This is a genomic window from Lentisalinibacter sediminis, assembly GCF_040706615.1.
GTDB classification, from domain to species: domain Bacteria; phylum Pseudomonadota; class Gammaproteobacteria; order Steroidobacterales; family Woeseiaceae; genus Lentisalinibacter; species Lentisalinibacter sediminis.
In genome coordinates, this window is record NZ_JAPDRF010000005.1 from 445,754 (window position 1) to 561,096 (window position 115,343).

Annotated in this window: 97 protein-coding genes and 2 tRNA genes (1 of these 99 cut by a window edge); 61 read left to right on the top strand and 38 right to left on the bottom strand. The window is 64.0% G+C overall.

Annotated elements, in window-relative coordinates:
* Window positions 1-26: 26 nt before the first annotated feature.
* From ACJMKX_RS12525 to ACJMKX_RS12535, 3 genes are read left to right on the top strand one after another with little or no spacing between them, the layout of a single operon-like run.
* Window positions 27-1,310 (top strand): aspartate aminotransferase family protein, encoded by a 1,284-nt coding sequence (locus ACJMKX_RS12525; protein ID WP_405225789.1) that lies wholly within the window; start codon window positions 27-29, stop codon window positions 1,308-1,310.
* Window positions 1,307-2,590 (top strand): ectoine hydrolase, encoded by a 1,284-nt coding sequence (gene doeA / locus ACJMKX_RS12530; RefSeq protein WP_405225792.1) that lies wholly within the window; start codon window positions 1,307-1,309, stop codon window positions 2,588-2,590. Before ACJMKX_RS12525 ends, doeA begins: the two co-directional genes overlap by 4 nt.
* A 52-nt stretch (window positions 2,591-2,642) precedes the next feature.
* Entirely contained in the window at window positions 2,643-4,001 is a 1,359-nt protein-coding gene (locus tag ACJMKX_RS12535; protein WP_405225793.1) for an NAD-dependent succinate-semialdehyde dehydrogenase, read from the top strand.
* 46 nt (window positions 4,002-4,047) lie between these two features.
* Here ACJMKX_RS12535 and ACJMKX_RS12540 read toward each other — a convergent pair whose 3' ends face one another.
* Window positions 4,048-5,142: an alpha/beta hydrolase gene (locus tag ACJMKX_RS12540; protein WP_405225796.1), complete on the bottom strand. Its 1,095-nt coding sequence runs from the start codon at window positions 5,140-5,142 to the stop codon at window positions 4,048-4,050.
* 82 nt (window positions 5,143-5,224) lie between these two features.
* Between ACJMKX_RS12540 and ACJMKX_RS12545 the strand changes: the two genes are divergently transcribed.
* The 3 genes from ACJMKX_RS12545 (at window position 5,225) to ACJMKX_RS12555 (ending at window position 7,728) form a co-directional block, all read left to right on the top strand.
* Window positions 5,225-6,010: a methyltransferase domain-containing protein gene (locus tag ACJMKX_RS12545; RefSeq protein WP_405225798.1), complete on the top strand. Its 786-nt coding sequence runs from the start codon at window positions 5,225-5,227 to the stop codon at window positions 6,008-6,010.
* A gap of 141 nt (window positions 6,011-6,151) precedes the next feature.
* Window positions 6,152-7,099 (top strand): DUF481 domain-containing protein, encoded by a 948-nt coding sequence (locus ACJMKX_RS12550; protein WP_405225801.1) that lies wholly within the window; start codon window positions 6,152-6,154, stop codon window positions 7,097-7,099.
* Window positions 7,100-7,167: 68 nt separating this feature from the next.
* A complete protein-coding gene (locus ACJMKX_RS12555; RefSeq protein WP_405225804.1) occupies window positions 7,168-7,728 on the top strand; it encodes a hypothetical protein in 561 nt (186 codons plus the stop codon).
* A 151-nt stretch (window positions 7,729-7,879) separates the two neighbouring features.
* Here ACJMKX_RS12555 and ACJMKX_RS12560 read toward each other — a convergent pair whose 3' ends face one another.
* The 13 genes from ACJMKX_RS12560 to ACJMKX_RS12620 form a co-directional block, all read right to left on the bottom strand.
* Entirely contained in the window at window positions 7,880-10,729 is a 2,850-nt protein-coding gene (locus ACJMKX_RS12560; protein WP_405225807.1) for an AsmA family protein, read from the bottom strand.
* 66 nt (window positions 10,730-10,795) lie between these two features.
* Window positions 10,796-12,088, bottom strand: coding sequence for an alpha/beta hydrolase (locus ACJMKX_RS12565; protein ID WP_405225810.1), 1,293 nt, complete (start codon window positions 12,086-12,088; stop codon window positions 10,796-10,798).
* 178 nt (window positions 12,089-12,266) lie between these two features.
* Window positions 12,267-12,782 (bottom strand): winged helix-turn-helix transcriptional regulator, encoded by a 516-nt coding sequence (locus ACJMKX_RS12570; protein WP_405225813.1) that lies wholly within the window; start codon window positions 12,780-12,782, stop codon window positions 12,267-12,269.
* 190 nt (window positions 12,783-12,972) lie between these two features.
* Complete coding sequence (gene moaA, locus ACJMKX_RS12575; RefSeq protein WP_405225815.1) at window positions 12,973-14,055, bottom strand: GTP 3',8-cyclase MoaA; 1,083 nt, start codon at window positions 14,053-14,055, stop codon at window positions 12,973-12,975.
* Between the two features lie 18 nt (window positions 14,056-14,073).
* The gene (locus tag ACJMKX_RS12580) at window positions 14,074-14,352 is read right to left on the bottom strand and encodes a MoaD/ThiS family protein (RefSeq protein WP_405225818.1); all 279 of its coding nucleotides are present in this window, start codon (window positions 14,350-14,352) and stop codon (window positions 14,074-14,076) included.
* The gene (gene yqeC, locus ACJMKX_RS12585) at window positions 14,349-15,113 is read right to left on the bottom strand and encodes a selenium cofactor biosynthesis protein YqeC (protein ID WP_405225821.1); all 765 of its coding nucleotides are present in this window, start codon (window positions 15,111-15,113) and stop codon (window positions 14,349-14,351) included. Before yqeC ends, ACJMKX_RS12580 begins: the two co-directional genes overlap by 4 nt.
* A gap of 7 nt (window positions 15,114-15,120) precedes the next feature.
* The gene (locus tag ACJMKX_RS12590; protein ID WP_405225824.1) at window positions 15,121-16,179 is read right to left on the bottom strand and encodes a WD40/YVTN/BNR-like repeat-containing protein; all 1,059 of its coding nucleotides are present in this window, start codon (window positions 16,177-16,179) and stop codon (window positions 15,121-15,123) included.
* 61 nt (window positions 16,180-16,240) lie between these two features.
* Window positions 16,241-16,771 (bottom strand): molybdenum cofactor biosynthesis protein B, encoded by a 531-nt coding sequence (moaB, locus tag ACJMKX_RS12595; protein ID WP_405225827.1) that lies wholly within the window; start codon window positions 16,769-16,771, stop codon window positions 16,241-16,243.
* A 25-nt stretch (window positions 16,772-16,796) separates the two neighbouring features.
* On the bottom strand, window positions 16,797-18,065 hold the full coding sequence (gene moeA, locus ACJMKX_RS12600) for a molybdopterin molybdotransferase MoeA (RefSeq protein ID WP_405225830.1): 1,269 nt from the start codon (window positions 18,063-18,065) through the stop codon (window positions 16,797-16,799).
* Window positions 18,066-18,078: 13 nt separating this feature from the next.
* Window positions 18,079-18,720 (bottom strand): molybdenum cofactor guanylyltransferase MobA, encoded by a 642-nt coding sequence (gene mobA / locus ACJMKX_RS12605; RefSeq protein ID WP_405225833.1) that lies wholly within the window; start codon window positions 18,718-18,720, stop codon window positions 18,079-18,081.
* Window positions 18,721-18,727: 7 nt separating this feature from the next.
* Window positions 18,728-19,552 (bottom strand): substrate-binding domain-containing protein, encoded by an 825-nt coding sequence (locus tag ACJMKX_RS12610; protein WP_405225836.1) that lies wholly within the window; start codon window positions 19,550-19,552, stop codon window positions 18,728-18,730.
* Window positions 19,553-19,624: 72 nt separating this feature from the next.
* A complete protein-coding gene (locus ACJMKX_RS12615) occupies window positions 19,625-20,401 on the bottom strand; it encodes an ATP-binding cassette domain-containing protein (protein ID WP_405225839.1) in 777 nt (258 codons plus the stop codon).
* Window positions 20,394-21,098: an ABC transporter permease gene (locus tag ACJMKX_RS12620; protein WP_405225842.1), complete on the bottom strand. Its 705-nt coding sequence runs from the start codon at window positions 21,096-21,098 to the stop codon at window positions 20,394-20,396. The genes ACJMKX_RS12615 and ACJMKX_RS12620 overlap by 8 nt, the downstream gene beginning before the upstream one ends.
* Window positions 21,099-21,342: 244 nt before the next feature.
* Here ACJMKX_RS12620 and ACJMKX_RS12625 point away from each other — a divergent pair, with 244 nt between their 5' ends.
* Window positions 21,343-22,662, top strand: coding sequence for a sigma-54-dependent transcriptional regulator (locus ACJMKX_RS12625; protein ID WP_405225845.1), 1,320 nt, complete (start codon window positions 21,343-21,345; stop codon window positions 22,660-22,662).
* 2 nt (window positions 22,663-22,664) lie between these two features.
* Window positions 22,665-22,898 carry a DUF6494 family protein gene (locus ACJMKX_RS12630; protein ID WP_405225846.1) on the top strand — a complete coding sequence of 78 codons (234 nt, stop codon included), beginning with the start codon at window positions 22,665-22,667 and terminating at the stop codon, window positions 22,896-22,898.
* Window positions 22,899-22,903: 5 nt separating this feature from the next.
* Here ACJMKX_RS12630 and ACJMKX_RS12635 read toward each other — a convergent pair whose 3' ends face one another.
* The gene (locus ACJMKX_RS12635) at window positions 22,904-23,785 is read right to left on the bottom strand and encodes a substrate-binding domain-containing protein (protein ID WP_405226649.1); all 882 of its coding nucleotides are present in this window, start codon (window positions 23,783-23,785) and stop codon (window positions 22,904-22,906) included.
* Between the two features lie 226 nt (window positions 23,786-24,011).
* Here ACJMKX_RS12635 and ACJMKX_RS12640 point away from each other — a divergent pair, with 226 nt between their 5' ends.
* From ACJMKX_RS12640 to ACJMKX_RS12685, 10 genes are all read left to right on the top strand, one after another.
* Complete coding sequence (locus tag ACJMKX_RS12640; protein WP_405225849.1) at window positions 24,012-24,494, top strand: DUF3305 domain-containing protein; 483 nt, start codon at window positions 24,012-24,014, stop codon at window positions 24,492-24,494.
* The gene (locus ACJMKX_RS12645) at window positions 24,491-25,120 is read left to right on the top strand and encodes a DUF3306 domain-containing protein (protein ID WP_405225851.1); all 630 of its coding nucleotides are present in this window, start codon (window positions 24,491-24,493) and stop codon (window positions 25,118-25,120) included. Before ACJMKX_RS12640 ends, ACJMKX_RS12645 begins: the two co-directional genes overlap by 4 nt.
* Window positions 25,095-26,768 carry a 4Fe-4S dicluster domain-containing protein gene (locus ACJMKX_RS12650; RefSeq protein ID WP_405225854.1) on the top strand — a complete coding sequence of 558 codons (1,674 nt, stop codon included), beginning with the start codon at window positions 25,095-25,097 and terminating at the stop codon, window positions 26,766-26,768. Before ACJMKX_RS12645 ends, ACJMKX_RS12650 begins: the two co-directional genes overlap by 26 nt.
* A 192-nt stretch (window positions 26,769-26,960) precedes the next feature.
* The gene (locus ACJMKX_RS12655; protein WP_405225857.1) at window positions 26,961-27,635 is read left to right on the top strand and encodes a TorD/DmsD family molecular chaperone; all 675 of its coding nucleotides are present in this window, start codon (window positions 26,961-26,963) and stop codon (window positions 27,633-27,635) included.
* Between the two features lie 34 nt (window positions 27,636-27,669).
* On the top strand, window positions 27,670-27,879 hold the full coding sequence (locus ACJMKX_RS12660; RefSeq protein ID WP_405225860.1) for a formate dehydrogenase: 210 nt from the start codon (window positions 27,670-27,672) through the stop codon (window positions 27,877-27,879).
* 53 nt (window positions 27,880-27,932) lie between these two features.
* Window positions 27,933-30,830, top strand: a complete 2,898-nt coding sequence (locus tag ACJMKX_RS12665) for a formate dehydrogenase subunit alpha (RefSeq protein ID WP_405225863.1) — start codon at window positions 27,933-27,935, stop codon at window positions 30,828-30,830.
* An 11-nt stretch (window positions 30,831-30,841) separates the two neighbouring features.
* Window positions 30,842-31,432, top strand: a complete 591-nt coding sequence (fdh3B, locus tag ACJMKX_RS12670) for a formate dehydrogenase FDH3 subunit beta (protein ID WP_405225866.1) — start codon at window positions 30,842-30,844, stop codon at window positions 31,430-31,432.
* A 31-nt stretch (window positions 31,433-31,463) separates the two neighbouring features.
* Window positions 31,464-31,688, top strand: a complete 225-nt coding sequence (locus tag ACJMKX_RS12675; RefSeq protein ID WP_405225869.1) for a hypothetical protein — start codon at window positions 31,464-31,466, stop codon at window positions 31,686-31,688.
* Window positions 31,689-31,761: 73 nt separating this feature from the next.
* Window positions 31,762-32,823 (top strand): formate dehydrogenase subunit gamma, encoded by a 1,062-nt coding sequence (locus ACJMKX_RS12680; protein ID WP_405225871.1) that lies wholly within the window; start codon window positions 31,762-31,764, stop codon window positions 32,821-32,823.
* A gap of 14 nt (window positions 32,824-32,837) precedes the next feature.
* Window positions 32,838-33,656, top strand: a complete 819-nt coding sequence (locus tag ACJMKX_RS12685) for an ankyrin repeat domain-containing protein (RefSeq protein ID WP_405225874.1) — start codon at window positions 32,838-32,840, stop codon at window positions 33,654-33,656.
* A 20-nt stretch (window positions 33,657-33,676) separates the two neighbouring features.
* Here the strand turns inward: ACJMKX_RS12685 and ACJMKX_RS12690 are convergent, their stop codons facing one another.
* Window positions 33,677-34,414 (bottom strand): twin-arginine translocation signal domain-containing protein, encoded by a 738-nt coding sequence (locus tag ACJMKX_RS12690; protein ID WP_405225877.1) that lies wholly within the window; start codon window positions 34,412-34,414, stop codon window positions 33,677-33,679.
* Between the two features lie 227 nt (window positions 34,415-34,641).
* Here ACJMKX_RS12690 and moeB point away from each other — a divergent pair, with 227 nt between their 5' ends.
* The 7 genes from moeB to ACJMKX_RS12725 all read left to right on the top strand — a co-directional run bounded on the left by moeB (window position 34,642) and on the right by ACJMKX_RS12725 (window position 43,766).
* A complete protein-coding gene (gene moeB / locus ACJMKX_RS12695; RefSeq protein ID WP_405225880.1) occupies window positions 34,642-35,781 on the top strand; it encodes a molybdopterin-synthase adenylyltransferase MoeB in 1,140 nt (379 codons plus the stop codon).
* Between the two features lie 44 nt (window positions 35,782-35,825).
* The gene (locus ACJMKX_RS12700) at window positions 35,826-37,925 is read left to right on the top strand and encodes a TonB-dependent receptor plug domain-containing protein (protein WP_405225882.1); all 2,100 of its coding nucleotides are present in this window, start codon (window positions 35,826-35,828) and stop codon (window positions 37,923-37,925) included.
* A 31-nt stretch (window positions 37,926-37,956) separates the two neighbouring features.
* Complete coding sequence (locus tag ACJMKX_RS12705) at window positions 37,957-38,694, top strand: hypothetical protein (RefSeq protein ID WP_405225885.1); 738 nt, start codon at window positions 37,957-37,959, stop codon at window positions 38,692-38,694.
* Between the two features lie 31 nt (window positions 38,695-38,725).
* Window positions 38,726-39,217 (top strand): hypothetical protein, encoded by a 492-nt coding sequence (locus tag ACJMKX_RS12710; protein ID WP_405225888.1) that lies wholly within the window; start codon window positions 38,726-38,728, stop codon window positions 39,215-39,217.
* Entirely contained in the window at window positions 39,218-39,514 is a 297-nt protein-coding gene (locus ACJMKX_RS12715) for a hypothetical protein (protein ID WP_405225890.1), read from the top strand.
* A gap of 105 nt (window positions 39,515-39,619) precedes the next feature.
* A complete protein-coding gene (locus ACJMKX_RS12720) occupies window positions 39,620-40,696 on the top strand; it encodes an efflux RND transporter periplasmic adaptor subunit (protein ID WP_405225893.1) in 1,077 nt (358 codons plus the stop codon).
* A gap of 16 nt (window positions 40,697-40,712) precedes the next feature.
* Complete coding sequence (locus tag ACJMKX_RS12725; RefSeq protein WP_405225896.1) at window positions 40,713-43,766, top strand: efflux RND transporter permease subunit; 3,054 nt, start codon at window positions 40,713-40,715, stop codon at window positions 43,764-43,766.
* A gap of 51 nt (window positions 43,767-43,817) precedes the next feature.
* Here ACJMKX_RS12725 and ACJMKX_RS12730 read toward each other — a convergent pair whose 3' ends face one another.
* Window positions 43,818-44,450, bottom strand: coding sequence for a hypothetical protein (locus ACJMKX_RS12730; RefSeq protein ID WP_405225899.1), 633 nt, complete (start codon window positions 44,448-44,450; stop codon window positions 43,818-43,820).
* A 224-nt stretch (window positions 44,451-44,674) separates the two neighbouring features.
* Here ACJMKX_RS12730 and ACJMKX_RS12735 point away from each other — a divergent pair, with 224 nt between their 5' ends.
* From ACJMKX_RS12735 to cls, 4 genes are all read left to right on the top strand, one after another.
* Window positions 44,675-46,738 (top strand): S46 family peptidase, encoded by a 2,064-nt coding sequence (locus tag ACJMKX_RS12735; RefSeq protein ID WP_405225902.1) that lies wholly within the window; start codon window positions 44,675-44,677, stop codon window positions 46,736-46,738.
* 978 nt (window positions 46,739-47,716) lie between these two features.
* Window positions 47,717-47,790 (top strand) — tRNA-Gly (locus tag ACJMKX_RS12740).
* Window positions 47,791-47,809: 19 nt separating this feature from the next.
* Window positions 47,810-49,444 carry a group II intron reverse transcriptase/maturase gene (gene ltrA, locus ACJMKX_RS12745; protein WP_405225905.1) on the top strand — a complete coding sequence of 545 codons (1,635 nt, stop codon included), beginning with the start codon at window positions 47,810-47,812 and terminating at the stop codon, window positions 49,442-49,444.
* Between the two features lie 233 nt (window positions 49,445-49,677).
* Window positions 49,678-51,090, top strand: coding sequence for a cardiolipin synthase (cls, locus tag ACJMKX_RS12750; RefSeq protein WP_405225908.1), 1,413 nt, complete (start codon window positions 49,678-49,680; stop codon window positions 51,088-51,090).
* 38 nt (window positions 51,091-51,128) lie between these two features.
* Here cls and ACJMKX_RS12755 read toward each other — a convergent pair whose 3' ends face one another.
* The 3 genes from ACJMKX_RS12755 to ACJMKX_RS12765 form a co-directional block, all read right to left on the bottom strand.
* The gene (locus tag ACJMKX_RS12755) at window positions 51,129-51,803 is read right to left on the bottom strand and encodes a YbaY family lipoprotein (RefSeq protein WP_405225911.1); all 675 of its coding nucleotides are present in this window, start codon (window positions 51,801-51,803) and stop codon (window positions 51,129-51,131) included.
* Window positions 51,804-51,967: 164 nt separating this feature from the next.
* Window positions 51,968-52,612 carry a potassium channel family protein gene (locus ACJMKX_RS12760; RefSeq protein ID WP_405225914.1) on the bottom strand — a complete coding sequence of 215 codons (645 nt, stop codon included), beginning with the start codon at window positions 52,610-52,612 and terminating at the stop codon, window positions 51,968-51,970.
* Window positions 52,609-54,105, bottom strand: coding sequence for a TrkH family potassium uptake protein (locus ACJMKX_RS12765; RefSeq protein ID WP_405225917.1), 1,497 nt, complete (start codon window positions 54,103-54,105; stop codon window positions 52,609-52,611). Before ACJMKX_RS12765 ends, ACJMKX_RS12760 begins: the two co-directional genes overlap by 4 nt.
* Before the next feature lie 99 nt (window positions 54,106-54,204).
* On the opposite strand from ACJMKX_RS12765, the gene ACJMKX_RS12770 reads away from it, so the two are divergent.
* Window positions 54,205-55,164: a fumarylacetoacetate hydrolase family protein gene (locus ACJMKX_RS12770; protein WP_405226651.1), complete on the top strand. Its 960-nt coding sequence runs from the start codon at window positions 54,205-54,207 to the stop codon at window positions 55,162-55,164.
* Here ACJMKX_RS12770 and ACJMKX_RS12775 read toward each other — a convergent pair whose 3' ends face one another.
* Window positions 55,165-57,426, bottom strand: coding sequence for a S9 family peptidase (locus tag ACJMKX_RS12775; protein ID WP_405225920.1), 2,262 nt, complete (start codon window positions 57,424-57,426; stop codon window positions 55,165-55,167).
* 541 nt (window positions 57,427-57,967) lie between these two features.
* Between ACJMKX_RS12775 and ACJMKX_RS12780 the strand changes: the two genes are divergently transcribed.
* Window positions 57,968-58,387 (top strand): type II secretion system protein, encoded by a 420-nt coding sequence (locus ACJMKX_RS12780; protein WP_405225923.1) that lies wholly within the window; start codon window positions 57,968-57,970, stop codon window positions 58,385-58,387.
* A 13-nt stretch (window positions 58,388-58,400) separates the two neighbouring features.
* Here ACJMKX_RS12780 and ACJMKX_RS12785 read toward each other — a convergent pair whose 3' ends face one another.
* Window positions 58,401-60,548: a putative bifunctional diguanylate cyclase/phosphodiesterase gene (locus ACJMKX_RS12785; protein WP_405225926.1), complete on the bottom strand. Its 2,148-nt coding sequence runs from the start codon at window positions 60,546-60,548 to the stop codon at window positions 58,401-58,403.
* Window positions 60,549-60,725: 177 nt separating this feature from the next.
* Here ACJMKX_RS12785 and ACJMKX_RS12790 point away from each other — a divergent pair, with 177 nt between their 5' ends.
* The 8 genes from ACJMKX_RS12790 to ACJMKX_RS12825 all read left to right on the top strand — a co-directional run bounded on the left by ACJMKX_RS12790 (window position 60,726) and on the right by ACJMKX_RS12825 (window position 68,091).
* The gene (locus tag ACJMKX_RS12790; RefSeq protein ID WP_405225929.1) at window positions 60,726-61,328 is read left to right on the top strand and encodes an RNA polymerase sigma factor; all 603 of its coding nucleotides are present in this window, start codon (window positions 60,726-60,728) and stop codon (window positions 61,326-61,328) included.
* Window positions 61,321-61,941, top strand: coding sequence for a hypothetical protein (locus tag ACJMKX_RS12795; protein ID WP_405225932.1), 621 nt, complete (start codon window positions 61,321-61,323; stop codon window positions 61,939-61,941). Before ACJMKX_RS12790 ends, ACJMKX_RS12795 begins: the two co-directional genes overlap by 8 nt.
* Window positions 61,938-62,849 (top strand): DUF4097 family beta strand repeat-containing protein, encoded by a 912-nt coding sequence (locus ACJMKX_RS12800; protein ID WP_405225935.1) that lies wholly within the window; start codon window positions 61,938-61,940, stop codon window positions 62,847-62,849. The genes ACJMKX_RS12795 and ACJMKX_RS12800 overlap by 4 nt, the downstream gene beginning before the upstream one ends.
* Before the next feature lie 135 nt (window positions 62,850-62,984).
* A complete protein-coding gene (locus ACJMKX_RS12805; protein WP_405225938.1) occupies window positions 62,985-65,189 on the top strand; it encodes an AsmA family protein in 2,205 nt (734 codons plus the stop codon).
* On the top strand, window positions 65,179-65,784 hold the full coding sequence (locus ACJMKX_RS12810; protein ID WP_405225941.1) for an SRPBCC family protein: 606 nt from the start codon (window positions 65,179-65,181) through the stop codon (window positions 65,782-65,784). Before ACJMKX_RS12805 ends, ACJMKX_RS12810 begins: the two co-directional genes overlap by 11 nt.
* On the top strand, window positions 65,781-66,833 hold the full coding sequence (gene mutY / locus ACJMKX_RS12815) for an A/G-specific adenine glycosylase (RefSeq protein WP_405225944.1): 1,053 nt from the start codon (window positions 65,781-65,783) through the stop codon (window positions 66,831-66,833). Before ACJMKX_RS12810 ends, mutY begins: the two co-directional genes overlap by 4 nt.
* A gap of 30 nt (window positions 66,834-66,863) precedes the next feature.
* The gene (locus ACJMKX_RS12820) at window positions 66,864-67,724 is read left to right on the top strand and encodes a mechanosensitive ion channel family protein (protein WP_405225947.1); all 861 of its coding nucleotides are present in this window, start codon (window positions 66,864-66,866) and stop codon (window positions 67,722-67,724) included.
* 97 nt (window positions 67,725-67,821) lie between these two features.
* Window positions 67,822-68,091: an oxidative damage protection protein gene (locus ACJMKX_RS12825; RefSeq protein WP_405225949.1), complete on the top strand. Its 270-nt coding sequence runs from the start codon at window positions 67,822-67,824 to the stop codon at window positions 68,089-68,091.
* 308 nt (window positions 68,092-68,399) lie between these two features.
* Here ACJMKX_RS12825 and egtD read toward each other — a convergent pair whose 3' ends face one another.
* From egtD to nikR, 4 genes are all read right to left on the bottom strand, one after another.
* The gene (gene egtD, locus ACJMKX_RS12830; protein ID WP_405225952.1) at window positions 68,400-69,374 is read right to left on the bottom strand and encodes an L-histidine N(alpha)-methyltransferase; all 975 of its coding nucleotides are present in this window, start codon (window positions 69,372-69,374) and stop codon (window positions 68,400-68,402) included.
* Window positions 69,375-69,393: 19 nt separating this feature from the next.
* Window positions 69,394-70,677, bottom strand: coding sequence for an ergothioneine biosynthesis protein EgtB (gene egtB / locus ACJMKX_RS12835; protein ID WP_405225955.1), 1,284 nt, complete (start codon window positions 70,675-70,677; stop codon window positions 69,394-69,396).
* 121 nt (window positions 70,678-70,798) lie between these two features.
* Window positions 70,799-72,859, bottom strand: a complete 2,061-nt coding sequence (locus tag ACJMKX_RS12840; RefSeq protein WP_405225958.1) for a TonB-dependent receptor — start codon at window positions 72,857-72,859, stop codon at window positions 70,799-70,801.
* A gap of 136 nt (window positions 72,860-72,995) precedes the next feature.
* Window positions 72,996-73,409, bottom strand: coding sequence for a nickel-responsive transcriptional regulator NikR (gene nikR / locus ACJMKX_RS12845; protein WP_405225961.1), 414 nt, complete (start codon window positions 73,407-73,409; stop codon window positions 72,996-72,998).
* Between the two features lie 162 nt (window positions 73,410-73,571).
* Between nikR and ACJMKX_RS12850 the strand changes: the two genes are divergently transcribed.
* From ACJMKX_RS12850 to ACJMKX_RS12895, 10 genes are all read left to right on the top strand, one after another.
* Window positions 73,572-73,647, top strand: a tRNA-Phe gene (locus ACJMKX_RS12850).
* Window positions 73,648-73,733: 86 nt separating this feature from the next.
* Complete coding sequence (locus ACJMKX_RS12855) at window positions 73,734-74,777, top strand: site-specific integrase (RefSeq protein WP_405225964.1); 1,044 nt, start codon at window positions 73,734-73,736, stop codon at window positions 74,775-74,777.
* A complete protein-coding gene (locus tag ACJMKX_RS12860) occupies window positions 74,777-74,995 on the top strand; it encodes a GDCCVxC domain-containing (seleno)protein (protein ID WP_405225967.1) in 219 nt (72 codons plus the stop codon). Before ACJMKX_RS12855 ends, ACJMKX_RS12860 begins: the two co-directional genes overlap by 1 nt.
* A gap of 142 nt (window positions 74,996-75,137) precedes the next feature.
* Entirely contained in the window at window positions 75,138-75,392 is a 255-nt protein-coding gene (locus ACJMKX_RS12865; RefSeq protein WP_405225969.1) for a hypothetical protein, read from the top strand.
* Window positions 75,389-76,090, top strand: a complete 702-nt coding sequence (locus ACJMKX_RS12870; RefSeq protein ID WP_405225972.1) for a hypothetical protein — start codon at window positions 75,389-75,391, stop codon at window positions 76,088-76,090. The genes ACJMKX_RS12865 and ACJMKX_RS12870 overlap by 4 nt, the downstream gene beginning before the upstream one ends.
* A 1,013-nt stretch (window positions 76,091-77,103) precedes the next feature.
* Window positions 77,104-77,703 (top strand): transcriptional regulator, encoded by a 600-nt coding sequence (locus tag ACJMKX_RS12875; RefSeq protein WP_405225975.1) that lies wholly within the window; start codon window positions 77,104-77,106, stop codon window positions 77,701-77,703.
* Between the two features lie 110 nt (window positions 77,704-77,813).
* Entirely contained in the window at window positions 77,814-79,391 is a 1,578-nt protein-coding gene (locus ACJMKX_RS12880; RefSeq protein WP_405225978.1) for a class I SAM-dependent DNA methyltransferase, read from the top strand.
* Window positions 79,381-80,700, top strand: a complete 1,320-nt coding sequence (locus ACJMKX_RS12885; protein ID WP_405225981.1) for a restriction endonuclease subunit S — start codon at window positions 79,381-79,383, stop codon at window positions 80,698-80,700. Before ACJMKX_RS12880 ends, ACJMKX_RS12885 begins: the two co-directional genes overlap by 11 nt.
* On the top strand, window positions 80,697-81,902 hold the full coding sequence (locus ACJMKX_RS12890) for an AAA family ATPase (protein ID WP_405225983.1): 1,206 nt from the start codon (window positions 80,697-80,699) through the stop codon (window positions 81,900-81,902). The genes ACJMKX_RS12885 and ACJMKX_RS12890 overlap by 4 nt, the downstream gene beginning before the upstream one ends.
* The gene (locus tag ACJMKX_RS12895) at window positions 81,902-82,513 is read left to right on the top strand and encodes a DUF4276 family protein (RefSeq protein ID WP_405225986.1); all 612 of its coding nucleotides are present in this window, start codon (window positions 81,902-81,904) and stop codon (window positions 82,511-82,513) included. Before ACJMKX_RS12890 ends, ACJMKX_RS12895 begins: the two co-directional genes overlap by 1 nt.
* Before the next feature lie 133 nt (window positions 82,514-82,646).
* On the opposite strand, the gene ACJMKX_RS12900 is transcribed toward ACJMKX_RS12895, so the two are convergent.
* Both ACJMKX_RS12900 and ACJMKX_RS12905 read right to left on the bottom strand, forming a co-directional pair.
* Entirely contained in the window at window positions 82,647-83,069 is a 423-nt protein-coding gene (locus ACJMKX_RS12900; RefSeq protein WP_405225989.1) for a PIN-like domain-containing protein, read from the bottom strand.
* On the bottom strand, window positions 83,066-83,761 hold the full coding sequence (locus ACJMKX_RS12905) for a DUF433 domain-containing protein (RefSeq protein WP_405225992.1): 696 nt from the start codon (window positions 83,759-83,761) through the stop codon (window positions 83,066-83,068). The genes ACJMKX_RS12900 and ACJMKX_RS12905 overlap by 4 nt, the downstream gene beginning before the upstream one ends.
* Window positions 83,762-83,928: 167 nt before the next feature.
* Here ACJMKX_RS12905 and ACJMKX_RS12910 point away from each other — a divergent pair, with 167 nt between their 5' ends.
* The 5 genes from ACJMKX_RS12910 to ACJMKX_RS12930 all read left to right on the top strand — a co-directional run bounded on the left by ACJMKX_RS12910 (window position 83,929) and on the right by ACJMKX_RS12930 (window position 94,504).
* Complete coding sequence (locus ACJMKX_RS12910) at window positions 83,929-85,143, top strand: ATP-binding protein (RefSeq protein WP_405225995.1); 1,215 nt, start codon at window positions 83,929-83,931, stop codon at window positions 85,141-85,143.
* A complete protein-coding gene (locus ACJMKX_RS12915; RefSeq protein WP_405225998.1) occupies window positions 85,140-88,280 on the top strand; it encodes a type I restriction endonuclease subunit R in 3,141 nt (1,046 codons plus the stop codon). The genes ACJMKX_RS12910 and ACJMKX_RS12915 overlap by 4 nt, the downstream gene beginning before the upstream one ends.
* A 210-nt stretch (window positions 88,281-88,490) precedes the next feature.
* The gene (locus ACJMKX_RS12920) at window positions 88,491-89,306 is read left to right on the top strand and encodes an AbiU2 domain-containing protein (protein ID WP_405226001.1); all 816 of its coding nucleotides are present in this window, start codon (window positions 88,491-88,493) and stop codon (window positions 89,304-89,306) included.
* 66 nt (window positions 89,307-89,372) lie between these two features.
* Window positions 89,373-90,797 (top strand): HEPN domain-containing protein, encoded by a 1,425-nt coding sequence (locus ACJMKX_RS12925; RefSeq protein ID WP_405226004.1) that lies wholly within the window; start codon window positions 89,373-89,375, stop codon window positions 90,795-90,797.
* 2,018 nt (window positions 90,798-92,815) lie between these two features.
* The gene (locus ACJMKX_RS12930; protein WP_405226007.1) at window positions 92,816-94,504 is read left to right on the top strand and encodes a DUF262 domain-containing protein; all 1,689 of its coding nucleotides are present in this window, start codon (window positions 92,816-92,818) and stop codon (window positions 94,502-94,504) included.
* Window positions 94,505-94,950: 446 nt separating this feature from the next.
* Here ACJMKX_RS12930 and ACJMKX_RS12935 read toward each other — a convergent pair whose 3' ends face one another.
* Window positions 94,951-97,164 (bottom strand): SBBP repeat-containing protein, encoded by a 2,214-nt coding sequence (locus ACJMKX_RS12935; RefSeq protein WP_405226010.1) that lies wholly within the window; start codon window positions 97,162-97,164, stop codon window positions 94,951-94,953.
* 292 nt (window positions 97,165-97,456) lie between these two features.
* Between ACJMKX_RS12935 and ACJMKX_RS12940 the strand changes: the two genes are divergently transcribed.
* Window positions 97,457-98,329, top strand: coding sequence for a PGN_0703 family putative restriction endonuclease (locus tag ACJMKX_RS12940; protein WP_405226013.1), 873 nt, complete (start codon window positions 97,457-97,459; stop codon window positions 98,327-98,329).
* A 128-nt stretch (window positions 98,330-98,457) separates the two neighbouring features.
* Here ACJMKX_RS12940 and ACJMKX_RS12945 read toward each other — a convergent pair whose 3' ends face one another.
* Window positions 98,458-99,153: a hypothetical protein gene (locus ACJMKX_RS12945; protein ID WP_405226016.1), complete on the bottom strand. Its 696-nt coding sequence runs from the start codon at window positions 99,151-99,153 to the stop codon at window positions 98,458-98,460.
* 1,640 nt (window positions 99,154-100,793) lie between these two features.
* Between ACJMKX_RS12945 and ACJMKX_RS12950 the strand changes: the two genes are divergently transcribed.
* From ACJMKX_RS12950 to ACJMKX_RS12960, 3 genes are all read left to right on the top strand, one after another.
* Complete coding sequence (locus tag ACJMKX_RS12950) at window positions 100,794-101,294, top strand: outer membrane beta-barrel protein (RefSeq protein ID WP_405226019.1); 501 nt, start codon at window positions 100,794-100,796, stop codon at window positions 101,292-101,294.
* 804 nt (window positions 101,295-102,098) lie between these two features.
* A complete protein-coding gene (locus ACJMKX_RS12955) occupies window positions 102,099-102,590 on the top strand; it encodes a hypothetical protein (protein WP_405226022.1) in 492 nt (163 codons plus the stop codon).
* A gap of 68 nt (window positions 102,591-102,658) precedes the next feature.
* Entirely contained in the window at window positions 102,659-103,078 is a 420-nt protein-coding gene (locus tag ACJMKX_RS12960) for a hypothetical protein (RefSeq protein ID WP_405226025.1), read from the top strand.
* 596 nt (window positions 103,079-103,674) lie between these two features.
* On the opposite strand, the gene ACJMKX_RS12965 is transcribed toward ACJMKX_RS12960, so the two are convergent.
* A complete protein-coding gene (locus tag ACJMKX_RS12965; protein ID WP_405226028.1) occupies window positions 103,675-104,925 on the bottom strand; it encodes a pectin acetylesterase-family hydrolase in 1,251 nt (416 codons plus the stop codon).
* A 690-nt stretch (window positions 104,926-105,615) separates the two neighbouring features.
* Here ACJMKX_RS12965 and ACJMKX_RS12970 point away from each other — a divergent pair.
* Complete coding sequence (locus tag ACJMKX_RS12970; protein ID WP_405226031.1) at window positions 105,616-106,080, top strand: hypothetical protein; 465 nt, start codon at window positions 105,616-105,618, stop codon at window positions 106,078-106,080.
* 48 nt (window positions 106,081-106,128) lie between these two features.
* On the opposite strand, the gene ACJMKX_RS12975 is transcribed toward ACJMKX_RS12970, so the two are convergent.
* On the bottom strand, window positions 106,129-107,070 hold the full coding sequence (locus ACJMKX_RS12975; protein ID WP_405226033.1) for a hypothetical protein: 942 nt from the start codon (window positions 107,068-107,070) through the stop codon (window positions 106,129-106,131).
* A gap of 286 nt (window positions 107,071-107,356) precedes the next feature.
* On the opposite strand from ACJMKX_RS12975, the gene ACJMKX_RS12980 reads away from it, so the two are divergent.
* On the top strand, window positions 107,357-107,491 hold the full coding sequence (locus tag ACJMKX_RS12980; protein WP_405226036.1) for a hypothetical protein: 135 nt from the start codon (window positions 107,357-107,359) through the stop codon (window positions 107,489-107,491).
* Between the two features lie 394 nt (window positions 107,492-107,885).
* Here the strand turns inward: ACJMKX_RS12980 and ACJMKX_RS12985 are convergent, their stop codons facing one another.
* The gene (locus ACJMKX_RS12985; RefSeq protein ID WP_405226038.1) at window positions 107,886-108,452 is read right to left on the bottom strand and encodes an RNA polymerase sigma factor; all 567 of its coding nucleotides are present in this window, start codon (window positions 108,450-108,452) and stop codon (window positions 107,886-107,888) included.
* Between the two features lie 21 nt (window positions 108,453-108,473).
* Complete coding sequence (locus ACJMKX_RS12990) at window positions 108,474-109,028, bottom strand: hypothetical protein (RefSeq protein WP_405226040.1); 555 nt, start codon at window positions 109,026-109,028, stop codon at window positions 108,474-108,476.
* 213 nt (window positions 109,029-109,241) lie between these two features.
* Here ACJMKX_RS12990 and ACJMKX_RS12995 point away from each other — a divergent pair, with 213 nt between their 5' ends.
* Window positions 109,242-109,616 (top strand): hypothetical protein, encoded by a 375-nt coding sequence (locus ACJMKX_RS12995; protein WP_405226043.1) that lies wholly within the window; start codon window positions 109,242-109,244, stop codon window positions 109,614-109,616.
* 412 nt (window positions 109,617-110,028) lie between these two features.
* Here the strand turns inward: ACJMKX_RS12995 and ACJMKX_RS13000 are convergent, their stop codons facing one another.
* From ACJMKX_RS13000 to ACJMKX_RS13015, 4 genes are all read right to left on the bottom strand, one after another.
* Window positions 110,029-111,186 (bottom strand): glycoside hydrolase family protein, encoded by a 1,158-nt coding sequence (locus tag ACJMKX_RS13000; RefSeq protein WP_405226045.1) that lies wholly within the window; start codon window positions 111,184-111,186, stop codon window positions 110,029-110,031.
* An 83-nt stretch (window positions 111,187-111,269) separates the two neighbouring features.
* Window positions 111,270-112,334, bottom strand: a complete 1,065-nt coding sequence (locus ACJMKX_RS13005) for an alpha/beta fold hydrolase (protein ID WP_405226048.1) — start codon at window positions 112,332-112,334, stop codon at window positions 111,270-111,272.
* A 107-nt stretch (window positions 112,335-112,441) separates the two neighbouring features.
* A complete protein-coding gene (locus ACJMKX_RS13010) occupies window positions 112,442-113,518 on the bottom strand; it encodes a helix-turn-helix domain-containing protein (RefSeq protein ID WP_405226051.1) in 1,077 nt (358 codons plus the stop codon).
* Window positions 113,519-113,607: 89 nt separating this feature from the next.
* A protein-coding gene (locus ACJMKX_RS13015; protein WP_405226054.1) for a hypothetical protein crosses the window boundary here: on the bottom strand, window positions 113,608-115,343 show its 3' portion. 34 nt of this gene lie beyond the right edge of the window; 1,736 of the gene's 1,770 nt are visible here — the last part of the coding sequence; the start codon falls outside the window, past its right edge; its stop codon occupies window positions 113,608-113,610.

Here is a 115,343-nt window from a genome sequence, read left to right on the forward strand (position 1 = left end):
GCGCGATAATCACCAGGGAGAAGCAGATGGAAGTCTTCGAGAGATGGGAGTCGGATATCCGCGGCTATTGCCGCACCTACCCGACGGTATTCAAGTCCGCCTCCAATGCGCGGCAGGTGGACGAGAACGGAAAATCCTATATCGACTTCTTCGCCGGCGCCGGGGTGCTGAACTTCGGTCATAACAACCCGAACATGAAGCAGGCGCTGATCGACTACATCCAGTCCGACGGCGTCGCCCACAGCCTCGACCTCTACACCACCGCCAAGCGGAACTTCATCGAGAAGTTCGTTGGTACCATCCTCGAGCCGCGCGGCTGGGACTACAAGCTGCAGTTCATGGGCCCCACCGGCACCAACGCGGTGGAGCTCGCCCTGAAGCTTGCCCGCAAGGTGACGGGCCGGCGCACCGTGGTGGCCTACACCCACGGTTTCCACGGCATGACGCTGGGCTCGCTGGCCTGCACGTCGAACTCCTATTTCCGCAACGCCGCCGGCGTGCCGCTGGAGCACGTCGTCCACCAGCCCTTCGGCTGCAGGAAGACCTGCCTCGGCTGCGAACTCGGCTGCGGGCTGGAGTCCGTGGACCGGCTGCGGGCCCTGTTCGAGAATCCCTCCAGCGGCTGGGAGCCGCCGGCCGCCTTCCTGGTGGAGGCCATCCAGGCCGAGGGCGGCGTGAAGGTGGCCAGCCGGGAATGGTTGCAGGCCACGCAGAAGCTGGCGAAGGATCTCGGGGCCCTGTTCATCATCGACGACATCCAGGCAGGCTGCGGGCGCACCGGCAACTACTTCAGCTTCGACGGCATGGGCCTGGACCCGGACATCATCACGCTGGCGAAGGGCATCGGCGGCTTCGGCACGCCGCTGGCGATGAACCTGGCCAAGCCGGAGCACGACAAGCACTGGAAGCCCGGCGAGCACACCGGCACGTTCCGCGGCCAGGGCCTGTCCTTCGTCGCCGGCGTCGAAGGCCTGAAGTACTTCGACGACGACAAGTTCCTCAAAGAGGTACGGGAGAAGGGCAAGCACATCCGTGACCACGTGGAGAAGCTCTGCGCCTCCCTGAAGGGCGCCACGATGCAGGCGCGGGGTGAGGGCATGATGCAGGCGCTCGATACCGGCGACCCGGAGCTCGCCAAAGCCATCACGGCGAAGTGCTTCGAGGCCGGGCTGATCATCACCCAGTGCGGCGTCGGCGGCCGGGTGCTGAAGATCATCCCCCCGCTCACGATCCCGCAGGAAGACCTGCAGGAGGGCCTGGACATCCTCTCCGAGGCCGTGGCGCAGACGGTGGAGGTGAAAGCCGCATGAGACAGCGTGACGACATGACGTTCCCGTTCGAGGAGTACGAGCGCCGGCTCCGGGAACTGCGCGAACGCATGCAGGCGCGCCTCCTGGATGCGGTGGTCATCACCGACCCGGAAAACCTGATGTACCTCACGGACTATCAGACCACCGGGTACTCGTTCTTCCAGGCGCTCGTGGTGCCGCTCGAAGACGAACCGTTCATGATCACCCGGGGCATGGAGGAGTCGAACATCCATGCCCGCACCTGGGTGGAGCGCACGCGGCCCTATCCGGACACCGGCGACGCCATCCAGATGCTGGTGGAATCGCTGCGCGAGTTCGGGCTGAACGGCAAGGACATCGGCTACGAGCGGAACAGCTATTTCTTCCCTGCCTATCACCAGGACAGCATCCACACCACGTTCACGGACGGCCGGCTGCTGGACTGCTTCGGCATCGTGGAGCAGGGCCGCATCACCAAGTCCGGATACGAGATCGAGGTGATGAAGAAGGCCGCTGCCGCCACGGAGGCCGGCATGCAGGCCGGCTACGAGGCGGCCGAGGCAGGTGTCACCGAGAACGAGATCGGCGCGGCTGTCTGCGCCGCCATGTTCCGGGCCGGCGGCGAACCGCCGGCGGTGATGCCCTACGTCACCTCCGGTCCCCGAACCATGATCGGCCACGCCACCTGGGAAGGCCGCACGGTGCAGCCGGGCGAGCACGTCTTCCTGGAGATCGGCGGCTGCTACCGCCGGTACCACACGGCGATGATGCGCACGGTGCTGCTCGGCGACATGACGGCGTCGCTGCTGCAGGCACAGGAGCGTATGAAACTCGCGCTGCGCGAGGTGAAGAACATCATCCGGCCGGGTCTGACCGTATCCGATGCGGACAACCTCATCCGCGCCATCATCCAGGACAACCAGGTGGGCGCGAACCTCATCACGCGCTCCGGCTACTCCATCGGAATTGCGTTCCCGCCGAGCTGGGACGAGGGCTATATCTGCAGCCTGCGCCAGGGCAGCAGCACCATCCTCGAAGAGGGCATGTGCTTCCACATCATCCCCTGGATGTGGGGCGTGGACGGCGACAAGACCGTCGGCATCTCGGACACCATCTACGTGACCGACAAGAGCTGCCAGTCGTTCTTCACCCTCGACGAGGACTTCATCGTCAAGGGCGAGCAGACGCTCATGGGCAAACGCGTCGGCTCGAGCGACAAGCTGATCGCCATTCCCGCGCGCGACGACCCCGACAAGTCCGATAAGGCCCGCAAGGCCGAAAAGTCAGACAGGGCGTCCTGAGCGCCCTCCCATACGCGTCCCTCCCTATCCGTCAGAGCAGGAGCGCCCCGCCATGTTGACCGCCATCGATCCCACGACCGGTACCGTGATCCGAGAGGTAAAGCCGGCCTCACCCGATCAGGTCGAGGCCATCCTCGCCGGAGCTGCCGCCGCCTTCCCGGCCTGGCGCGACACCGGCTTCGGCGAGCGCGCCGAGTTGCTGCGCGCGGTCGCTGCCGAGATGCGCCGGGACGTGGACGCGCTGGGCGCGCTCATGACCGAGGAGATGGGCAAGCCCGTGCGCGAGGCCCGCGGGGAGGTGGAGAAGGCGGCCTGGTGCGCCGAGCACTACGCCGAACACGCCGAGACCTACCTGTCGGCCGACGTCATCGAGTCCGATGCCAGCTCGAGTTACGTGCAGTACCTGCCCCTGGGCACCATCCTGGGCGTGCTGCCCTGGAACGCGCCGTTCTGGCTCGCCTTCCGTTTCGCCGCGCCGGCGCTGATGGCGGGCAACACGTGCGTGATGAAGCACGACCCCCACGTGCCGGGCTGCGCGCAGGCCATCGAGGACGTCTTCGCCCGCGTGGGCGCGCCGGAGGGCGTGTTCCAGAACCTGCCGATCGAGACGCCGGCGGCGGAAGGAGTGATCCGCGACCGGCGCATCAAGGGCGTGTCCTTCACCGGTTCGGAGCGCGGCGGCGCGGCGGTTGCTGCCGTGGCGGCTTCGGAGATCAAGCGTTCGGTGCTGGAGCTGGGCGGCTCGGACCCGGCCATCGTGCTGGCGGATGCGGACCTCGAGAAGGCGGCGGACACCATCACGCTGTCACGCATCATCAACGCCGGGCAGAGCTGCATCGCGGCGAAGCGCACCATCGTCGAGGCGCCGGTGTACGAGCCCATGGTGGAACTTCTTCAGGACCGCCTGGCGAAACTGAAGGTAGGCGACCCGCGGGACGAATCCACCGACGTGGGCCCGATCGCACGGGACGACCTGCGTGCGAACCTGCACCGTCAGGTGCGGGCGACCATCGACGCCGGCGCCAGTTGCCGCCTCGGCGGCGAGCTGCCGCAGGGCGACGGCTTCTTCTATCCGGTGACGCTGCTGACGGATGTGACCCAGGACATGACCGGCGCCTGCGAGGAGACCTTCGGCCCGGTGGCGGTGGTGATGAAGGCGGCGGACGCCCACGAGGCGCTCGCTATCGCCAACGACACCCCCTACGGCCTCGCGGCCGCGGTATGGACGGACGCATCGAGAGGCGAGGCCATGGCCCGCCAGCTCTACACCGGCCAGGTAGCCGTCAACGGCATCGTCAAGACCGATCCCCGGCTACCGAGCGGCGGCGTCGGACGCTCAGGCTACGGCCGCGAACTCGGCCCCCACGGCATCCACGAGTTCGTGAACGCGCAGCAGGTCTGGATCGCCTAGTAGGTGCCGGACCGAACTTTTGCAACTTTTTAAACTTTTGAAAGTTTCAGAAGTTCCTCGGCCGCGTCTGTCCGGCTGAAGCCGTCGTCTCGCGCTTGACCGGCAGCAGACGCCACAGACCGGGAGCGGACCCCGGCACGCGCTCGTAGCTGCCACCCGCATCCGCGGCCAGCGGGGCGAACAGACGGCTGATATCCTCGATCACTGCCGGATTGCGCAGGTGATAGACATGCCCGCTCAGGCTGTACAGACCGGTCTTCGACACGTCCACGAGCTGAACCCTCGGGGACAGCGCACTCTCCGCATGGGCCTCTTCGTCGGTAATCCCCAGCCGCGCCGACGTATTCACGACGGTGGACAGGCGCAGCGCCAGGTCGTTCTCCGAGGCGTAGATCGTCACCCGATCCGCCCGCCTCTCCAGCACGGGCCGTAACTCCGAGAATCGCGACCGCGCGATATCGGGAGCGACCAGCACGACCTGGCCGAACGCGCCGACGTCTTCGTCCATCCGGGACAGCACCTCCACCGTCGCGCGGGCGCCGAGGCTGTGCCCCAGGATGCTCACGTTTCCGGGCCCGTAACGTCCGGCCAACTCCTCGAGTACACCCCGCAGATCCGGCAGGCTCCACGCCAGATCACCGGCATCACTCGCGTAGGTGACGTACTTCCGGTCCGCCGGCCAGCTGAACAGCAGCAGCCGGCCGTCCAGCCCCAGGCGCTTCTGCAGCAATGCCGCATGGCGGCAGCTGCGCCCGAAGCTCTCGTTGAAACCGTGGATGTAGACAACCACGCCCTCATGCTCCCCGTCGCCGAAGTCGGAAGTCACCGCCTGCGCCGGCGCCGGCGTCACGCCGATCAATCGCCCGTCATGGTCCTCGCCGTCCCGGATCGCTACCCGACACCGTCCCGCCGTCAGAGAGCCGCGAGCGCCCCCGTAGTACTCCAGGCCGTTCCCGTCCGTTTCCAGTTGCCGATTCGTTACGAAGGCGACCTCGACGCTTGCCCCGGCCTCCGCCGGCCCTGCCGCGGCGGGCGCCGGCCCCAGGGGTACCTGGCCTGCGCAGGCGGCAAGCAGGAACGCACTCGCGAGGACCGCGAGTCGGGCGCAGTGGGGAGCGTAGAAACGATGACGGAGGCACATGAACCGTTCAGTATACCGGGTCTCTGTGCGGCGCCGCCTGACTGCACCATAATTCGAACCGTCGCCGCCACCGGGAGCCCCCATGCCAGGCCGCAGCCGTTACGACGATGTCCGGGCGAGGCGGACCGAGCGCGCCTATCTGTCGCCCGAGATCGAGCGTCAGCGCGAACAGACCGTGCAGGCACTCGCCCCGGCCCCGGGTGAGTTCCTGCTGGACGTGGGCTGCGGGCCGGGCCTGCTGACAGGGGGCCTCGCCGACGCCGTCGGCCCGGACGGCTTCGTGCTCGGACTCGATCTCAGCGCCTCCATGCTGGCTCTCGCCGCTGCGCGATGCGCAGGCATACCGCACATCGCCCTGACGCAGGCGGATGCCACGAGCCTGCCCGTGCGCTCCGGCGTTGCCGACGCGGTCGCCGCCACCCAGTTACTGCTCTACGTCGAGCAGCCGGAAACCGCGCTCGCCGAGATCCGCCGCGTCCTGCGGCCGGCCGGCCGCGTCGCCATCGTGGAAACCGATTGGCAGACCGCCGTCGTCACGGCGCAGGACGCAGACCTCACCCGGCGCCTGTTCGGCGCCTGGGACGCCGCCGTGCCGAGCCCCCGTCTCCCGCAGCGCCTGCGGCCGTTGCTGCGTGACGCGGGGTTCGGCGACGTCCGGGTTCACGCCGTCCCGGTGCTCTCGACGCGACTCGACAACGAGGGCTACGCCGGCACCATGATCGCCCAGTGCGCGGCCAGCGCCGTGGCCGCCGGCGGCGTCAGCGACAGCGAGGCACGCGCCTGGCGAGCCGATCTCGAACGCCGTGCCGAGGCGGACGAGTTCCTGTTCTGCGTGAACCGGTTCCTGTTCACCGCCGAGCCCCGCTGACGGGCGTCGGCGGTTGCCGGCATGCCCGGCCGTCGCTAGGCTGACCGCCGTTCAAAGCAACCCGTGAGTCTTTCCGTCATGCCTGCGAAGTCTCTTTTTGCCGCCTCCGTGCTAGGCGCATCCCTTCTGCTCGGCAGTCCGGTGACTGCGGACGTCGTCTACATGCAGAACGGCGACCGCATCACCGGCGACATCAAGCGCGTCTGGGACAACGAGCTCTTCGTGGAGACGCCCTACGCCGATGAGTTCCCCATTTCTCTGGACGCCGTCGCCCGCATCGAATCCGACGAGGACCTCGAAATCGAGTTACGCGATCACAGCGAGGTGACCGGCCGCTTCGCCACCGATGCCGCGGGCAACATGATCCTGGTCACCGATGCGGGCACGCAGCCGTTCGCGCCGATGGATATCGAGGAACTCACCGAACCGGAAGACCGTTTCGACTGGGATGTCCGCTCCGATTTCTCCTACCGAGCGACGCAAGGCAACACCGAAACCACCAACTTCCTCTGGCAGGGAGCGGGCGGCGTGAAGATCGGCGATCACCGCCACCGCACGGATCTGCGCTTCGATCGCATCGATCAGGACGGGCTCACGACGAAGGAACAGTACACGGCCAACTACGTGTACAGCTGGTTCTTCTCCGACAGGTGGTTCCTGGCCTCCGGAATCGGCTACGAACGAGACCCCATACGCGAGCTGACGTACCGCTACACCCCCGGTGTCGGTCTGGGTCACCAGTTCTTCGACGATGCCTATCGCCAGTTCGAGGTTGCACTCTCGGCCGTCGGCGTCCGCGAGAGGATCGGCGGTTTCACAGAGGACTCGTCCGCTGCGCGATGGGATCTCCGCTATCACCGTGACGTATTGGGCGGCGATCTCGAGTTCTACCATAACCACCGCCTGTGGGTTTACGTCACGGGTCGAACGAACAAGGTCGTCGACACAACGACTGGCATCCGCTGGGACGTCTGGGCTGATATCTACATGAACGTGCAGGTGGACTGGGACTGGGAATCCGAACCGGCTGCCGGCAACGAGCAGGAAGACATCACCTACGCGATCGGCATCGGCATAGAACTCGATTAGCTGCGCAGAACGTTCGCTCACCGCCGCCCGCGGCGGCAGAGGCTTCACCGGACTGCCCGAAATGAGCGGTGTCCGTCGAGGCCGGCGCCTTCCTGAGCGATTTCGATACCCGTCTCACGTTGAGCGGACCCGAGGGAGGTACCGAGATCGCGCTGGAGGACGATCTCAACCTGAAAGACGATCAGACTTCCTTCCGAGCCAACCTCGTCTCGCGCTTCGGCAATCGACATACCCACGGGGGTTACTACAGCTTCAACCGCTCCGACACGGGTGTGATCGAGGAGAGTTTCGTCGTCGATACCGAAGACCAGACGCTGGAGTTCGTGGGAGCGGCCGTCGTGCAGAGTCGCTTCGACTGGGATCTCGTGCCCGTCACCTATGTCTATTCGTTCATCCTCACGGACCGGCTGGCGACGAGTCCGTCGGGACCCACTTCCAGTACTTCGGGCTGGATTACGAGGACATTTCCGGCGACCTTGTCGACCTGCGCATCAAGACCACCTACTGGTTCGGCGAGCGCTTCGGCGCAGGCGTCGGCTATACCTGGTACGACACCGATCTCGATGCAGACGACGGGGCCTACCAGTTCAAATTCGACTACCGCTATAACGGCCTCGAAGCGTTTCTGAACTTTCGCTTCTGAACCACGCTTGCGTGCGTGCGGGTGAGGCTGTGCCGCTGGTGCCCAGCCTACAAACGCCGGCCATAAGATCCGCCGACAGAGGCCGCCTGATCATCAAGTCAGGATAGCTGCCCGTCGGCTCGTGGCCAGGGCTTTGCTCAGCCATCCGTTTCCGGGTCGTGTTTCTCCAGCGCGTTGGCGCAGGGATTCCCGGACAGGAAACGGCTCCGTAACTTCTTGGCGAGTATCCAGACTCCGCCGGTGGCGATGCCGGCGCCGGTCTCGAATGCGGCCGATTTCGGGTCTGCCACCAGCCGGGGGGACGCCAGGGTGCCGCCGACCCGGGTGAACGGGTTGATCAGATCGCCGAGACTGACGCCGAGACCACGCCGCGGGTGGGTCGCGATGTCCAGGTTGAGCGATTCGCTGCCGAGGTCGATCTGTCCACGGGCCAGCACGTTCACCTCCGATGTCTGCAGAGCCAGCATCGGATCACCGCGGACCGCGCCCGCCTCGATCTCCGCTACCAGGACGAGACAGTTGAGCTGCACCTCGTCACGCGACTTGATCAGCGGATTGATGGTCTCGAGAGTGCGTGAGAGGAAATCCTCGAACACGAGGGTGGTCAGCAGCCCGCCGCGCCGCGGTATGGTGCCGGCACCCATCTGCAGTTTCAGGCGGCCCTCGAGGCCGCCGGCCAGCTCGCGCAGAGTCGCCCCTCGCGCGGTCAGCGCCGCCGTCACTTCGAAGGGCGGACGTTCGGGCAGGGAGGCGGCGGGCTCGTCGGGCGGCGCCACGTAAAGCTCCCGTCCGTCCAGCTCCAGGATGGCGACGTAGGCTGGCGCTGCGTCGGGTTCGACGGCCAGGCTGACCCGTATCCGCCCCCGCGGGCCCCGTGTCTCCAGCCTGTCCACGATCAGCCGGCCGTCCCGCAACGCGGCGTCCAGGACCACCGTTTCCCCGCCCATACCGGCGCCGTACAGCGAGGCGATATCGACGTCCAGCTCGGCATCGAGATCCGGCAGCCTCGCCAGCGGGATCTCCCACGCAGGAATGACCCGGTCGTCTGCAGCAGCGGGCTCGGGCGCCGGAGCAGCCGGTCTGTCCCGGCGCAGGTCCAGCCGTTCGGAGGTCAGCCTCGCCGTGATGGCCGGCCGCGCTCCCCCGGCAAAGGTGACGCTCCCGCGGAGGTCGCCGCTGGCGGCGTTCCGCACGAAGAAGTCGTCGAGCCGCCATCCTCCCGCCTCCCAGCTGCCTTCCCCTTGCAGATCCACGGGCTGCGCGGCCAGCGGAGACCGGGCCAGCCCGGGCACGATCGCCTCGGCGGAGGGAGCCTGCAGATGCAGCGCGAACTCGCCGGACCTGCCGCCCTCCGTCAGGGGCAGAGCCACGCGCCCCGCCAGTGCCACGTCGGCTGCGCGGAGGTCCAGCTCGTCGGCGGCCAGGCGGCCCTCGGATAACGTGATCAGGCCCGTCCCCGTTATCGTCCGCAGTGCGGGATCAAGCGGACCGTCATCGGGCAGCCAGGGCGAGAGGTCGATCCGTTCGGCGTCGAAGCGAAGTTCCACGTCGGGCGCGTCAGGGACGGACTCTGCGCGCCCGGTCAGCTCCGCCTGTTGGTCGCCCACGCGGATGCGCGTTCCCCGGAGCGAGAGCGTCCGGCCGCGATAGTTGCCCTCACCACTCGCTGCAAAGGGCAGGTCGTCGAGATGGTCCAGACCCACGCGGCCGGCCGGCACTCCCGCGTCCTCGCCCTCGATGCTGAAGCCGAAGTCGATGTCGTGCTGCGGAGAATCGCGGCGGATGGCCGCGGTGACCCGGCCGGACATGCCGCGGTACCGTGCGCTGACATCCAGCTCCTCGCCGCCGCCCGCGGGCCACAGGATGCTCCCCGCCACCTGCGCCTGTTCCTCTCCGACGACGATCCGCGTGTCCTCGAACTCGACCCCGTCCGTGCGCGAGCGGAGCCTGCCGTCCACCTCGAACGGCTCGGCGGGCAGATCCTCGACGGCGAACCGTCTGCCGAGAGCGGACAGATTCTCGCCGGCCAGGAATACGGAGACATCGAAACCGCCGACCCCCCTAAGGTCCTCCACCCAGCCGTCCGCTGCGAAGCGGTACTCGCCCACCCGACCTTCCGCGTCGAAGCCGGAACGCTCCGGGTCCGGTGTCAGCTTCGCTTTGACTGACAGCGGCCCGGAAGTGACTTTCGGCAGCTTCAGCACATCGAAGACGTAGTCGATATCCGGCCCGTCCAGTTCGAGCTCGGCAGCCGATATGGCAAGGACTTCCGGGTCCGCCAGCAGCACGCCGGCCGTCAGTGCCACGTCCCCCATGCGGGCGTCGGCGCCGATCCTGAGCCCGCCGGCCGCGGCCCCGGCGTCCGCGGGTGCGATCTCGGCTGCGAGCACGAGCGGGATACCGTTGACCTCTGCGCTGACGTCGGCGCTCATCAATTCGCCCTTGACGCCATATTCCGCCGTGCCGACAACGATCTGGCTCGGGCTCGAGAGGTACGGTGCGGCGTACAGAAACCGGACATCGCTCGCCGAGAAGCGCGCGATGCTCCGCAGCGTCTCGAGGGTTCCTCCCAGGTCCGTCCTGATCTCCTCCGATTCCCCGGTCGTTTGCTGTGACCAGTTGCGACGGCCGTCATCGGCCTCCTGCAGGCGGATGACGGCGCCCCGCAAGACGACGGACTCGACGCGGACGGGTCCCTCCAGCAGCGATCGGAGGCCGATTTCGGCCGCCACTTCCTCCGCCTCCAGCAGGTACGGCCCGTCGGCCCACGACGCATTCGCCACCGAGACGTCGGCCGCTCGCAGCCGAACGGTACGGCCGAGGCGGAGAGAGAGGTCGCCGTCCACGCGCAGCTCCCGGCCCAGTGCGTCGCTCACCAGTGGTGTGAGCCGGTCTTTGAAGCCGCCGAGGTCGGCGCTGGCGAGGTAAAGGAGGCCGCCGGCGAATATCAGTACGACGGCCGCCAGGGCGATAGCCAGCCAGCGCATCAACCGCAACCCCTGTACGCCGGCGCCGTCGTCGTCCCGCTTCGGTCGCAGGAGGGTGTGGATGCCTCAGTCGTTACGCCGGATCTCCAGGTCTTCCCGGGTCAGGCTCATGCGCAGTCGTTCCGGGTAGTCGGGCGGGATGCCCCAGAGCAGTTCCAGGTCCGTCGGCGCGAGTGCCCGCTCGCCGGGCCCGAGATCGCTGCGCACGGCCAGGATCATGTCGGTGCTCGCCCAGGGGTGGTCGTACCAGTAGCGGTGGCCCGTGATGTCGAAGCCGCGTCCCTCCCAGCCGAGGGAGACGTCGACCACCTCGAGGCGGTCGGCCGCCAACACGACGTCCATTTGCTCCTCGCTCAGCTCCACGTTGCGCTGGCCGATGCGGGAGCCACCGCGCATGAACGTCCGCGCCATCTGCAGCGCACTGTCCCTGGAGGAAACCGTGACGACGATCCGCGTGGCCAGGTCGTTCAGCGCGGGCAGCGCTTCGAGAAATTCCTCGCCCGGCACGTCGGCCGCCGCGAAATATACCGTCCCGAGCCGGAAGCGCTTGCGCAGATCCTCTCCGTCACCGGCGTGACGGGCATGCAGCTGCGAGAGCGCCGAGTTCACGACGCGCCCCCCGGCGCTCCAGCAGATGATGTGGATGCGCCGCGCTACGGAGTCACGCGCCAGCAGTTCCAGCAGCGCCGTGAGAGCGGGCGCCGCCGTATACGCTCGCCGCACGTCGCTGCCGCTGCCGTAGGCGAGGATGTTCTGCCGCGTCGGCCAGGAGAAGGCCATGGAGGTCATGTCCCGGCCCATGAAGTGATCCAGCTGGGCGGCGAAGGCATTGGCGTTGTAGAAATTGACCTTGGCGCCGTGGACGTAGATCAGGAGATCCTGGTCCCGCGCCGATTCGATGGAGGCATTCAGGTCGGCCATCAGCCAGGCGGCGGCGCCGCCGATGTCGCGCACCTTGCCTTCCTCGTCCACCATGAAATTGCCCGCCTCTATCAGGCCGGCGATGGTGAGGTCTACGGCCTCGGGCCGCTCGGCCCGGCGCGAGTATTCGATGAGATCGGACCAGGAGACATCGGGCCCGCCGAAGCCGATCAGGCTCATGCCCACCGAAACCACGTCGCTCTCCGCGTTGCTGTAGTCGATACGCATCAGGTCGTCTTCCCGCTGCCGGGTGGTCGTGTAATAGACACGGCGAGGGTTCCAGCGCTGGGCCTCGGGTATGTGATCCAGCGGGCTGACGTCCATTTCGGTGAACAGCACCGGCGTGGGCATGAGCGGCTGCACGCGCGGGCCGGCACAGCCCGCCATGACCAGCGTGGCGGCAAGCAGCAGGATCTGGGGCTGTCGGAGTATTCTCAAGCGCGATCTCCCGGGCTGTTACATGCTTCACCCTGTTCGCCACACTCACGGAGGGAAGCGGGTGTAATACGCGACTCTAGCGCATCGACATGCCGGCTTCCTGCTTCGGGCGATCACATCGCCCAAAATGGGCGCACGAAACGACCGATGGAAAAGGCGCCGGCAGGCCGCCGCCGAATCAATCGGTTTCTCCGCCCCGTGCCTTGATGCGGCTGGCCGATGCCTCGGTCGCTTTCGACAAGAGAATGTTGCCCAGCGCGAGGAAGTAGTCGAAAGTCGCCTGGGTTGCGGGTGCCAGATCCACCGCGGCAGATTCGGTGACCTCCAGGGTGCCGTCTTCGTTCTTCTTGACCCAGCCGCGCTCGATGAGGCGACGGATCTTCCTTCGCACGGTCTCGCGCGGGATTCCCGTACTGTCGGCGACGGACTGTGTATTGATGCGCTGCGGTATGCCGACCGCACGCTTCCCCTCCAGGAAATCGGCGTAGTTGAGGCCCTTTGCCCGGTTCATGCCCAACGTGCGATCACCGATGACACTCAGGATGAGCAGCTGATCCATGTCGCCGTCGAAGCACCTGCGGCACTCGATCAGCAGGGCCGTGAAGCCACGGTTGTGCACGGGCCAAAGATCGCCGAAATTCTGGATGAGAAATTTCCGGTTTATCGGCACACGGTATCCCCCCGCCAGCGTCACATAAAGGTGTGAACCGCCTGAGTCGGGCCAATTTAGCATGTCCCTCTGTCCGAATGTAATTCACCCTGCGGTGAAGAGGTGAGTCTGGATGCCGACGTCGAGGGTGAGCTTCGTATCGAGCTGTTCCTTCGATTCCGTCCGGGCAGCTGAGCCTGCGGGAAGGGCCGCGAAGTCCCGGGGCGGCCGGGTTTCATCCGCCGATGTAATGCATCTCGACCTTCTGCAAACCACGGCCTTCGCGGCGCAGCTCGTCCCGCCGTTCGCTGTAGCGATCCGTCCGCCGCGACCAGACACGATGGATGATCTCCCGCAGCTCTTCGTCGCCGGCGCCGTCGCGCAGCGGCGTCCGCAGGTCGGTGCCGGCGGTGGCGAACAGGCAGGTAAACAGCCGGCCGTCGGACGATAACCGGGCACGGTGGCAGGAGCCGCAAAACGGCTCGGTCACGGAGGAGATGAACCCGATCTCGCCCTGTCCGTCCTCGTAGAGATAGCGGGTGGCGGTCTCACCGGCGTGGTTGCTGCGTTCCGCCCTGAGCGGCCACCGCTCGTGGATGCGCGCCCTCAGTTCAGCCGAGGGCACGGTATCCGATTCGCTCCAGTGGTTGATGTTGCCGACGTCCATATATTCGATGAGACGCACGATAGCGCCCGTCCCGCGGAAGCGCGCGAGCAGATCCGGGACCCCGGCATCGTTCACGCCACGCTGGACGACCGCATTGATCTTGACCGGCGCAAGATCGGCGTCGATGGCCGCGTCGATGCCATCCAGAACGCGGTCCAGGCCACCGCGCCCCCCGTTCATGCGCCGAAAGGTCTCATCGTCCACCGCGTCGAGACTCACGGTCACGCGATCCAGACCCGCCGCCTTCAGTTCCGCCGCGTGCTGGGGCAGCAGAATGCCGTTGGTCGTGAGTGCGATTTCCTCGATGCCGGGCAGGCCGCGCAGGTCGCCGATCAGGTCGCCGAGCGCCGGGCGCAGCAGGGGTTCTCCCCCCGTGATACGGAGCTTGCGGACACCGGCACCCGTGAACAGCCGGACCAGGCGGACGATCTCGCCGAAATCGAGTCGCTGCTCCGTGGTCAGGAACTTGAAGCCGCTGTGGTACTTCTCTTCCGGCATGCAATAGGTGCAGCGGAAATTGCACCGGTCCGTCACCGAGATGCGCAGATCGCGGAGACCGCGCCCGAACCGGTCGACCAGGGGATCTTCACCCCGGCTGCTGCCTGCATTCGCAGATACGAAATCGGCCAGCCGTCGTACTTTGCGGTCCATAGGCCTTCGCTCCCTCGTTCAGCCTCCGGCCACAGCCGGGATGATGCTGACCACGTCGCCCTCGGCGACCGGCGTCGCGAGGCCGGACGACGAACGAACGTTGTCGGCACCGACGAAGACGTTCACGTACGGACGGAGCTCGCCTGGTCGGACCAGGACGCGCTGCAGGAAAGCGGGATGATCTGCCCCGATCTGCTCCAGTGCGGCCCCCACCGTATCGGCGTCGGCATTCAACGTTGCTGCGTGCCCGACGAAGGGGCGGAGAGGCGTCGGTATGCGGACGGTTATCGTGCTCATCTCGAAACTACGGCTACGACAGATTCCGAGCCTTGTCGCAGGCTGCAAAGGAGCACGCGATCGAAGCGCGAGGTCATCGCGAGCGCCGCGGTCGCGGTGGCTCGGGCCAGTTCCTCTTGGCGCGCATTGTCCACCATGTTGATAACCGGAGCAACGCGGATGCCTTCCGTGCCCTGCAGGGCACCCTGCCCACTGGCGAGCAGGCAACCGAGCGCCTCCGGTGTCAGGGTCTCGCCACGCGCCAGCCCGGTGGCGGCTTCCACACGTTCGACGCGATGCGCCACTTGCTCGGTGAGCGGCTCGCCCACCGCAAGTATCGAAACCACGGGCACGACCGCGGCAGAGCCGGGCACGAGCACCGGCTCGTCCGCTGCCGGTGCTTTCACCCGACGCATGCGGGCACCGTCGGCCTTGACGAAGGTCGCGGCGAAGCCTCCCTGCTCATGGATCGTTCGTATCGTCCCCGTCCGTACGCCGGCGCATCGGCCCGGTTTGGCGGACGGGCATGCATAAGCAATCGAACGGTCGTGCGGGATAGCCGCGATACGCTCCTGCAGGGCCGACTCCTCTGCGACGATACGCTGTACCGGCAGGTCTGACGGGAACTCCGTGGTGTGCACGGTGCCCGTCATGGCAACGCGCCCGCCGTGACCGCGGACCAGAGCATAGATGAGTGACTTCTTGCCGCCGGCTCCAACGACGCACACGATGCCCTCTCGCACGGCGAGCAGGTCGACCAGTTCGGAGAGTGCCGGATTCATGGGCGCGCTAATCCTGTAGCGCCTTCACGCTCAGCACGCGTGGCAGGTAGCTCGCGATCTCCTGCCAGCGACCGCCCGCATCCGCGCTCGCGAACAGGTGCCCGCCCGAGGTGCCGAAATATACACCGCAGGGATCCCGCGCGTCCGTGTCCAGCGCCTCGCGCAGCACCGTCACATAGACGTGCCCGGCCGGCAGTCCCCGGCTGACGGACTCCCAGCCGCGGCCCGCGTCCCGGCTGCGGTAGACACGCAGCATGCCGTCCACCGGTGCCCGCAGGTGCGAGCTCGATTCGGGGATCTGGAAGACCGTGTCCGGGTCGTTCGGATCGACCTCGATGCCGTAGCCGAAGTCGCTCGGCAGACCCGCAGTGATCTCCGTCCAGCTGCGTCCGCCGTCGTCGCTGCGGTACGTGCCGTTGTAGCACTGACGGTACAGGCGATCCGGCCGGCGCGGATGCATGACCACGCGGTGGACGTTGTGGCCGGTTGCGGGATAGCGCTGCGGCAGATTCTCGGCGCGCACGCCCGCATTGGCCGGCTGCCAGGTCTCGCCGCCGTCGTCGCTGCGGTAGACACCGCCGGCGGAGACCGCGGCGACGATGACCCCGGTCCGCTCCGGATCGACGCAGACGGAGTGCACGGCGAAACAGCCCCTGGAGGGCTCCCACGTACTCCGTGTCGGATGCTCGTTCAGCCCCGCCACCGGCTGCCAGCTGGCGCCGCGGTCGTCGCTGACGAAGAGCCCCGCCGGATCGATGCCCGCGAACAGTCGTTCCCCGGCGGCCGCCAGGCCCCAGATCGAGTTCGTCGCCCCGCGTCCGCTTTCCGCCGGATACTGCGGCACGGTCTCCAGCGGGGACCAGGTGCTGCCACCGTCCGTGCTGGCATAGATGTGAGCACCCCAGATCTTGTGCGCCGTGGCGGCGTACACGGTGCCGTCGGGGGCGGCGAGGGTGTGCAGCACCGGGTAGCCGGCCAGGTGCGGGCCGTCGATGCGCCAGCGCCCGCCTGCCTGCTCCGCGAAGACGCGGAACAGGCCCTTCTCCGTGCCGATAAGCAGCATCATGTCGGCGATGCCACCCGTCGAGCCGGTGCCGGTGTAGCGAAAGGCCGCCGGATTCGCAGACTCACTTCTCGAGCAGCCGGGGTATCAGCTCGGCCAGGTTGCACGGGCGTGTGCGGATGTCGAGCTGGGCGCCGATCAGCTCGTCCCAGGCGGTCGCGCAGGCCCCGGAAGAGCCGGGCACGCAGAAGACATACGTGCCGTTCGCCACGCCGGCCAGCGCACGCGACTGCATGGTCGATGTGCGAATCTGCTGCCAGGATATCGCGCGAAACGTCTCGCCGAAGCCGTCGATCACCTTGTCGAGCAGCGGCGCGACCGCTTCGGGGGTGCCGTCCCGGCCGGTGACGCCGGTGCCGCCCGTCGTAATGACCGCATCGACGTCGTCATCCGCGATCCAGCCGGCCACCACTGCCCGTATGCGATAGACGTCATCGGGGACGATCTGCTTGTCCGCGAGCCCGTGCCCGGCCTTCTCCAGCCGCTCGACCAGCAGCCGGCCCGACTTGTCGGTAGCCTCGGTGCGACTGTCGGAGACCGTCAGCACCGCGATGCGCAACGGGATGAATTCATGCTCGCCGGTGGAATGACCCATGCCGTCCTCTCTGTTTGTGCGCCGCTCACACGAGAGCGGCGAAGGGTTGGACCTCTACCTCGTCGCCGACCGCAATCGGGCCGGCGTCCTCGGCCAGCACGATAAAGCAATCCGCCGCACCCATCGAACTCAGGACACCCGACCCCTGACGGCCCGCGGGCCGCACGGCGAGCCGGCCGTCGTCGCTGCGCTCCAGACGGCCCCGCTGGAATTCCCGCCGCCCGGGCTTCTTTCGCAGCGGTGCGGCGGCGACGGCCGTCACGGTGAGCGGCGGCCCGGGGTCGGGCATGCCGGCGAGCGATTCCAGCGCCGGGCGGACCAGTTGATAGAAGGTGGCCATCGCCGAGACGGGATTGCCCGGCAGGCCGAAGAACAGCGCGTCGCCGATGCGTCCGAAAGCCAGCGGCCGGCCGGGCTTCATGGCCACCTTCCAGAAGCCGACCGAGCCGGTGCGCTCCAGCGTCTGCGTGACGTAATCGGCGTCGCCCACGGAGACGCCCCCGCTGGTCACGACGGCATCCGCGAGAGCCGCGGCATCCGCGAATGCCCGCTCCACCGTCTCGCGCTCGTCGGGCACGATGCCCATGTCGATGGTCTCGACGCCGAGCCGGGTCAGCATCCCGTGGATCGTGTAGCGGTTGCTGTCGTAGATCTGGCCGGGCGCGAGCGACTCGCCAACGGGTCTCAGCTCGTCACCCGTGGAGAAGAAGGCCACACGGGGCCGGCGGCGGACGCAGACCTCGCCGACGCCCAGCGAGGCGAGCATGCCCAGTTCCGCGGGCATGAGGCAGGTGCCGGCGGCGAGCGCCACGTCGCCCGCAGCGATGTCCTCGCCGGCCCGGCGGACGTGCTCGCCCGGCGTCTGTCCGGGGCGGATGATCGCCGTATCGCCGTCCCGATCGACGTTCTCCTGCATGACGACCGTATCCGTATCCGGCGGCAGCGACGCCCCGGTCATGATGCGTACGCATTCGCCGGCGGACACTTCCCGGTCGAACGGCCAGCCGGCTGCCGCGGTGCCGATCACGGCCAGCCGGGTCTCTCCTTCCGCCTCGAGATCCGCGCCGCGCAGGGCATAGCCGTCCATGGCCGAGTTCGTGTGCGAAGGGACGTCCATCCGCGATACGACGTCGGCGGCAAGCACCCGGCCGAGGGCACTGCGCACCGCCAGCATCTCTTCGCCGCCGACGGGGCGGGCCTCGGCGAGGATGCGCTCCAGCGCCTCTGCCAGTCTCAGCGCAGACCCGCCGTGGCCGTCGGCGCAGCAATCGTCGGACTTGTGGTCTTTGTTCATCTTCCCGTTCCTGTCAGCCGCCGTTCTCCGGTCTCGCCCGATTGCACCGGGCGAGACCGTCTTCCAGCGCCCGCTTGTCGTCTGGCGCATTGATATTCTCGAACGATCCGGGCACGTCGCTGAAATCGGCAGTGGCGTACCCGTGTGTATCGTACCAGCGGTCGATCTTGCGCCCGCCGTCGCCGAGATAACGGACCAGATCGTCGAGCAATGTGCGCTCGAGCAACGCGAAGACGGGCTGAAGCCGCTTGCCGTCGTGGGCAACCGCGATCCGCGTGTGCGCCGCCACCAGGGCGGCGTGCAGCCGCAGCACGAGATCGTCGCAGATCAGCGGAGAATCGCAGGGCGCGAAGACCACCATAGGCGTCTGTGCGGCGCGCAGGCCGCTCTCGATGCCGGCGAGCGGGCCACGGAACTCCTGGCCGCCATCGCCGTCCGCGACGACGGGGCAGCCGAAATCCCGGTAGCGCTCATGGCTGCGGTTGGCGTTTATCACTACCTCGGCCACCTGCGGCGACAGGGCATCGAGCACCCAGGCGACCATCGGTCTGCCATGCACCGCAACCAGGCCCTTGTCCACGCCGCCCATGCGCGTCGCCCGCCCGCCGGCGAGTATGACGCCGGTGACCCGCTTGCGGACGTCCTCCCCTGCCACCGGCACGCTACCGCCCTGCCGCTTCCGGGAAGAACAGTTGCTGCCCGTCCACCCGATAAGCGGCGATGGCGCGTTGACCGCGCTCCGAGGTCAGCCAGTCCGCGAATGCCTGCGCCTCGGCGGCATGCACGTGGGGAAAGCGCTCCGGGTTGACGACGATCACGCCGTAGGGATTGTGCAGTCCGGGATCGCCCTCGACGAGGATCTCGAGATCGCGCTTGTTACCGAAAGCGATCCAGGTGCCCCGATCGCTCAGGGTGTAGCCACCCATCGCGCTGGCGACATTCAACGTGGCTCCCATGCCCATACCGGCTTCCCGGTACCAGGTGCCGCTGGCCGGGCGGGGATCCGCCGACGCCTCGTTCCAGAGGGTCATCTCCCGCTTGTGCGTGCCGCTGTCGTCGCCGCGGGAGACGAAGGCGTGCTCCCCGGCGGCGATTCGCCGCAGCGCCGCCGCGGCGTCGTCCATGCCGCGGATGCCGGCCGGATCCCCGGCCGGCCCCACCAGGACGAAGTCGTTGTGCATGACAGGATGGCGCTCGATGCCCAGGCCCTGCCGGACGAATCGGCGCTCCGACGGTTCATGGTGCACGAACAGCACATCCGCATCGCCGTTGGCGGCGATCCGGATGGCCTGCCCGGTACCGACGGCGACGACCCGGACCGGGATGCCGGTATCCGCCGTGAACAGGGGCAGCAGATGCTCGAACAGACCGGAAGCCTCGGTGGACGTGGTCGATGCGACAGTGATCGGCAATGACTCGGCCGACACACCGGCTCCGGCGACGAGCGTCGCCAGCAGGCCGATCATCGGCTTCCTGAGATTCCTCATTACGCCAGTCAACCCCCTCTATCGTGACAGCCGTGAGAACACCCCGGCCGGGACGCCTGCGGGCCGGACCGGCTAGGCGAGCAGCTCCCCCTCGAGGAATCCCGCCGCCGCCGGATGCTCCGGCGCCGTGAAAAACCTTTCCGCGCCGGCGTGTTCCAGCAGCCGGCCATCGTGTACGAATAGCACATCGTGAGCCAGCCGTCCGGCCTGGGCAATGTCATGGGTGCACATGAGTATCTTCGTGCCGGCCGCGCCCGCCGCCCGGATCAGCTCCTCGACGCCGCGCACCGCCGCCGGGTCGAGATTCGCGGTGGGTTCGTCCAGCAGCAGTACCGCCGGCCGCAACATGCATGCGCCCGCGATCGCCAGCCGCTTCTGCTGGCCGCCGGACAGCGTACGCGCCGGGCGCGATTCCAGGCCGGCGAGACCTGCGCGCTCCAGCGCTGCCGTCACTATGGCGTGGCGCTCCCGGCGAGGCACACCCTTGACCGCCAGCACATGGAGCAGGTTGCCGCTCACGCTCCGTCGCAGGATGACCGGTTGCTGCAGCACCATCGCCTGATGCCCGCGTGCCTGTCCGACGGCGAGCTCACCCCAGCGCAGTTCTCCACCCGTCGGCCGGATCAGCCCGTGGCACAACCGCAGCAATACGCTCTTGCCGGCGCCGTTTGGCCCGAGTATGACCGTGCGCCCGGGTGTGTCGATGCGGAAAGACACGCCCCGGATGATCGCCCGGCCGTCGATGGTGAACTGCAGGCCACGGGCGACGAGGGGGAGCAACGGATGCGCCTCGCCGGTGCCGGGCGAGCGACGCCCGGTGTCGGGACGGGGGTACACGGTGTCATCCATAGCGACGCTGTGCGGCATCCGAGATGACCAGTGCCGCCGCGTTGACGCCCAGCGCCAGGATCACGAGGATCAGACCGAGCCCCAGCGCCAGCGCGAGATTCCCCTTGCTCGTCTCCAGCGCGATCGTCGTCGTCATCACGCGCGTGGAATGCTGGATATTGCCACCGACGATCAGCACCGCACCGACCTCGGCTATGGCGCGGCCGAACCCCGCCATGATGCCGGTAAGAAGCCGGTAGCGACCGTCCAGGAGCAGCGTCGCCACGCTCTGGATGCGCGTGCAGCCAAGCGATCGCAGGTGCTCGTCGTACTCCTCGTGCAGGTCGGCGATGGTCTGGCGTGCCAGCGCGGCGATAATAGGGGCGACGATGATGCTCTGGGCGATCACCATCGCGGTAGGCGTGAACAGCAGGCCCATCTCGCCCAGCGGTCCGGCCCGGGACAACAACAGGTAGACCACCAGCCCCACGACGACCGGCGGCAGGCCCATCATGGCGTTCAGCAACACGATCACGCCGCGCCGACCCGGAAACGGCTGCAGCGCGATGGCGGCGCCCAGCGGCAGTGCCACGATCGAGGCGACAGCGACGGCCGAAAGGCTGATGCGCAGCGAGAGCAGGACGATCTCCATGAGGTCCGCATCCAGCGTGACGATCATCGACAACGCTGCGCCGACGGCGGCCGTGAACTCGTTCATCCCCCCAACCTCTTCATGGCACCGCCGAATGCCCTCCGCCTTGCTGCGACGAGAACGTCACGGCGGTTCGCCGCAACTCCCGTCACCGTCGCAATCCCAATCACCATGCATCGTACCAGCGCTGCGACGACAAATTGTCCGAATGACCTCATCTCCTTGCGTCATTTTGACGCAGGACCTAACCTGACAGCCGTTCTTTCGCCGACAGGCGGCGCGCACGCAAGGGACGACTACCGGAGAGCCCGTGTCCCGACCGACCTCGATTCTGCTCCTCGGAGGCGCCAGAGCGGAGGCGTCGCGCCTGCGGCGCGCGCTGGACCGGCATTTCCTTCTCGTGGAGGAAGCGCCGGATCTGGACGAAGCGCGAAAACTGATGCGGCGCTGCCGGTTTCACCGGCTGGTCGTGGTGGACCCGAAGGAGTCCTGGAGCACCCTGCGCCGGGCCCTGGACCAGTGCGACGGAGTGCCGGCCGAGATCTTCGTGATCGCCGGAGAAGACCGTGCAGCAATGGCGATAGACGCCCTGCGCGGCGGCGCCTCGGATGTGCTCCTTCGCCCCTTCCCGACGGACGAACTGGTAAAGGTCCTGGCGAAGCCGGCCCGCAGGCAGGCGTCCCGGAATCAGCGAAGGGGTACCGGCACGGCGCCGCGGAGACTGGTGGGGGACAGTCCTTCCATGCAGGCCGTGAGGTCGCTGATCGCCCGCGTCGCGCCGACCCGCGCGACCGTATTGATCGAAGGAGAAGCCGGCGCGGGCAAGGAACTCGTCGCCCGCCTGCTGCACGAGGGGAGCGGGCGCGGCGGCCCGTTCGTACCGGTCAACTGTGGCGCGATCGCATCGGACCTGCTGGAGAGCGAGCTGTTCGGCCACGAGCCGGGAGCGTTCACCAGCGCCGACCGCAAGCGCGAAGGCCTGTTCGTCGCCGCCGGCCGGGGCACGTTATTCCTCGACGAGATCGACGAGCTGCCTCTCGACACGGAGGTCAAGTTGCTGCGCGCGCTCGAGGAACAGACGATACGCCCGGTGGGATCGCACCGGGAGATCCCCGTTGACTGCCGCATCGTGGCCTCCACCCGGTCGAACCTGGCGGACCTGGTCGCCACCGGCCGGTTCCGCGAAGACCTCTATTACCACCTCAACGTGATCCGTATCGAGGTGCCGCCGCTCAGGGAACGGCGGCAGGATATCGCGCTGCTGGCAGCCTATTTCGCCGACCGGCTGGCGGCGGACATGGGCCTGCCGGTCGGGGCGATCGAGCCGGCGCATCTCGCCGCGTTCGAGGCACACGACTGGCCCGGCAACGTGCGCGAACTGCGCAACGTGGTGGAGCGCACGCTGCACCTGGGCGGGTTGCCGCCGGACTCGCTGGAACCGGGCGCGCGGCCCGCCGAGCCGCCGGATTATCCGCTAGACTGGACGCTTGAGCAGGTGAAACACCATCACATGACCCGCGTCCTCGAAGCGAGCGGTGGCAACAAGTCGGCTGCTGCCAGGCGACTGGACATCTCGCGCAAGACGCTGGAACGCAAGCTCGGCACCTCTCGTCATCCCCAGGAGACCTGATAGTGAATGACAGGAAAATCGACGAAGAAAGGCTGAACGTGGAGATACGCAAGTTCCTGAAACTCGTCGGCATCACATCGCAGCGCGAGATCGAGAAGGCCGTACGCGAGGCACTCGCCGCCGGTGAACTGCCGGAGACGGGCAAGCTGCAGGCGAAGTTGACGCTGACGGTACCGGCACTGGGCCTCGACCATGTCCTGGAGCACGAGATCCACGTCTACGAAGCAGAGGACTAGCCGCGTCAGTCGGTACCGGTCCACACGAGCGTGCCGAGCTCGTCGAGATCGTATCCGCCGAGCATGCCGGCCTCCCGTCGGCACTCTTTGTCCCGCAGGTGCTCCAGCAGTCGCTGGAACAGATTGCGGAAGAATATGCCCCGGTGCAGCGCCAGGTCGTAGGCTTCCCATCCGATCGGCAGGAAATCGAGGCCGAACTCCGTGGCGGCCGCACGCACGCCCGGCCCCACCTCCGCCTGCCCCATGGCGATCATCGAGGCCGTCTCGCGCTCGGTACCGGCCCGGCCGGTGATCCGGCGCGCGGCGGGGTCGATTTCGTGCCGGGACATCAGCTCGCGCAGGAAGCGCTGGGAGCCGGCGCCCTCCTGGCGCTCGACCCAGCGCACGTCCGAGCGGAACAGTGCCTCGACCTCGGCGTCTGCCGACCACAGGTCGGGAGACAGGAGCAGGCCCTGTTCGCGACGGAACAGGCGCACCAGCGCCCAGTCGCTGGCATGGCCGAACTGCCGGAGCAACGCCGGGTGACGGTAGGCGCTCTCCTCGGCCGGCCCCCAGTGGATGCCACAGACGTCGGCGCGGCCGTGGGCGAGCAGCGCAAGGCCGAGCTGGCTGCCCGTCGCCGTGTAGCTGATGAGCGCCTGGGACTGCAGCGAATTGGCGACCCGTGTAATCGCACGGGTCAGTAACGGGTCGTCGCTGCCCGCGATGATAATGCGGTCGGTCAGGAGACCGCCGTGGCTCGATTCGAGCAGCCACTGATCAACGAGATCGCGCGGGAACAGCCACTTGCCGGTGAGCTTGCTGGCGGGGATCTTGCCCTCAGCCACCAGCGAGTAGATCTTCTTCTCGTTGACCTGCAGGTAGGCGGCCACCTGCTTCACGCTCATGAATCGTGGCTGCGAATCCTGCCGGCCGTCGTCCGGGCCCGCGGGTGTCGGGCCGCTCGCTTCTGAAGTTGCGCTCATCTGTGCACTCCGGGTCAGGGGTCACGCTGTGAACGACAGCGTGCCCTCGTTGAAGGATATGCAAAAACCATGCGCTCTGCCGACGCGACGGAATGTCGCGACCGATGTGTCCGGCGCCGGCGGACGGATTGCGCTACCATCGCGGGTCATGAGCCAGCCGGAAAGCCACACGGTCGCCGTCATCATGCAGCGCACCCAGGTGAGCCGGGGCCGATGGTCGGTGCCGAGCTGGAGTGCAGTCTCGGTCGTCGCCGGTGAGAATCTGCCGGTCGGCGCGAGTGGACCCGAGATCATCCACGAGAAAGACGGCGAGGCGCAGTTCCTCTGGCCGGGTTTCTCGTTGCTGCTCCATCGAGATCTGGCTGAGGACTACTGGTACAACCTCACCGGCGAGAAGCCCTCGCTCTTCGTCATCTGCCACGAGACACCGGAGGGCGAGCTGACACCGTTCCGTGTGACTGCGGATCAGGACTCCGCCGCGGTATGCCTGGAAAGCGACGACCAGGTGTTCTCCGTCCCGATCCCGCCCGAGATCTATCAGTTCATCGAGCAGTTCGTGGTCGCCCATTTCGTGCCGCGCGAGCGCAACAAGCGCAAGCGGAAAAGCTGGTCCGAGGCATCCGAAAGATGAGTGAAGACAACCGGAAGGAAGCCGATACGCTTACTGACACCGAGACGGCGCCGGAGAGCGAGCCCTTCCTGAGCCGCTGGTCCCGGCGCAAGGCGCTGGCGCGCGAGGGCATCGAGCCGCAGGAGCCCGAGCCGGGGTCGGTGCCGGCAGCCGGTGTCGACGACGCATCATCGGCGCCGCCGGAGGGCAGCAAGACGGGCGACGCCGGAGAATCCGGTGAGGAAACCGCCCCGCCGGGGGAGGCAGCCGAATTGCCGCCGCTCGAGTCGCTGAACGAGGATTCCGACTACAGCGCTTTCCTGGCCGCGGACGTGGCGCCGGACATGCAGCGCCAGGCCCTGCGCAAGCTGTTCCGCTCGCCGAAGTTCAACCTCCGCGACGGCCTGGACGACTACGACCTGGACTATTCCAATCCGGCGCCGCTCGGCAATGTGGTCACGGCCGAGATGCGCCATCGCATCGCACGCGAGATCGAGAGGCTGGCCGCCCGCGCGAGCGAAGAGCGAACCGTCCCGGATGAAGCGGCGCTGGCGGCCGCCCCGGTCGACGACCCGGAGGCGGAACAGACGGACGTCACTGCAGACACGGAACCGGACGCGGATGATGACCGATCTGACCCTGCCTGAGCAGACCACCGACGGCCGTGCACGCGCCGAGGCGCTCGACGGCCGCCATCGGACCGGCGCGGAGCCGACCTCGCTGGTCAGCTTCCTCTCCCGCGGCCGCGTCCTGATTGTCGGTGAGGAAGAGGAAGGCCTGGCGGCTGCGCAGCGTCTCGGCGACGGCCTCGTGGTTACGCTGTTCGCCCCCGGCGAATCGCGGCCGGCGACCGGTGACCGGGAAGGCTTCACCCTGATACGGGGCGGACGGCCACGCCTGTCCGGCAGCCTCGGGAACTACGCCATCAGGCTGCCGGAATCCGGCGCCGAGGACGCGGATTCGCCGGCCACGAAGATGATCGACGAAGCCCGCTTCGACCTGGTGCTCGACCTCGGCGACCCGCCGCTGCTGCGTCAGGAGGCCCTCCCGCCCGGCTACCACGCGCCACGCGGCGACGCCGCGGCGCTGGAGGCGGCCCTGGAGGAGCTGCCGCAGATGCGCGGCGAGTTCGAGAAGCCGAAATTCTTCAATTACGACCCGGAAATCTGCGCCCACGGCAACCGGGGCATCCGGGGCTGCACGCGTTGTCTGGACGTGTGCCCGGCCTGGGCTATCACCTCGGTGGGCGAGCGCATCTCCGTCGACCCGAATCTCTGCCAGGGTTTCGGCAGCTGTGCCGCTGTGTGCCCGACCGGGGCGATCACCTATGCGTTCCCGAGCACGGAGGACCTGCTCGCCTACGTGAGCAAGGTACTGGGCATCTATCGCGAGTCCGGCGGCAGCGATCCGAGGCTGGTCTTCTTCGACGCCGCATCGGCCGGCGCGCTGTCGACCGGGCTGGCCGGACACCTGCCGGAAAACGTGCTGCCCATCGAACTCGAGGAGGTCGGCTCGCTGGGTCTCGAGGCCTGGCTCGCCTGCCTGGCCTACGGCGCCGGCCGCGTCCTGATCCTGACCGGGCCGGAGACGCCGCGCAGCCTTCGCGACGTCCTCGACCGGGAGACCGAGGTCACCGGCTCGATCCTGGCGGGCATGGGCTATCCGGCGGCCGTACAGCCGGTCGACACGGCCGACCCCGAGGCCCTCGATGAGGCAGTGCGCTCCGACGCGGTGCTCGAACTCGGCCGGCCGGCCCGCTTCGCGCCGCCGCCGGAGAAGCGGCTGCTGCTGCGAACGGCGCTCAATCTCCTGCTCGAGCAGGCACCGGCCCCGAAGAAGGTCGTACCGCTGCCGAAGGGCGCCGCATTCGGGCAGGTCCGGGTCGACACCGCCGCATGCACCTTGTGTATGAGCTGCGTCGCCGTCTGCCCCACGTCCGCGCTGCGGGAAGGACAGGGGCTGCCACAACTGAATTTCCTGGAACGCTCCTGCATCCAGTGCGGCATGTGCGAGACCGCCTGCCCCGAGGACGCGGTGACGCTCGAGCCCCGCTTCCTCTACGACGACGCCCGGCGCAGCACGCCGCGTCTCCTGCACGAGGAACAGCCGATGTGCTGCATCTCCTGCGGCAAGCCGTTCGCGACGCGATCGATGATCGAGGTCATGCGGCGGAAGCTGGAGAGCCACTGGATGTTCCAGAGCGAGGAGGACCGCAGGCGTCTGGAGATGTGTGACACCTGCCGGGTCAAGGATCTCATGCGCGCCCGGCAGGGCAGCGATCAGGGCGACCTCTGAGCGACCGCGAGCCGGATTCCGGCTCTGCCCGGCAAGCGAGAACCCGAGCTATGCGACAAATTGTCGCAGCTGCCGGGAGAAAAGTCCTTCAGCTCTCCGTATTCCCTATTCTGACGGCATCTACTGTCAGAGCAATACAGTGCAATGGGGTGTCAATTTTGATATACATTGTGCGGGGACCGAGCGAGGGGCATGAACGAAACACCGGCTAGGGAGCAGACGACCGAAACCGCCACCGTGGGCGGCGGTGAATCGGTCGTACCGGAGGACAGGCTGCGCGCCGACACCTACCGGGTCCTCGGCCGTCTGCTCGCCACCCCACCCGACGAAGAGGCACTGGAGCTGCTCGCCGCAAGCGAGGTTGGTCAGGAAGACAGCCTGCTCGGCGTCGCCTGGCGCCTGCTGGCCCAGGCAGCCGATCGAGCCACCGCCCACGAGGTCGCGGACGAGTACCAGACCCTGTTCATCGGACTCGGTCGTGGCGAGCTCATCCCCTACGCGTCCTGGTATCTCACCGGATTACTCATGGAGCAGCCGCTTGCCACACTGCGCGATGACATGCAGCGGCTCGGTTTCGAACGCCACGCTGACGTGCGCGAGCCCGAGGATCATGCGGGAGCTCTCTGCGAGATCATGGCGTTCCTGGTGACCGAGCAGCATCCGGAGTCCCTGCAGACCCAGGCCCGGTTTTTCGAGCGCCACATCGGTCCGTGGATGCCGCGTCTGTTCCGGGACATGCAGAGCGCCCGTTCGGCGCGTTTCTACCGGGCGGTGGGCCAGCTTGGCGAGCAATTCATCGAAACGGACCAGCATCACCTGGAGATGGTGGATCAGACAGCCGGGCCCGGCCGGCCCGGAGTTTCCTGAGCGCCGACCGGCGGCGCAGGATCGGAGGTTGGATATGAGTCGTAAATCGCGAGTAGACGCCGGCGAACGCCGTAACTTTCTGAAGAAGCTGGCCGTGGCGGGTGGCGCTACCGCGGCGGTCGCCGTCGGCGGCCGTGCAGCCGTGGCCGGGCCGCCGGGCGAGTGCGTGCCGGCAAAGGCCGAGCGGCGCGGCTATCACGAGACGCCACATATCCGCACCTACTACGAAAAGGCCGGCCTGTGAACCGCCGCGAGGCCGGTTCGCAGCGCATCCGCAACTGAACGGGGAGATTAGCGATGAAGCTGATCAAGAAGCGAGAGCTCACGAGCACTGAAAGCAACGGCGCACTGAACGGCGCCCTCGGGACTGCCGTCGATCGCCGCGCCTTTCTGCGCCGCGCCGGTCTCGGCATCGGCGGCACGGCAGCGGCCGCCGTACTGCCCACGGCGATGATCCGGCGAGCCGAGGCGGCCGTCGAGAAAGTCGAGGGCGAGGTCAGCATCCGTCGATCCGTCTGCACCCACTGCTCGGTGGGCTGCGGCGTGATCGCCGAGGTGCAGAACGGCGTCTGGACCGGCCAGGAGCCGGACTTCGACTCCCCGTTCAATCTTGGGGCGCACTGCGCGAAGGGCGCATCCGTGCGCGAGCACGGCCACGGCGAACGCCGCCTGAAGTACCCGATGAAGCTCCAGGGCGGCAAGTGGAAACGCGTCTCCTGGGATCAGGCCATCGACGAGATCGGCGACAAGGTTCTGAATATCCGCAAGCGCTCCGGTCCGGATTCCGTGTACTGGCTGGGCTCCGCCAAGTTCAGCAACGAGCAGGCCTACCTGTTCCGCAAGTTCGCGGGACTGTGGGGCACTAACAACGTCGACCACCAGGCCCGCATCTGCCACTCGACGACGGTCGCCGGCGTAGCCAATACCTGGGGCTACGGCGCGATGACGAACTCGTACAACGACATGCACAACTGCAAGGCGATGTTCTTCATCGGCAGTAACGCCGCCGAGGCGCATCCGGTCGCCATGCAGCATGTCCTGCGCGGCAAGGAGAACGGCGCGAAGATGATCGTCGTCGACCCGCGCTTCACGCGCACGGCGGCGCATGCGGACCAGTTCATGCGCATCCGTCCCGGCAGCGACGTGGCGCTGATCTGGGGCATGCTCTGGCACATCTTCCAGAACGGCTGGGAAGACAAGGAGTACATCAAGCAGCGCGTCTACGGCATGGACGAGGTTCGCGCCGAAGTGGCCAAGTGGACACCGGACGTCGTGGAGAACGTCTCCGGCATACCGGAGGAAGAGGTCAAGCTTGCGGCCAAGACCATGGCCGAGAACCGGCCCGGCACCATCGTCTGGTGCATGGGCGGAACCCAGCATACCATCGGCAACAACAACACCCGGGCCTACTGCGCGCTGCAGCTGGCCCTCGGCAACATCGGCGTGTCGGGCGGCGGCGCCAACATCTTCCGCGGCCACGACAACGTGCAGGGTGCCACGGATCTCGGCATCCTCTCGCACACCCTGCCCGGCTACTACGGCCTGGCCGAGGGTTCCTGGAAGCACTGGGCACGAGTCTGGGACGTCGACTTCGACTGGCTGAAGGACCGCTTCGACACCGCCTATGCGAAAGCCGGTGACACCCAGGGTTCGGTGCCGTTCGACAACCCGATGAACTCGGCAGGCATCCCGGTCTCGCGCTGGATCGACGGCGTGCTCGAGGATGCGGACCTGATCGATCAGCGCGACCAGCTCAAGGCAATGTTTTTCTGGGGCCACGCGCCGAACAGCCAGACCCGCGGCCCGGAGATGAAGAAGGCGATGGAGAAGCTGGAGCTGCTCGTCGTCGTCGACCCCTATCCGACCCATACGGCCGTCCTGCCCGACCGCGAGGACGGCATATACCTGCTGCCGGCCACGACCCAGTTCGAGACCTACGGCTCGGTCACTGCGTCGAACCGCTCGCTGCAGTGGCGTGAGCAGATCATAGAGCCGCTGTTCGAGGCGCTCCCCGACCACACCATCATGTACAAGCTGGCCAGCAAGCTCGGATTCGCGAACGAGCTGACCAAGAACATGAAGGTGGAGAACGACGAGCCCCTGGTGGAAGACATCCTGCGCGAGATCAACAGCGGCATGTGGACCATCGGCTACACCGGCCAGAGCCCCGAACGGCTGAAACTGCACCTCGCCAACAAACACACCTTCAACACGACCACGCTGAAGGCCGAGGGCGGACCGTGCGACGGTGACTACTACGGCCTGCCCTGGCCCGCCTGGGGCACGCCCGAGATGAAGCATCCCGGCACGCCGTTGCTCTACGACACCAGCAAGCACGTGGCCGAAGGCGGTCTCAATTTCCGGGCCCGTTTCGGCGTCGAGCGCAACGGCGTCAACCTGCTGGCGGAGAACTCCTACAGCAAGGGTGCCGAGATCAAGGACGGTTATCCCGAGTTCACCGCGGACATGCTGAAGCAGCTCGGCTGGTGGGATGACCTCACCGCCGAGGAGAAGAAGGCGGCCGAGGGCAAGAACTGGAAGACGGACCTCTCCGGCGGTATCCAGCGCGTCGCCATCAAACACGGCTGTGCGCCGTTCGGCAACGCCAAGGCCCGCTGTGTCGTCTGGACGTTCCCGGATCCGATTCCGGTCCACCGCGAACCGCTCTACACGTCGCGGCGCGACCTCGTGGAGAAATATCCCACCTACGAGGACCGCAAGAGCCATTACCGGCTGCCCACCCGTTACGCTTCGGTCCAGGCCAAGGATTATTCGACGGAATTCCCGCTGATCCACACCAGTGGACGGCTGGTGGAGTACGAGGGTGGCGGCGAGGAGACCCGCTCCAACCCGTGGCTCGCCGAGCTGCAGCAGGAGATGTTCGCCGAGATCAATCCGGCCGACGCCAACGACGCCGGTGTTCGCGACGGCCAGTGGATCTGGCTGGAGGGCCCGGAGGGCGGCCGAATCCGGATCAGGGCCATGGTGACCCCGCGCGTGGGACGCGGCGTGGTGTTCACGCCCTTCCACTTCGGCGGCTGGTTCGAGGGCAAGGACCTGATCGACAAGTATCCGGAAGGCTCGGCGCCCTACGTCCGTGGTGAGGCATGCAACAACGCCTTCACCTACGGTTATGACTCCGTCACGCAGATGCAGGAAACCAAAGCTTCCCTCTGCAGGATCACCGCAGCCTAGGAGACTCGATCATGGCACGAATGAAATTCCTTTGTGACGCCGAACGCTGCATCGAGTGCAACGGCTGCGTTACGGCTTGCAAGAACGAGCATGAGGTACCCTGGGGCGTCAACCGGCGGCGCGTGGTGACTCTCGATGACGGTGTGCCCGGCGAGAAGTCGATCTCCGTTGCCTGCATGCACTGCACGGACGCGCCCTGCGCGGCCGTCTGTCCGGTCGACTGCTTTTACACGACGGACGACGGCGTCGTCCTCCACGACAAGGACCTGTGCATAGGCTGCGGCTACTGTTTCTACGCCTGCCCGTTCGGCGCGCCGCAGTTCCCGCAGGAAGAGGCCTTCGGCGTGCGCGGCAAGATGGACAAGTGCACGTTCTGCGCCGGCGGCCCCGAGGAAGACAACTCGGCCGCAGAGCTGGAGAAATACGGCCGCAACCGACTCGCCGAGGGCAAGCTGCCTCTGTGCGCCGAGATGTGCAGTACCAAAGCACTCCTGGCCGGCGACGGGGATATGGTGGCGGACATCTACCGCAAGCGGATCACGAAGCGCGGCGGCCGCCCCGAGACCTGGGGCTGGGATACCGCGTACAAGCGCGAGGTCTGAGCTTTCTCATCGACATGAGTGTGGAAGGACAATGAAAACGGGAATGGCGAACAGAAATCGCCGACTGGGACCGATGATTGCGATGACGGTGCTGTCGCTCGGTCTCGCCGCCGGTTGTGCCGACGAGGTCGATGTGACCCTGCATGAACCCGGTGTCTACAAGGGCAGTCCGGATCCTCTGCTGGCGAAGCAGAAAGATCCGGCGCAACAGGAAGCACTGCGGGAACGATTCAAGCAGGGACAACGGGATCGGTAGCCAGCCCCAGCCCGCCGAGCGGATCGATGGCCGCGGTCTGATCCGGCTCGCGGCACAGAGAGGAGCCTAGCCAATGGCCGCAAGACAACTCAGCAACAAATCACGGCGACGCAGGATCATGCTGACCGTCGTACTGTCGTCACTTTTCGCCATGGCGTTACCACTGATCGGCTACGTCGTTCACGATGCCGGTTTCGCATTCGCCCAGTCGGCGGCCGACTCCGACGACGGCGAGGTCAACCCGCGGGCAGAGTACTGGCGCGCGGTGCGTGAGGGCACCGAGGGCTACTCGGCCGTGTCCGGACGCGAATCCGGCGTGCTGATACAGAACGGCGGCGAGAACTGGCAGGAGGTCCGCAACGGGCCCGTCACGTTCCTCGGCGCCTCGCTGATCATCGCAGCCATCATCGCCCTGGCTGCCAAGCACATCGTCCTCGGTGGACAGAAGCTGAGCGAGAGGACCGGACGTACGATAACGCGCTGGTCGGCCTTCGAGCGCACCATGCACTGGTTCGTGGCCATCAGTTTCATCATCCTGTCGATCACCGGCCTCAGCCTGATCTTCGGCCGTGCGGTACTCATCCCGCTCCTGGGCAAGGAAGGCTTCGCCGCGTGGGCCCAGATCGCGAAACCCGTCCATGATTATCTGGCGGTGCCCTTCGCCATCGGACTGGCCGTAATACTGCTCATGTGGCTGCCGAAGAACCTATTCAAGAGTTACGATCTCACCTGGCTGAAATCGGCAGGCGGGTTTTTCGGCGACGGTCATCCGCCGGCCGGTTTCGCGAATGCGGGCGAGAAGATCTTCTTCTGGCTGCTCTTCTTCGGCGGTATCGCACTCACGATCTCGGGTTTCTACCTGCTGTTCCCCAATCTCGGCTGGGAGCGGAGCACCATGCAGCTCGCGCACATCGTGCACGCCGGCAGCGGACTGATCCTGATCGCGATTGCGCTCGGGCATATGTATCTCGGCAGCCTGGGCGTCGAAGGGTCGTTCGAAGGCATGGTGACCGGCGAGGTGGACGAGACTTTTGCCAAAGAGCACCACAGCGTCTGGTATGACGAGGTCAAACACGGCACCTCGTCCCGCGAGCAGGGACTCGCGCCGGGCGCTTCGACCGCGACCCAGGCCTGACCGCGCATCGACGTTTGACGACCAGCGCGGCGCAGCAAGTGGCCCCCCGCGGGCCCGCGAGGGGCTCGCATGCGCCGGCGCTGGTCTTATTCTGCCTGTTCGTTATACAGCCCTGCGGCACCGCTACCGCCGGCGCCGGCGATCCCTGGTCCGACGCACTCGCCGCCAAAGACCTCGCAGCCATCGAGAGCCTGCTCGATCAGGACGGCGTCGATCCCGACCGACGGACGACCGGTGACAAGACCGCCCTGATGTTCGCCGCGCGCGAAGGTGCACTCGACACCGTGGCCCGGTTGCTGGCGGTCGGCGCCGATGCCAATGCCCGGAATGCCAATGGCGGCACTCCCCTGATGTACGCCGCCCTCGGTGGTGATCCGGCGGTAACGCGGCTGCTCCTCGAGGCCGGTGCGCAGCCCGGGCTGCAGGCCAAGCTCGGCTGGACGGCCCTGGGGGTCGCCGCCGTCAAGGGCCATGCCGCAGTCGCCGGGATCCTGCTCGAGACCGGTGCCGATCAGGGGGTGCGCGATGCCTACGGCTGGACTCCACTGATGCGCGCCGTCCACAGCCGCCGGCCGGATGTCGTGAGGATGCTTCTGAAGGCACCCGGTGCCGATCTCTCGGTCCGGCAGGAATCCGGCGCGACAGCGCTGCATATTGCCGCCGCGACGGGAGACCTGGAAATGGTCCGGATGCTGCTGGAGAACGGGGCCGACCGCCGGGCCCGCGACAGCCGCGGTAACACCCCTGCGGCTACCGCGAGAGCCAGCGGTCACCCGGAGCTGGCCGACTATCTCGAAGACCGGGCAAGGACGGCGCGAGCCGAGAGCAACTGACGAACGCCGGCCAGGCTGCGCTAACAGGCCCCCGTGCGCGAATAGTCGCTCAGCGGCCACACAGTCGCGACATCCTCCACCGGCCGCCGGATATCGTCCTTGCCGTGCGCGAGTGCGATCTGGAAGCCGAATTTGGCGAAGAATCGATCCAGCATGTCGCCACCGTACATGCCGGTCGCAAACAGGGCCTGTTCCTCGGCGTCGTACTCCAGATGCACGGCGGCGAGTGGCTGCGGCGCGGGCCCGGCGAGTACGCGCGCACCGTCCTGCGGGTCGTATACGCTGCCCTCGGAACAGCAGTAGATGACCTGCCCGCGCGCCCTCGGTGAGCTCCCGGCACCGGCCAGCGGTTCGTGCCGATAATCGATGAAGGTGACCGCCCGGGTGGGGTAACTCATGCGGTGCGCACAGATCGCCGAGAATGCGACGATGGAGCGGCCGGGCCCTGCTCCGCCGGACCAGCGGTAGGCGCGGCCGTCCGCGGTCGTCAGTTCGGCGCCGGGCTCGGCGCGCGCTCCCAGGTCGATCAGGAAGCACGGCGTCGTCACGTACGGATAGTGGAAGACATAGCTCTCTCCGACGCTCAGATCGGCCGGGCGCAGTGTCTGCCCGTCGGAGTCCACCAGCCGCGCGGTTGCGCCCGGCAGCAGTTCCCCGGCGGGACGGGCCATCAGTCCCGGATTGGCCGCCACCGCCAGCCCCGCACCGGCGCAGACTTTGAGGAACTGCCTTCGGTCGAGCGCCTTGGAATCTGTCATGTCGCCACCCCGCGAGCCGGTTGGGACGCCATGGGGCCCGTCACGGTCCCCTGCGGGTCCCGGGACAGTCGCCCGGGTTCCCGGTGCAAAAATACTATCAGAATCCCGGCACAGACAGACGCATCGGGAGGGCGCCGCCGGGCAGAGCAGTTGTTATGATCCACGTGCGGGGCGTCTGACGCGGTAGCAGTACCGCAGGCACGACCAGGGGAATGTCGAGTACACCGATGCGAGACAGCAGGGAATCGTTCACCGACCTTGAACTCGCGCATTACAGCCGGCAACTGAATCTGCGCGAGCTGGGAGCGGACGGGCAGGCGAGACTCCGGGACGCCTCGGTGCTGCTCGTGGGCCTCGGCGGCCTCGGCTCGCCGCTGGCCCTGTATCTCGCAGCCGCCGGGGTGGGCCGTATCGGCATCGCCGAGTTCGATACCGTGGAGGCATCGAACCTGCACCGGCAGGTACTCTTCGGCGCGAGCCAGGTGGGCAGCCCCAAGCTCGCCTGCGGCGCTGCCCGCCTGCGGGACCTCAATCCCCACATCTCGGTCGAGGAGCATCCCGGCGCCCTGACTCGCGACAACGCGAGAGCCCTCGTCGCCTCCTACGACGTGGTGGCCGACGGTGCCGACAACTTCGCGACGCGCTATCTGGTCAACGACTCCTGTGTGCTGGAGGGCCGGCCGCTGGTGTCGGCATCGATACTCGGCTTCGAGGGTCAGCTATCGGTTTACCACCATGACGGCGGCCCGTGCTTCCGCTGTGTATTCCCCGAGCCGCCGCCGGCGGGACTGGTACCCTCCTGTGCCGAGGGAGGCGTGCTGGGGGTGCTACCGGGGGTGATGGGCACGCTGCAGGCCACAGAGGTCATCAAGCTGATCGCGGGTCTGGGCGAGGTTGCGAGCGGCAGGCTGGTCCATTACGACGCGCTCACCCTGACCTTCTCTACATTCCGGGTAGGGAGAGATACCGATTGCGCCTTGTGTGGCGATTCTCCCAGCATTGTCGAGCTGGTGGATTACCAGGCATTCTGCAGCGGGGGCACGGCCGAGACAGCCGGCATCGCGGAACTCTCGCCTACGGAGGCAGCCGATTTGCTGGGCACGGGGGAAGAGACGGTTCTCGTCGACGTCCGCGAAGCGCACGAGCGACGCGCGGACGATCCGCTGCACTCGGCACATATCCCGCTGGCCGAAGTCATCGAGAACGGTGTGCCGTTTCCGCCTTCCGCGCGGCTGATCCTGTTCTGCGCGTCAGGCTCACGCAGCCTGCTCGCTGCCGAGGCGCTGACGAGGATGGGCTACCGCCACGTGCACAATCTGACGGGCGGCCTGGCCGCATGGCGGCGCCAGTTTCAGAGCGACACCTGAGCAGACCGGTGCGACAACGGTCGGGGGATACCGAGGAGCGAACCATGGTTGCTACGAGCATTTTTCCAGCGGGAGAGAGTGCCTGGCGGAACGCAGCCGCTGCACCGGCCTGCGATCAGCCGCCTCGCGCCGGTGCCGGCCGCGTCCGGATCGCCCCCGGTTGGCTGGCTCTGGGCGTGCTCGTCTGCTCGGCGTCGGCGACGGCCGACGAATTCGACGCCACCGTCTACGAGCTGGGGGAATTGATCGTGACCGCCGAGCAGCCGCGGGTCGTCGAGGAAGTCAGCACGCTGGACGAGATCACCGCGGAGGACATCCAGCGGGCGGGCGCGCGGACGCTGGATCAGGCCCTCGAACTGCTGCCCGGGCTCTACATCCGTAACGAGACCAACGGTACGCCCCGCATCGATGTGCGCGGGCTGCGCACGCGGAACGTGCTGCTGCTCCTCGACGGCGTGCCGCTGAACTCGACTTTCGACGGCCAGTTCGACCCGGCCGGGATACCCGTGGAGAACATCGCACGGATCAAGTTCACCCGCGGCGTGAGTTCCGTGCTCTACGGACCCGGAGGTAACGGCGGGGTGATCAACATCGTGACCCGGAACGCCTCGGACGAGCCCGCCGGCTACCTGCTGGCCGAACACCAGTTCGAGGACGAGTGGCAGGCACGGGGCCGTTTCTCGCTCAGGTCCGACAAGCTGTCCTGGTTCGTGTCCGGCTCAGCCCGCGATCGCGAGCACTGGGTACTGCCCGACGACTTCGAACCGACCAGCCTGCAGCCGGGCGAAGAGCGGGTGAACAGCGATCGGCGGGACGAGGCGCTCTACTCCAGCCTGACCTATCAGTTCGCGGACCGGACGAGCGCCGGCCTGAGTATCGGCTATAACGCCGGCGAGTACGGCAGACCCCCGGCCGTCACGCCCCGCAACGAGTCGCCCTTCGTCAGGCGCATCCGTTACGAGCAGGTGGACTACGACGCCCTGACCACCCAGCTGGTCGCCCGCCATGCGCTCAATGACACTCTCAGCGTCCGCCCGGCGCTATTCCACAATCGCCGCAACGAAGTCACCGACGGCTTCGACGACACCAGCTATGCCAGCCAGGATGCCGCCGGCGCTTTCCACGAGGACGCCACCACCACCATCGGTGGCGGCAGCATTCAGGCGGTCTTCGATACCGCCACACTGGGACTCGCCACCATTTCCGTCTCCGGACGCCGCGAGAACTGGGACGCCTCCGGCTTCACCCTCGAGGGTGGCGGCGGTGGTGGCGGCGGTGGCGGCGGCGACACCGTCACCCGGACACCGCTGGACGAGGAACACGACGTCGACATCTATTCCGTGGCCGCCGAATGGGAGCGGCATTTCTCCACCGACTTCTCCGGCGTTGCCGGATTCAGCTGGAACCGGCAGGCCCGGGACGATGCCGGCAACGAAGAAGGCTGGAGCTACCTTCTCGGCGCGCGCTACGCGTTCACCGAAGACACCCGGATACGCGGCTCCTATGCCCGCCAGATCCGCTTCCCGACCCTGCGCGATCTCTACGAGATCGACCGTGGCAACCCCGCCCTGGAGCCGGAGAACACCGATAACTTCGAGCTGGCGCTGGAGAGGGACTTGCGCAACGGGCGCTCGGGCGCCGAACTGGTGCTCTACCGCGTGGAGGCGAAGGATTTCATCGCGCGGGGCCCCAGCGGGCTGGCCGAGAACTACGACGAGCTGAGATTCCAGGGCTTCGAGCTCAACGGCCGGCACAGCGTCGGCGGCAACCTCGAGTTCCGTCTGGGCTACACATTTCTCGACTCGGAGAACCAGGGCGAGGCCGCGGAGACGAGCGAGCTGCAGAATCGGCCCGAGCACAAGCTGAGCGTGCGGCTGGACTACGACTGGCGCCCCGACACCCGGCTGTATGCCGCCTACCTGTACGTAGCCGATGCACTGGCCCTGTCGCGCGGCACTCCCGTCGAGACGACGGAGGTGGGCGACTATCAGGTGGTGGACATCGGTGTCTCGCACTTGCTCCGGAGTCAGCGTCTGCGCGTGATCGGACGCATCGAGAACCTGTTCGACGAGGAGTATCAGGAGTCCTTCGGTTATCCGCGGCCAGGCCGCCAGATCTATCTCGGCGCCGAAGTGAGGCTGTGAGCCCGGCGGAGCCGGCGAGGCGATATCCTGCATGCGTTTTCTGATCGGTATCGACGATACGGACAACCTGGAGAGCCGGGGCACCGGCTTCCGGGCTCGCCTTCTCGGCGCCTCCCTCGCAGAGGCGGGCCTCGCCAGGACTGACGGCGTCAGCCGCCATCAGCTGCTCGTGCACCCGGACATCCCCTACACGTCCCACAACAGCTCGCTGTGCCTGGATGCCGATGTGTTGCGGGGGCGCCTGGACGACGTCGTGGAATTCTGCCGGGATTTCCTGCTGAGAGAGAGTGCCGAAGGTTCCGACGCAGGCCTGTGCATCGCCGCATTCGACTCACTCGACGAAGACGTGCAGACGTTCGGCAGGCTGGCCAAAGAACGGGTGCTGGACCAGGACGAAGCCGTGGCCGTCGCTCGCCGGGCGGAAGTTTTTCTGCAAGGGCTCACCGGCGACCATGGCGGCATTATCGGCGCGCTGGCCGGCGTCGGACTGAGGCGCTCGGGCCGGGATGGCCGTTTCGTCTGGCTGGAGGGCGTGCGTGAATTGTCCGGCGTGGCTCGGGCCGCAGACCTGTTACGGGATACCGGTATCGACGCCATCGAGGACCGGCAGGGTACGCCGGTGCCGGCCGACGACGTCATTTGCGTCGATCCCTGGCCACGTGCTCTACTGATCGACGAACGGGCCGTGTTATTGGTGGAAAAAGCGGAGAAGAACGATGTCGGCTTCGACTGGCAACTCCTCCCCAGAGAAGAAATCCGGCGTTATTGAGCCCTCGGCGGAGCTGACCCGCACGCATCTCATGCTGTTGCTGGGACTGGGCGCCGCCATCGTGCTCCTGCGGGAAGTGTTCCGCATCCCGCTGGGACTGCCCGGACACCACGGCGTCGAGGCCATGGCCCTCCTTGCCACTGCACGGTTCTGCACGGATCACCGCTGGGGTGCCACCATCGCCGCCATGGGCGCGGCGCTCACGGCGGGCGCGATCGGCGCCGGTCACGGCGGTCTGTTCCCCGCTCTGTATCTGTTGCCCGGCCTGGTCATCGATACGGGCGCCATGCTGGTGCCCGGCTGGCGCCGGCGACTGCTCTGGATTCCCCTCTTTGCCGCGCTGGGCCACGCCACCAAGCCGGTGGTGAAGTGGTTCGCGCTCGGCGGCACCGACGTGCACATGGGTTCCATGGTGAATGGCCTGCCCTATCCGCTGACCACCCACCTGCTGTTCGGCTTCACCGGTGCACTGGTGGCGACGCTGGGATGGCGCGCGCTCGAGAAGCGATCCTCCTCTTCCTGAGTGCTGCCGGCGCACCTGCTTCAGCCCGAACTCCGCGGGCAGCCTGCGATAAATGCCGCCCTTGCGGACGCCGAATGCATCGGCCACCTCTCTTCTCAGCGCTTCGTCTCTCTGCGCATCGCCCGTGGATTCCTCCAGGTGCACGTAGATGAGCCCGATGGGCAGGCCTTCCGCGAGCTCGGCCTGAATCTCGACGTCTCGTCGCGTCTCGGCGGCATCGGATTGGCCGAAGCGGAGGGTGGGCGCCGTCATGCCCGTGCGGCGTCGCTATGGCAGACGGACCACCTTTTTGGGTAGTCTTGGCGCGCACAAGAACCGATGCGGCGATGCCGCGCCTCCCGGCGAATAATAATGAAGAAACGCACCAATTCCCCGCCTCGGGACAACAGTGGAGTGACGCGCATGGCTCAGATTGGGCGGGGCACCCTGCGGACGACGGACCTGTGGAAGACGGCAGTCGTGCCCGTTCTGGTTGCACTCCTCGCCGGCTGTGGCGAACCGCCCCCGGCAACACCGGAGGAAGTGGCCCGACCCGCGCAGATCGTCACCGTCGGCGCCACGGACCTCGGCTCCGGCCTGCGCTTCCCCGGCCGCGTCCGCGCGGTCAAGCGCGCCGAGTTGGCCTTCGACGTGGCCGGCAAGCTCGTGGAGTTCCCGGTTACCGAGGGTCAGACGCTGAAGGCCGGCGCCCTGATCGCCGCGCTGGATGCCGAGCAGTTCCAGCTCCAGCTCTCGGCGGCCCGGGCGGAGTACGACAAGGCCCGCGCGGATTACGAACGCGTGGAGAAGGTCTGGCAGGAAACCCAGGCCGTCGCCCGGGCCGAAGTCGACCAGAAACGCACCGCCATGGAGGTGGCGCGCTCCCGTTATGCGGCCGCCCGCAAGGAGTTCGAGGATACCCGCCTCACGGCGCCTTTCGACGGCATCGTCGCCCGCCGCTACGTGGAGAATTTCCAGGCGGTGCAGGCCAAGGAGCCGGTGGCCAGCCTGCAGGACCTGGCCGAGCTCGAGGTGGTGATACACGTGCCCGAGCGCATCGTGCAGGGCGCGCCGCGGCGCGTAGCCGGCGAGGTCGTATTCGAGGGCATACCCGGACAGCGCTTCCCGGTGACGCTGAAGTCGTTCTCTTCCGAGGCGGATCCCCAGACCCAGACCTACGAGGTGGTGCTGTCGCTGACCCGGCCACAGGGCGTGACCATCCTGCCGGGCATGGCGGCCGAGGTCTTCCCGTCGGTGGCCGCCGGCGAGGGCGAGGAGGCGCTGCTGGTGCCGATGAAAGCGATATTCGCCGGCCCCGAGGGCGACTCCCGGGTGTGGGTGGTGGATCCCGACACCTCCCGCGTGAGCCAGCGCGTGATCGAGATCGGCGAGGTCACGGGCGAGGGGGCCGTGGTGACGGCCGGCCTCGCATCCGGCGAGCGCATCGTCACGGCCGGCGCGAGTCACCTGCGCGACGCCATGCTGGTGCGGCCCCTCTGAGGGCCGGGACTCCGCCGTGGATCTCGCCGACTACACGCTACGCAAGAGCACCATCGCCTGGGTCGGCTGCGCGCTGCTGCTGATTGGCGGCTATCTCTCCTATCTCGGCCTCGCCCGCTATGAGGACCCGGAGTTCATCATCCGCACGGCCGTCATCTCGACGGCCTATCCCGGCGCGCTTCCCCTCGAGGTCGCCGACGAGGTGACGGATGTCATCGAGGGCGCGGTGCAGCAGCTGCAGGAAGTCGAGGAGGTCACCTCCGTCTCGCGCATGGGCAACTCCCTGGTCAAGGTCGAGATGAAGCTCGCTTTCTCCAAGACCCGGGCCGAGCTCGAACAGATCTGGGACAAGCTGCGGCGCAAGGTGAACGACGCCCAGTCGCGCCTGCCGCCGCGTGCAGGCCCCTCTTTCGTCAACGACGACTTCGGCGACGTGTTCTCGCTGTTCTTCGCCGTCACGGGCGAGGGCTACTCGCTGACGCAGATCCGCGACTACGTGGACGATCTCGAGCGTGAGCTGCTACTTGTGCCGGGCGTCGCACGGGTGGCGACACTGGGGGCGCCGAAGGAAGCCATCTTCGTCGAGATCGCCTCCACCAGGGCCACGCAGCTGGGCATACCGCTGCAGGATATCTACCGCGTGCTGCAGGCGCAGAACGTCGTCATGCCTGCCGGCGATACCCTGGCGGGCGAGCAGCGCATCGCCATCACGCCGGTGGCGCCGGTGGACTCGGTGGAAGCGATCAGCAGCATCACGCTGGGCTCTTCCAGCGGCGAGCAGATCATCACGCTCGGCGACGTGGCCAGCGTCACGCGCGGCGTCGTCGAACCGGCGAGCGCCTATGTCCGCTTCGACGGCCAGCCGGCCGTCGGGCTCGGTATCTCCAACGTCGCCGGCGGCAATGTGGTGCAGATGGGCGATGCCGTGAAGGCGCGCCTGGCCGAGCTGGAGTCGCTCAGGCCGGTGGGCATGGAGCTCAACGTCATCTCCTACCAGTCCGACTCGGTGCGCGCGGCGGTCGCCGGTTTCGTGAACAACCTGATCGCCGCACTCGTGATCGTCATCGGCGTGCTGGTGGTGTTCATGGGGCTGCGCAGCGGGCTGATCGTCGGCGCCGTCCTGCTGCTCACGGTGGCGGGCACGCTGATCGCGATGAACCTGGACGGCATCGCCATGCAGCGCATCTCGCTGGGCGCGCTGATCATCGCGCTGGGCATGCTGGTGGACAACGCCATCGTGGTCACCGACGGGATACTGGTGCGGCTGCAGCGGCGCGAGGACCCCCGCGAGGCGGCCTCCGCGGTGGTGCGCTCCACCCAGTGGCCGCTGCTCGGTGGCACCGCCGTGGGCATCCTGGCCTTCAGCGCCATCGGCCTGTCGCCCAGCGACATGGGCGAATACGCCGGCTCGCTGTTCTGGGTGATCCTCTATTCCATGCTGCTCTCCTGGCTGCTGGCGGTGACCATCACGCCGTTGCTGTGCGTGCGTTTCCTGCGGGTGAAGCCCAGGGACCCGGAAGCCGATGGCGGCGAGGGCGGCATACTCGGCCGCTACCGCGGCGTGCTCACGACGGTGCTGCGTCACCGCGCTGCCTCCGGTGTCACGCTGATCGTGCTGCTGGCCGGCGCCATCATCGGCTTCGGCTACGTGCCCCCCGGCTTCATGCCCGATTCGGCGCGGCCCCAGTTCGTGGTGGACATGTACCTGCCCCAGGGGACGGACATCGAGGCCACGGCCGCGGAGATGAAAGCGGCCGGCGAATACGTGCGCACGAAGCCCGGCGTCAGCAACGTCACCAGCTTCATCGGCCAGGGCGGGCTGCGCTTCATGCTGAGTTACAGCCCCGAAGACCCGAGCTCGAGCTACGGCCAGCTGCTGGTGGACGTCGAGGACAATTCGGTGATCCCGGGCCTGGTCGGCGAACTCCAGGCCGAACTCACGGCGCGCCACCCGGATGCCGACGTCAAGGTCTGGAAGTTCATGCTCGGCCGCGGCGGCGGCAAGAAGATCGAGGCCGCGTTCCGCGGCCCCGACCCGGACGTCCTCAGACGGCTCGCCGACCAGGCGAAGGCCGTCATGGCGGGGGATCCGGAGACGATGGCGGTGCAGGACGACTGGCGCCAGCGCGTGCCCGTCCTGCGTCCGCTGGTGGACGAGGTGGCGGCCCGCCGTGCGGGCGTGAGCACCAGCGAGGTCAGCGCCGCTCTGCAGCGGGTCTATACGGGCGAGACCGTGGGCGTCTACCGCGAGGGCGACGACCTCATTCCCATCGTCTCACGGGCGCCGCTCGCCGAGCGTGCCGGCCCCGACGAGCTGGACAATGTGCAGGTCTACAGCCCGGCCGCCGGGCGTTATCTGCCGGTGGGTCAGCTGGTGCGGGACGTCGAGATCCAGTGGGTGGACGCGATAATCCGGCGGGTGGACCGGTTCCCCACCATCAAGGCCCAGGCCGACCCGCTGCCCGGCAAGCTCTGGGCGCCGGTGCTGGAACGGCTGCGACCGCAGGTCGAGGCCATCGAGCTGCCGCCCGGTTACGCCCTGGAGTGGCACGGCGAATACCAGGCCTCCCAGGAGGCCAATGCGGGCCTGGCCGCGTCCGCGCCGTTCGGTTTCGCGGCCATGATCCTGGCCGTGGTGGTCATGTTCAACGCCTTCCGCCAGCCGCTGGTGATCTGGCTGACGGCGCCGCTCGCGCTGATCGGTGTCACCGTCGGCCTGCTGCTCTTCCAGACGCCGTTCGAGTTCATGGCCATCCTCGGCTTCCTGAGCCTCATCGGCATGCTGGTCAAGAACTCCATCGTGCTGGTGGACCAGGCGGACGCCGAGATCGCGGGCGGCAAACCCGGGCAGCAGGCGGTGCTCGATGCCGCCGTCGCCCGTGCCCGGCCGGTGTTCCTCGGTGCGCTCACGACCATACTCGGCGTGGCGCCGCTGCTGGCGGATCCCTTCTTCAAGAGTATGGCCGTCACCATCATGTTCGGCCTGGCGTTCGCGACGCTGCTCACGCTGGTGGTAGTGCCGCTGCTCTATGCGGTGCTGTTCCGGATCCGGGAGCCGTCCGCGGGCTGACGGTAGCCGGCTTGTCGGGCCTGAAGGCCCTCCTACATCAGTCTTGGCGTATTAGTCCTGGCGTAGCAGGCGAATCGGCCCGCTCTCCGGCAGGGCCAGCCGCCACTCACGCGCCGGGATTTCCCGCTGGTCGCCGAGGGTCACGGTGGCGCGTATCGAGCGGCTGAGCGCGTTGGCGTTCAGCCTCTGGTAGTAGGCGAGGTTAGCCGCATAGAAGGGCAGGACGTCCTCCAGCACGCTGTCGGTATCGAGGGCTGCCGCGAAGGCCTCGTAGAAGCGGGCCACCGCCTGCGCCACCGGCGTGTCCCCGGCCAGCTGCTGCGACGGCGCGATGATCCACGTGCGGTCGGCCTGCAGCACGCAGGTGCCGGCAAAGGCCTCGGCTCGATCCTCCGGCCACTCGACGGGGGCGATCAGGCTCAGCACCCATTCGCCTTTCACCAGGTACAGATAGTTGGTGACGCCGACCGCCGGCTTGTAGCGGAACTTCGCCGACAGCACCAGCAGCGAGGTGAACAACTCCGCCAGCACCTGATTCCGCGGCTTGGCGACGACGCCCCTGGGCGCGCTTGCGTACCAGTCCAACAGGAAGCCGTTCGCGCTCTTGCCGTCCGGGTTGGCCGGCCGCAGGGAGACCGCGGTGCCGGCGTCGGCGGAGTCCTTGCGATGTGGTTCTTCGTCCATGAGTGACCGGCATTCGGGGGTGGCGACGGGTGCCCGCCCGATCGGGTGGCTACACGTTGTTCGAGCGTCTGCCCGGAACGGATTCCGGCCGCACTGCCGGTCGATTATACGGCAGCACGATGGTGCACCGGCTCGGCACAACAGTCCCGGCCCGCCGCCGGATCCGGTTCCGTTCCGCCGTGTCCGAATCTAGAATGACCGGGTTCTTCAGCGGAAATCCCACCATGCGCCAGTTCAAGTTCGGATTCTGTGTTCTCCTGTTGCCCTTCGCCGCCCTCGCCGACGAGGGCATGTGGACGCTCGACAACTTTCCGTCGGCCGAGGTCGAGGAGACGTACGGTGTCGTCGTCGACGACCCCTGGCTGGAGCGGGCGCAGCTCGCGACGACGCGGCTGGAGAACGGCTGCACCGGCTCGTTCGTCTCTCCGGACGGGCTGATCCTGACCAACAACCACTGCATCTGGGGGTGCGTGCGCAACCTCAGCACCGACGAGCGCAACCTGTCCGACGAGGGTTTCCTGGCCACCGAACGCGGCGAGGAACTGCAATGCCCCGGCCAGCAGGTCTCGGTACTCGTCGACTACGAGGAAGTCACCGAACAGGTATCGGAGGCGATCGAGGGTCTGTCCGAGACCGAGGCCAACGAGACGCGCAAGGCCATGCTCACCCGGCTCGAATCCGCCTGCGAGTCGGCTTCCGAGGGCGCGCTGCGCTGCGAGGCCGTCACCCTCTACAACGGCGGCCAGTATTTCATCTACGCCTATCGGCGCTATGACGATGTGCGGCTCGTCTTCGCCCCCGAACTCGATATCGCCGCCTTCGGTGGCGACCCCGACAACTTCAATTTCCCACGCTGGTCGTTCGACATGTCCTTCCTGCGCGCTTACGAAGATGGCGAGGCGGCATCGACGCCGGACTACCTGACGTGGCGCCGCGGCGGTCCCGAGGCCGGTGACCCGGTCTTCGTCACCGGCCATCCGGGCAGCACGTCCCGTCAGCTGACCATCACCGAGCTCAGGATGCTGCGCGACGTCGTCTACCCGATCTGGCTGCTGCGTTACTCGGAGCTCCGAGGCCGCATGCTCGCCTGGCAGCACACGAGTCCGGAGGCCGAGCGTGCCGTGCAGCAGAACATCCTGCTGGTGGAGAACGGCATCAAGGTGCTGCGCAATCGGCTGTTCGCCCTGCTGAACGACGAGATGATGGCCGAGAAGGCCGCCGGCGAGCGCAAGCTGCGGGAAGCGGTGGCGGCGAATCCGGAGTACGAGGCGGAATACGGCGAGGCGTGGGAGCTCATCGCCGACGCCGTCGCGGCGCGTCGCAACATCTACGAGCAACACCTGTTCATCGAGAACGCCGCCGGGCTGATGGGCGACCTGTTCGGTTATGCGAAGACCATCGTCCGCGGCACGGTCGAGCGCGAGAAGCCGAACGAGCAGCGGATCCGGGCCTACACTGATGCCGCGCTGCCCCAGGTGGAGCAGCGGCTGCTGGCCGAGCGGCCCGTCAGCAAGCCCTACGACGAGCTCCGCCTCACGTTCTCGCTGGAGAAGATGCGCGAATGGCTGGGGCCGGACAGCTCCTACGTGAAGACCATCCTCGCCAACGAGTCACCGGATGCGCTGGCCGAATACCTCGTGGAAAACACGCGCCTTGACGAGGCCGCGTTCCGGCGCGAACTCTGGGAGGGCGGCATCGAGGCCGTCAGGGCCAGCGACGACCCGATGATCCGGCTCGCTCTCGCCATCGAGCCGGCCGCCCGGGAGCTTCGCGAAGCCTACGAGCAGCGCGTCGAAGCGCCGCTGACACGCGGTCAGGAGATGATCGCGGATGCGCGATTCAGGATCTACGGCACCGGGATCTACCCGGATGCCACGTTCACGCTGCGGGTGAGCTACGGCGCGGTCGAGGGCTGGGAGGAGAATGGCGAGTACGTGGCCCCGCTCACGAAGACGCGCCGGCTGTTCGAGCGGGCCACCGGCGAGCGGCCGTTCCTGGTGCCGGACAGCTGGCAGAAAGCGCGCGAGGCGCTGGATCCCGGGACGCCGTTCAATTTCGTCAGCACCGCGGATACCACCGGCGGCAACTCGGGCAGCCCGGTCATTGCGGCGGACGGCGCTCTGGTCGGTGTCGCGTTCGACGGCAACATCCACTCGATCGCGGGTGAGTTCTGGTTCGATCCGGACCTCAACCGGTCCGTCGCCGTCGATACGGCCATCATGCTGGAGGCGCTGGAAAAGGTGTATGGCGCCGGGCACCTGCTGGAGGAGCTGACCGTCGTCGAGTGAGCCGGCGGGGCGATCGAAGCTATTGGGATTGTCGGGCGGGGGCAGTAGACTAGCCGCATTGCCCGCGGCGGGTGTAGTTCAATGGTAGAACATCAGCTTCCCAAGCGTGCGACACGAGTTGTGTCAGTGGTAATGCTAGCCACCTCCAAGCGCTTAATAAACTTGGAGAAAATTAGATTGTCGGTACAGGCGTTTTAACTTGTGACCGACAGGCGGGCTCCGTCATATTTTGCGGAGATCGTTACCCCCGGGGGTTGCGCAAAGTGGCAACACAGCGCGCAAGAACCCCCAAATGCGGGCTCTTTTTTTCCCGCATGACACGACGAAGGCTATGCAAGTAATTGTCGGATGGCGTCGCAATTCGCCTGCCCGACCCGGTATCCAGCTACCGGTAGCCTAGGAGCGGTGCATGACTGGCAACGGTCGTGTGCCAAGCGCTCTGACAATGTAGCTTCCCTACGGGGGCGTTCGTCCTCGCGAGGGGGCGGCGTGCGGCGTGCAGGTTCAGCATGTCGTGGCGCTAGGCTGGGTTGAAGGATCAGCGTAAGCGAATCGCTGTTAAACGTCGTAAAGCTGAATGGGCTTAATTGAACCTATTGGCCCTACCCAAAAGGGATGTGGACGGTTGTGTTGTTGCTTGGTCAACGCACGCTGGCAGTAGTTTCCACCGGCGGAAAGGCGGGATCCTCCCAACTCTGTTACTTGCATGGAACGTGGCAACCCCAATGCGATGTCCGTTGACACGGACTAAGGAAACCGTAAGGATTCCCGATGTCGCAGTGGGGAAAGGAAGGCGGAAGAAGCGAATGCCGTGGCTGTAATGGCTCGGATAGGGGATGGAACGATCGCCCCGGCCTGAAAGGGCGCTGACGTCCGCCAGGTGGCCTATTGCTAGATAGGTCTGTACCCACCTTCCCAAAGGGATGGATTTTCACGTCCCTGCGGGGTCACGTGCGTCCATTCTCTTTGGGGTAATGGGCGGGTGTAGCTCAATGGTAGAGCTTCAGGTTCCCAACCTGACGACGAGGGTTCGATTCCCTTCACCCGCTCCATATCACCTCGGAGGTAGATATGGACGCTGCAAAGAAGCCTTTGTGCGATGTCGCCTCCGCCGACTGGCAGGATTGGAACCACATTTCGTGGTCCCAGACCCAACGGACGGTTGGCAGGTTGCAGACTCGCATAGCAAAGGCAGCGAACGACGGTAACTGGCGCAAGCTCAAACGCCTGCAACGGTTACTTGTCCGCTCGACTAGCGGCCGCTGTATGGCTGTACGACGAGTGACCGAAAACCGGGGTCGGAAGACTCCGGGGATCGATGGGGCAAGCTGGTCTACTCCGGTAGAAAAGTGGAAGGCCGTTGAGGCGCTTGGCGCCAAGACGTACCGACCCAAGCCCCTGCGTCGCATCCACATCCCGAAGTCGAACGGTGGCAATCGGCCATTGGGAATTCCAACAATGAGCGACAGAGCCATGCAGGCTTTACACCTGCTGGCGCTGGAACCCGTTGCGGAAACCCTTGGCGATATCCACTCCTATGGTTTCAGACCGTACCGATCCACCGCGGATGCCATCGTCCAGTGCGCGAATGTGCTGGGTCGCGGGCACTCCGCCAAGTGGGTCTTGGAGGCGGATATCAAAGGTTGCTTCGATAACATCGATCATGACTGGCTTTGCCGGAATATCCCGATGGATAGGACGGTATTGCGGAAATGGTTGAAATCCGGCTTCGTGGAAAACCACCGGCTCTACCCGACAGAGGCAGGCACTCCACAAGGGGGCATCATATCTCCTGTGCTGGCCAATCTTGCGCTGGATGGGCTCGGCCGATTGCTCTCCGAGCAATTCAAGAGTCGACAAGCCAAGGTACACCTCGTTCGGTATGCAGATGACTTCATCGTCACTGGTAGTTCAAAGGAACTTCTGGAAGGCGAAGTGAAACCAATGGTCGAGGCCTTTCTGGAGCAGCGTGGACTCACGCTGTCAAAGGAAAAGACCAAGATCACTCATATCGAAGACGGGTTTGATTTTCTCGGCTGGAATGTCAGGCGCTTTTCGAAGATGCTTGTCATTTCCCCGTCGAAGAAAAATCAAAAAGCGTTCTACGCGAAGATTCGCTCCATACTCTGGGAGCTTCGAACCGCACGACAGGACGTGGTGATTGCTGCGCTGAACCCGGTAATCCGGGGATGGGCCTGCTATCACCGCTCCCAGATGGCGACGAGAACGTTCACTAAGATGGATCACCGGATCACCCTCGCGTTGTGGCGCTGGGCCAAGCGAAGACACCCCAATAAAGGTCGGAAATGGATCAAGAAGCGTTACTTCAGGTCCATCAACGGCCGCGATTGGATCTTCGCGACCAGCGACAAGGTGCTCGTGCGTCTTACGATGTTCAAGATCGTCCGGCACACGAAGATCAAGTCAGATGCAAATCCGTTCGATCCCGCTTGGGAGGTCTACTTCGAGGAGCGCGAAAAACGCTCCATCATGCAGACCAAACACGGAAAAAGGCGGTTGTTCTGGCTCTGGCAGAAACAGAAAGGGCGTTGCACTCGATGTAATCACGGCATTACCCGGAAGACCGGATGGCATATCCATCACACGGTTTTCCGATGCCGCGGTGGTTCGAACAAGACGTCAAATCTGGAACTGTTGCACCCGATCTGTCATCGGCAGCTCCATGCTGCTGATGTCAAGGTCTAAGCTGCCGGACACGTTGCGAGAGTGCGTGTCTTTCAGGCTGCTTGAGCCGTATGAGGGGAAACTCTCACGTACGGTTCTTAGGGGAGGGGATGGCCGCGAGGCCATCCCCTTACCCGACTGAGAATGAGGGTTCAATTCCCTTCACCCGCTCCAGTTTCCATCGCCGACGCCGAGGCGACCGCCCCAATCGTTCCGCTGTGAGCCCTGCGCAGAAAGGCCGTTTCGGGAGACGTATGCTGGCCCTGATAGCGACGTTTTTCTATGTGGCCGGCTTCGTCTGCGCCGGCCATGCCGCGTTGACGGTACGCACGGCCGAGGGCGCCATTGCGTGGTCGGTTTCCCTTGCCGCCATGCCGTTCGTGGCCGTCCCCGCTTATCTGGTTTTCGGGCGCAGCGAGTTCCAGGGCGCCGTCGATGCCTACGAGGCGAGGCGGGACGAGATCGATGACTTGATAGGCGAGATCCGCGCGGAACTCGAGCCCTGGGCTCGGCCGTCAGCGGACAGACCCGGCGTCTACAATGCACTGAAGGCGCTGTCCGGATTCGACCTCGTCGGCGGCAACCGTACGGAGCTGCTGATCGACGGGCAGGCCACCTTCGACAGCATCCTGGCCGGGGTCGCCGGCGCACGGGACTACGTGCTGTTCCAGTTCTACATGATCCACGACGATGAACTCGGCCGGCGGGTCGGGGACGCGCTGATCGAGCGGGCGCAGGCAGGGGTTCGTGTCTTTGTGCTGTACGACGAGATCGGCAGCCACGGCCTGCCGCCGGAGTACGTCGCCGATCTGCAGGAGGCAGGCGTGCAGGTCTCTTCTTTCCGTCCGAACCGGGGATGGCGGAATCGATTCCAGCTCAATTTCCGTAATCACCGCAAGATCGTCGTCGTGGACGGCAAGTCGAGCTGGGTCGGCGGGCACAACGTAGGCGACGAGTACCTGGGCCAAGATCCCGACTTCAGCCCGTGGCGCGACACGCATCTCCGGATCGACGGGCCGGCGGCTATTCAACTGCAGGCGGTCGTACTGGGAGACTGGTACTGGGCCACGCGCGAGATCCCGGCACTCAACTGGCGCCCGACACCGGCGGAAGACGCCGATACGCCCGTAATGATCCTGCCTTCATCGCCGAGCCGGCGACTCGAGGCGGCCGGACTCATGTTCACCACCGCGCTGCATTCGGCACACGAGCGCATCTGGATCTCCGCGCCGTATTTCGTCCCTGACGAGGCCGTCATGAAGGCGCTGTATCTCGCGGCGCTGCGAGGCGTCGACGTGCGCATCATCACCACGGAGAAGCCCGACAGTCTGCCCGTCCATCTCGCCGCGTTCCACTACATCAGACAGCTGCGGGACACGGGCATCCGGTTCTACGCCTATTCGCCGGGGTTCCTCCACCAGAAAGTCATGCTGGTCGACGATGACTTCGCCACCGTCGGCACTGCCAATTTCGACAATCGCTCGTTCCGGCTCAATTTCGAGGTCACGGCGGCCGTCGCCGAGCCGGAGTTCGCGGCAGAGATGGCGCAGATGTTCGAACGGGATTTCGCGAACTCGGTGATGATCGATCCGGCGAGCATCGACGAGAAACCGCTGTACTGGCGCCTCGGCGTCGCGCTCTCGCGTCTCGCCGCGCCGGTGCTCTGACGACCGGACGACCACGCGCGTACAGCCTGCCCGGACCTCTAGCCCTCGAGTTCGGCGAGCGTGTCTCCCTCGGTATCCAGCAGCAGGAGCCGTCCTCCCTCGATCGCGTAGCCCGTCACCCTCTCCAGCGCGGCGCTGAAGCGCTGTTCGAGGTCCATGCCTTCCGCACAGGCCATGCGTGTCATCGCCAGCTGCGCAAAGTCGAGCGCCGCGCCGTCGGTGCGGTACCCACCGGTCAGTCGATTGCAGCCCGCGAAGCCGTGGACCCGGTCGGCCTCGAACTGGAGACTGGGCCGCCTGCCATCCGAGAGTGGCGCTACCTCCTCGCCTTCGAGGCGCATCAGCATCCAGTCCCTGCCCGTCAGGGCGGGAGAGGCCTCGCCGGTGTCCGCGGACGCCTCCACCTTGCGCACCCGCAGTGCGTGCTCCTCGGTGGCGAACGCGGGATGGCGGCTATTCGTCGCGAACAGGAGCTCGTCGCCCCGGGTAATGGTCGCGCGGAGGGCGTAGTTCATCCGTCCGTCGATATCGGCCGGGTCGTAGGTCAGCTCGAAGGGATACGGCGGTACGCCCTCGGCCGCGAAGCGGGTCGACGCCAGCACCATGGCCGGTGCATCGGCCCGGGAGACGTCCTGCAACTCCACGGTGACCTTCGCCCCGGGCGGCAGGGCGATGCGCTCGAGGTAGAAGACCTCTCCGCGTAGGGTGCTCATGGTGTCTCCTCCGCTCGGGCCTTCCCCGCATCCCGCGGCGAGCAGGCACACCGCGATGGTCATCGTCAGCCAGTGCTTTCCGGTCACGGTCCGCCCCCTCGTCGATCGGCATGTGTTGCGGTTGACCGATTATGCACCATCCCGCTGTCGGCGAAGTGCATGCGTCAGCCCTTCGACCACTTCTCGCTGAGCGTATCGGCGTCCTCCGTCCGTGCGAGCGCCACAATCTTGTCGCCCTTCTCCAGTGCGAAGTCGGGCTCCGCGAAGATGAGCGCTTCATCCCGGTACAGGCAGACGATGCGGCTGTCGCCCGGCATGTCGATGTCCTGGATGCGTCCCTCGTGATCCTCCCCCAGGACGAAGGAGACGAGCCGGGCGTCCGAACCCAGCGCCGCCGACAGCTCCAGCGGGTTCCGCCCCTCCATCATGTCCGCGAGGTGCCGGGCCACGGTGACTTCCGGCACGATGGTGTCCACCAGCCCGAGTTCGAGGCAAACGTGCTCGAATTCCTCGTTCTCGATACGCGTGACGACCCGACTGAACCCCAGGGAGCGGCCGACGAGGCTCGCGATGATGTTGGTCTGGTCGTTGGTGGTCAGGCAGAACAGGAAGTCGGTGTTCTCCGGGTCGGCTTCCTTCAGGATGGCCGGGCGGCTGCCGTCGCCGTGCAGCACGCCGCAGTCGAGCTCATCGAGCGACTCGATCACCTCCCTGTCCTTTTCGACGATCACCACCTCGTGGTCGCGGTCGAGCAATACCCGGACTGCGGCCAGCGTCGCCGGGCTCGCTCCTACGAATACGGCTCTCATTGTGTCGCGTACCTCCTGCCTATCCAGGTGTGCGGGGCGAGCACCACCAGGATGGCTATGAACTCCAGGCGCCCGGCCAGCATGTCGAAGGCGAGCACCGCCTTCAGCAGGCCGGGCAGGCCGCTGGAAGTGATGCCGGTGCTGAGACCCACCGTGCCCGTGGCGGAGACCACCTCGAACAGGGCGTCCAGCGGCGCGTGGCCGTACAGCAGGAACGGTACGACCGAGGCGACCACCACGATCAGGAACATCGTCGGCACCGCCAGGATGTGCAGCACCTCGCTGGGCGCCAGCCGCCGGCCGCCCAGGCGAGGTTCCACAACGGCGTGGGGCGGCAGCGCCATGCGCTGGATCAGCAGCTGGATCACCCGCAGCACCACCAGTATTCGCAGCAGCTTGATGCCGCCGGCGGTGGAACCCACGCTGCCGCCCAGAGCCATGCTGATTATCGAGGTCCACTTGGCCGCATCCGGCAGCGTGGCCGGGTCCATCGGCGTGAAACCGGAGGTGGTCTGCGCCGAGACGCCCAGCAGGAAGCCCTGCCTCGCCGCAGTGCCGGCATCCAGCCCGCTCGCAGCGAGGATCAGGCTCAGCGCCACACCGACCGCGAGCGCCGCCAGCACCAGCGCGCGGAGTTCGGCATCCGCGAGCACGCCGCGCCATTCGCCACGGGCGGCGCGCAGGTACAGCGGCAGGCTGACGGCGGCGAGCAGGGTGATCAGGCTCAGCACCCAGGCCGACCAGCGGCCGTCGAGGCCGGCCAGGCTCCCGTCCAGGGAAGAGAATCCGCCGGTCGATACGCCGGACAGCACGTGCACCAGTGCGGTGTACGGGCGGCCCTCCGCGGCCCAGAGGACGAGCCAGGCCGCCACGGTCATGAGGGCATAGAGCACCAGCAGGCGGCGGGCATGCCAGATCATGGACGGTATGTCGGATTCACGTGCGCCGGTCGGCTCCAGCAGCCGGCGCGCGGCGATGCCCCGCGGTACCAGCATCACCACGCACAGCGCGGCGAAGCCGAGCCCGCCGTACCACTGCATCCAGGACCGGGTCAGCAGCAGGACCGGGGATTGTCCGGCCGGCTCGGGGACGACGGAGAGGCCCGTGGTCGTCACTGCCGATACAGCCTCGAACCAGGCATCCGCGGGCGTCAGGCCGAAGGTGGTGAACGGCCAGACCATCACGGCCGGGGTCAGGATGAACGCACCGGCCACCAGCACCAGCGCCTCGTTCGGCTGGATCTCGGCGGGCGCCCGGATGCGGTGGCAGAGGAATCCGGCGGCGCCGAGGGCAAGGGCCGTGATGCCGAGGGTGGCGGCGGTGCGGTGCTCCGCTCCGGCGAGGGCCGCTGCGGCCGGGATCGTGGTGAGCAGGGCGATGGTGACCCCGAGCAGGCCGCCATAACGCACCAGCACCCGCGGCCGGACCGCGTGCTGGAGCGTCCTCAGCCTGTTCCGGTGTGCCATGGTGTCCGGCGAGCCTGTTCTCTGCACCCCGACTCTGGCACGGGCTGCACAACCCGGGAATCAGGGAAACTACCCGGCCGCCGCCGGGTTTTGTGTTTGCCGTTGCAGCCGGGATAATCCGTGGGTATGCGATTCGCGCGCTTCCGTATCGAGGGCACCACTGTCATGGCCGCGGCTGCCGAAGACGGCGCCTGGGTGCCGGTCGGCGACCTCGCGCCCGACGCGCCGGGCGACATGCTCGCCCTGCTCGACCGCTGGCCGCAGCTGAAGGTGCGCGCGGAGGAGGCGCTGGCCAGCGGCGAATGGCAGGCGCTGCCGGCGAGCGCCGAGCCGCTGCTGCCGTTCCGTCCGGCCTCGCTGCGGGACTTCATGCTGTCCGAGACCCACGCGGTGGAGGCGGCGCGTGGCTATCTGCGGCGCTTCAGGCCGGGACTGCTGAAGGTGGTGAACGGCTACGAGAAGCTCACCGGCAGGACCTTCCCGGCGCTGAAGCCGAAGCCGCTCTGGTACCGCCAGCCGGTCTACTACCTGACCAATCACCTGAACGTGGTCACCGACGGCGCCACCATCGACTGGCCGGACTACACCGACGCGCTGGACTACGAGCTGGAACTGGCCTTCGTCATCACGAAACCGCTGCTGAACGCGACGCGGGAAGAGGCGGAGGCGGCCATCGGCGGCTTCCTGATCCTGAATGACTTCAGCGCCAGGGACCTGCAGCTCGACGAGATGAAGAGCGGCTTCGGCCCGCAGAAGTGCAAGCACTTCGTGAATGCACTGTCGGCGAGTGTCGCCACGGCGGACGACATCCTGCCTCGCATCGACACCGTGAAAGGCGAGGTCCGGATCAACGGCGAGCGCATCGTCGAGAGCCGCAACTCCGATCTGCAGCACGGCGTCGTCGATATCCTGATGCACGTCTCCCGTGCGGAGCGGCTGCACCCGGGCGAGGTATTCGGCCTCGGCACCATGCCTGGCGGCTGCGCTATGGAGAACGGCCGCTGGCTTGCCGCCGGCGACGAGATCGAACTCGCCATCGAGGGCATCGGGACGCTGGCGAACCGGGTGGGCGGCCGGGGCGGCTGATCAGCCCCCGGCGTGGCTCACCGGCGCGCGCTCGGTCAGCCCCAGCAGTTTCAGCGCAAAGGCATACTCGTGGGCCCGTTCCTCCAGCTTCTCGAAGCGGGCGGCGGAGCCCCGGTGGCCGGCTTCCATGTTCGTGCGCAGGAAGAACGGCCCGCCCTTCGCCTCGTCCCGCAGCTGCGCCACCCACTTGGCCGGCTCCCAGTAGGTGACACGATAATCGGCGATGCCGCCCGTGGCCAGCACGGGCGGATACGCGACGTCGTCGCGGATGTTGTCGTAGGGCGAGTAGGCGGCGATGGTCTCGTACGCCTCCCGGTCGGCGATCGGGTTGCCCCACTCCGACCACTCCGGCGGTGTCAGGGGCAGCGTTCCGTCCGAGATGGTGTTCAGCACGTCCACGAAGGGCACCGCGGCCAGTACGCCGCCGAACAGGTCCGGCCGCAGATTCAGCGCGGCGCCCACCAGCAGGCCACCGGCGGAGCCGCCGTAGATCACCGTCTCGTTCCTGCGGCCGTAGCCGCGCTCCTGCAGCGCTTCGGCGACGTCGACAAAATCCGTGAACGTATTCATCTTCTTGCCGAGCTTGCCGTCCAGGTACCACTGGCGGCCCTTGGCCGCGCCGCCCCGGATGTGGGCGATGGCATAGACGATCCCGCGGTCCACCAGCGAGAGCGTGCTGGTAGAGAAGTTTGCCGGCATGGTCAGGCCGTAGCTGCCGTAGCCGTACAGCACCAGCGGCGCACTGCCGTCGGTGGGCGTGTTCGCCAGGCGGAGGATGGTGACGGGGACCTCCGCGCCGTCCCTCGCCTCGATGAAGATGCGCTCCACTGCATAGAGTTCCGGGCGATGGCCGCTCGGCACCTCCTGGGTTTTCCTGAGCGTACGCTCCCGGGTGAACATGTCGAAGTCCCAGACCTGTTCCGGGGTGGCGGGGGATTCGTAACTGAAGCGCACCGTCCTCGCGTCGAACTCGTAGCCTTCTTCGAGGCCGAGGGAATAGGCCGCCTCGTCGAAGTCGACGGGATAGCTCACGTCGCCTTCGTAGTCGGTGACAACGATGCGAGGCAGCGCGTTCTCCCGTTCCAGGCGCACCAGCCGATCGGCGAAGGCGACGAAGTCCACCAGGTAGGTGCCGGGTCGATGGGGCAGCCAGTCCTCCCAGTTGTCGCGGCCCGGGTCGGCCACGGGCGTGCGGACGATCTTGAAGTCCACCGCGCCGCCGGCGTTGGTGTGCAGATAGAAATGGTCGCCGTGATGTTCCGGGTCGTAGATCTCGTCGTCGCGGCGGGGCGCGATCAGCACGGGCTCTGCGCCCGGCGGCGCATCGGCAGGCAGAAATCTCGCCTCGCTGGAGGTCACCTTCGACGAGGTGATGAAGATGTACTCGCCGCTCAGGCTCTTCGAGACGTCGAGGAAGAAACTGTCGTCCGGCTCCTCGTAGACCAGCCTGTCTTCGGCCGGGTCGGTGCCGAGAATGTGGTGCTTCACCCGCTTCGGGCGCTGGTGGTCGTCCCGCTCGATGTAGTAGAACGAGTCCGAATCCGCCGCCCACACCGCGCCGCCATCGGTCGAGGTGATGGTCTCGTCGAATTCCTCGCCGGTGTCGATGTTGCGCACGCGGATGTCGTAGTACTCTGAACCGGTGCGGTCCGTGCTGTAGGCGATCCACCGGTGATCCGGGCTGTGCTCGACGCTGCCGATGTCGAAGAAGTCCTCACCCTCGCCTTCCCGGTCGCCGTCGTAGAGCAGGGTCTCCTCGCCGCCGTCCCGTGGCGTGCGCACGAACACCGGGTACTGGCCGCCGTCGCGGAAACGCACGGAATACGCCCAGGGGCCGTCGGCTAGCGGCACGGAGCTGTCGTCCTCCCTGATGCGGCCGCGCATCTCCGCCACGAGGGTCTCACGCAACCCGGCCAGATCCGCCGTGGCGTCCTCGTAGTGGCGGTTCTCCGCCTCCAGGTGGCTGCGGATATCGGCGCTCAGCTTCGAGGGATCGCGCAGCACCTCCTGCCAGTTCGCGTCCCGTAGCCAGGCGTAGGCGTCGGTGCGGGTGACGCCGTGCTGCTCGATGGTTGCCGGACGCTTCTCGGCGGCCGGCGGCGGGCTGTCGGGGCTGATGCGGAAAACGGGTCGGGTGGAAGTCATGGCGCTCCGGGGTTCCTCGTTGTCGTGGCGGGCATCGGTCTCATGCGTGTCATTGCCGCAGCCGGCTGCCAGCATGGCGAACAGGAAGGCAAACAGGGCGGAATTCGGGCGGACCATGGGTTGGCGAGCTCGCGGTTCACGGGGCGGGAGATTCTACCCGAATACCCGAACGGACATGTAGGAGGGCCTTCAGGCCCGATCCTCCCTTCTCTTGGCGTTGACCAGCCATCGGCTGGACCGGGCTACGGGGGACGCTCAGTCGGACGTCCTGTCCTCCTTCGCTTCGGCCAGACCTCCTTCCCGCCGTCCTGGCTCCAGTCGGTCCGGACGACCCCCGCAGCCCGGTCCAGCCGCTGACGGGCCCGCCGCCGAGAGGATTGGCACCAGTCAGAAAGCGCTCCTGATTGGCACTTCCTTCACGCCACTGCGAGCACGGCCGTTATGCGGGGGTATCCATCGCCGCGACCTTTTGTCGGGAGCAAGATGGATACCCCCGCATGACGGCCACAATAGAAAGGGGTGTCTGGCAGGGCCGCATCGGGCCTGAAGGCCCTCCTACCTTGATTCTTGAACGGCGTCACAGACACGCCCCGGGCATCAGGCCAATCTCTGTCGTTATGTTCAGCCGGGCCGCGGCCCGCATCGAGGAGACGGGGATATGGGTTCCCAGAAAGGTCTGACCGCACTGGAATTGCTGATCGTGGTCGCGATCATCGCGATGCTCGCCGCGGTGGCCGTACCGCGCTTCTCGCTCCTGGACCGCGAGGCCCGGGAGCAGGCCGTAGTCTCGCTCGCCGACGGCGTGCGGAGTTCGGCCGAAATCACGCACCGGGTGTGGTCGGCCGCGGGCCGTCCCGAGACGCTGACCTTCCAGGGAGAGGAACTGCGCTTCGTGCATGGTTATCCGGTCGAGCAGGCGATCGCCCATGCCGTGATCGGAGCCGGCGGCTTCCGGCAGAACAACGGCGTCTGGGTGCACGAAGGCGCACGCTCGGCGCTGGACTGCGGTGTGGTCTATCTGCCCCCGACGGCGGAGGGCGTGCCGGCCACGGTCAACGCCTACACGGCGGGGTGCTGACGGCGGGAAGGGTCTAGACGCGCCGGCTGGCGCCGGTCTCGTCGCGCAGGAACATCGACACCTTCTCGGGGTGCATCGGACGGCTGAACAGGAAGCCCTGTACCAGATCGCAGTTGCACTCGCGCAGGAAGTCCAGCTGCTCGGCGGTTTCCACCCCTTCCGCCGCCACCTCGATATCCAGCCCGCGCGCCATGGCGATGGCGGCGCGCACCAGGCGCTGGTGATCCTCGTTCTCCTGCAGGTCCGCAATCAGGCTGCGATCGATCACGAAGGTATCGACCACGCCACTGTCCAGTGAGCGGAACGAGATGTCCTGGGTGCCGAAGCGGTCCAGGGATATGCGCACGCCGAGCGCGTTCAGCTCGGCCATGATGTGCGAGGGCATGCGCCGGCCGTGGTTCGTGCCCGTGGCCATGACTTCCAGCTCCAGACAGCCCGGATCCAGATTGGTGTCTTCCAGCGCCTTCGCCACCGATTCGACGATGCGTCCCCGCGCGAGCTGTGCCGGCGAGAGATTCACCGCCACCGTGAGGTCCGGCAGGTCGAACTGTGTCTGCCAGGCCTTCAGCTGCGCGGCGGCGTTGCCGACGATCCATTCGCCCACCGAGTGGATGAGCCCGCTGGACTCGAGGATGGGCAGGAAGCGTTCGGGCGCCAGCAGGCCGAAGCGGGGATGCTGCCAGCGCAGCAGCGCCTCGAAGCCGATGAGGCGGCCGTTGCGCACGTCGATACGCGGCTGGTAGTGCAGTAACAGCTCCCGACGCACGAGGGCGTGGCGAAGCCCGACCTCGAGCTCTTCCCGCTCCGCGATCTTGTGGTTCAGCGCCGCAGAGTGGAACTGGAAGCGTCCGCCGCCGTGGCTCTTCGCCTGGGCTGTGGCCAGTGCGGCCGCCTTCACCAGCTCGGCGGCGTTTTTGCCCGCCTCCGGGTACAGGGCGATGCCGATGCTGGGAGTCAGGTAGACCTCGTTGCCGCCGACGAAATACTGCTCTTCCAGCGCCAGCACGAGCTTCTGCCCTACCGTGGCGGCGTCCTGGGGCGATTCCACGTCCTCGATGCAGATCACGAACTGATCGGCGTTCCAGCGTCCCACGAGGTCGCTCACCCGCAGTTCCCGCACCAGCCTCAGGGCCACCTCCTGCAGCAGGCGGTCGCCGGTGTCGTGACCCAGCGTGTCGTTGACCGACCGGAAGCGGTCGAGGTCGATGAACAGGATGCCCAGCTCCCGTTTGTGCCGCGAGGCGCGGCTGATGGCGCGGCCCAGCTGCTCGCTGAAAAGCCCGCGGCCTGCGAGTTCGGTGAGCGGGTCGTACAGGGATGTGCGTTCCTGCTGCCTGGCCCGTTGCCTGCGATCGGTCACGTCGCGGAAGGAGACCACCGCGCCCACGCGCCGGCCGGCGGCGTCGGTGAGTGCGCGCCCGCTGAGGCTCAGGAGCATTGGCGGCTGGCCTTCAGTCTCGTACAGCGCTTCCATGTCGCTGAATTTCTCGCCCGCGAGCGCCCGCGGCAGCGGCCGGGCCTCCACCGGCAGTGGCGTCTCCACACCCGGCGCATCGGCGCAGAACTGCCGGTGCCAGGCGAGGGTCGGCCGTTCGCGCGGCCCCAGGCCGAGCATGCTGCGGCCGGCCGGATTGATGGAGATCACCACGCCGTGCTCGTCGACCACGATCACGCCGTCGTTGATGCCGTGCAGGATGGTGCGCATCGCGTCTTCCGGCCGCTGCATGCGGCGGACGAACTGGTGCCGGTCGAGCGCGTAGTGCAGGGCCTCGATGAGCGTGCCCGGTGTGATCTCATCGAGGCACAGATAGTCCTGGGCGCCGTGCTGCACCGCCGTCATGCCGCGGTGCTCGTTCACGCGGGCCGTCACCGCGATCACCGGCAGGCCCGGCAGCTCCGCCATCGCCTGCGCCGGCCGCAGCCGCTGGCGGCCGGCCTCGGTGAGGCCGACGTCGAGCACCACGATGTCCGGATTGATGCGGGTGACCTCTTCACGGATGCCGGCCGGGTCGCCGGCCTGATGGATGCCGTCGATGGCATCGAGCTGGCGCAGCATCTGCAGGATGTTGCCGCCGGGGAGGGAGTAATCGCCGATATAGAGTACGCGCAGCTGACGAGCGAGGGGCTCCGGGGTGTCGCCCGACCTGTGGGCTTCGCTCATGCTCCCTCCCTGTGCGCGGGTGCTTTCGGGTTATCGTTTATGACCACCGGCATCGCAGGATCATAGCAAAAGAGCCGCCGGGTGCCGATGGCCGTGAACTTTTTCGCGCCGGTTTCAAACCCGGGGCCACCGGCCTGCATCGAAGGATCAATCGACGGATGAAAGGAGCCATGGCAATTGACCGCGCCAGCCAGCGAATTCCAGGCCGCCCGACTGCTCGCGGAAGAGCTGCCCGTGACCGCTGAACCGGCCGATCTGGCCGTCCGGCGCGCGAAAAAGGGCGACCGCCGCGCCTTCGAGCAGCTCTACCGCGCCCACGTCGGTCAGGTGTACGGCCTGTGCCTGCGCATGACGGGCCAGCCGGCCGAGGCCGAGGACTGCGCGCAGGAGGCCTTTATCCAGGCCTGGCGCAAGCTCGCCCAGTTCCGCGGCGACGCGGTGTTCGGGACGTGGCTGCATCGCATCGCGGTGAACGCGGTGCTGGCCAGGCGGCGACGGATGCGGCCGGAGGACTCGCTGGACGACGGTGCGGAGCTCGGCACCGCGGGGGAGAGCCCGGCCGACCAGCGGGACCTGGAAGCCGCAGTGGCCGCGCTGCCGGAGGGCGCTCGCCACGTCTTCGTGCTGCTGGCCGTATACGGCTACACCCACGAAGAGGCGGGGGCGATGCTGGGCATCGCCAGTGGCACCTGCAAGGCACAACTGCACCGGGCCCGCCGGCTGCTCGCCGAGCGGCTGAGCGACGGCCCGGCACCTGCGGAGGACGAGACGAGTGACTGAAGAACAGCGGAGACGGGAACAGGCGGAGGCGGAACTGGATCGCCGCAGCGCCGCGTTGCCGAAGGCGGTGCAACCCGGGCGCGACCTGTGGCCCGGCATCGAGGCCCGGCTGGAGGAGGAGGACGCGCGTCCCGGCACACGCCGCTGGTGGTGGGGTGCCGTGGCCGCGGCGCTCGGCACGGCGGCATTGCTGCCCCTGCTGCTGGTCCGTGACGGGCCGGTCGGGAACGACCCGGTGCCCATGGCGACCGTGCCAGCCGAATCGCCGGCCACGGTCAACCGCGGTCTGGATACCGCCGGCCAGCAGCTCAGGCTGCGCAACGCCGCCGTGACGTCGGTGGAGCCGGGCCCCGAGTACCGCGCGGCCCGTGCGGAACTCCTGAGCCTGCTCGAAGCGCGTCTCGCCCAGCTCGCGCCGGAAGACCGCGAGATCGTGGTGCGCAACATCGAGACCATCAGGAGCGCCCTGGAGGAAATCGACACCGCCCTGCAGGACAACCCGGACGACCCCCTGCTGCAGGAACTGATGCTGCAGACCTATCAGAGAGAACTGGATGTGATGGCACGGGTGAACGGCCTTGCCGGCCCGGCCAGGAGGAGGACCGACCTATGAACGTCAAAACACTGACACTGACACTGACACTGACACAGACACTGTTGCTGGCCGCGCTGCCGCTGGCGGCCCAGGCCGATCGGCAGTACGAGCGCACCGTGGCGCCGGACGGCGCGAAGGAAGTGCGCATCAGCAATACCGCCGGCTCCATCGAGGTGGAGGGCTCGGACCGGCAGGACATCCGCATCACCGGCGTCCTGGAGGACGAAGTGGAAGAAGTGCTGATCGAACGGCAGGGCAACGCGATCGCCATCGAGGTGAAGGTGCAGGACAGGCTCCGTTCGTATCGGCGGGCCTCGGCCGAGCTGCGTATCGAGATGCCGGCGGCCATGGGCCTCAGCGTGGTCGGCACCAGCGCTGATATCGAGGCCGAGGGCGTACGCGGCGAACAGCGGCTGAAAAGCGTCAGCGGTGACGTGCGCACCGAGGTCTGGGGCGAGCCGGTAACCGCGGAGACCGTCAGCGGTGACGTCCGCGTGGAAGGTCACGGCGAGGTGTCTCGCGCGACGCTCGCTGCGGTCAGCGGTGACCTGGTGGTGGAGGCGCTGGCGGGCGAACTCGAGGCCGAGTCGGTGAGCGGCGATGTGATAGTGAGCGACAGCCGGGTCAGCCGTGCCCGCTTCGAGACCACCTCCGGCGACGTGATCGCCACCGTGAGCCTGGAGCGCGACGCCAGCTTCGAGGCGGAGAGCGTCAGCGGGGACATCGAGCTGGACATCGCAGGTGCGCCTGACGCCGAGATCGACGTGAGCAGCTTCAGCGGCAGCATCGACAACTGCTTCGGCCCCAAGCCCGAGCGCCAGAGCCGCTACGCCCCGGGCTCCGAGCTGCGCTTCACCGCCGGCGAGGGCCGCGGCGAGATCCGCCTCCAGACCCTGAGCGGCGACATAGACCTCTGCAAGATGTAGGAGGGGCTTTAGCCCCGATCCCTTTCCCCGATCCCCTTTTCCCGACCCCCTTCACCAAACCCCCGACCCGCCTCTGCCTGCCGGGTCGGGGGTTTGCTAATCTAGGCGACTCACCCGCGCTGCGAAGGATCTGCAATGGGGCGCTTCCTGAAATTCCTCCTCATCGGCATTGCCGCCGTCGTCGGCCTGCTCGTCGTGGTCGTGCTGGCGGTGGCCCTGCTGTTCGACCCGAACGATTACAAGGACGAGATCGCGGCGCAGGTGGAGGCCGCCACCGGGCGCTCGCTGACCCTGGAGGGCGACCTCGAGCTCGGCCTGTTCCCCTGGCTGAGCGTCGATACCGGGCGCATCGTGCTCGGCAACGCCGAGGGTTTCGGCCCCGAGCCCTTCGCCGAGCTGGACGGAGCCAGCGTCGCCATTCGCCTGTGGCCGCTCATCACCGGCAACATCGAGGCCGGGCGGGTCTCCGTGGACGGGCTCGTGCTCAATCTGCGCATCGCCGGGGACGGCACCAGCAACTGGGACGACCTGGCCGCCGCGGGCGAAGAGCCTGCCGAAGCGCCGGTCGCCGAAGGCGAGGGCACGGGACTCGGCGAGCTGCGGGTCGCCGGCATCAGCCTCACCGATGCGACCGTCGACTGGCAGGACGAGGCGGCGGAAGTCCACTACCGGGTCACCAATCTCGGCCTGAGTATCGGCGCCATAGAGCCGGGCCTGCCCTTCGACGTCGACGGCGGGTTCACCCTGGCCACCCTGCCTGAGGATTCGGGCAAGAGTCCGGGCGGCGAGTTCGAACTGGCCACCGTCGTCACCGCGGACCTGGAGAGCGGGCGCATCGTGCTGGACGGCCTGCTGCTGAGCGGCCGCCTCGACCCCGGCGCGGAGCTCGAGCCCTTCGATCTCGGCGTATCCGCGCGGCGCCTGGCCTACGCGACGGAGCAGCAGGCGCTGGAACTCGACGGCGGCGCGCTGGAGGTGGCCTCACTGCGCGTCGAGGCCGAGCTCACCGGCACCGTCGGCGACGCGCTGCAGCTCTCCGGCCGCATCGAGGCGCCCCGCTTCTCGCCGAAGGACCTGGCCGACACCCTGGGCACGCCGCTGCCGGCCACCGCAGACCCGGCCGTGCTGCAGCTGGTTTCCTTCGCGGCCGACGTCGCCCTCACGGACGACAGCGTGGCCCTCTCCGCCATGACAGCCCGCCTCGACGACACCGAACTGAAGGGCAACTTCTCGATGCGCGGTTTCGAGGCGCCGGCGTATCGCTTCGCCCTGGAGGGCGACCGCATCGACCTGGACCGCTACCTCGCGCCGCCCGCCGCTGACGCGCCGGCCGAGGCCGACACGGCCGCCCTGGACGCCACCGAGATCCCGGTCGACATCATTCGCTCGCTGGACGCGGAAGGCACGCTGAAGTTCGCGGAGGTGGTGCTGGGCGGCCTCACCTTCCGCACGATCGAGCTCGGCGTCACCGCCGGGGACGGCCGGGTGCGGCTGCATCCCATCGCCGCCCGTGTACTGGAGGGTGGCTACAACGGTGACGTTCGCATCGACGCGAGCGGCAACAAGCCCCGCCTCTCGGTGGATGAGCGGGTGGAAGGCGTGCAGCTCGCCGCCCTCGGCCGCGAACTCTACGAGACGGACAAACTGAGCGGCAGCCTGGAGGGCCGCTTCACGCTGGCCGGCAGCGGCGCCAATCTGGCCGAGATCCGCCAGGACCTGGGCGGCGACGTCGGCTTCGAACTCAGCGACGGCGCGTTCGAGGGCACGGACCTCTGGTACCAGATCCGCCGGGCACGGGCCGTATTGCGGCGCGAGGCCCCGCCGCAGCCGCCCGCGGAGCCCCGCACGCCCTTCTCCACCGTCCGCGGCACCGGCAAGGTGGCGGAGGGCGTGCTCACGAACGACGACCTGTTCGCCGAGCTGCCGTTCCTGCGCGTCACCGGCGCAGGCACGGTGGACCTGACCGCCGCCACCCTGGACTACGGCGTGCGCGCACGGGTACTCGAGCGCCCGGACTTCATCGAGGGAGCCAGCGATGAGGAACTGGCGGAATACACCGAGGCGGTCATCCCGATCCGCATCACCGGCAGCCTCGCCGACCCCTCGGTGCGCCCGGACGTCGAGGACATGCTGCGCGAGGAGGTCAAGGGCCGCATCGAGGAAGAAAAAGAGCGCCTGCAGAAGAAGCTGCTGGAGCGCCTCGGCATCGAGTCGGAAGAAGAGGCGGCGCCTGCCGACGGCGAGAACCTGGCGCCGGAAGACGGGCAGCCCGCCGAAGAGGAAGAGTCGGTGGAGGACCAGCTCAAGAAGAAACTGAAAGACCTGCTCGGTGAGCGCTGAGGACGGAAGGCCGGCGGCCTTCGCCACCCTCCTGCTGGCAGTGTCGGTCGCGCTGGCCGCCCTGCCCGCCCGTGGCGCGGACCTCCTGGACGTTAGCGTGGAGAAGGAGGGCGAGCGTTACACCATGGCCTCACGCACCTACTTCGAGGCGCCGCCCGAGGCCGTCTTCCGGGTGCTTTCCGACTACGACCGCTTCGAGCGCATCTCCAGCATCTTCGAGGACGTGCGCTTCATCGCTCCCGCCAGCGATGGCACCCCCCGCGCGTTCACGCTGATGAAGGGCTGCGTATTGTTCTTCTGCAAGACCATCGAGCGCATCGAGGAGCTGCACTTCACGCCTCACAGCCGCATCGTGGCCGAGGTGGAACCCGAGCACAGCGACTTCGCCTACGGCCGCACCGAGTGGCAGTTCATCCCGTCCGGCTCCGGCACCGAGGTGCACTACCGCATGGAGATGGAGCCCGGCTTCTGGGTACCGCCGCTGATCGGCCCGTACATGATGAAGCGCTCCTTCCGCAGCGACGCCGTCGAGGCACTGAATCGCATCGAGGCCTTGGCCCTCTCCCCGGACGAGAGTCGGGAGCCGCCATCGTGACGCCCTTCGCCGAAAGGCTGCTCGCCTGGTACGACCGGCACGGCCGACACGACTTGCCGTGGCAGCGCGATCCCGTGCCCTACCGCGTCTGGGTCTCGGAGATCATGCTGCAGCAGACTCAGGTGAAGACGGTCATTCCGTACTTCGAGCGCTTCATGGAGCGCTTCCCGACGGTGGAGGCGCTCGCGGCCGCGCCAGTCGACGACGTGCTGGCGCTATGGGCCGGCCTCGGCTACTACGCCCGGGCGCGTAACCTGCACCGGGCCGCGCGGGAGGTCGCATCCGGTCACGGCGGCGAGTTCCCGCGCGAGCCGGAGGCGCTGGAGACCCTGCCCGGCATCGGCCGCTCCACGGCCGGCGCCATCCTCGCGCTCTCCTTCGGTGAGCGCCACGCCATCCTGGATGGCAACGTCAAGCGCGTGCTCGCCCGTTACCACGCGGTGGAGGGCTGGCCGGGGCGCACGGCGGTGGCGAAAGAACTCTGGCAGCTGGCGGAGCGGCACACGCCGCCGCGGCGAGTGGCCGACTACACCCAGGCCATCATGGACCTGGGCGCGACGCTCTGTACGCGCGGCCGCCCGGCCTGCGAGCGCTGCCCGCAGGCGGCGGATTGCCGCGCACTGGCGCTGGGACGGCAGACGGAGTTCCCGGGCCGCAAGCCGCCGCAGAAATCGCGCCGGCTCCGCACGGCCGAGTTCGCGCTCGCCTGGGACGGCAGCGCGGTGCTGCTGGAGCGCCGCCCCGATGCCGGCATCTGGGGCGGCCTCTGGAGCCTGCCGGAGATCGGCGACGAGGAGACGGCGGAGGACTGGTGCCGGCGGCGACTGGGGGCGGAGCCGCCTGCCGTGGAGCGCTGGGAGACTGTCGAACACAGCTTCACCCATTATGATCTGCACATGCAGCCGGTCCTGATCCGGCTGCACGAACGGCCGGGCGCGGCGCGCGACGCGGACGACGAGCGCTGGGTGGATGTAGCAGGCGACAGGCAGATGGGGCTGCCGGCCCCGGTCCGGCGGCTGCTGGACCGGCTGGGCGAGATCGGCGTCTGAACGGTCGCCGGAGAGGAGTGGAAGGGAAGGATGGACGAAGAACTCGAAAAGCAGCTGAGCCAGCAGCTGGACCTGGTCCAGCAGGTCTACGAACTGGTGGTCAATTTTATGGTGACCTACTCGTTCCGCCTTGTCGGGGCGGTGCTGGTCATCATCGTCGGTATCCTGGTGGCGCGCTGGGTGGGCCGCATCGTGCTGCGGGCACAGGAGCGCCACGACGTCGATGTGACGCTGCGCCAGTTCATCGCCAGCACGGTGCGCATCACGGTCATCGCGCTGTTCGCGATCATCGCCATGAACCAGCTCGGCGTGAGCATCACGCCGCTGATCGCCGCCATCGGCGGTCTGGCAGTCGGCGTCAGCTTCGCGCTGCAGGGGCCGGTGGCCAATTACGGCGCCGGGCTGGTCATCATCCTCACCCGCATGTACCGGGTGGGCGACACGGTCACCATCCGGGACTGCTCCGGCCTGGTCGAGGACATCTCGCTGGCCACCACCGTGCTGCTCACCGAGGACGGCGAGCGCATCGTCATCCCGAACCGGCAGATCACCGGCGAGATTCACACCAACTCCTTCGCCAACCGGGTGGTCGAGGGCCGGGTGGGTATTGCCTACAGCGAGGACCCGGAACGGGCCATCGGCATCATCGGCGATGCGCTGGCCGGTGTGGACGGCGTCTCCGACGAGGTGTCGCCGCAGATCGGCATCGCGGGCTTCGGCGACTCCTCCATCGATCTCGACTATCGCTTCTGGGTGCCCACCAACCGCTATTTCGGGGTTATGCACGAGGCCAACATGGCCGTGTATCAGGCCCTGAAACGGGAGGGCGTCAGTATCCCGTTCCCGCAGCGCGAGGTGCGGCTGCTCGGCGAGGGCGCGGCTGCCGGCTGAGCTGCGCCCCGCCGTCGGTCGGATCGCTTTTGGGTCGGCGTCGGGCGCTCTGGTATAAAGCGTCCATCTTTCCGGAACCTATCGAACGAGGCATCCAATGAGCCGTACGGTCAACTGCGTGGTGCTGGGTCAGGAGGCGGAGGGGCTGGATTACGCCCCTTACCCCGGCGAACTCGGCAAACGTATCTACGAGAACGTCTCCAAGCAGGCCTGGCAGCGCTGGCTCGCTCACCAGACCATGCTGATCAACGAATACCGCCTGACCCCCATCGAGCCGAAGGCGCGGGAGTTTCTCGAGAAGGAGATGGAGAAGTTCTTCTTCGGGGAGGGGTCGCAGGCACCCGAAGGTTTCGTGCCGAAAGAATAACGTGGGAGGGCCTTCAGGCCCGATCCGCATTCTTTTGCCGGAGGCCGCCAGCGGGTGGGCAAGGGTCGCGGGGACGCTCACTGTGGGAGGGGCTTCAGCCCCGATCTTCGCTTGAGGTGGCCGAGCGCTGGTCGGGGCTGAAGCCCCTCCTACATGCCCATCGAGGCTTGCGGCGCGTTGCGGACGACCCCAGCAGTCGACCCCACCCGCCGACGGGCCCGTAGCCGAGAGGTCTGGCACCAGTCAGCAGGCGTCACTGACTGGCGGATCCTCTCGGCGACCGCATGACGGCCAGGAAAGAAAGCCGATCAGACGGCGGTGCAGTACTGGACGCTAAAGAGATCGTCCGCGTCCGTCCAGACCCGGTCCACGCGAAAGCCGGCCAGCTCCGCCATCTGCGCGAAGGTCTCGAGCCGGTATTTGTGCGAGCACTCCGACAGGATGTATTCGCCGGCGGCGATGGAGATGGCCGCGTCGCCGATGTGGATGGTCTGGTCGCGCTCGCTGACCAGGTGCATCTCGATGCGGTCGAGTTCCTCGTTGTAGATGGCACGGTGGCGGAAGGCGGTGAGGTCGAAGTCTGCGCCGAAGCCTTGGTTGAGATGGGCCAGCATGTTGAGGTTGAAACGCTCCGTGTAGCCGGCGGCGTCGTTATAGGCGCGTTCCAGCAGCGCCTTGTCCTTCACCAGGTCGACGCCGATCAGCAGCGCACCGCCGTCCCGGGCTTCCTCGCGCATGACCTTCATGAGCGAGACTGCGGAGTCCGGCCAGAAGTTGCCGATGGTGGAGCCCGGGAAGAACACCAGGTTGCGTTCCGGCAGGATTTCCGGTGACGGCAGATCGAAGGGCTTCGTGAAGTCGGCGGCTACCGGCAGGATTTCCAGGTCCGGGTAGTCTGCGGCAAGGATGTCGGCCGACCGCACCAGGAACTCCTTCGACACGTCCACCGGCACGTAGGCGGCCACGTCGTGCAGGTGAGAGAGCAGGATGCGGATCTTGATGCTGGCGCCGGAGCCGAATTCGATCACCGAGGGGCGCTGGCCGACCACGTCCGCGATCTCATCGATGTTGTCCCGCATGATCCCGATCTCGGTCTGCGTGGGGTAGTACTCCGGCTGCTCGCAGATGGCGTCGAACAGTTCCGAGCCACGCTCGTCGTAGAAGTACTTCGGCGAGATCAGCTTCTGCGGACGCGTCAGCCCCTCGATCACTTCCGCCAGTTCCAGGTTCTCGGAGAGATCCTGCTCGGTCAGGTCCTCTGCCCGCGCTGCGTCCGTGGCCATAAGCAATCCCTTGTCGTGTTCAGTGAGACTGGCCGACGTCCCTGGCCAGCCGGAAACCGAGAAACTGCCAGCGCGAATGGGGATAGAAAAAGCTGCGATAACTGGCGCGGATGTGGTCGCTGGCGGTGGCGCAGGAGCCGCCGCGCACCACCATCTGGTTGCACATGAACTTGCCATTGTACTCGCCGAGCGAGCCGGCCAGCGGCCTGAAGCCGGGGTAGGCCGCGTAGGGCGATGCAGTCCATTCCCATACGTCGCCGAACAGTTGCCGGACGCCCTCGCCGCCGCCGTCCGCCACCGGGTGCCAGTAGCCGGAGTCCATCAGATTGCCGCGCACCTCGGCGCCCGCGGCGGCGGTCTCCCACTCGGCTTCCGTGGGCAGGCGCGCGCCGGCCCAGCTGGCGAAGGCGTCGGCCTCGTAGAAGCTCACATGGGTGACCGGCGCGTCCGGATCGATCTCCCGCTCGCCCCCGAGCGTGAACTCGGTCTCGAGGTTCCGGCTCCAGTACAGCGGCCGGTGCCGGCCCTGCTCCTGAACCAGGGCCCAGCCGTCCGAGAGCCAGAGATCCGGGTGCTGGTAGCCGCTGTCCTCGATGAACTCCCGATACTCCCGGTTGGTAACCAGGCGCGAGCCCAGTTCGTGGGGATGCAGGAGTTCCGTGTGGGACGGCGTCTCGTTATCGAAGCAGAAGCTCTTGCCGGCCGCGCCGATCGTCTGCGGCCCCTCGGCGCCCCGGACCCAGCGTATGGGGCCGGCTTCCACCGCGGGCGGCTTCCTGAGCTCATCGCTCAGCGCAGGATTCATCGGGTTGCGGGAGAGCACGTGCTTGATGTCGGTGAGTATCAACTCCTGGTGCTGCTGTTCATGGTGCAGCCCCAGCGTGGTCAGGAATGCGATATCCGCATCCTCTCCCCGCTCGGCGAGCAGCCGGTTCATGGCCTCATCCACGTGGCGGCGATAATTCATGATCTCGCGCACCGTCGGCCTCGAGAGCAGGCCGCGCTCGGGGCGGCGATGCATCTGCCCCACCGTGTAGTAATAGGAGTTGAACAGGTAGTCGTAGGCGTCGTGGAACGGCACGTAGTCCGACACGAACTCCTGCAGCAGGAAGCGCTCGAAAAACCAGCTGGTGTGGGCCAGGTGCCACTTCGTGGGGCTCACGTCGGGCATGGACTGCACCACGAAGTCCTCGGGCGCGAGTGTGTCGCACAGCGACAGGCTCTGAGCGCGGACGCGGGAGTAGTGCAGGGGCAGGGATTCCTGCCCGTAGTCCGGGCGGATGTCGTCCGGTACGGAGGCCATCTGTCGCTCCTCGTGAGACCGTCTTTTAGGGTATGCGGCACCCCGGAGGGTGTCAAAAAGACGCGTGTTCAGACAGTCTCGCGGCGGCCTGTTACAGCCGTGTGCAAAAAATGCAGCCGCTTCAGCGCCAGTGCAGCGTCGCCGAGGCGCGGATGGTGCGCGGCTCCAGCGGATGGAAGTGGATGTCGCCCACCGGCGCGGCCTCGCCGGGCAGGAGGGATTCGTAGAAGTAGGCGATGTCGTCGTCGTCGGAGTCGAGCAGGTTGAAGGCGTCGAGCCTCAGTTCCAGCATACCCTGGCGCCAGGCAACGCCGGCATTCAACAGCAGCGAGCCGTCGCTGCGCACGGAGCCGTCCTCCACCAGCGGGGCGTCGTCCAGGTAGCGCACCCTCGTGCTGGCGCTGAAGCCGTTGGCCCAGACGGCGTTGAGGCCGAGCGTGAAAGTGGACTCCACCGCGCCCGGTATCTCCCGGCCGCCGCCCTGGTCCTGTTTGAACTCGGCGTCGGTGGCCGTCCAGGCCGCATTCACGGCCAGCCAGTCGGTGGCCTGCCAGAAGGCGGAGGCTTCCACGCCGAGGCGCTCCGTGGCGTCATTCGGCTCGGTGGTGCCGGCGTCGCCCACATAGACCAGCTCCGAGTCGAGTTCCAGCCAGAAGCCGACCAGTGTGGCGTTGAAGCGGGTTCCACGCTCGTAGCGCAGGCCGAGTTCGCCACCTTCGGATTCCACCAGTACGTCGACCGGATTCACCGGCTCACCGCTGGCCGGGTCAGTGACAATGGTGGCGCCGCGCACGTCGTTGGAGTGAAAGCCGCGGCCCCAGCTCGCGTAGGCCACCAGGCCGTCGGAAACCCGCCAGGCGAGGCCGAGCTTCGGGCTCACCAGGGAGTCGTCGCCGGAGCCGCCGTTGTCGGCGCGGAAGGCGTCGACCTCCCAGTCGTAGTAGTCGGCACGCAGGCCGAGGATGCCCCGCAGCGAGCGCGTCAGTTCCACGTCTGCCTCTCCCCACAGGCCGACGGAGAGCTCTTCCACCGCGTCCTGGCGCACGACGTCCGTGCGCACCCGCGTGGCCGTGCCATAGAGACCCACCTCGTCGATGTCGTCGTAGCGAAGATCCGCGCCGTAGCGGAACTCGACCAGCCGGCGGCCGAACTCGATGCCCCTTCCGCCCTCGACGCTTGCGCCGTAGATCGTCCGGTCGTCGCGCTGCTCGAACTCGTCGCCCTCGACCGGGTCGTCCAGGAAGTAGGTGAAGTTCGAGTAAAGCGTGAAGTCGTAGTCGACGACGTAGGCGCGAGCCTGCCAGGTGCCGAAGTCCAGCGCGCCGCTCAGTGCGTAGCGCTCCGTCTGGCCGCCGAGATCCGGGTCGATGAAGCTGAGCCGATCGATCAGGCCGGATTCGACCGCGCGCAGCGGGATCTGGTCGGTGGCGTCCCACTCGCTGTCGTAGGCTTGCACGTTGAGTTCGGCGCTGGCGCCGCTGAGTTCGAAGCCGTAGGAGAGAAACGCCTTGTACTGCTGCAGGTTCTCTTCCAGCTCCCATGGGCCGTCGTACACGGTAGCGTCGAAGGCCGCCGTGAGTGTGCCGGCACCCAGCGCACTGCTGCCGGCGGCCAGCGCCCGGCCGTAGCCGTGCTCGCCGGTAGTCAGGCCCAGCAGGGTCTCCGGCAGCTCGTCGTAGAAGGTGAAGTCCACGCTGCCGGCGGAGGAGAAGTCGCCGGTCTCGGCTGCGTAGGGGCCTTTGCGGTAACGGGTGGTGGCAACCAGCTCCGGGATCAGGAAGTTCAGGTCGAGATAGCCCTGGCCGTGACCGTGGGTGGGCATGTTCAGCGGCACGCCTTCGGCACTCACCGAGAAGTCCGTACCGTGATCCAGATTGAAGCCGCGCAGGAAATACTGGTTGGCCTTGCCCGTGCCGGAGTGCTGGGTGGCCACCATGCCCGGTACCGCCTCCACCAGCTCTCCGACGCGCAACAACGGTGGCAGTTGGATGTCGTCGTAGCCCACCAGCCCCTCGGAGGCGGTGTCGGCGGTGCCGATGAGTTCCCTGGCCCGTCCGTAGACCACGATCTCCTCGAGTGCGGTCTCCGCGACGGCGCCGTGACCCGATGAGGTATCCGGCCAGGCCGTGGGGGTGGCGGCGATGGCCAGGGCGGCGATTGCCGCGGGCAGGGGTGTTCTCATCGGGTACTCCCTCGATGGTTTGGTTCGCCGGCCGCGGAGACCGGTTCCTTTCGAGGCAGCATTGGTAGCACGGTCATAAGATTCGTGCTACTCGGAAAACCCGTAGCGACGTTTCGTCGCGACGGATCGCGGTCGGTCAGAAATCGGCGGCGGTCAGCGTCAGGCGCCCGTGGCGCACGCCCTTGGTGGCAATCAGCGCGTCGGCCAGCGAGCTTACCTTCGCCGCCTGGCCGCGGAGGACAATCACCTCCATGCAGTATTCATGGGTGAGGTGCACGTGCAGGGTAGCGATGACCGCGTGGTGGGCCTCGTGCTGCATGGCGGTGAGCTGGTCGCCGAGCCGGCGCTGGCTATGTGAGTAGACCAGCGTGACCGTGCCGACCACCTCGGTCTCGTCGTCGGCCTCCAGCTCCTCCCGGGCGATCTCAGCGCGGATCAGGTCCCGGAAGGCCTCGGAGCGGCTCGGATAGCCCCGCGCCTCGATCAGGCGGTCGAATTCCTCCAGGAGATCGGCCTCGATGGCCACCCCGATACGGCTCAGCTCGGACATCCCGCTAGCGTAAGCCGCGGCCCCGTGCCCGGCAAGCGCAAGCCGGGCAGGCTTCCCTTGACTACCCGCTCCCGGCCCGTTGTAATACCCCGCTCGCCAACGCGAGGCATCATGTAGGAGGGCCTTCAGGCCCGATCCCCTCTGCATGCTCCTGCACGGTACGGCCAGGTAGCTCAGTTGGTAGAGCAGCGGATTGAAAATCCGCGTGTCGGTGGTTCGATTCCGCCCCTGGCCACCATATCTATCAATACCTTGCAGATTTACTGCTTTTAGTCCGCGTGTCGCTCGGTACACTTTCGGTACACCTGTGCCATGGAGTGTGCAGTGGCGACGATCACAAGGACACCTTCTGCCACCTGGAAAGCCATCATCCGTAAACGCGGTTGGCCGACCGTGATAAAGACGTTCCGCACCAAGCGTGACGCCCTCGACTGGTCGCGGCGTACCGAGGACGAGATGGTGCGAGGCGTCTACATCGACCGGGCCCTCTCCGAGAAGACGCTCCTGAAAGATGCCCTCGACCGCTACGCGGCGGAGGTCGTCCCCACCAAGCGGGCGTCCACGGCACGGAGGGAGAAGCCGATCATCGCCAACCTCAAGGAGGCGCTCGGCAACTACAGCCTGGCCGCCCTGACGCCCGACATCATCGCCCGCTATCGCGACCAGCGGCAGGAGGCCGGACTCTCGGCCAGCACCATCCGGCTCGAGCTCTCGCTGCTCTCCCACCTCTACAACGAGGCCATCAAGGAATGGGGCATCGGGCTCCTGTACAACCCCGTCACCAACATCCGGAAGCCGCCGCCGCATCCCGGCCGCAATCGGCGCCTGACCGCGGCGGAGGAAGCGAAGATCCTCCGTGCGGCCAGCGCCCACTCTAACCCCATGTTCGGCTGGATCGTCCGCCTGGCTCTCCACACCGGCATGCGCGCCGGCGAGATCCAGACGCTTCGTGTCAGCCAGGTGAACCTCGAACGCCGGGTGATCACCCTGACCGAGACCAAGAACGGCTCGTCCCGCACCGTGCCCCTGTCGACCGCCGCGACAGCCGTCGTCCGCGCCGCCCTCGAGAATCCCCTCCGCCCGAAAGAGACCGACCTCGTCTTCTTCGGCGAGCCCGGTCGGGACGGTATCCGCCGCCCCTACGAGTTCCGGCCCGGCTGGCACCGGTTGCTGAAGCGACTGGGCATCCACGGCCTCCGCTTCCATGACCTCCGCCACGAGGCCGTTTCGCGGCTCGTCGAGGCCGGTCTGGGCGACCAGGAGGTGGCCGCCATCTCGGGCCACAAGTCCATGCAGATGCTCCGGCGCTACACTCACCTGCGGGCCGAGGATCTGGTGAAGCGGCTCGATCAGCTGGGGATACAGTAGTGGACACTGAAGCAGAGACGACTACGCGCTCGACCATCACCTGTCCGGCCTGCGGTGCCAGGACGCCCGAGACCATGCCGACGGATGCCTGCCAGTTCTTCTACGAGTGTCCTGGCTGCGGCGAGGTGCTGAGGCCGAAGCCGGGCGATTGCTGCGTGTTCTGTTCCTGGGGCGATGTGCCCTGCCCGCCGGAGCAGGAAGACAGGGGATGCTGCTGAGGACAGAACCGGCCGTTCGATCCGTTTGGGTGGCGCTGTCGATGCAAAACCCACGCGGCTCGTGTCGGGATAGTTCGTGGTCAGGCAGGACGAAGCCGGCTACTCATAGGTTCCCGTTTCCCGGAATCTGCGAGGACAGCCCATGCACGACGACATTATTCCCCGCCAGGATGCGACCCTTGCCATCCAGCTTACCGAGCGCTTCGGCCCGCTCCTGACCCAGACCCAGCTGGCCGAGCTGCTCGGCCGCACCCCGGGCGGTCTCCGCTACAGTCTCTGCTGCCCCAGCGACGCCCCGACGCGCGCGCTGAAGGCCTGCGGCCGGAAGATCGGCCGCAGGGTCTACTACCCGGCCTCCGAGGTCGCCCGCATCATCACCGGTGACGAGGCGCGGTGACACGCCGCATCTTCCGGGTCCGCGATCGAAAGGGATATCTGATTGTCGAACGGGCCGCGGTCGAGGACGAGCGCCTGTCCTGGGCGGCCCGGGGCCTTCTTGTCTACCTGCTCGCCAAACCGGACACCTGGCAGGTCATCGTCAACGACCTGGTGAAGCGTGGCGATCTCGGCCGGGACGGCGTCTACGGGCTGCTGCAGGAGCTCAAGACCGCGGGCTACGTGCGTTATGAGAAACACCGGGATCCGGACGGGCGCCTTCGCGGCGGACACTACCGGGTCTTTGAACGCCCGCCCGGAAGCGAGCCTCTACCGCTTCCGGAATCACCGGAGACGGTTCAGCCGGATCCGGTCCCACCGGATCCGGCCAGGCCCGAAGCTTTAGTTATTAGCTACCTCAATAAAGAACCCATTTTCACCAAACTACCCACTCCTACATTCTTAAATAGAGACAAGAAGACGGATTCCGCGACGGCCTCCTACGTCTTCCCGCCGACCGTCTCCCCGCAGGAGCGGGCATCCGCGAGCTGCATTGTGGCCTCGCTCGATGCCGAGGCCCGCCAGCCCGCCCTCGACGAGTGGGGCGACGCCATCGCCAGGGGCGCCATCCGTTCCAGCCCGCTCGGCTATCTGGACGCGATCGTGAAGCGCAAACTGGCCGAGAGAAATAATTCCGACAGGGCCTGCAGGGATTTTTGATGACAGTGTCATCAAAATCCCGGCGACCCGAGTCGGCCACCTGTCCGGCCGTATTTTGCCCGCCAATCGAGGCTGTCAGGCGGCACCGTGAGCGGCCCGATCGGAGACCGCCCCGGCCGGCTTCGCCCCGGATCAGCCTGCCGCCGCTGCCGACGTCCCGCGTCCCTACCCCGGCCCCGCCGGGTAGGGACGCGGTACGCAAACCCAATAACGGCGCGGGTTTCAGCCCGAAATTCTGAGGGACGGGTGAGGGACGGACCCCCTGGCGGGGGTCGGAATGGCATTTTGCGGGCGGATATCCGGACGACGCGGAGGGTGTGTAGCCGCCGTGATCAGGCGCGATTCGAGGAGCCGCCGGCCGCGGAATTCTCCCCTTCGCGACCGCCGCTCGCGCCTCACCAAATACTACCCATAGTGGGTAATCAATGACCCGAGTTGGGTATGAAGGTGATGACCGATTCAGTCTCGTGCTCGTCCCGGCGACGGGCTTCGAGCAGGGCGATCACGCATCCGGAGCGGCCCTTCTCTGCGCCACTCCGGACGTCGCCTTCCTCGTTGGAATCGGCGTGCTGAGGAAGATGTTCCAGCGGCCAATCGGAACTCTCCGGAGGCACCGAACCGCGTCTCGATCGCAGCCGCGCTCAGGCGCGTTCGCACCGGTTCGGGTCCCGCCACTGCCGGCGTTCCCCGTCACTACCGAGCGCAGCGCTGTAGTGACGGGGAACGCGATCCCAGTAACAGCGCGGCTTCCACGCCCGAATTGCCGAGTGACGGGCGAGTGACGGTCCCTCCGGAGGCTTTCGAAATGCGATTACCGGACGTCCTCACCCGCGAACCGGCGGGTCTACAGCCACCGCGAAGCGGCGACATCCAACGATCCGATGGCCCCGAATCTCTTCTCGCCAACCGAACCCGCTCACAGTAATATTTACCCATTATGGGTAATCGCACCCAACTCGGTTCGGTGCTCCGTGATGACCGGGGCTGACCCTACATCCGTCGATCGCGCCAGCATGCCGAAGTCAAGCCCCGGCCCGGCCGACGCTCTGTTCACCACCACGCAGCAGCGCGTGCTCGGATTGCTGTTTGGTCAGTCCGATCGCAGCTTCTTCAAGAGCGAGTTGATCAGGCTGGCACGGATGGGCTCCGGGACCGTCCAGCGGGAAGTGGAGCGTCTGGTCGCGAGCGGCCTTGTCTCCGTGACGACCATCGGGCGCCAGAAGCACTACCGGGCGAATTCCCGCTCCCCGATATTCGGAGAACTCCGCTCACTGGCCCGCAAAACCATCGGTATCGCTGAGCCACTGCGCTCGGCACTCGCGCCTCTGGCCCCTCGCGTGCGTTTGGCGATGGTGGCCGGGTCTGGCGACGTGGCCACGGGTGCCGCCCCGAAAGCTTTCAGGCTCCTGCTGGTCGGCGACCGTCTGACTCTCGAGCAGATCCATACGGCCCTGGCTCCTGTAGAGGAGCGCTTCGGCCGCCAGATCCACCCAACGCTTTATACTGCGGAGAAATTCCGGCGCGAGCGCTTCCTGGAAAGCGGGTTCGCGCACGAGGTGCTAACGGGCGACCGTGTGGTGGTCATCCGCTCCGGGCCCATCAGTGGAATCTGAATCAGGGCTTCGAGGGATCGCAGCTCGGCACCGGGTGCTACCGCGGGTTGCAGGAGACCGGGAAAAACAGGTATCAAGACTGGCCGACGGCTAGCCACAGGGGGCAGGGAATGGCCGCAGCAAAGAAGCGGAAGACCAAACGTAAGACAAAGCATAAGGGCAGCTCCGCCGCCAACGTTGGCTACGAGGCCCAACTGTGGCAGATGGCCGATGCGCTCCGGGGCTCCATGGATGCCGCCGAATACAAGCACGTCGTCCTCGGCCTTATCTTCCTCAAGTACATCTCCGACGCCTTCGAGGAGCAGCACGCCAGGCTCCAGGCCGAGCAGGACCAGGGTGCCGACCCGGAGGATCCGGACGAGTACCGGGCACTCAATATCTTCTGGGTGCCCCCGGAGGCCCGATGGCAGCACCTGAAGGCCAAGGCCCGCCAGCCCACGATCGGCCAGCTCGTCGACGACGCGATGGCCGCCATCGAGCGCGACAACGCAACCCTGAAAGGGGTGCTGCCCAAGGACTACGCCCGTCCGGCGCTGGACAAGACCCGGCTCGGTCAGCTCATCGACATGATCAGCAACATCCGCGTGGGCGATGCCGAGGCGAGGGCCAGGGACGTGCTCGGGCGCGTGTACGAGTATTTTCTCTCCCAGTTCGCGAGCGCCGAGGGGAAGAAGGGCGGCGAGTTCTACACGCCACGCTGCGTGGTGAAGCTCCTGGTCGAGATGCTCGAGCCCTACAAGGGCCGTGTCTACGACCCCTGCTGTGGCTCCTCCGGCATGTTCGTGCAGTCGGAGCAGTTCATCGAGGCCCACGGCGGTAACCTCACCGACATCAGCATCTTCGGCCAGGAGTTCAACTACACCACCTGGCGGCTGGCCAAGATGAACCTCGCCATCCGGGGCATCGATGGAAACATCGCCCACGGCGATACCTTCCACAATGACCGCCACCCGGATCTGAAGGCGGACTACATCCTTGCCAATCCGCCCTTCAATATCTCCGACTGGGGCGGAGAGCGACTCAGGGACGACAAGCGCTGGCAGTACGGCACGCCCCCCGCCCGCAATGCCAACTTCGCCTGGGTGCAGCACATCGTCCACCATCTGGCGCCTGCGGGGGTGGCCGGCTTCGTCCTATCCAATGGCTCGATGTCTTCGAACCAGTCCGGCGAAGGCGAGATTCGCAAAAACCTGGTTGAGGCAGACCTTGTCGACTGCATGGTCGCGTTGCCGGGCCAGCTCTTCTACTCGACGCAGATCCCCGCGTGCCTTTGGTTCCTCGCCCGCAATCGGAGGAATGGTAAGTTCCGGGACCGGCGAGGTGAGATTCTCTTCATCGACGCGCGCAGGCTGGGATCTCTCGTGGATCGTACCCATCGCGAACTGAACGACGAGGACGTCGCCCGCATCGCGAAGACCTATCACGCCTGGCGTGGCGAGAAGGAGGCAGGCGACTACCAGGACATCCCCGGATTCTGTAAGAGTGCGACGCTTGAAGACGTGCGCAAGCACGGCCACGTGCTGACGCCCGGCCGATACGTCGGCGCCGAGGCGCAGGAGGATGATGGCGAGCCGTTCGAGGAGAAAATGCGGCGCTTGGTCGCGACACTGCGTGAGCAGCAGGCCGAGGCCGCGAAACTAGATTCCGCCATTACCGCAAACCTGAAGGCGCTCGGGTATGGCGAGTGAATGGGTCTCAACCCGCCTCGGGGATATCATCCGCGTCAAGCATGGATGGGCGTTCAAGAGCCCTGAGTTTGATGCTGAGTGGGAGCGTAAACCCATCGTCATAAGCGTCGGCAACTTTCGCTACACCGGCGGCTTTCGTTTTTCGGAGACGACTACGAGAGGCTATCGCGGCGCCTACCCTAAGGAGTTCGAGCTATCTCCGGGCGACATTCTGCTTGTGATGACCTGCCAGACAGCCGGAGGCGAAATTTTGGGCATCCCTGCTAGAGTGCCGAACGACGGGCGCACCTATTTGCACAATCAACGTCTCGGGAAAGTCGTGGTACTCGACGAGGCCCGCGTCGACCCAGACTATATCTATTGGCTCTTTCTATGGGATGAGTTCAATCGCGAGCTTGTGGCATCGGCAAGTGGTACGAAGATCTTGCATACGGCGCCGTCGCGCATTGAGGACTTTTCGTTTGACCTCCCACCACTCTCCGAGCAACACGCTATCGCAAACATCCTCGGCACGCTAGACCACAAGATCGAGCTGAACCGACGGCTGAGCGAGACGCTGGAGGCGATGGCGCGGGCGCTCTTCAAGTCTTGGTTCGTGGACTTCGATCCTGTGCGCGCCAAGATCGAAGGCCGCGACCCCGGTCTCCCCAAACACATCGCCGACCTTTTCCCCGACCGCCTCGTCGACTCTGAGCTTGGGGAGATTCCGGAGGGATGGGAGGTAAAGTCTCTGGACCAAATTGCTCACTTCCAGAACGGACTGGCATTACAGAAATACCGTCCGCAGCCCGGCGGAGAACGCTTGCCCGTTGTTAAGATCGCCCAGCTGAGAAGCGGCAAAGCGGACAGCGACGAATGGGCGACGGCTAATCTGACGCCCAAGTGCATCATTGATGATGGAGATGTCGTTTTTTCATGGTCTGGTAGCTTGATCGTTCGAGTTTGGTGCGGGGGGCGGGCTGCCCTAAATCAGCACTTATTCAAAGTTACCTCTGAAGACTATCCACGCTGGTTTTTCTTGGAAGCGATCCTGTCTCATCTAGCAGAGTTTCGACAAATCGCAGCCGGCAAGGCCACCACAATGGGGCACATCCAGCGACGTCATCTTGCCGACGCCAGATGCGTTGTCCCCGGAAACGACCTGCTGACTGCCGCTTGTCCTCTATTTTCTGTGTTAGTCGATCGCGGTATTTTAATTGACGTTCAAAATCGCCAGCACGCTGAGCTACGTGACACGCTCCTGCCCAAGCTCATTTCGGGAGAATTGCGTGTGAAGGACGCGGAGAAATTTATGGAGAGTGTCCCATGAGTCAGCACACACAGCCCCCACGCATCGAAAGCCTGCGTGTCAGAAACTACCGCGCATTGAAAGACATCACGATTGAAAAGATCACTCCGTTGACGGTGCTATTGGGGCCGAACGGCAGCGGAAAATCGACCGTTTTTGACGTCTTTGCCTTTCTGGCCGAGTGTTTCTCTGACGGCCTACGCAAGGCATGGGATCGGCGTGGTCGTTTTCGAGAGCTGCGCAGTCGGGATCAGGACGGTCCCATCGTGATTGAACTCCAGTATCGTGAAAAGCGCGGTACCCCGCTGATCACTTATCACCTCGAGATTGAGGAACAGGCCAAGGGTCCTGTCATTGGGCGAGAATTCTTGCGCTGGAAGCGCGGCCATCCAGCCGCACCGTTCCACTTTCTCGACTACCAGTATGGAAAGGGCAAAGTCATCACGGGAGACGCCCCGGAGACGAGCGATACACGTATGGAGAAGCCGCTCTCCAGTCCGGATGTGCTCGCGGTGAGTACATTGGGGACCCTGGCCGAGAATCCGCGCGTCATCGCCCTGCGCAACTTTATCACCGGCTGGCATCTTTCCTATCTCTCGGCCGACGCTGCCCGAGGGAATCCGGAAGCAGGCGCGGAGGAGCGGCTTTCACCCAAAGGGGACAACTTACCCAATGTCATCCAGTACCTTCGGGAGCAGCACCCGCAACGGTTGGAGCAGATTTTCGAGACGCTCCGGCGACGCATACCGCGCATCGAGAAGATCGAAGCGGAGGTTCTCCAGGACAGCCGCCTGCTGTTGCTGGTCAAAGACGCTCCGTTTTCCACGCCGGTGCTGTCGCGTTTTGCCTCCGATGGCACCCTGAAGCTTTTGGCCTATTTGACTGTCCTCTATGACCCGGATCCGCCGCAGCTGGTCGGCATCGAGGAGCCGGAGAACTATCTTCATCCCCGCCTACTGCCGGAACTGGCCGAGGAATGCCAGCAAGCGGCGGAACGGACGCAGTTGATCGTCACCACCCACTCACCATTCTTCATCAATCCGCTGAGATCGGAGGAGGTGCGCGTGCTCTACAGAGCTGAGGATGGCTATACGCGTGTACGCCGCGTCGCCGACATGCCCGGAATCCAAGCCTTCCTCGACCAAGGCGCGACCCTCGGCGATCTTTGGATGGAGGGGCATTTTGATGCTGGTGATCCGCTCTCAATGGGAGATGTGGATTGATGCGCATAGAATTCCTGGTCGAGGAGCCTTCTGCTGAGGAGGCGCTTAAGCATCTGCTTCCGCGGCTGATAGGACGACGTGCGGAGTGGAAGCTCATCAACTCGGGGAGCAAGTACAAGCTGTTGAAGGCGGTGCCGCAGCGACTAGCCGCTTACGGTCAGCGTATCGCCCAAGGCGAGGACTTACGTGTGGTCGTGCTAGTCGACCGCGACGATGACGATTGCGAGGAATTAAAACGCCAACTCGAGGTTGCAGCGCAGCACGCTAAACTTACAACAAAGTCCGCACCCGATGTCGATGGCCGGTTTCTGGTGGTTAATCGCATCGTCGTTGAGGAGCTGGAGTCTTGGTTTATCGGCGATCCAGCGGCCCTTCGCCGCGCGTTTACGAGTCTCCCGAAGATTGATGCTACAAAAGGCATCTTCCGAAATCCCGACAATGGGGGTTCTTGGGAAGCGTTGCACCGCTTTCTGAAAAAGCATGGGATATACAGGAGCAGCTACCCCAAGATTGATGCTGCTCGTCGAATTGCGCCCAATCTCGATCTTCAGGCAAATCGTTCGCGCAGCTTTCACATGTTTGTAAGCGGCGTAGAGGCCTTGCTTGCCTGACCCGCGCCGCTGTCAGACATCGACGCAGGCGCGGAAGCGTTGATTGAACGGAGATAGGAACAGGGCAACGGCGTGTTCCCCGCTACCGAGACCGCGTGGTAGGGACTCAGGCCGGGCGCGCCAAGCCGATGGATTATGCTGCAGGAAACCACAGCGAAATTGTTCCTGATTGCTGCGGATTCCGAAGGAGTTCGGCGGGCGACGGACGGTATAGCTTGGCGATAAAAGGCGGCTCATGGCGGGCAATGAAGGCCTCGATCCGCGATAATGAGTAGACGAAATTATCGGCCAGTTGTGGCAGAGGCACTTTGCCGATCAGAATGATCAACGAGACGCCGTGATCCTTCACGGCCGCGAGTTCGTTCGGCGTGTACCGTATTCGCAGATTGTGGGTCAGTGCGATGCGTCCATTGCGCCCGCAATGCTCCAGCCACTCCTCATCCGGCGCATCGTGACGGAAGAGATCCCGATGCCGTTCAACGGTGATGCCGGCTGCTCTCAGCCTTTCGGGAAACTTCTTCCCGAGGTCGCGATCGGTGAAGTAGACATGGGTCAAGCCGCGCGCTCGTAGACTACCGCCTCCTCGATCTCCTCCTCACTGAGGTCGTAATCGTCGGCCAGATCAGCGGTTGACTCGCCGGCATCGAGTCGCTGGACGATTGCAGAAGTCGAGATACCCGTGCGCAGAACGATAGGGCGGCCGAATGCGATATTGGGGTCGATGGCAATCGGCTTCCGGCGTCCTTCGCCGGCAACGAACGGATAGAGCCGGATCGGAAAACTCCACTCATCCCACTCGACACGCTCGAGGTGCTCCTCGAAGATTTTCCGCATGGCGAGCTGCCCTGATGCGGAAAGCTCGATCAGCTGGCCGTAACGGTCCAGGAAAAGACGCCCCGCGGTTGTCTTGAGTTCGCGGTGCAGCAGCAGGCGCTCGATCCCGAGCTGTCTCTCCGCGAATGCCAGCGCGTCTCGAACCGCCTTGATCGAAGTGCCGTGTTCGGTGCGCAGCGCCCGGAGCACATGTGCTTCCACAAGATTCCAGAAGGAGAGGAGCAGCGGGTCCTTCTGAGACGGCTGGATCAGCGGCTGCCAGTGCTCGGTCCCGTCGCCCTTGGGATACTCACGCCCGATCAGCCAGGTCCGAAGCGTTGCCGCAGGCAGCTTGAGATAGCGGGAGGCCTCGGCCACGCCGTAGGCGGGCCGGTCTCGCAGGTCGTTGCGAAAGATTTGCTGGTCGGTCTTCATTGGAATGGCGCTCCCTGGTTCCTGCTGAATAGTAAATGCCAAACGCGTGGCCACCAAGAATTGCCGGCCCTTCGAGAGTGCCTGACCTCGGGTAGAGCTGGGCTCTTCCAAATGGGTCAAAGACCCGGGATTTGCGTCACTCAGTCCATTGAGTAAAACTACTCAATATGTTGAGTAAATCGTCAGTGCCCTATTCCCGTGTACAGGCAGCAGAGCTGATCCGCCGCCTGTCGGAGCCCCGCCGCTTCATCCAAGTGCTGGCCGGACCCCGCCAGGTGGGCAAAACGACACTGGTGCAGCAGGTGGCCGAGGAGCTGGGCGGGACGCTGCGCTACGCGAGCGCGGATGAGCCCACCCTACGCGGACCAGACTGGATCGCGCAGCAATGGGAGGCCGCACGTCTCCAGACACCCGAGGCCGGTGAGAACGGTGCGGTGCTCGCCTTCGATGAAATCCAGAAAATCCCTGACTGGTCGGAGACCGTGAAGCGGCTCTGGGACGAAGACACCCGGCGTAAGGTCCCTTTGAAAGTCGTCCTGCTGGGCTCGGCGCCGCTACTTGTAGCCCGTGGCATGACCGAAAGCCTCGCGGGTCGCTTCGAACTGCTGCACCTGCCTCATTGGTCCTACGCGGAAATGCGCGAAGCGTTCGGCTTCGACCTTGATCAGTATCTCTACTTCGGCGGCTACCCGGGCGCGGCGCCCCTCGTGGATGAGCCGACGCGCTGGATGCGCTATGTGGTCGATAGCCTGATCGAGACGTCGATCTCGCGGGACGTGCTGCTCCTGACCCGGGTCGACAAGCCCGCGCTGCTGCGGCGCCTGTTCGAACTTGCCTGCCGCTACTCCGGCCAGATCCTTTCTTACACCAAGATGCTCGGCCAGCTTCAGGATGCCGGCAATACTACGACCCTGGCGCACTACCTCGATTTGCTGGCCGGCGCCGGGATGGTGCGCGGGCTCCAGAAATTTGCCGGCGATGCCGCCCGGAGCCGCGGCTCGAGCCCCAAGCTGCAGGTTCTGAATACCGCGCTGATGAGTGCCACGGCCGGCCTCTCGCCGGATGAGGCGCGTACCGATCACCAATACTGGGGCCGTCTGGTCGAGTCGGCGGTGGGTGCGCACCTGGCCAATGCGGCTGCCTGCGGGGAGTGTGAACTCTTCTACTGGCGCGAGCGCAGCGCCGAGGTCGACTTCGTTGTCCGCACGGGCCGCCGCGTCTTCGCCATCGAGGTCAAGAGCACCGCGGCCGGCAGGACGAAGTCCGGCGCAAAGGCTTTCGCCGACGCCTTCAAGCCTGACCGGACGCTCCTCATTGGCGGAGACGGGATCCAGGTCGGTGATTTTCTGGCTCGACCCGTGGCAGATTGGTTGGCGCCATGAGTGGGTTCTCGGAAAACGTTGTCGAGGAGGCTGCCCTCAGCTGGTTGGCGGGAGCGGGCTGGCAGGTCGCCCACGGCCCGGACCTCGCGCCTGATGCACCGGCAGCGGAGCGCACAGACTTCGGGGAGGCTACCCTGGCTCAGCGCCTCCGAAATGCACTGTCACGCCTGAATCCATCCCTCCCTGCGGAAGCACTGGACGATGCCTTTCGCAAGCTGACCCGCGTTGAGGCGGCGGATCTCGCGCAGCGTAACAGGGCGCTACACCGCTACCTGGTCGATGGCGTCACCGTGGAGTATCGCGACGCCGAGGGTGCGATCCGTGGCGCGCAGGCGCAAGTCATCGATTTCGCGGATCCTGCCGCAAACGACTTGCTCGCCGTGAATCAGTTTAGCGTGGTGGAGAACAAGCGCGCCCGGCGGCCGGACATCGTGCTGTTCGTGAACGGTCTCCCCCTGGTGGTCCTCGAGCTCAAGAACGCCGCCAGCGAGAACGCCACCATCTGGAGCGCCTGGCAGCAGCTGCAGACCTACCGGACCGAGATCCCGACGCTTTTCACCTCGAATGCCCTCCTCGTTATCTCGGATGGCGTGGAAGCCCGCGTCGGCACGCTGACCGCCGGCCGCGAGTGGTTCAAGCCTTGGCGGACGGTCACCGGGGAGGCGGTAGCAGATTCCAGCCTCTCGGAGCTGCAGGTCGTCACCGAGGGTCTTCTCGTGCCACAGCGGCTCCTGGACGTAGTGCGGGACTTCATCGTCTTTGACGACGACGGGAGCGGCAAGCTAGTCAAGAAGGTCGCGGGCTACCACCAGTACCACGCGGTCCAGGCGGCGGTGCAGGAAACACTTCGCGCGACGGAGCTGATCCGCTCGCGGGAAGCTGCCGAGGACGCCGGCACCTATGAAGCCGCGACTCGTCCCGGTGGCAGCCCCGGTGATCGGCGCGTCGGCGTTGTTTGGCATACGCAGGGCTCCGGCAAGAGCCTCACCATGGCGTTCTACGCGGGGCGCATCGTCCGTGAGCCCGCCATGGAAAACCCGACCCTGGTGGTCCTCACGGATCGGAACGATCTGGACGACCAGCTCTTCAGCACTTTCTCCCGGTGCAGCGAGCTCCTCGGGCAGCCGCCGGTGCAGGCGGACTCACGCACTCACCTGAGGGATCTCCTGGCAGTGGAATCAGGCGGTGTCGTATTCACCACCATTCACAAGTTCTTCCCGGAAGAGCGGGGTGACCGCCACCCCACGCTCTCGGAGCGCCATAACATCGTGGTCATTGCCGATGAGGCCCACCGCAGCCAGTACGACTTCATCGACGGCTTCGCCCGGCACATGCGAGATGCGCTCCCGAACGCCTCCTTCATCGGTTTCACCGGCACGCCAATCGAACTCCAAGACGCGAACACTCGGGCGGTCTTCGGCGACTACATCAGCATCTACGACATCCAACGGGCGGTTGAGGACGGAGCGACGGTTCCGATCTACTACGAAAGCCGTCTCGCTAAACTCGGCCTGGACGAGGCCGAGCGCCCCAGGATCGATCCCGAGTTCGAAGAGGCGACGGAAGGCGAGGAGATCGAGCGCAAGGAGAAGCTCAAGACCAAGTGGGCGCAGCTAGAAGCCCTGGTCGGCTCGGACAGGCGGCTGGAGCTCGTCGCTCGAGATATCGTGGAGCACTTCGAGAAGCGCCTCGAAGCTATGGACAGCAAGGCCATGGTGGTCTGTATGAGCCGGCGCATCTGCGTGGAGCTCTATCACGAGATTGCCGCTTTACGTCCTGACTGGGTGACCGAGGACGACGATACCGGGGCCATGAAGGTGATCATGACCGGCTCCGCCTCCGATCCGCTCGACTGGCAAGCCCATATCCGCAACAAGCCCCGCCGGGAAGCCCTGGCGAACCGATTCCGGAATCCGGACGACGCGTTCAAGCTCGTCATCGTCCGCGATATGTGGCTGACCGGCTTCGACGCACCAAGTCTGGCCACGATGTACATCGACAAGCCGATGCGTGGGCACGGTCTCATGCAGGCCATTGCCCGGGTGAACCGGGTGTTCCGGGACAAGCCGGGCGGCCTCGTCGTCGACTACCTGGGATTGGCCCAGGAACTGAAGAACGCGCTCGCCACCTATACGGAGAGCGGAGGCACCGGCCGCACTGCAGTAGATCAGACCGAAGCGGTTGCCGCAATGCTGGAGAAGTATGAGGTCTGCCGCGCGCTCTTCCATGGCTTCGACTGGACTCTCTGGACGACTGGCACACCACAGGAGCGGCTCAGCCTGCTACCGGCCGCGCTGGAGCACGTTCTTGCGCAGGAAGACGGCAAGGAGCGGTGTATTCGCTCGGTACGTGAGCTCTCCAAGGCATTTGCGCTGGCTGTTCCCCACGAAGAGGCGATGCGGATACGGGATGACGTCGGCTTCTTCCAAGCCGTCCAGGCACAGTTGGCCAAGCGGGTGCCAGGGGACTCAAGACCGGAGGAAGAGCTGGAGCACGCGGTGCGTCAGATTATCTCACGTGCCGTTACTCCCGAAGGTGTTGTGGATATCTTTGCCGCTGCGGGGCTCGATAAGCCGGATATCTCGATTCTGTCTGATGACTTCCTCGCCGAGGTTCGCGGGATGCCACAGCGAAACCTCGCCGTCGAGCTACTGCAAAAGCTCCTGAAGGGGGAGCTTCGCACGCGAGGTCGGAAGAACGTCGTCCAGGCGCGGTCATTCGCTGACATGCTCGAACAGACCCTGCGTCGGTATCAGAACCGTGCAATCGAGGCGGCGCAGGTTATCGAGGAGCTGATTGCGATGGCCCGGGAGATGCGAGAGGCGAACGCCCGAGGCGAGAAGCTGGGACTCTCGGATGACGAACTCGCTTTCTATGATGCTCTCGAAGCCAATGACAGCGCTGTGCAGGTGCTGGGCGATGAGACCCTGCGCGGTATCGCCCGGGAGCTGGTCGAGACGGTGCGGAACAACGTCACGATCGATTGGACGTTGCGGGAGAATGTACGAGCGCATCTGCGGGTGCTTGTGAAACGGATACTGAGAAAGTACGGCTACCCGCCGGACAAGCAGGAAAAGGCGACGCAGACGGTGCTGGAGCAGGCGGAGTTGCTGTCGCAAGAATGGGTGGCAGCCTAGTCCGGCCTGCCTCGGGATGTCGATCAGCAACGAAGATCGCCCGCGGCGATATGCTGGGGTCGGCCTCCGTTAGAGGACGATATGCTGACTTTGCGGAATTGGTTGCGAGGGCGACGCGCATGATCGGGAAATGTGTTTCACCATGGACTTGTAAAAGGCTGAGCTGCGTATCCGCGGGGTATGTCAGATGCTCCTAGTAGACCTAGAACATTGAAGCCACTGAGACTGCTATCTCAAGGTGTTCGTGATTTTCTGTGGGTGCCGGCCGCTCCCCCGGAGGAAGAAACTGATGCGCACGTCAAGCGTCTGCAGGGGATGACTTCACTTATTGCGGACCGCTTCTTCGAGTTACAAGCGCGACAAAAAATTCTAAACCCCATGCTCTATGACCCAGAGCTTAGCCGCGCGATCGGAAAGTCGTATGCAGCTAACGCATGGAATTTTCTGATCCAGTCTCTTTTCTTCGATCAGATAAGGGGTATCTGTGCTGTTGTGTGGGATAGAGATCCACGGACTTACTCTGTCAGAAACGCTATCAGACTCTTGGAGCGCGGGGATGTACTTGGAACGATAAGGGCCGAGCAGTCTCAACCTGTTCGCATGTCTGAGATCACGCCAATTCCTCCGGACATTCGGGAGCGGCTTTACCGGAAAGAGGCGGCTCGCTTAGGCGAATCCTTCAGTAAGCAGTATGAAGAGCTTTTCCAAAATTGGAGAGAATTTCAAAGTCAGGGTTATCGTAAGCCGTTTCAGACTATAAGAAACCGAGTCATAGCACACCACGAAATCGTCGAAGGAGAGGATAGATTCGATACCGTTGACGTCAGCGAATTTGGCCTGAAATGGGGAGACACGGACGCGTGCCTCAAAAAGCTTGCGCCTGTAGTCTTCGGATTAGAATTGGTTGCAAGAGGCCATTCGTACGCGTACGAGCAATTTTCGGAGATTCACGAAAAATGGGCTGCCGACCTTTGGCGCCGCTTATTGCCAGCACACGAGAATCTCGCCGTGACGTCTGAGGAGTAGCTCGGCCGCGTTCCTGAATCCGGGTAGGTGCGATCGCACTGGTCCTTTTCTAAGAAAGATCGGTCTATGGCAGATAAAGAACTCCAAGTCTTCCTGACTCTGGGCGAGCAGGACTTAACCGGAAAGCTTGTCCTATCGGGAAGAGATACCGTACTGGCTGTGCATGCAAGGCGGCCGATCATGGAGCTGCCCGAGTACGTCACGTGCGTATGCCAAGATGGCAGAAAGGCGAGCCTGCTTGACTGCGTGAGACTCGGTTGGGGCTCTAGTAAACACGATCAGGAAGTCGTCTACAGTGCGCAGGCGTTCCCTCATTTTGTGGCACTTGGACCACGGCATTACCGTGCGGAGGAGCTCTCGGTAGCCAATTTTTCCTTCCATTTGAGCGGCGCCGAGGGACTGTTCTTTGACATTGAGCCGTGGATTCCGCCCGATCGTGAAATCCGCCACGATGACGCGTCGGATTATTCGCGTACTTTCGGCTTCTACGGCCCGGGCGTCATCTTCGAGGCGGATACTGCGATAGGACGGGTGTCTGCCTATCATGCACCGTCATTCAAGGGGCCGAGTATGTCTGGGTTCTCTGCAGAAAACCAAGTCCGCGTATCGGTCGAGCCGAGTAGTCCAATATGTATCCGCGAGGTCATAGATATCACCTACCGAATCCGGTGCTTCGCGGAGGTATGCTCTGGACAGTCCCAAAGCGTCGCCGATGTTTCATTCGTGAGCATCGACGAACTTCCGACGGGCCATACTGTCACGTCGGATTTACTAATCTCGCACAGCGAAGATGGTGTTAAGCGGGATCGGTACGCGACGGGCTATGACATGTTGGCGGCGCCTTGCCTGAACCGCGAGGACTTTGAATCTCTCGTAATGAATTGGTTTGCGGAATGCAGTAGCCATCGGCACGTGTCGTTGTCCCGCTTCTCCTCCAATCTGAGGAATGATAGCTATTATGATGCCAATCGGTTGGTAAGCGCCGCGAGCCTATTTGAGTGGTTTGATTCTTCAAGAAAGGTCGAGTTACCGGCAGACATTGCTTTTGTCATCGATCGGACAAAACGGGCATTGTCATCACTTCCTAATACCGACGTGCGCGATAGATTGCTAGGCGCGTTGGGGCGCGCACGTGCCGAGACGCTTAAGCTGAAGATGGAGAGGCTGCTAGACGGCGTTCTCGATGATTTAAGTGCCTATGATTCTTTTGACCGGGGAAAGGCGGAACGGGTCGTCGCGCTGGCGGTTAGATGTCGAAATGCATTGGTGCATGGCGGTACCGATGAGAGGACCCGTACTCTACTTGAGGAATATCAAGTCTTCCTTACGGACACATTAGAGATTCTGTTCGCGTGTCTCTGTCTACATAGTTACGGGTGGAAAATTCGGCGAGAAGACGAGCGCCACTTACGAGGTCATACGCGTTACGCAACGTTCCTGCGAGAATTTGATGACCGAGCGGATAATGTGATTGGTGATGCTGACGGTTAAGGCAGTTGTTTTGCAGCTAGTGGGCTGATCTTAGGATCGCTGCTGTCCGTTTTTAGTCTTTGCGTGAGAAGGTTGCCGCTGACAGTTTCGTTGCTTCTCCTTGTGACGGGTTGCGAGGATGCCGTCAGGGAACTCGGGCCTGAATTCGGGGTTGGTGTACATCGTGAAATTACGACATCGAGATTGCTGGCGGACTACGGTCCCGTACTTGAGACGGTAGTGTCGCTTGCCGATTCGAAAGACGACAGTGAAGCAGCGTCCATGCGAGCAGCGCTGGATCGGAAATTCTCGGATGACTCAGCAGTTCTCGAGATCAGCTTCTACGGACCGTGCTGCGGTGGCCGTGCAACGATAGAGTCGGCATACAGCTATGTCGCCGCAGATTTCGGATTGCTCCAGAAGTCCTGTGGAAGCGCCAATTTCCCTGGTCAGGATGATTTGATGCGATGTGATTGGGCAACACCGCGGGCCAGGAGTGGGATGTCCTTAGATATCGACGGTACGAAAAAGTCGAGGGAGTCACTTGGCTGCTTAAAGCCGAGTTTCAATATGCCGAAATCCTGGAACGCGTCGGTCCCTGAGACTGCTTTGTTCAGCGACTGCGGTTGGCCAATGACGAGGTCCCGAGGGCGTTGCTCCGGCGGCGGGTGATAACAGACAGTTGATCAGGAATACGATCGACTGCATTGCATCTTTCACGACAAATAGACGGTCTCCGCGGCTTCCCGGCCGGCCTTTATCAAGCCCAGGGCTGAGGACTCGTAGCGTAGATACCTGCGAAACTGGAGTGTAGAGGCTTGCGAAACTGTAGGGTAGGCACGTTCGGCCCTGTGCCCGATCCGGAATCGCCATACTCCCGCATCGTCGACCGCGACCTCGATGAACTACCGCCGCGACTGCGCCGCTCTTGATCGATGAGTGGCAGAGTGGGTTCCCGCCCTCCGGGACGGCGTCCCCGTGGGCCGTTGATCAGGGCAGCCTGCCGCTCAGCGTGCCCGAAGCGGGCAAATCGCGTCTCGAAGGCTGGATCCTCGGAGTCTGCTGACGAGAATTCTCAGCATGAAACAGCGGTACAAATACGGAACACTTCGGAAAACCCGACCCTTTCGCCAAACTAATACAACCTATTGATTCCGAATAATTTTCCCTAACTGTACCGAAAATAGCCTAATCCAATAAAATCCATAACTTATTGATTTTATTGGCTTTGAAAATCCGCGTGTCGGTGGTTCGATTCCGCCCCTGGCCACCAAATCTATCTTTTTGCCTGAACTGTCTTGCCGGTTCAACCAATAGCTTGCCAAACGGCAAGCTTGTGGTTTACCCCATTGATTGACCGATGAAGTAGTATCGAATCCCTGGTTGTGACCGCCAATTTGCCACCGATCGGCGTTCAGAACCCTGCAGACTTGAACCATAAACCTGCCAGAATCAGACTGTCGCTCATAACCTCGCCGAGATCGGACCAAGACCAGCCCCATGCGCCGGAAACGGCGGTGACACGACAAGGCGATCGGATGCGAGGTCCAGCCTGCATCGGGCAGTTCGTTATCGTCAAAGTGGACAATCAGCGTCGATCGCAGGGTGATTTCATTCAACCTTGAGGCGCGCCCTATCGGGAAATACAACGAAGAATGATAGGCCAGAACCGGCAATCGATAAGTAGTCGCTAAATCCCATCAAACCATTTGAACTAGACATGGACTTCCCAATAGGCCCGCCAAAGTTGTGGCAGGCAATTGAACACTTATCTTGCCTGCTTCGTCTTCGACCGCTTTCACAAGCTCTTCAACAAACAGTCGCAGCGTAGCTTTGCGGTCGCCCGCTTCATTAATGGCTTGGAGCCGCATCGATCAAAAGGCGGAATCCCTATCAGACACGACACACCTATGCTTCACAGCTGTTAACCGGCGGCGCTAAACCTTTATATGTGGCTAGCCAAATAGGTCATCTGGATTGGGGTATGATCCGACAGATTCACGGCAAATGGATTAACGAACCGATTCTGGAGTTGGACCATGGCGAGCCGCGCCCCGAGCATTTCTCACCTTTCGATTGACTTGATTGGAATTGGAGACCTTCTCTCCCAAAATTTCCTGATCGTTCCGCGCAATCAGCGCTCATACGCCTGGAATAGCAGCCATGTTCTGGACTTCTTTCAAGACATTACTGGTGCGTACGAGAGAGGAGAGCCAGAGTACTTTCTTGGAACTGTGGTGATGAGCGAGGCGAAGAGTAGCTTTGAGGTGGTTGACGGTCAGCAGCGACTCGCAACAGCGACGGTCTGGCTGGCTGCAATACGCGATTACGTCGCGGCCACCGACGCCGAGCTCGCACAAGACCTAGAAAACGAGTATCTACTGAAAAGAGACCTGCGAACGCGCGAAGTTCTGCCAAAGCTGCGATTAAACAGCAAGGACCACGATTTCTTCTTAAAGATCGTGCTAAACCGTCCCGATAGCCCGGAGAGGCATGTAAGTCCTACCCGTGATTCACACGATCGCATTTTGGGCGCTCGCGATGTCGCCAGGAAACACGTCCAAAATGTCGCCGAGAATACAGCGGACCCCATTCAGTCATTGATTGATCGTCTGGACTATCTGGCGAAAAGTGCGCGAGTGATCTACGTTCGGGTTCCCAATCACTCCAACGCATATGTGATTTTCGAAACACTGAACGACCGCGGCTTAGAGCTATCCACTGCGGATCTTTTGAAGAACTACCTTTTCGGACTTTCAGACGACCGCCTAGAGGAAGTCGAGGGGTACTGGAATGAGATGCTGGGCGTCCTTGATCTCGTTGGAAAGGAGCAGCTCACCCTGACCTATCTGCGTCACCTTTGGAGCTCAATTTACGGTCCGACCCGGGACAAGCAGCTTTATGAGGCGATCCGGAAGAAGATCAACAACAAACAGCGAGCGATCGATTTTGCTGCACATTTAGCATCAAGCGCGAAGTTGTATGCCGGCCTAGTAAGTCCAAGTCACCAAGTCTGGAATCAATTCGGCGACACGGCCCGCCAATTCGCGGAGACCCTCACATACTTGCGACTGGAACAGTTTCGACCCTTACTGCTCGCAGTACTAGAGAAATTCAAGAAATCAGAAGTAGCCAAAGTCTTGAGGCTCCTTGTTTCATGCTCCGTTAGATTCTTGATCGTCGGCGGTCTCGGAGGAGGCACTATGGAGAGAGTCTACTGTGAGGCTGCTATCAAGGTCCGCGAGGGCGACATAAAGACCGCAAAGCAACTTCGGGCTGAACTCAGCAAGAACGTCCCGAGGGATAGCGAGTTCGAGAGTGCCTTCAAGGCCGCACGAGTATCACAGGCGTTTCTAGCTAGGTACTACCTAGCCGCTATAGAGCGGCATTTGAAAGGAAAGGAGCAGCCCGAGTATGTTCCGAATCCGAATGCGGACGAACTCAACCTGGAACATGTACTTCCGCAGAATCCGTCTGCGGATTGGGGAGACATCGACGAAGAGGAGGCGCACGCGCTGTACAAAAGAGTCGGAAACCTCACCCTCCTAGCGCAAAAAGTAAACACAGAGAGCGCCAACGCCGGTTTTGAAGGAAAGAAGCCGAATCTATTGAAATCTGAGCTGAAACTGAACAGCTATTTCCAGAAAGTGAAGAAGTGGGACGCTTCCGAGATTGAAGAGCGCCAAGGGGAGTTGGCGAGTCTGGCTCCAAAGGTCTGGCCCCTATAGGCTTGGCGCACCGTACTAACAAAAAAAGCGCATTATCCGTTGATTTCGCAGTAAGTTCTGTGGGTTCGATTCCCGCCCTCCGCTCCAATTTCCGCTTAGGACTTTCGCTTACGGTGAACGGGAAATCCGTCAAGTCCAGCCCCCGCAAGGGCTTGAGGCAGCGTTACCGCGCTCTCGTTGGTAACACTAGCTTGCCAATCGGCCAACTTAGCATTCCGCCGTCGTTTTCGCTGACGACGATAGCCGTTTTGTATGCGCGTTAGCGCGAGTCGGACATCTTGTCTCCGGAGGTCAGAGGCACATATGTTCGCCATCCGTTTCAACTTTCTCTGGCTCGGGTAGATTCCTTGACTTGCAATACAGGGAAATCCGACATCACGCATGGCTCGAATTACGGGGATGCAGTCAAACCTCACAAGATTTGAACTCAGTGGCGTTAACGAAAGTCAACGTAAACGTCCTTCAGAATCTACCTTTATGACCAAAGCCTCCATGTCATTTGAGAGCGGCTCGTCTTCAAAAGTCCCTGTACCAGCAAAACCAGCCAGATAAATATCATCATTGTCGGACACGGCAACTCCAAATATTTCGTCGTCTCCGGCCGAGCCGAATTGCGATGCGGCAATTAACGCGCCGTCCGTCTCAGCGACGATTACGACGGCGGCATCTCTACCGCCGCGATTCGACTGACCAGAGAGCTCTCCCAGGGTGTAACCGCTGACAACTACGTCACCGCTCGTCAACAAGCCGATATCGTTTGCAAGGTCTGTTTCGGGAGTGCCAACCTGCGATATCCACGAAATGTCTCCCCTTAACGTCAATTTGGCGATGACTATATCGGCTGCACCGTAATGCTCTGTACCGACCGTCCCTGTTGCATGCCCCGCTGCAAACAGGTGGCCATCAGCCGAAGCCTGCAAATTCCATAGATACGCCACGCGGTTCTCGACAGGGTCTTCTCCAATTAAGTCGCGATACTGCTTTATCCACAGTTGTGCGCCGTCTCGATCATACTTGGCGATAAAGGTATCGGCTTCCTCTGCGAGGCCCCCGCCATCTGCGTCCCCACGCGTATATCCTGCAACGTAAACATTGCCCGAGACATCAGTCGCCACACCAACTGCTTGGTCAATCTCGCTACTGCCGAACTGCCTGGACCAAACTTTTTCGCCATTGGAGTCATACTTGACGATTACGGCATCGTCTTGTCCAAGCGGCGAATTTCCATCGAAGCTGACAGAACTATATCCAACCGCGTAGACATTGTCCTGGTTGTCGATCGCGACGGCTCGGGTTCTTCCGCCTGCTGTGACTGTACGCTCCCAGACAACTACGCCGTTTGGGTCATGTTTCCTGACGTAATGGCCGGATTCATATCCAACAGTGAGTATGAAGCCCTGACTGTCCAGTTCCATGTCGAAAAGAATGTCCTGATTGGAGTCTTTCTGAACGCCCCAAAGGACATTGGAAGCCCTAGAGATCTTGCTTATGAAGCCCTCTAGGTTGTCAGTCGTATTTGATCTGTACAAAGAGCCATAGGTGCGGCCGGCGACGAAAAGCGCGCCGTCTGAACTGACATCGACTGCATAGACCTCTTCAACAGACGGGGTCCCTAGCAGCAACGAACGACGCCAATCCTCCAATATGAGAACTGTTTCGGAGGAAACCGGATCGATCTCTGCAAAATCGGCTGAATCTAGTGTAATGCCTATCGATTCCTGGTATTCGTTCAAAGCATCCGCGAAAACATCGATTTGTATCCCCGCATCGGTGGTGCCAGCGGGAATCACTCCCGAAAAGGAGTTAGTTGAGTAATCTCCGTCAATATCTCCATTGGGCGTTGCAGCAACGATAAACGATGTATCTACGCCACTTGGACTCGATAAAGAAAATACGATTTCCGCAGTACTTCCTTCATTACCGATAACAGTTGCCTCTTTAGCTTGGATAAGCGGCATCGCGTCGTTGTCGAGGATAGTGATGGGCGTTGGCTGATCGGTGGCGGCAGAAACGTAAGGATCGGCGGTATCGAGTTCGATAATGAGCTCCTCGGTGAGCTCAAATAAAGGGTCATCGATGATGGCGATATCAATTACTGCTGCCGTCTCACCTGCACCGAATATGAGATTGCCTGCTGCACCAACGAAATCAGAGTCTAGGACGGCGGTAGCGCTGCGAAGGGTATAGCTCACTGAGACGGCGATATCCGTCGGTTGAGCGACATTTATGGATATCTGCCCACTACCAGCACCTTCGGCAAGTTCGGTTCTCTCAGCTACGAAAGTATTTTCCGTGACAGACAACTCGAAGGCGAGCGTGTCATTCGAAACGCCGTCGGAAACTGTGATAGCAATGTCAGGATACTGACCGATATCGGCGAGGGTTGGTAGGCCAGATACCTCTCCGGTCACGCGGTCAATCGCAAGCCATTCCGGGTTCCCATTTATCGTCCACGTGAGAGTGTCGCCATCAGGATCAGCAGCAGAAACTGAGGATGAGTAACGGGCCCCACTGGCCACTTCCTCGACCATAATTCCTGAGATCGTTGGCGGGCTGTTTGGGGGCGTCGAGGTGGAATTCCCACTACTGCCACCACCGCCGCCGCAGCCAACCAAGACAAGCGTGACCGCGGACCAAATCGCCGTTTTTTCGCGTGACATCCCACTCACCACCGCATCCTCCGTGAACCAGTGGAGTCTGAAGGATAGGATGACGTATAACTGCGGACTATTTCACAATAATCCGGCGCGATGACGGTACCCCGTGAAGTAAGCCACGTTTGATATGGGAGACTGAGCAGAAAACTACAGCTTCTACCTGTCGCTTATAAAGGGAGCCAATCCGGGCCGCAGATCGGGTGTGTCTCAAGCGCGTGGAGTTCGTCGGAGTTGCAGACCGCTCGGCCGAGCGCTGCGATCGGGAGCATAATGGAATAAGGAGGCTACTGGACCGATGACCCCACGAAATCGCATCTTGCAGGAACAACGTGAATGGGCACAAAACCGTGGCCTCGACGCAGATGCACGTGGCTATCTCGCGGAAGTTGAATTGAATCTCTTTAAACCGATGACGGAAGCAACACGCTCTGCGTTCGGCCGAGGGAGTGGCTCCGAGCTTCTAGACACGTCCCGGCGCCCGGCGAAGATGAAGGCGTTGCATTCATCCTCTGCTCTTGCGGTGAACTTCTTCGATGCATGGGCTTGCCGAGATGGGTCTCCGCTTCAAAACGCCCTAGATTTAGAGCAGGAGATTTCGGAGATATCGTTCGAGGCGCAATTTGCGACGGGTCTAAGGGGGAACCCTCCCAACCTTGATGTAGCTCTTTCTTTGGCGAATGGGTTCAGCATAGGCATTGAAAGCACGTTCACCGAGTGGTTGACACCGAAGCCAGGTGACAAGAGTCCGTTTAAGGAAAAGTATTTTCCTGGCGGGTCCGGACTATGGGAGATGCGAGGCCTTTCGGCTTCGGAGAGTCTCGCGCGCATGATCCGAGATCGAAGCGTGGTCTTTCGGTATCTTGATGCGCCTCAGTTGCTAAAGCATGCTCTCGGGTTGGCGACTTCATGCGGCGGGCACTTTTCTCTTTTCTATGTCTTCCTGGATTATCCGTGTGACCAATCGGAGCTTCACCGGGAGGAGATGACGCGCTTTGACGAGATTGTTGGGGCTGAGCTTGGGTTTCGAGCGCTCACCTATCAGTTTCTGCTATCGAAGCTCGCGAAGCAGTCAGGAATCGATTCGGGCTATGTGGATTATCTACGCGACAGGTATTGCAGAGCAGCTACGTGCATGGAGCGTGAGCTTCGGGGTCGTGGGATCTCCTAAGCAGTCAATCTTTTGGCTCACTAGAATGCTTATCCCAGTGGCAGCGGACGCATATTCCAGTTAGGCGGGAGAGCCACACCAAGGGTGGCTGCTGCGGTGAGGTTACGGTAAATCAACGATGACAAGAGTCAAAATTGATTATTCAACTCGGAGATTCGGTTCTGGCGCTCCAAAGCCTTGAGGCTCAGCAGTGAAAAGAAGGCACGGGCTCCTTTCTGGAGTGTCCTATCGGCGGCGGAATCCGATTTTTCGTTGAGCGTGTACCAGTACTCTAAGGCGAATCGGCTCTTGGTCTTCTGCTTATTTGGAAGCTGAACTAGACCAAAGTCACCTTCCCGGCTGACCAGCTTCCCGACTCCCAGTTTTGGATTCCAAATTTGGTCTCCTTCTCTTGCAGATTGGGCTCGCTCAAAACCTTTCGCGGAAACCGGTCTAGTTAGGTCCTTCTGTGATGCTTCGACGGCGAGCCGGATGGCAGTCTCGAGGTTTGTCGTCCTTGTGGCAACCGTACCTTTCCCGGCGCCACCGTGGGCCGTCTTTGCGTAGTTCGAGACAATGGTCTTTGCAGCCTCAATGTCGATTTTCTGTGCGTGTCTCTTGCAGACGCTATCGTATTCATTGAGCGTTATCAGCTTGGGGAGCTTGAGATTGATGCGGACAAAAGCAAAGGGTGAGAAAAGGGCGTCCGACAACAGTTTTCGGTGCCTGTCGTGATACCGAATTAGCTTCGTAAGGCTGCTTGCGGACGACGCTTTCCCAAGAAATTGGAGTAAAGCGACGTCGGGCGCCATTGACTCAGGAGCATTGTCGATCAGCCAGGCCAACCAACTCTTGGGATCGGCTTGAGTGGTGTATATCTTCTGCAGCCTCGCAGTGACCTGGCGCTTCGGAATCGGGTTTCTGCATCTACTGTCGAAATAGCCTGTCAGTAGTGACTCTAGGCACTTCCCTCCAACGACAATTCGCCCACCGGTCGACTCAAATTTGACCAAAGCCCCCTGCTTAAACGTTGTACCGCAGAGTTCGCAACTCTGTCGGGCATTGTTGCTTTCGATTCTTACACTCTTGAGCACAATTAGAGAGCGACCAGCCTTCCTGAGGCTTCTGGTTCCCGCCAGTGCTTGTAATGAGCGTGCTATTGACTCGCGTTTACTCATTCGGATGTGTCAGCTAAAGTTCTTTCGGGCTTATCAAGGACCAACGCGAACACGACGTTCTGGCCGCAGGCCGGGCCATTTTCCCAAAATAATCCCTCAAGCTACTGTGAGATACTTCTTGGACCAATTGCATAGGCTTCGTCGGCAAGAATATCGGATACCAAGCCAAATGAGACTTCGCGTCTTCCCGCTCAATCCTAGAGGAGCCCGGAATTGCCAGAAGGCTCCGTTGACTGACCACTGCGTGGATAGTCTATAGCACCTCATTTGGGCGCCAAACGAGGCCGCCTCCGCCTGAGCTCTTAGTATCCGCAGTTTACGAAGAAGCATCAAAAAAACGGCGTCTCGTATCGGAAGCCCTTATCGATTGTTTCAATTCTCGCGCCGCTCCATCAAACTCTCGCACGATACCGCTTGCGCCAGTACGGAATAACGGCTCAGCTTCCTCGACATCGGAAGGGCATATGAGCGCAAGGACAACGATCGTACCCTTAGGCTTCGCTTTTCGCATGTTCAGGGCGAAAAGGCGGAGTCTAGTCCCAGAGTATGGTCCATTCGCTAGAGCGGACGACCGTGCCTTCACACCGCGGACAAGGTTGACCAGATGACCAGAAACTCACGTCGCAGCTTCCGCATTCTCGGCAGACAGGTGCTACCGTCGTGAACTGTGAGGTGAGCGGAGGGAAAGGAGAAGCTGTCCGATCCTCAGCTGTAGTCGCATCCTGCAGCAGGTGACACTTCGCACACCAGATTGTCTGCGTCTCGACGTAGAATCCTCGATCTGGTCCCCCACTAACCTCAGCAGTCAAATTGCAGTCGCGACAACTGAACTCGTAGCGGCAACCCATAGGCGGCACCGGTATTCAAAGGCAGTCCCAGCGTTGAGGTTAACCGGAGCAATCAAGACAAAACGACTAATACCTTCACATTTCCAGAGAGCCAATTTCCTTAGTTGACTCTTCCCCCGTACTTCAAATCAGGCCTGAAGCACAGGGCCGGGGCCGTGCAGGTCACCCCGATGCCGCATGTGGCGAGCGTAAAGTCTCCCGCGAATTTTCCCTGTTATTGCTCTTTCTTTGACTACATTTCTAGCCTTAATGGTAACTGGCGGATTTGGACCACATAGTTCGACTTTGCCATGTGGCTCTCCCTTATTGAGCAGAAATGCCCATTAATGAGACTTTCCGACCTACCGATACGGGAAACTTGGACACGCAAGCGCTAGCACTGTTCGTCGCAGGATGCGGCCACGGTGATGGCCGCTGATTGCACGCAACTCATCACACCGATTAGAAGGAAGCACTTTCATGAAGAAACTCATTCTCGCAATCGCGTTGCTGACGGTGTCAGTTCCAGCTTCTGCCCAGTGGGTCGCTGGTGGTGGATACGTCAACCTGTCCGACGAGGAAGATGGTCTTGAGGTGGATCTCGGCGCAATCTATGGATCAATCGGCTACCTAATCGAAGGTGAGGGGAATTTCAGCTTCCTTCCTGAACTACGTCTCGGTTTCGGCATCGCTGACGATACAGTCTTAGGTGTGGACGTCGAAGTCGACAATTTCCTGGCACTTAGTGTACGAGGGCAATACACCTTTGAGTCCGGGCTCTATTTGTTCGCGAACCCGTCCTATGCTCGCTTGGAGGTGACTGCCTCTGCTGGCGGCTTCTCTGTCTCGGAAGACGACTGGGAATTCGGCGTTGGCGGCGGTGCAGGATATAAATTCACACAGCAATTTTGGGGCGAGCTGGCCTACGAAACTTATGATGGTACCGATGCCTGGGGCATTGGCTTCAAGTACGCTTTCTAGGACTCGTCTCGCTAATTGCACGGCCCGCAGCGCAGTCTTGAGATTCAGAGACCGCTACATAGCGGTCTCAAAGTTTCGCCTCCTGCGGGTCGTGCGGGCGAGCTCTTGAATCGAGTCATCGTCAGGGGGCGGCTCATTCAAGAGCCCGCTTATCTCCAAGGCCTTTAGCGCAGGTCCGAATCCAGTTCCGAAAGACCTATTCCAAGCGCGACTTTACGGAAATTGAAGACGCGACTCAGCTGACGACCGTACTCAATTGATAGTTCCGCTCGGGTGCTCGGAAGGATTTCCTAAGTCCGCCGCCCGAAACACAAATGTAAGAAAATCGCCTTGACCGGGAGGCTTGCGATTGAGCAATCTCTTGCAGGTGGATGCTTATGTGACACGGCGAAATTGAAGCTCCTGCGATGATGCTTCCCAATCCGAGAGGTAGAAAGCCGCGGAGTCGTGACTCCGCTGCGGTGAGCGGCACGGTCGCCGCGCTTGTTGCTGGGTGCCTTAAAGCAGGAATGGTCGCATGGTACTTTCGGCTGCCCTTGCCCCCCGGGCCTAGAGCGCGAACTGACACGTTTGGGCGTTCCGCAGCGACCGGCAGAGGCCGACTTCGCGCGTTCTCCGACGCAGCGCCGCCCAAGCCGACTTCCTCCAGCTGGCGCTGCTTGTTTCTTCTTTTCGGTTCCTGTGATTGCGATCACAATCCTTGCATAGCAGCTGCGAATGGCCTCCGGTTCTGTGACTAGCGTCCTGCCAATCGCTTCCGGACAAATTACGGTTCAGCTACGGATTAGTTCTTCGAGACTACGCATGACGATTAAATCCACGACGATATTAATGCTAGCTGTGTCTGTCGCGGCTTGCGCATCAAGCAAATCTACCGTTGTTCCGGGAGGTACGCACGATGGTACGCACATCACCAAGATCGCCGTTGTCAGCGATAGCGTGCTAGCCGACAGTGTCGGCCTGAGCCTGTCTTCGCGAGGCTTCGTTGTCTCGCCTGCCAACAGCGGAACGGACCCAATGGGTTTAGTCAGCGAGAAGCAACGCCGACCGCTCGTTGATGCCGGATTCGACGCTGTACTTATCGTCAGGTCGACAAATGATGACGAGGGAAGGCCGCAGAATGCCAATGCGCTGATATATTCGGTTGACACTGGCCAACTTGTGACCGGAGTGACATGGCAGAATGGCCATGGCTTCGGTATTCGATCATCAGTTACCAATCAGGCGATGAAAGCTAACCAGCATGAGGCCGCTCAAGAGATCGCGGATGACCTGGCGAAGGTGATCCCGCGCTAGCGGCCCGCGCGCAGCCAATAGCCGTTGCTGGGTTGGCTGTTAAATCTATCTGCGGACAGATGTCCGCAGTGAGCACCTTCTTGCTGAGGGTTGAACTGATGAAGAAATATGTAATGGTCTTTGTTTGGCTTTTATTCGCCGTTTCAAACGCTGGGTGCGCCTCGGGATCCGCCCTTGTCACGGGGGACCCCAGATCCGCGATCGAAGACCATACAGAGGTCCGCATTTTGACGGAGATGCCCGACGAAGCGCAGCAGATTGCAGTCGTGAAAGCGTCATCGGATTCCGGATGGACGCAGCAAAACCGCCTCGACTACGCAGTTGATGAACTGAAGAAGCAAGCGGCAAAGGTGGGGGCAAACGCTGTTGTGCTGACTGGACGAGACACATCGAGTCAAACAGTCGGGGTCCCCGTTTACGGTGGCGGAACAGTTGTTAGCTCCTCAGAAGTAGAAATAGTCCAAGGGATAGCGGTCTGGGTCGACTAGCCGCGACCGCGGGATTTGTGGGGTCTTAGTCGGGTATCGGGAGCTGCGAGGTCGCTTCACGAGCAAGCCCAGCGTTGACGTATGCTATATGTGTGCTATCTCCGGCATCGATACTACGTCAATCAATGTCTCCAGTAGAAGACGCAAGCTAAAGCTGCCTCTCCTCATCACGGATTCCCGGGTCCATCCAGATAGGCGAGATTCCGTCGTACTTGTAAACCAATATGCTGGGCAGCAACTAAATTCGAACATAGCCGCCACCCGCACTCAAACCATTCGAAATCCGGAGATTTCCGAAACCGCGATCGTGCCGTCGTCGCACGGCTGCGAAGATGCGGGGACGAGTCTCCAGCTTTGCGTGTCGCGCATTCATTCTCTGATAAAACCACAGACCTGACTGGCCGTATAGGAAATGACGTCTGCGCATGGTCGGGAAGCGACCATTGCAGCTCGCTGAGGTAAGATCTCCGCTATCGACCCGAAGCGGACCCTGAGGGTCTGCGTGAAGCCTCTATTTGGTAGACGCAAACTGTGGAGCGCCCGCCACAGCACACGTGCAAAGCACAAATGCTGCAGCGGGCCTCAGGCTCTTTTAGTTACATGCCGCCGAGGTTTTCCCAGACACGATTGCCTGGCTTGATTTGATTGGTAGTCCAGTCCGCGACGCTGATGCCGTTACCCATCACCTCATAGGTCTGCTTGTCGTTGGCAAGAAAAGTATGCTCGAATCCCTGACGAATGAAGAACCGGTAGTTGGGGTTGGATGCCGCTGCCGCCGTTATCGCTTTCATCTGCGCATTCCATGCACCAAACGCAACAGGCGTTGGCTCCCCATTTTCCAGCTGTCCGGTCTGGAGCGCATAGAAAAAGACTTGAACTGCATCAAAGTCGTGAGTAAGCGCCGATAAGCTGCCTTCCGGTGTGTAGTCGGAGAGGAGCCCGAAGAGCGCAGGCGTGAAAACCTCTGCGGGTGTAGTTGCCAAAAAGGTCTCATTTAGACCCGGCACAAAGGGCGGAAGACTATCCTTGACACCCCAGCTTGCAGCATCGGGCGCGCCCGCATCGTAGATTGTCTGATTATAAAAAGCCTGAGTCTGTACACCAATAGCCGCGTCTGAGATCAAGTTTAGTCGCGCTCGTGGCGCCATTTCTGCGACATAGGGGTACGCGAGAGTTGCGCCGTAGCCACCCGCACTCAGACCCGTAACGGTAATATCCCGTGCGCGGCCGAAATCTATGTTGTATTCCTTGCGGCCTTCCGTCTTGAGCCAATTGAGCACTGACAGGACATTGTCGGAACCGCGATGCTTGATCTCTATAGGCGGTAATCCCGGCAGTTCGTACTCTACGTCTTTGCTACCCCAATGAATATCACCCGAGCAGTACGGCACAAAAACCTGCGTGTAATTTTTGTAGGGGTTGTCCTTGTTCGAGATGTCTAGCAATCCCTGCCCCTGGCCGAGACCTTCAGCTGTTTCATCAAGCTCTACGGTGTAAGTTGAGGTCCCTGCAAGCGGAGAGCCGATGCAGGTCGCCGCATCCCAACAAGCGCCGCCACCATCCAGCGCAATCAGAATTCGATTCGGATTGCCGGCACGAACGAAGAAGTAGTAGTCAGACTTGCCAGCGCGAAAACCTAGTGGGGACTGATCATCCTTCACGGGCCCGCCCGAACATGAGGGCTGCACGCTACGAGATATCGTTCCACCATCTCCGTCTGGGATTTCGACTTCGTATGGGCCGGTCAGGTCAATTCGCTCCCACTCTGAAGCGTTCGCCGTATTGGAAAAGATCAATGCTGTGCCAATTATGCTGGCCAGGAGGATCAAAGAAGTGATTGATTTCATGCCTCTACCTTTATTCTTGTCAGTTGCGGAGTCTGACGCTATCTCAGTTTTGTGGGCGTGACAACAGCGGTCGGCCAGCAAGCCCTATTGATGAAGCGGTACTTATGTTAACCGCCGGACATCGCGATGGCAGAGCTGGGTCACGCTACCTTCGGTCCTGCCCGGGCTGCTGCATGACAGGAGACCGCTTCTGGCCGACTGCTGACCATTTACCTCCGCTGGAACTGGCCGCTCAAACGTCTGCTCCCGGTAGAAGCGGACACTCCGCTACAGAGTTTAGTCCGGACCTAAATTCGCTGCTCGAGGGCCATCGGAGTCCGATTTCGGCAATCTATTGGTTGAAAAGTCGGATTTCGGCAAGAGTTGTGAGAACTCAAATTGCGGACAGACCGGCGATTTATTCCGATTTTGGCAAATTTCCGCGCAAATTCGCGGCAAAATCATCCCTGAACCGGCATTTACTTGCCGGTCAAATAGCTTGCCGAACGGCAAGCCTATGGTTTATCCGTTGCTCGGCAAGCTCATGACTTAAGCTGCCGATTGAGCTCCAGCAGATTCGGCAGGCGGCCGGACAATTCGGTCAAGTCCGCGACGGTCAAATGAGCGAAGCAACGGTTATGCTTCTGGTGCCGACCACTTCGGATATTCGCCAATCGAATGACTCGACCTCCGCGATGGATCACAGCGTTCTTGCTGATCGTGATCGGCTTTCTCGCCTATCACGTCCTACTGACTCCCATTCATCTCCTGTTTAGTGCAGCGGAATTTCCGTTACTGAGAGCTCCCATTCTTGAGGAAGCTTTCAAGGTCTTCGTCGCCGCCAGATTTCTCAAGTTCGACAGTCATTTCAGGAGAGCATTACTGGTTGGGGCTGCCGCCGGTGCTGCCGAGACGATCATCAATGTTTCGCTCAACTACGACGAGGCAATCGCTGACATTACCAACTCCTTCCCCGAGCTCTCGACATGGGTGCTGTATATGAGCGTCACCCTGGGGGTTTCAGCGAAGCTGGGACTGGCAACGGTCGGCCATACCTTTTTTGTCTACGCTGCCGCTATGATCGCAAGAGGTTGGAATTTCTGGACGTTCGCCGTCGCCGCAGCGATACACTATGCAGTTAACCAGCTGATACTAGCGCAGTGGCCCGGCCCATGACCGCTCGCGTAGGCTCGGCAGGCCGATGAGTAGCGAACCCTTCGCGCTTTACAATCGATCCAGCTCGCTCTCACAGAGCTGATCCAGCAAGTCCTCAATCGCTGGGGCCGTTGATTCGGGAACGGAAACCGGATCAAGTCCGGCTTCATCCAGATCACGAGTAAACCGCTTCGCCAGTCGGTCGACGATAGCGCGTTGCCGATCATTTCGCGACATGAGGTCAGCTATCAGCCTGCCAAGCGGACCGCTCTTGAGTCCAGGGGCGACTTCGAAGGCCAGCATGCTGAAGATGTTCGATGGCATTAGGGATGCCTGTTCCTGCTCGGACAAGCTGTCGTACTCTTCTGCCTCAATCCAGCCCAGCTCTACCGCACCGCCCTTCTCGAGAGACAGCGATTCTCCTACGCGGTGAAGAACCATCACGCGTCCATGCAAAGCCGCTCTGTAATACCATTCCCTCGCCCGTGCCATGTGACCGAGAAACTCCTCTGATAGAGGCCGATTGAACGTATAGAACATCAGGTCCGGGTCTTCGAGCATCAGATAGGGAACGGCTTGCTCTTCGGGCCATTCCCTCGCCCGCATCACTGACATCGCACCGAGTACGACCATGGCCGCTGAATCCCCCTGGGCTGCGAACTCGAGCAGCTGTTGTTCCGTAAGGCCGCGATACAATGCGATCGACGGTCCGGAGTCACTCACTGCGTGGAACCGATCCATGTCCCGGACAAATACGGGGTGACGTTCAAGCTGCGACACTGTCAGGCAGGGCTCGGAGTGGCCGCCAGCGGACTCTGTTCGGCCTTTGGTGACGGCTTCAGGTTCGAGCCGGCCGCTGCCGTCGCCAGGTTCAGGGTCACCTGCGGCCGGTTTCGGAGCGCGTGAATCGTATTTGTGATCCGTGGCGGTTCGGGTGCTGACGAGCAAGATGCCCACGATGACAACGAAGCCCACCGCAAACATCCATTTCAATCTCAAAGATCGAAGCACGAAACAGTCCCTCTGGAATGCATGCTAGTTAATCGAGGACGACCGCTCCTGGTAGAAGCAGACACTCCGCTACAGAGTTTAGTCCGGACCTAAATGTCTCCCAAGAGGGCCAGCTCGAGATCGAACCCGTGATCCGCACGTAATTCCGGCGGATCGAGCGAGATCCGTCCGGGCTGCCCATCAAGCTCTACCCATTCACCCGAAGGGCGGTCTCGGCCGACGACCCGCAGCCCGTGGAGATAGACCCTCGGGTCTCCTTCGGGCGCCGGTTCTGGCCGGCAGGGGCGTGCCGACGGCCATTCTCGCCGATCGCTTCAAGGCCGGGGATTCCCTGACTGACCTGGCGGAAGACTATGACACCTTCCCGCAAGTCATCGAGGAGGCGATCCGCTGCGAACTCAGCCGCCGCGAAGCGGCTTGAGAGCGCGCGCTTCTATCTGGACGAGTCGATCTTCTCCCGTGTCCTGCGGGGGGCGTACTCGTCAACCGCGGTCAAATAGGCCAGCCGTGATTCAGCCGTGATGCAGCTGTCGATCTCCCGGCAGGGGTCTGCGTCGACCGGCGGACCCGGTGCTATTGCCTGCGGGTACTCCGGCGCCTGTCGATCCTGTACGAACGGCATCGACACAAGGATTGCCACGAGACCAATCGCTGCAGCCAAAGACCCCGCAATCGCAAGCCTGCGCCGCCGGCGTCGCGCACGTGCCGCAGTGAGAACACGCGTGGACAACTCTGGCGGCGCCGAAGTCTCCTCCTCCAGTGCTCTCCAACGGGCTGCCAACGCCTCCCATTCGATGTCGTCTGCGCCTGATCCTCTACTCATCCGTCCGTGCACCGTAGCTGCCGCCCAGCGACTCCGAGATCAGTCCCTGCATGGTGCGGCGGCCGTTGTGGATACGATTCTTGACCGCATTGACCGAAATCCCAAGCGCCACAGCGATTTCATCATACGTGAGCCCGGGGATCTCCCGAAGGTACAGGGCTTCCTGCTGACCCGCGGGCAGCCGACTGAATGCCGCCTCAATGATCCGGCCCAATTGCTCTGCCTCCGCCAATGCATCGGCCTGACCCGCGATGCCGTCCACGTCATGAGTGCTCGTAGCCTCGCGGGCGTGCCGCTTCCGCTCGCTCCGCTGCCGATTACGGCTGACGTTGACAACAACCCCCAGAAGCCACGTTCGAAAGGAAGACTGTTCGCGGAATGTCCCTAACTTCTCGAGCGCGACAAGCATCGCCTCCTGCGATACATCCTCTGCCAGATCGGCGTCGGGCCATGTGAGGCGCCTCGCGAAGCGATACACATCATCCTGGTGCCTCGAAAACAGTTCTTCGAGTGCCGACTCGTCTCCGGCCTTGGCGGCGGCCAGCAGATCGCGCTCCACGTTGCCGCTAGTGGACGGCACTCAGAAATCGAGGTTTCGGGGCTTTTTTGGCAGCGACTCCGCCGTGGTGGGAGTTTCGTCAGGGACGATTTCCAGGCTGAACGAGTCCGCATACATTTCGCCTGTGCCGGACATTAAGGCTCCGAACAGAATCCGGGTGGCGCTCTCATCGACGCGGACTATCGTCTCGTACCGCTTCCAGTCCATAGTCCCGGTCACGCCGCGGTCGTTCATGTTGTCCAGCACGAGCACATCCTTGCCCTTGTCGACCCGGAACCAAAGGCCTCCGTAGCCCTTCTGGATGTCGGCCGTCTTCAGATAGCCGGAGAGCTTGACCGTCTTCCCGGCATACTCGGCTGCGGAGATCATCTGGCCCACTCCACCGAAAGTCCCGGAATCATCCTCCAGCTTGCGGATCCTCAGCGCCGGCCCATCCAGGTCACCTGCGGATACGACCTCGGCCGAGTAGCTTTTCATACCGGAGTCGCCGATCTCGTACCAGCCTTCCGGCAGATCGGCTGCATTGGCAGCCATCGCCAGAGTGAGGAACGATAAGAAGGGAATCGCAATTCTCATTTGCTGTTCTCCAGATTGCTGGGTGGTATCCGATTAGTGTCACCTGCGTCGTGGATGTTAGACGACGGGCTGCAATTGCAGATGACGCGGCCGCTCCGAGGGGCAGAGCGGACGGAGTTAGCGAATTCGATCTACTGGGCGCTATCGACCCAAAGCGGACTAACGTTTCGCGCGTGAGATCGTAGCGAGGTATAGTTTTCGGAGGCGTTCCACATGAAATGGAGGAGCGAAGTGAAAAAACTCGACTGCCCGCACTGCAAAAACCCGACAATTAGTTGGTTGCGAAAACAGTTTCTTGGCCCAGCACGAAGCATTCGCTGCCCTGAATGTGCTGCGAAGATATCGGTATCCCGGAAGAACTCATACCGTGAGATAGTTGCGTTGGTGATAGTGGTTGCTTCCCTTGCATATTTCGGCGCGGAGATTCGTAATCTGCTTGGAATTGCATACGCCACGACATTAGTAGCCGTACCCTTCGTGCTGGCTATCGGCATCTACCATCACTTCTTTGTGCCCCTAGAGGTCAGAGCCAGACCAAGAAGCGAACGAATTGCCGAGCTCTTCGGGTCTGAGGGCGCAGCGGACTAGGGCGGCAGAAGATTACGAGTACAAGATCAAGCTCGCCGCTATTGAAAGGCCGCTTGTGGCCGACTGCCGACCATTTACCTCCGCTGGAACTGGCCGGTCGAACGTCTGCTCCTAGTAGAAGCGGACATTCCGCTACAGAGTCTAGTCCGGACCTAAATTCGCTGCTCGAGGGTCATCGGAGTCCGATTTTGGCAAACTTCCGCGCAGATTCGCGGCAAAATCATCCCTGAACCGGCACGGTCACTGCCGGTTCGCCCAGATGATCGCCGTTTGGCAAGCGTCTGCGCTAACTAGCTGTAGATTCCGCTATTTTCCAAAGCAGAACCGTTCATCGCGATTCAGGCGGGAAATGGTGTCTAGCGCACGACGGTGGATCATTGTCCCCGGGAAGCGGCTTGCGGCAGCTTCAGCGTCACTCCAACGGCAGGCCGAGTTTCGACGTCCAACGGTCCAGTGCGGGACGCGGGTTGAGATTTTCGTCGTACAGGCCGGTATCCCGCCAAATTCGCGCGACGGGATCCTGCTGCAGCGTCTGATTCCACAGCGTGTCGTAGTCGGCAAGGAAGAACCAGACGATGAAACGGGCGTCGAGCGTTTCGGCCGCATCGAACAACGCGTCGAGGTAGGCTGCCTGCTTCGCAGCATCGCTCGCGATGTCCACGGCGAATTCCGGGATCGTGACGGTTTCCGCGGCCCAGCCCGTCTCCACGACCGCGATCGGCTTGCCGCCTGCAAGCGAGGCTGCCTGCGACAGCCAGTCCGTCGGCAGATTCGCCGGGTCGCCGCGATCCGCATGTTCGAAAAAGATGTAGGGATACACGCTGATCCCGAGGACGTCGATGTGCTCGACCAGACGCGGCAATTCGGCGCGGATCGTCGCGGCGTCGGACGATGACGGCGACTTCAGCGCCACGCTGATCATGAGCTGGACATTCGGGAATCGGGTTCTCAGTTCTGCGGATACTGCCGCCGTGAATTCGACGAGGTCGTCGTACGCAGCGCTGTCGTTCACAGCAAGCTCGCTCGCCTCGATGCCGAGATTGAAGTAGTCCGGACCGAAACGTTCTATCAGGTCTGCCGCATAGTTCGTGTAGGCGGCGATAACGTTCGGGTCGTTGATTGAACGTGTGTCCCAGGGCGGCGGCAAGGCGCCGTTCGGTGCATTGCCCCAGTATTCTGCGAGCCCGTCCCGCCCGCCGTTCAGCGGATTCAGCGCGAGATAATCCCGCATGCCGGCTGGCGTATTGTTTAGCCGGGTGTTCAGCTCCGCTTCGAGGTTGCTTGAGTAAGGGGTTCCGTTGAGCGCCTCGTCCCACGGTATACCGCCATCGAGATGATGCGCGATAAAGTCACCGCGCGACGCCGCTTCCGTGTATACGAAATTAACAGCCGTAGTGCTTGCCTCGTAAGGCCAGGGCGTAAAGCCGAGGGCGAATGGCCGGGTGTCCGGTTCGGGAAGCGGCATCGGCGTCGTGGTGTCGCTCGAGCCGCCGCAGGCCTGCAACAGGGTGACGAAACCGACGAGCAAGGCCGACAGCAGGCATTTCAGCGTATGTGCAGTCATCGTCATGAGTCTACGTGATGAAAGCGCTTGCTGCGTGTGCGTCATGAACTCGCGGCAAACTCAGGCCTGAACTGGCAAATCACAATGCGTCACTGGCGCTCCCGCAGCCAGTCCACCATGATCGCCGCCTCTTCCTCCCAGGCCTTCGTGCCGTCGCGCCACGCGTAGGCGTCCTCAATGGTGGCGTAGCGGTTGCCTCCGTGACCGACATTCGGGCGCTGGACGAATGTCGCAGTGCCAGGCCGCAAACGATTCACCGTATCGGCGATCAGCTCGTGCCCGTGCCGGGTCTCGAACTGGTCGAATGCGTTGAATATTACCAGCACCGGGGCATCCAGCCCGGCCCAGGCCGCCAGGAAGTTGTGTGCCGCCGCCTGCTGATGCCAGGCAAAGGGCCGCCCGTAGTGGTCCGTGTCCCCCATGCCGAGGATGTCCTGGCGGACTTCGGCCATTTGCCTGCTGTCCCCGGCGACCTCGTCGGGATGACGCTTGCGTACGAGATACTCGTAGTGGAACCTCGCTCGCCGGAGCATCTCGTCGTGGATGTCGGCGGGGGCAACGGCAGCCGGGCGCCGCTCGAGATAGATGCGGTCGAAGTTGAGCATGCGTTCCAGGTAGGTGACCGCCCCGCCGCCCTGGACCACGATGCCGGCGATATCGAATCCCGCCTCCTGGAGGCGGCTCGCCACGAGAGGTGCCGTCGTCGAGCCCAGGCTGGATCCGTAGAGATAGACACGGTCGGCATCGAGCCGCTCGTCCTCCAGCAGGCGTATGAACGCCTCCGTGTAGTGTGCCAGCTCCGTGTCGTAGTCCAGGTTCTCGCAGGCCGGGCCGGTTCCGTCCAGCGCCGTACGCTCGACCCGCACGAGGGCGAGCCCGGAATCACGCGCCAGTGCGGCGAGCAGCTCGGACGAGTTCGAGCCCGGCCGGTATTCCAGGGAGCCGCAGGAGACCCACTGGGTGAACAACAACGGGTGCCGCGACTCAGTATCTCTTGCCGGCCGGCTGATGATCGTCGTCAGGCGTGAGCCGTCGGCCACCTCCACCACGCCGTAATGCGAGGCAACGCCCGGTATCGACTCTTCGGCCTGAGCGGTGAGGGCAGCGCCGGCGAGGGTCAGGGGCAGGTACAGGATCAGGATCAGTCGTGTCATGGCGGGTCTCCGGAAACAGTCAGGAGACCGCAGGCTAGCCGGCCGCCGGCCGGCCGGTCTTGCCGGATTCTCGAAGAATCCTTGCCGATTTCCGGATTCGGTGCGTTTCAGAGCGCCTGCGAAGCGCCGCCGGCCGCATTCCGCCGGTATTCCGTCGGCGTCATGCCGATACGCGCCTTGAACGCACGGTTGAAAGCGCCGATGGAGCCGTAGCCGACATTCATTGCGATGGTCAGGACCGGGAGCCGGGCCTGCTCGGGGCTCGCCAGTTCCTCGCAGGCCTCCCGGATGCGCTGCGCGTGCAGGAAGTCATTGAAATTGCGAAAGCCCATGCCGCGGTTTATTACCTTTCGCAGCACGTGCTCCCGGGTGCCGAGGTGCTCAGCCAGCGCGCCGATGGTGAGACCCTCCTGCAGGAACACCCGGTCGGAGTCCAGCGCTGCTTCAAGTCTTGCGAGGGCGGCGGATTCCGCCCGATTGAGCGCAACTGGTGCGGTCGTGCGCGCCGGGTCGAGCCAGCTCTCGCTGCGCGGCCGTACCAGGAACCCGGCAGCGGTCAGGCAGGCGGCGGCCACCAGCGTCATATTGGCCCACGCTGCCAGCGGCGGTGTGGAGACTCCCTGCAACAGATTGTAAGACTGCACCCCCAGAGTCGCCGTGAGGTAGGCGCCGGTCGCGATCATGAAGCCGAGTCGCAGCCGCCGCCTGCGCTCGACGAGGTCGACGGCCAGGTCGCGCCAGGCCTCACGGACGCCCAGGAGGACGAACAACAGCAGGGTTGCCTCGAAGCCGTAACCTGCCATGATCTCCCATCCGTTCGCCGTACCCGCGCGAAAATCCGTGAGGAAGACCGTCTGTTGCCACGTGCCGGCGACTGCGACGGCGCCGGCGATCGAGGCTTCCTTCGTGCCGAGCCGCGCTTCATCGTTGAACAGGGCACGGGCAAAGAGCCAGAACCAGACGGCCTTCGTGACGCAGAGTGCCGTCAGCAGGTAGCCCCATCCACCCAGTATGGCGCCGCCGCCGGGAACCGAGGTCACGAAGAAAGCGGCGACGGCGAGACAGAAGAACGCGCCCGGGAGCGCTGCCGGTCGCTGTCTGGCGGACGCGAACAGGAGCGATGCCAGCAGGATCGCGGCCATGACGGCCACGGTTCGGAGAACGGTATCGATTGGGTCAGGCATCGCATGCACCGGTTACAGGTCTCTGATGATATTCCGATCATTTGACGGCGCAAGAGTTTCCGGCACCGGCACGAGGCACGGATCCCGCTTTACTTGCGAACACCTCTGAGCAGACCCTCGTAGATCTGCTCGCCCAGCGCATTGCGCAGGGCGCGGGGCGAAGGTACGGGTGGTGCGTAATCGGTCACGCTGAGGTGCCGCAACGCTCGCCACTGCTCCGTCAGATGCGCACGGACCTCCTCGCTCCGGCAATGGCAGAGAAACTGCTGGAGCGTGTCGATGCATCGCCGGGACGGCGTCCGATTCGCGCTGGCCGTGTGCTGCTCGGTGATGAGGCGATAGGCATTACCCCGGTGGGCCGGAATTGCGCGGATCTCTGCAGTCGACACCGCCTTGCCGGAGTGGACGTCGTAGATTCCAACGATGAACACGCTTCCGATCGGGCCCTGTCGAGCCACCGACGATGCAGAGGTGGAGCGCAGACAGTTCCGCATCCTGGAACCGTGCGCCCGGAGTTCGCGATCGGTACATAGCGGCGTCACGCGCGTTGCGCCATCCGCGGAAACGAAGTCCTCAGGGACCAATGGCATCAGGATCTCGCGGGCGTGGACCCTCCACACAGCGTCGCATGTTCTTGTCCGCGCCACCTCCTCTGCGAACAGGGATGCGACCTCGCCCAGTCCCTGATCCGCGACCTGCAGCACGACCCTGTCGATCGCCTCGATGATGGCCGTGCCGTCATCGTTCCCGGGAGCCATCGGCGCATCGCCGGTCTCCTGCCGCACCGTCCGGGTGAGGGCTGCCCGGAACCGGGTAATCTGCTCGATGTCGTTCCAGCCGGGCAGCCAGCGATCCAGGGTCCGTTCGTCGCCGCGCCTCGACAGGCGAACACACACTCTCAGCCACTTGAGCCCCGCGGCCGATTCCCAGACCGGCCGGAGAAACAACCGCTGTCCGGTGACGACGATACGATTGAATTCCTCCCACTCCGCGGGGTCGTCGCCGGGGAGATCCTGGGGATGCAATGCGTCGAGTGCCACGGCCAGCCCCCTGGCGTCCCTCGACCATTGCAGACCGACGCTATTCCAGTCCCGACCGACGAGATGTCGGACCACGCCCGGGCGGACATTCCAGCGGGCGGCCAGACCCTTTATCAACGGGGCGCCCGAGTCGACGAACGAACGGAGGTCCTCCCCGAAGCTCCGGGGCTCGGCGACGACGGCCGTCAGCAGCAGGCTGGGAAACGTCTCGGCGAACTGCAGGCGATAGCGCTGAAACCGCCTGTGTGCGAGGTAGTTGTAGATACGCAGGTCGAAGCGCCGGCCGGCGGTGGCCATGGGCAGCGCCGCCGGATCCATCAACCTGTGGAAACTCCTGAGCGCGTTGCCGAGACCGTCCCGCAGGTCTGCCCGAAGGGTCCACTCACGCTTTGCGAGCCGGGTTTCGGAAATCGCCTCGACCGCGCGTCTTGCGGCCGGCCCTCTGACGCACGCAAATGCGACTTTCTCGATCTCCCACAGGCGCTCGTCGAGGCGACGGACGGGCGGAGGCGCCATGGCAAGCGATCGGATCCCGAGGTCCTGACGCAGCAGGGACTCGATCGAGCTCTTTGTGAAGGCTTGCGCCGACACGCGAGCCAGCCTCTCGGCGGCGGCGCTCAGCCGTTCATCGGTCCAGGCGGCTTTCTGGAGCGTCAGCATCCAGACGGTCGCGTCCTCCAGCCTCATGAGCGCGACGCTCTTTATGTGGCCGAGGGCCGGGGGTCCGACGATGAACTCCGGCCTCGGGAAGACCACGAGATCGGTTATCGGACTTTGCGCATCCG

Excerpts from the sequence above, each read along its gene's own strand:
- ACJMKX_RS12525 (WP_405225789.1), top strand. The coding sequence starts at position 27 with ATGGAAGTCTTCGAGAGATGGGAGTCGGATATCCGCGGCTATTGCCGC.
- doeA (WP_405225792.1), top strand. The coding sequence starts at position 1,307 with ATGAGACAGCGTGACGACATGACGTTCCCGTTCGAGGAGTACGAGCGC.
- ACJMKX_RS12535 (WP_405225793.1), top strand. The coding sequence starts at position 2,643 with ATGTTGACCGCCATCGATCCCACGACCGGTACCGTGATCCGAGAGGTA.
- ACJMKX_RS12540 (WP_405225796.1), bottom strand. The coding sequence starts at position 5,142 with ATGTGCCTCCGTCATCGTTTCTACGCTCCCCACTGCGCCCGACTCGCG.
- ACJMKX_RS12545 (WP_405225798.1), top strand. The coding sequence starts at position 5,225 with ATGCCAGGCCGCAGCCGTTACGACGATGTCCGGGCGAGGCGGACCGAG.
- ACJMKX_RS12560 (WP_405225807.1), bottom strand. The coding sequence starts at position 10,729 with ATGCGCTGGCTGGCTATCGCCCTGGCGGCCGTCGTACTGATATTCGCC.
- moaA (WP_405225815.1), bottom strand. The coding sequence starts at position 14,055 with ATGGACCGCAAAGTACGACGGCTGGCCGATTTCGTATCTGCGAATGCA.
- ACJMKX_RS12580 (WP_405225818.1), bottom strand. The coding sequence starts at position 14,352 with ATGAGCACGATAACCGTCCGCATACCGACGCCTCTCCGCCCCTTCGTC.
- yqeC (WP_405225821.1), bottom strand. The coding sequence starts at position 15,113 with ATGAATCCGGCACTCTCCGAACTGGTCGACCTGCTCGCCGTGCGAGAG.
- ACJMKX_RS12590 (WP_405225824.1), bottom strand. The coding sequence starts at position 16,179 with ATGATGCTGCTTATCGGCACGGAGAAGGGCCTGTTCCGCGTCTTCGCG.
- moaB (WP_405225827.1), bottom strand. The coding sequence starts at position 16,771 with ATGGGTCATTCCACCGGCGAGCATGAATTCATCCCGTTGCGCATCGCG.
- moeA (WP_405225830.1), bottom strand. The coding sequence starts at position 18,065 with ATGAACAAAGACCACAAGTCCGACGATTGCTGCGCCGACGGCCACGGC.
- ACJMKX_RS12610 (WP_405225836.1), bottom strand. The coding sequence starts at position 19,552 with ATGAGGAATCTCAGGAAGCCGATGATCGGCCTGCTGGCGACGCTCGTC.
- ACJMKX_RS12615 (WP_405225839.1), bottom strand. The coding sequence starts at position 20,401 with ATGGATGACACCGTGTACCCCCGTCCCGACACCGGGCGTCGCTCGCCC.
- ACJMKX_RS12620 (WP_405225842.1), bottom strand. The coding sequence starts at position 21,098 with ATGAACGAGTTCACGGCCGCCGTCGGCGCAGCGTTGTCGATGATCGTC.
- ACJMKX_RS12635 (WP_405226649.1), bottom strand. The coding sequence starts at position 23,785 with ATGAGCGTGAAGCAGGTGGCCGCCTACCTGCAGGTCAACGAGAAGAAG.
- ACJMKX_RS12640 (WP_405225849.1), top strand. The coding sequence starts at position 24,012 with ATGAGCCAGCCGGAAAGCCACACGGTCGCCGTCATCATGCAGCGCACC.
- ACJMKX_RS12645 (WP_405225851.1), top strand. The coding sequence starts at position 24,491 with ATGAGTGAAGACAACCGGAAGGAAGCCGATACGCTTACTGACACCGAG.
- ACJMKX_RS12650 (WP_405225854.1), top strand. The coding sequence starts at position 25,095 with ATGATGACCGATCTGACCCTGCCTGAGCAGACCACCGACGGCCGTGCA.
- ACJMKX_RS12655 (WP_405225857.1), top strand. The coding sequence starts at position 26,961 with ATGAACGAAACACCGGCTAGGGAGCAGACGACCGAAACCGCCACCGTG.
- ACJMKX_RS12660 (WP_405225860.1), top strand. The coding sequence starts at position 27,670 with ATGAGTCGTAAATCGCGAGTAGACGCCGGCGAACGCCGTAACTTTCTG.
- ACJMKX_RS12665 (WP_405225863.1), top strand. The coding sequence starts at position 27,933 with ATGAAGCTGATCAAGAAGCGAGAGCTCACGAGCACTGAAAGCAACGGC.
- fdh3B (WP_405225866.1), top strand. The coding sequence starts at position 30,842 with ATGGCACGAATGAAATTCCTTTGTGACGCCGAACGCTGCATCGAGTGC.
- ACJMKX_RS12675 (WP_405225869.1), top strand. The coding sequence starts at position 31,464 with ATGAAAACGGGAATGGCGAACAGAAATCGCCGACTGGGACCGATGATT.
- ACJMKX_RS12680 (WP_405225871.1), top strand. The coding sequence starts at position 31,762 with ATGGCCGCAAGACAACTCAGCAACAAATCACGGCGACGCAGGATCATG.
- ACJMKX_RS12690 (WP_405225877.1), bottom strand. The coding sequence starts at position 34,414 with ATGACAGATTCCAAGGCGCTCGACCGAAGGCAGTTCCTCAAAGTCTGC.
- moeB (WP_405225880.1), top strand. The coding sequence starts at position 34,642 with ATGCGAGACAGCAGGGAATCGTTCACCGACCTTGAACTCGCGCATTAC.
- ACJMKX_RS12700 (WP_405225882.1), top strand. The coding sequence starts at position 35,826 with ATGGTTGCTACGAGCATTTTTCCAGCGGGAGAGAGTGCCTGGCGGAAC.
- ACJMKX_RS12705 (WP_405225885.1), top strand. The coding sequence starts at position 37,957 with ATGCGTTTTCTGATCGGTATCGACGATACGGACAACCTGGAGAGCCGG.
- ACJMKX_RS12710 (WP_405225888.1), top strand. The coding sequence starts at position 38,726 with ATGCTGTTGCTGGGACTGGGCGCCGCCATCGTGCTCCTGCGGGAAGTG.
- ACJMKX_RS12720 (WP_405225893.1), top strand. The coding sequence starts at position 39,620 with ATGGCTCAGATTGGGCGGGGCACCCTGCGGACGACGGACCTGTGGAAG.
- ACJMKX_RS12730 (WP_405225899.1), bottom strand. The coding sequence starts at position 44,450 with ATGGACGAAGAACCACATCGCAAGGACTCCGCCGACGCCGGCACCGCG.
- ACJMKX_RS12735 (WP_405225902.1), top strand. The coding sequence starts at position 44,675 with ATGCGCCAGTTCAAGTTCGGATTCTGTGTTCTCCTGTTGCCCTTCGCC.
- ltrA (WP_405225905.1), top strand. The coding sequence starts at position 47,810 with ATGGACGCTGCAAAGAAGCCTTTGTGCGATGTCGCCTCCGCCGACTGG.
- cls (WP_405225908.1), top strand. The coding sequence starts at position 49,678 with ATGCTGGCCCTGATAGCGACGTTTTTCTATGTGGCCGGCTTCGTCTGC.
- ACJMKX_RS12755 (WP_405225911.1), bottom strand. The coding sequence starts at position 51,803 with ATGAGCACCCTACGCGGAGAGGTCTTCTACCTCGAGCGCATCGCCCTG.
- ACJMKX_RS12760 (WP_405225914.1), bottom strand. The coding sequence starts at position 52,612 with ATGAGAGCCGTATTCGTAGGAGCGAGCCCGGCGACGCTGGCCGCAGTC.
- ACJMKX_RS12770 (WP_405226651.1), top strand. The coding sequence starts at position 54,205 with ATGCGATTCGCGCGCTTCCGTATCGAGGGCACCACTGTCATGGCCGCG.
- ACJMKX_RS12775 (WP_405225920.1), bottom strand. The coding sequence starts at position 57,426 with ATGGTCCGCCCGAATTCCGCCCTGTTTGCCTTCCTGTTCGCCATGCTG.
- ACJMKX_RS12780 (WP_405225923.1), top strand. The coding sequence starts at position 57,968 with ATGGGTTCCCAGAAAGGTCTGACCGCACTGGAATTGCTGATCGTGGTC.
- ACJMKX_RS12785 (WP_405225926.1), bottom strand. The coding sequence starts at position 60,548 with ATGAGCGAAGCCCACAGGTCGGGCGACACCCCGGAGCCCCTCGCTCGT.
- ACJMKX_RS12800 (WP_405225935.1), top strand. The coding sequence starts at position 61,938 with ATGAACGTCAAAACACTGACACTGACACTGACACTGACACAGACACTG.
- ACJMKX_RS12805 (WP_405225938.1), top strand. The coding sequence starts at position 62,985 with ATGGGGCGCTTCCTGAAATTCCTCCTCATCGGCATTGCCGCCGTCGTC.
- ACJMKX_RS12820 (WP_405225947.1), top strand. The coding sequence starts at position 66,864 with ATGGACGAAGAACTCGAAAAGCAGCTGAGCCAGCAGCTGGACCTGGTC.
- ACJMKX_RS12825 (WP_405225949.1), top strand. The coding sequence starts at position 67,822 with ATGAGCCGTACGGTCAACTGCGTGGTGCTGGGTCAGGAGGCGGAGGGG.
- egtD (WP_405225952.1), bottom strand. The coding sequence starts at position 69,374 with ATGGCCACGGACGCAGCGCGGGCAGAGGACCTGACCGAGCAGGATCTC.
- egtB (WP_405225955.1), bottom strand. The coding sequence starts at position 70,677 with ATGGCCTCCGTACCGGACGACATCCGCCCGGACTACGGGCAGGAATCC.
- ACJMKX_RS12840 (WP_405225958.1), bottom strand. The coding sequence starts at position 72,859 with ATGAGAACACCCCTGCCCGCGGCAATCGCCGCCCTGGCCATCGCCGCC.
- nikR (WP_405225961.1), bottom strand. The coding sequence starts at position 73,409 with ATGTCCGAGCTGAGCCGTATCGGGGTGGCCATCGAGGCCGATCTCCTG.
- ACJMKX_RS12865 (WP_405225969.1), top strand. The coding sequence starts at position 75,138 with ATGCACGACGACATTATTCCCCGCCAGGATGCGACCCTTGCCATCCAG.
- ACJMKX_RS12875 (WP_405225975.1), top strand. The coding sequence starts at position 77,104 with ATGCCGAAGTCAAGCCCCGGCCCGGCCGACGCTCTGTTCACCACCACG.
- ACJMKX_RS12880 (WP_405225978.1), top strand. The coding sequence starts at position 77,814 with ATGGCCGCAGCAAAGAAGCGGAAGACCAAACGTAAGACAAAGCATAAG.
- ACJMKX_RS12885 (WP_405225981.1), top strand. The coding sequence starts at position 79,381 with ATGGCGAGTGAATGGGTCTCAACCCGCCTCGGGGATATCATCCGCGTC.
- ACJMKX_RS12890 (WP_405225983.1), top strand. The coding sequence starts at position 80,697 with ATGAGTCAGCACACACAGCCCCCACGCATCGAAAGCCTGCGTGTCAGA.
- ACJMKX_RS12895 (WP_405225986.1), top strand. The coding sequence starts at position 81,902 with ATGCGCATAGAATTCCTGGTCGAGGAGCCTTCTGCTGAGGAGGCGCTT.
- ACJMKX_RS12905 (WP_405225992.1), bottom strand. The coding sequence starts at position 83,761 with ATGAAGACCGACCAGCAAATCTTTCGCAACGACCTGCGAGACCGGCCC.
- ACJMKX_RS12910 (WP_405225995.1), top strand. The coding sequence starts at position 83,929 with ATGTTGAGTAAATCGTCAGTGCCCTATTCCCGTGTACAGGCAGCAGAG.
- ACJMKX_RS12915 (WP_405225998.1), top strand. The coding sequence starts at position 85,140 with ATGAGTGGGTTCTCGGAAAACGTTGTCGAGGAGGCTGCCCTCAGCTGG.
- ACJMKX_RS12925 (WP_405226004.1), top strand. The coding sequence starts at position 89,373 with ATGGCAGATAAAGAACTCCAAGTCTTCCTGACTCTGGGCGAGCAGGAC.
- ACJMKX_RS12930 (WP_405226007.1), top strand. The coding sequence starts at position 92,816 with ATGGCGAGCCGCGCCCCGAGCATTTCTCACCTTTCGATTGACTTGATT.
- ACJMKX_RS12935 (WP_405226010.1), bottom strand. The coding sequence starts at position 97,164 with ATGTCACGCGAAAAAACGGCGATTTGGTCCGCGGTCACGCTTGTCTTG.
- ACJMKX_RS12940 (WP_405226013.1), top strand. The coding sequence starts at position 97,457 with ATGACCCCACGAAATCGCATCTTGCAGGAACAACGTGAATGGGCACAA.
- ACJMKX_RS12950 (WP_405226019.1), top strand. The coding sequence starts at position 100,794 with ATGAAGAAACTCATTCTCGCAATCGCGTTGCTGACGGTGTCAGTTCCA.
- ACJMKX_RS12955 (WP_405226022.1), top strand. The coding sequence starts at position 102,099 with ATGACGATTAAATCCACGACGATATTAATGCTAGCTGTGTCTGTCGCG.
- ACJMKX_RS12965 (WP_405226028.1), bottom strand. The coding sequence starts at position 104,925 with ATGAAATCAATCACTTCTTTGATCCTCCTGGCCAGCATAATTGGCACA.
- ACJMKX_RS12990 (WP_405226040.1), bottom strand. The coding sequence starts at position 109,028 with ATGAGAATTGCGATTCCCTTCTTATCGTTCCTCACTCTGGCGATGGCT.
- ACJMKX_RS12995 (WP_405226043.1), top strand. The coding sequence starts at position 109,242 with ATGAAATGGAGGAGCGAAGTGAAAAAACTCGACTGCCCGCACTGCAAA.
- ACJMKX_RS13000 (WP_405226045.1), bottom strand. The coding sequence starts at position 111,186 with ATGACGATGACTGCACATACGCTGAAATGCCTGCTGTCGGCCTTGCTC.
- ACJMKX_RS13005 (WP_405226048.1), bottom strand. The coding sequence starts at position 112,334 with ATGACACGACTGATCCTGATCCTGTACCTGCCCCTGACCCTCGCCGGC.
- ACJMKX_RS13010 (WP_405226051.1), bottom strand. The coding sequence starts at position 113,518 with ATGCCTGACCCAATCGATACCGTTCTCCGAACCGTGGCCGTCATGGCC.